Here is a 115,343-nt window from a genome sequence, read left to right on the forward strand (position 1 = left end):
CTCAATTAAATGCTGTACATTTTCGGGGGCACAGTTAAAGCTGATGGTGATGCTGTATCTTTGAACGGGGATATTGCCATAACCCACATTTACAGATGGGGTATATACACCGCTTTCTTTTGCCCTTAAACGGTTCAGGATCCTGTAATTGATCATTTCCTTTAAGGCTTCCAACTGAATGTTGTTCAGGTCATTGTAGGTATAAGTGCCGCTATATACCAGCTGCACCCTGCTTTTTGCTTCGATACCCTTATAAACGGTTTTGCTTACCTGGCCCCTGGGCGTGCCAAAGCCAGCGTCTTTGTAGTGCTCTTTTCTGTGGATGGCCGGCAGGTTTCCCAGGTATTTTTTGATCAGGGGAATGGCCTTTGCCGTATCTATCGCCCCCACCAGTATAAAAGTAAAATCACTGGCATCAGCAAAACGATCCTGATAGAAACGATAAGCCTGGTCTATCGATGTACCATCCAGGTTTCCCGCTGTTTTTCTGGGGTTATAGCTGTTTAAAACAGCTGTAACGGTATCCTGAAAAACCAGGTTAGGACTTGCACTTCGGTTGGCCATACTGGCTTCCTGTTGTGAAATGATGGCCAACCAGGCCTCAGGATCTTTGCGGGGCTGTGTAAAATACAGGTATATCAATTGCAGTGCTGTTTCCAGTTCAGCCGGCGAGGCACTTCCACTCAGACCTTCTGTAAAGTCGCTGATGGAGGCCGAAAGATTTACCGAACGGCCGCTCAGCATTTTATTCAGCTGTGCCCGTGTCAGCTTGCCCAGGCCACTCCGGTTTACCAGTAATGCTGCCAGCGCGGCTGAATGATATATAGAATCTGCGGCAATAGATGTACCGCCATAACTGTATCCATTGATGATGATCTGGTCATTTTTAAAACGTGTCGGTTTGAGTATTACCCGGGCACCATTGCCTAAAATGAGTTCGGAAACCCCGGTGCCGACATTGGTTTTTGCCGCACTTATAACACCGCCCTCCGGTAGGTTGTCCAGCAGTTTTGATGGAACGGCCTCGCTCCGGTAGGGCTGCAGGTTCCTGCCGGAATCACTGATCCAGGAAAGCAGTTTTTTTTGATCAGGAAGCAGGGCTTTGTCCTTTTCCGGCGCTTCTATAATAATTACCCGGTTCTCTGTGCTGTTCAAAGCGCGGATCAGTTTATCCAGTTGCTCAAGCTTAATCTTAGCGAGGTTATTTTTCAGGAAATGATACTCATAATCGATGCCGGGAATGGCTTCTCCCTTTGTAAAGTGATTCAGGTATTCGGTCACATAAGCGGCAGAACTGTTCTTGTCGCGTTCTTTCCATTGTCTTTCTATGGTATTGAAAAGCGATTTCTTTGCACTTTCCAGTTCAGCCTGGGTAAACCCGAATTGCCTGGCCTGTTCATTAACCGCAAGTATTTTTTTTGCTGCCTGTTCCAACTGTCCCGGCTTGGCGGTTACCGCAATTGTAAAGGCATCAATATCAGCCAGAAAGCGGCCATAACCAATAGAGCCGATCAGCAAGGGAGCATTGGCCTGCTGTCTCAGTTCAGCAACACGGCTACCCAACATCCGGTTCAGCAGGCTCCGGCTTAATGATTCTATCAAATCGGCACTGGTTCTGACCGCTTTACCCTGGTGCCGTACAATGATCTGCATCCTGGTACTGGTCTGCTCGGGGTCTGTAATGATTTTTATTTGTGTGCCTTTATCAGGGGGAATGGAATAGTTTATTCTTTTCCTGCTGTGCATCGGATTTTTTAAAGTGCTGAAATTTTCCCTGATCAGCCTTTCTACCAGCTTCGGGTCAAAATCACCAACGGCAATAACGGCCTGAAGGTCGGGCCGGTACCAGTCCTTATAAAACCTTTTGATCACATCAGGTTTAAAGGTTTTTAACAGCTCATCTTTGCCAATTGGCATGCGACTGGCGTACCTGGAGTTGTTCAGCAAGGCAGGTATTACCTGTTTCTGAATGCGTTCTGCCACATTTTTGCCCCTTGAGCGTTCTTCTTCTAAAATGATCCCGCGCTCCCTGTTTATTGCCCCCTCTTCAAAAGTAACCAGTCCTGCCCAGTTGGCCATCATGCTGAAGCTCTTTTTAAAAACGGCCATACTATCTGTTGGCAAAGGGAGCTTGTATATCGTTTCATTAAAAGAAGTAGAAGCGTTTACATCCGCACCAAACTTTACCCCGGCCTTTTGGAGGTAATTGACCAGTTCATTTTTAGGGAAATCCCTTGTACCGTTAAAAGCCATATGTTCTGTAAAGTGGGCAAGGCCCAGCTGGTCATCATCTTCCATTAAGGAACCGACATGTGTAACCAGGTACAGGACAGCCCGTTTTGCCGGTTCGCTGTTTTTACGAATGTAATAAGTAAGCCCATTGGGCAGCTTCCCGATTTTAACTGCCGTATCTACCGGCAACAATCCGGCCTTAGCGGTGGTTTTTGTTGTATGCTGTGCCATTAACGGTACAGCATACAATAGCATTACAGTAAAAAATAAAAAATGATTCTTCATGCCAGGTGGTTAATTGTTTTTCATTCCCGGATTGGCATTGATCACGCTTTGAGGAAAACGAATGGCAAACCTTTCAGGTTTTAAAGTATAGGTAGTTACCGCCCCTGTTGCCGATACATATTTGTGGGTATAAGGCATTTTGCCGGCAAATAAAGGATCTTTATACAGACGGCGCATGTCAAACCAGCGATAACCCTGCATAGAAAGCTCCCGTGTCCGCTCGTCTATGATAAAGCGGATCAGCGCATCTTTATCGGTAATGCTTACGGTAGCGCTGGTTGCAGGCATCCTTTTCTTTCTCAGGGCCTCCAGGTCGGTTACAGCTCCGCCGATGTCGCCCGTACGGGCTTTACATTCTGCACTCAGCAGGTACATTTCGGCTAAGCGAACACCATATTGTGTGTTGTAAAAACCGATGGCCCGCATCGGGGCCGGGGCTCCGGGAGGATTTGGTGATAAGATGGTCCCGCCTCCGTAAGGTTGGCTGGAGAACAGCTTAAGGCGGGTATCATTTGCGGTATACAAAGCCACAACCTCGGGCGCCAGCAAAATGTCGGCCCCGTTTAACGACCAGCTATTGTTAAAGCCCCGGTCCAGCAAAGTCTCTTCGTGCAGGTCTCCAGAAGGTACACCTGATAAATAAGCTTTAGGGGTGGTGGTCACATTATAGCCCCAGGTACCACCTGTAGCCAGGGTTACATTGTAATCATATAATTTAACCACAAAATTAGTGGGCAGGTGCGTAAATGCATTGCTGATCTGGGTAAGGCCCTCCGTATAGCGGCCCATAAATACATATACTTTAGCCAATATGGCCTCTGCTGCGGCTTTGGACATCCGTACGCGGGCCGCAGATTGGGGGGGCAAGCCAGCAATGGCCTTTTTAAGGTCGTCAATAATAAAATCATATACTTCGGCTACCGAAGCCCGGGTAAATTTTGTTTCTGCCACATCTGCGGCAGTAATGATCGGATAGCCCGGATCTGTTTTAGAGGTTGTTTCATTGTAAGGTAGACCAAAATAATTGATCAGCATGAAATATGACCAGGCGCGGTTGGCATAGGCTTCGGCCTGCAGTTCTGCCTTTTGCTGCTGAGAACCGCCTTCAGAATCCATCACCTCATTGATCACTTTGTTGTAAATATAGATCTTGGGCATCAGCAGGCTCATCTCTGTGGCATTGTCTTCCGGTTCATACACCTCATCTTCCCAGCGGAAAAAGCGCTGCGTTCTCAGTGTGGCCTTGGCATAAAGCGGATCGGCAACAATGGCATCGTCGCCCATAATTACTGCAGAAGTTGGAAGGCCGATGCGGATCGCGCCCCAGTTAAACATCAGGTCATATTCAGCGGTTTTTGAAGCAATCAGTTTTCCCTTCGGATTAACGTTCAGAAAGTCTTTTTTGCAGGCATTTAAAGCAGTCAGCACGAACAGCACAACAGCTATTTTGGTTATAAATGATCTCTTTTTCATAATCGTTCGTTTAAAAAGTTACGTGAGCGCCCAGGGTAAAGGTTTTTTGGTTGGCGGGCATGTTCCTGGTACCCGATGCCGCACTTTGAAATTCAGGGTCTATGCCATAATCATTGGCTTTCCACAATAGGATGTTGGAAACCTGGAAACGGAAACTGATGCTTTCTGCCCTGATGCTGTTCAGCAGGGCCTTTGGCAATTGATAAGCTAAAGTAATGTCCCTCAGTTTGATATACGAGGCATCAACTACATTTTTATCTGCCAGGTAGTAGTAGTTCAGCTCGCGGGTGTCGGTTTTTGAACCCACATAGGCCGGGATATCTGTAAAGGCCTCATCACCTGAAGCTTTCCAGCGGTTTGCGAAATCAGAATGAACATTTCCGGTAGTGAATGAGCCTACATCAGGCACCAGCCTCCCGCCTGAATAAAAGCGGTTGACATCTCTGCGCATCACAAAACCAAGGTTATAAACGGCATTGAACTGCAGTCCGAAATCCCTGTACTTTAAACTGTTGCTAAAACCCCCGGCCCATTTAGGCTGAAAGCTGCCCATATAAACGATATCGTCTGGTGTGGCCACATTTTTGGCTGTACTTACGGTACCATCATTTAACCTTACCTGCGGCGCACCGGTATTGTCGAGCCCCGCGTATTGATAAGCGAATACGGCATAAGCAGAATATCCCTTAATAAAACGTTGTTCTACTTTCCCGCTGCCGGTAGTAATGGCGGTTTTACTGTAAAGGTCGGTCACTTCATTTTTGTTATAGCCCAGGGTCAGTAAGGTTCTCCAGCTAAAATCCCTGGTATTGATGTTTAAAGAACTGAGGTTCAGTTCAACCCCCCTGTTTTTTAGGGCGCCCTGATTTCCTTCTATGGTAGCAAAACCGGTAAAAGGGTTCACCTGCAGTTCGCCGATCAGGTTCTCTGTTTTTTTGCTGTAAACATCAACAGAGCCGTTCAGGCGTTTAAGTATGGAAAAGTCGAGCCCAAAATTGAGTGTTTTTGTCGATTCCCAGGATAAGCTCTGATTGCCAGGGGTAGACAGGACCAGCCCTTTACCCCCGGGGAAAATGGCATTGGCCTGTGCGGCAAAAATATCATAAGAAGCCGCACTACCTGGTATAGGGGCATTACCGGTAATGCCGTAAGTACTACGCAGGTTAAGGCGGTCTACCCATTTAACCTGATCCATAAAGCCTTCGTTGCTCAACAGCCAGCCCGCGCCTACACTCCATACCGGCCTGTTCTGGGCCGATTGGTCCTTCCCGAAGAGGTTAGATTCATCAATGCGCCAGCTGCCATTTAAAGTATACCTGTTGTTAAAGGTATAGCCAAGGTTGGCATAGTAAGAAAGGAAACGGACATCAGCTTCATTGGCCGAAAAATTCCTGATGTCCAGTTTATTGGCACCAGACCCTCTTGGTAAAACTCCGGTAACACCTGTTACGGCAAGCATTTTATAATCCACCTGGCCTGAAGTCAGTAATTGTTCGTCATAACCCCTTACAATGCTGCCATTGCCGGTGTTGAATGTTTTGCGGATTTCCTGCCCAAATAAAGCAGTGATCTGGTGTTTCTGGTTATCAAAAGAATGGTCAAAGACCAATTGGTTCCTAACATTCCAGTTTTCCTGCAGGTTGTTGGTCACTTCATAAATGGCCCCTGTTTCGGGCAGGTAATAAGTAGGTTTGGTTGCCGGGGCAACAGCCGCTACAGTAAACTGAGCCAGCTCACGTCTGAAGGTAAAGCTGTCGTCGCCATCATAGCTCCTGGTTTTGGTATTGCCTTTGACCAGGCCATACACGCCCTGGAACTTCAGGCCCTTAATCAGGTTTACATCTAAACCGGTGTTTATCCGCGCCAGCATGCTGTTGGAGTTGTTGTACCCGCGGTTTATTTCATCCAGCGGGCTGTAATTCAGGTCAATCAGACTTTTGCTTTCGAAAGTTGCCCTGTCTGCATCTGGCAGATATAGCCAGGGCATAGAAATGTTGCTGCCGTTCTGGTCCTGGAACAATGCATAAGGAAGGAACATATTGTTTGGGCGGATATTGCGTTTTGCCTGTGCCGTAGTATTGGTCAGGTCGGTGATGAGGTACAACTGGATCCTGTCCGAGAACTTAAAGTCCTGCCGTAAATTGATTTTATAAGTATTATTGCTGGCCCCCGGACTGCTATTGAGTGTTCCGGTATAAGCTGCCGAGCCGTAAAAGTTATACTTCTCCGTTCCTCCGCTTAAAGAAAGCGTGTGGTTGGTGAGTAAAGCGTTGCGGTACAACAGCTCGTTGATCTGTTTCTGATTGCTGGTATTTGCCAGATCGGTCAATTGCTGTTCATAAGCGGCTACCTGCTGCGGGCTAAGCGTTTTATCTGCAAGTTTATATAAGAGTTCTTCATGCGCAGGAACAGGTTTCCAGGTAGTAGGACTAAACTTTGTAACCGAAGCGTAAGTGTTCAGTACAGGATCAAAAATGTCTCGCGCAGCCTGTATAAACTGACTGCTGTTCAAGGCCGGCAGGTAATCGGTTTCAGGCCTGCCCTGAAAATTCACAAAACCGTCGTAGTCTATCCTGATCCTGCCGGTATTGCTCCCTTTTTTGGTGGTAATGACAATTACACCATTGGCGGCGTTAGAGCCCCATATAGAGGCCGCAGTGGCATCTTTTAGTACAGTAATGTCGGCCACGTCATTTGGGTTAATGGAGTTTACATTGGCGCCGTCCAGCACAATCCCGTCTACTACAAAAAGCGGCGAAGCTGTAGCATTGATAGAGGTAAGGCCCCTGATCAGTAAGGTCTCGGTGCCGGGGGCATTGTTAACTGTAAGTCCGGGTACCAGTCCGTCTAAACGCTGGGCAATGTTCATACTTGATGAACGGCTGTTCATGATATCCAGGTCTGGTTTGGCAAAAGACCCGGCACTCCGCTCCCGGGAGATGCGCTGGTAACCTGTCGATACCACCTCCACGTCTTTTAGCTGCGAAACGTCAGGTTTCATGTTTACATTTAAAATGCCCCCTGAATTGGGCGAAAGTTCTGCTACCTGATAGCCAACGAAAGTAAACAGCAGCAGATCTTCCCTGTCGGCCGCAATTACATAATTCCCCGAATTGTCTGAACTGGCCCGGCTTGTTTTATCCTTTACCGTAATGTTGACCCCTGGTAAAGGCAATCCGTTTTCATCAGTAACATTTCCTTTTATTATACCACGTACAGCAGTACCAAGTGTTATTCCGGCTGCGTTTTGGAATGATTTCTCATCTTTATTGATGATGGCATAGTGGTTGTCGCTTACGTAAAGAAACAACAGGTTGTTGGGATATAGAATGCCTTTTAATACCTCTTCTATAGACTGTCCATTTGTTTTTTCCAATGCGGCCGTGGTCGTTTTGCCACGCAGCACAGCCGGTTCGTAAACAAATTTGGTCTGGTATTTCTCTGTGATCTTTTTTAAGGCCTCTGCAACAGGCATTGCTTTATTCACCTGAGCATGCGCCTGGTTCAAATAGAGGACGGACAGTACAAGGCAAAATGCTTTAATAAGGCAGGTAATGGTTTTCTTCATCGTTTGGAGTTTAGTTTATTTATGTGATTTCTTATAATTGGTCTTATGGTGTTTTGCGCGGTTTAAACAAAATGGTGTCGCCTTGTTTCCTGATCTGTACGTTCAGGATATTTGCAATTACAAAAAGGGTATTGTCTTTATCGCCCATGGGTACCACCCCATCAATAACACGGTTATACAAAGTGGTATCCTCAAGAATGATCCTGCTGCCATACAAGTCTTCAAAATCCTTAATGATGCTGCCAACAGTTGTGTTTTCGGCAATTACTTTATGGTCCATCCAGGCGGTATAAACCTGGGGATTTGTTGTTGTTTTTACAGCTGTATTTGTGTTTTCATCAAAACGAAAAAGCTCAGCAGGATTCAAAATCGAAGGTTTTAAAGGGTTAATGGCAGATCCTTTTATGGCTACCCTACCCCTGATGAGGGCAACCAGTGTTGTTCCCCGCCTTTCTTTGATGTTAAACTCTGTTCCCAGCACCTGTACTGTCAGGTTTTTTGTATGTGCACTAAAGGGGCTTCCATGGCTTACCTTAAAATAGGCTTCCCCTTTTAAGAAAACTTCCCTGGTATTTTTCCAGTTATAAGCCCTCGGGTACCGGAGTTCTGTGTTGGCGTTTAGCAGGACCTGGCTCCCGTCGGGCAGAAAAACCTGCTGTGTTTTTCCGTAAGGTGTGCGCAGCGTAATGCTGGAATTGAAAAACCATAACGAAGCCGAGAGCAGCATCAGCGCCAGCACTGCTGCAGCCGAAAGAATGGCCATCTGTATTTTTCGCAGTTTATGCCGGTGCTCAGTTTCAATACTTCCGTTGATGTCTTCCCACAAACTTTCCATAAATACACTTCCGGGCTTTAGCCGTCGGGACGACAGGATCAACCGCAGCTGCAGTTCGGCAGCCTCATAGGCCTGCAGATTCGATGGGCCGGAACTTTTCCATTCTTTCCAGTAACTAAGATCACGTTCTTTATGATGCTTTATGGCATTTATAAAGGAAATATCATCCAGAAAATCAGCGGTTTTGTACGTGTCGTGTTTAGGGTTGATCATGTGATTACGTCTGTTCTTTTATACAAACCAGAAAGCCCGAAAAAACACCCCATGGTTTTGCATTTATTTTAAAAAAAGAAATTTATAAGGTTTAAAACCGTTCCCGGCCCATCAGCAACAGGAAAAGAAGGAGTGACAACGGAAGTTTCATAAGTTCACGCAAGGCCTCCAAAGCACGTGCAGATAATTTATATGCTCCTTTTACAGAGATGTTCATCATTTCAGCAATCTGGTTGTAATCCAGTTCTTCAAAATACCTCAGGTAAAGAATTTCCTTTTGTCTGGGGCTGATCTGGTTCAGCGCATCCAGCAATTGTATGGAAAGCAGATTAAGGTCTTCTTTCCGGATGTATGCCGACTCAAGGGTAAAATCAAGATGAAAAGCATCCGCCTCATTTAAACCGGTCAGCTGCATCCTGTTCTCTATGCCCTTTAATGTAAAAATAGTGTTGCGAAGCGCTGTGATAAGGTAATACTTGATGTTATTGGTTGTGCCAATGGATTTTCTGTTTTGCCAGAGCTTCACAAAAAGGTCATGGATGGCGTCCCTGGTCAGTTCTTCATCCTGCAGTATCCTCATCCCATATTCATACAAATTAGGGCTATAAGTGGTGTAAATGAAAGAAAATGCCTTTTTATCGCCATTTTTAAATAGCTGCCAGGTTACTGAATCATCTGTAAAAGGAAGTTCCATGATCGCCAAAATGCTTTAACATGAGCGCATTAATTTGGTGAAATTAGCAAAAAGCCCTAAGGTTTTAGCCCTTCAACAGCAAAATGTCAAAAGCCGGGCAGATTTGAGCGGTTACAGAATAATCCTGTAGCTTTACAAAAAAGATTGCCAATGGAGAAAATTTTCAATAAAAAGAATGGCCTGAACATCTTGTTTATCGCCATTTTTCTGGTACTTATTTTTGTTCCGGCAGCAAAAGCATTGATGATAAGGGGACTGATGGAAATCGGGCTTTTCAGGCCCGATGTAGCGCAAACCGAAGCGCCGCTGACTGCTGCTGTAAATGACCTTTCGGGTATCCGGTTTAAAGATGCTGCCGGTAAGGAAGTTGACCTGGGCAGTTTAAGAGGAAAAGTTGTTTTTATTAATTTCTGGGCTACCTGGTGCCCGCCCTGCCTGGCCGAAATGCCTGCGGTAAATAAACTGTACAGCCAGTTTAAGGAGGACAAGGGGGTGGTATTTATATTGGTGGATGCCGACAGTGATTTTGCAAAAGCACAACAATATATGGACAGAAAAGGCTATAAAATGCCAGTTTACAATGCGGCAAGCCCTATTCCTGAAGCCATTTTTAAAGGCTCACTGCCCACAACCCTGGTGTTTGATAAAAAGGGTCGTGTTGCTTATAATGAAGTGGGTGCAGCCAATTATGGAAGCGAAAAATTTATAGAATTCTTAAAAAAATTAAAAGCAAGTAACATTTAGGCGCTTAAACCCGTCTTATGTTAAAATAGGTTAAATCGTTACAGATCATTAAAAATTCTGTAATTTTATATACAGCTAACATCAATAAATGGGCCGCTAGACTAATGAAGGTTCATTTTGATAAAAAAACGGATACAGATGAAAACGAACTGGATTTTTGTATGGAGTTGTGCAGCGGCAATGGTTTATGGTACCGCAGGCTATGCACAAAAAACAGAACTGGTAAAGGATCAAAATCCAAGGTACCAGGAAAGCAGGGCCAAATACATTGAACTGGCCGATTCTTTGAACTGCGATCAGGGCACAACTGTTCAGCAGACTTATAAGGCTTACGACTGGTATGAGGCCCGGGAAGAGCGCAGAAAACTGAGGCGGGAACGGAACTATCAGCTGAACCTGAACAGTGGCTATTATTATGGCAGCCCATATTTTTATCCTTCTATAAGCTATGGCAACTATGGCTTTGGCAGGGGCTTTAATTATGGCGGATATCTGGGCTATAGCTGGGGTAACAGCAGGCCCTGGGGCAGATGGTAAAACAGCAAATAAAAACAATAAGATTCAATAATATGCAATTAAAAAGAACAATGACCATTGCGGCTATAGCCGTTTCCGGAATGATAATCAGCTCATGTTCGCGACAAGTTACCCGGGTAAACACAGACCAGGCCATTGATGTAAGCGGCAACTGGAACAATACCGATTCCAGGCTTGTGGCCGAAGAAATGACCCAGACAGTTTTAGGTGGCAAATGGTTATCTACCCATCTGGAAGAGAAGCAGGGCAAAAGACCGGTTGTAGTGGTTGGTGTGGTAAAAAATAAAAGCCATGAACATATCGATGCCGAAACCTTTGTTAAAGACGTAGAGCAGGCTTTTATTAAAAGCGAACGTGTACGCCTGGTGCAGGGTGGCAAGAAAAGAGAGGAGCTGCGTGCCGAAAAAGCCGATCAGCAGGACAACGCCACAGTATCTACCATGAAAAAGTTTGGCCTGGAAAATGGTGCAGATTACATTTTACAAGGTTCCATAAATTCTATCGTAGATTCCCATAAGCGTAAAAAGGTGGTGTATTATCAGGTAAACCTGGAGCTTACAGATATCCAGACCAATGAAGTGGTATGGATTGGGGATAAGAAAATAGCTAAATACGTTAAAAATTAGTTAGGGGTACCCGGCTAAATACCATAATGATAAATATCCGCAGGAACATTTTTAAAGCATCATTCTTTTTAGGACTGGTGCTTTTTCTTTCCGGCTGTGCCAGCTATAACGACATGATCGCCTCTTATTACAAGCAGATCGCTGCTGGTAATTATACGGAAGCGGTAAAAGAGCTGGATAAGAACAAACTGCTGCAAAAGCCACGCAACAAGCTTCTTTTTCTGATGGAAAAAGGGAAGGCGAGCCATCTTTCAGGCGATTACGAAAATAGCAACCGTTATTTTAATGAGGCCGATCAGCTCTTGGAGAACGGAATAGGCGGAGCTATGGATGCCGTAGTAGGCACACTGGTTAACCCCATGACGCAAAGCTACAAAGGCGAGGACTTTGAGAAGTTTATGATCCATTATTACAAGGCACTGAACTATGTGTACCTGGGGCTTAACGAAGACGCCATTGTAGAGGCCCGACGCATTACACTGCAATCGCAGGAGCAAGGCGATAAGTTCAATGATAAAGATAGCCGCTATTCCAAAGATGCCTTTTCATTGATGCTGCAGGGGCTGATCTATGAACAGGATGGTGATATAAACAATGCCTTTATTGCCTATAGAAATGCAGCAGAAGTTTACCTGAACAGTAAAGATCAGACTTATTACGGGGTGAAAATACCGGCTGAACTGAAACAGGATGTGTTAAGAATGGCCGACAGGAATGGATTTACTGCCGAATTGAGCCGTTTTGAAGCACTGTTTGGTATGAAGTACCAGGCAGAGCCCAAGCCGGAAGGTGGCGAACTGATCTTTTTCTGGGAAAACGGATTGGCCCCGGTTAAAAAACAGGAAGAGCTTTTCTTTTCACTGATCAAAGGCAGTAATGGCGACCTCTTCTTTACCAATCTTGGTGGAACGATCATTATCCCCTTTAACCATACGTACAGCAATAGTAATTTTAGCCTCAATGGGGTAGAAAGCCTTCGGGCAACGTATCCCAAATATCAGGCCCAGCCACCCCATTACAGTTCTGCAACACTGAGTAATGGAACACAGACTGTTTCATTTGAAAAGGCTGAAGACATCAACGAACTGGCTTTTAAGACCCTTGACCAGCGTTTTGTGAAGGAGATGGGCAAGGTGCTGACCCGCCTGGCTGTTAAAAAGAGTGCAGAATACGCCTTAAGGCAAAGCGCCAAAGGAAATGGTAAGGATGGGAAAGACAATTCTCTGCTGGAAGGCCTGGGCATTGGCATGCAGTTGTACAGCCTGCTTTCAGAAAAGGCCGACACAAGGAACTGGCAATCGCTTCCGGCCAACATCAGTTATACCCGTATTCCACTTAAAAAAGGTGAAAATACCCTGACCCTGGACTTAAAAGGCGCTGGTGGAAACAGTGATTCCAAAACGATAACCGTTAACGGTACAGGAAAACTTCAGTTCTATAATTATTCAACTTTACGCTGATTATTCCCAAATTTGCGTCAATTATTAACCTTACCAACATGCAACAACCTTTTGATATTGAAATCGGAACTACAGCTTATGCCGTGTTTCCGGAAGGCAACGATACTTACGTTATTTTTAAAGATGGCAAAGAATATGTAGAGATCCAGAAGGATACAGATGAGCAATGGCTAAAACTGGATCCTGAAACGGCATTGCCCTTATTTGAACTGGACGAAGAGATCAACGCCATAGGCCGTGCCATCACGGCTTACGTTCCGGAAGAAGAAGATGAAGAAGAGGATTAACCCGACCAGCTGTCTCGGTCTAAACTCCGGTAATGTATGGCTTCTGCAAGGTGCTCCAGCGTAATGACGTTGCTGGCTGCAAGGTCGGCAATGGTTCTGGCCACCTTTAAAATCCGGTCGTATGCCCTGGCCGATAAACCCAGCTTTTCCATTGCTTTTTTAATGAGTGTTTGCCCGGCATCGTCTATTTTGCAGATCTCCCTTACCATATTGGGGCTCATCTGTGCATTGTAATGCAGGTTGGACCGGCTGCTGAACCTGAGGTCCTGAACAGCCCTGGCCCTGATCACCCTTTCCCTGATGGCGGCACTTTTTTCCGCTTTTACGGCCGAAGTCAGTTCATTAAAATTTACCGGGGTAACCTCTACATGCAGGTCTATACGGTCTAACAGCGGCCCCGAAATTTTACTCAGGTACTTTTGTACCTGCCCGGGAGCACAGATACATTCTTTTTCAGGGTGGTTAAAAAAACCGCAGGGGCAGGGGTTCATTGAGGCGATGAGCATAAAGCTTGCCGGGTATTCCACACTCAATCTTGCCCTGGAAATGGTTACCCGGCGGTCTTCAAGTGGTTGCCGCATTACTTCAAGTACACTTCGCTTAAACTCGGGCAGCTCATCTAAGAAAAGGACACCATTATGGGCCAGAGAAATTTCTCCTGGCTGCGGATTGGCCCCGCCACCTACCAGGGCCATATCTGAAATGGTATGGTGCGGACTTCGGTAAGGCCTTTCTGTCATCAGCGCATCGGCTGCATTCAGCTTTCCGGCTACAGAATGTATTTTAGTGGTCTCCAGGGCTTCATGCAGGTTTAAGGGCGGCAAAATTGTAGGCAAACGTTTGGCCAGCATGGTTTTTCCGGCCCCGGGAGGGCCAATCAGGATCAGGTTATGCCCCCCGGCCGCGGCAATTTCCAGTGCCCGTTTGATGTTTTCCTGGCCCCTCACATCCGAAAAATCCTGTTCATAATTGTTGATGTGGTTTAAAAATTCGTCCCTGGTGTTCACCAGTACAGGGTGGGGCGCAAAGGAACCATTAAAAAAAGAAACAACTTCCATTAAATTGCACATCCCATAAACGGCAATGTCGCTTACAATGGCGGCCTCCCTCGAATTCTCCTTGGGCAATATAAAACCTTTAAATCCGGCAGACCGGGCTTGTATGGAAATGGGTAAAGCTCCTTTTATGGGCTGCAGGCCGCCGTCTAACGACAGTTCTCCCATGATGAAGTATTTGTCTACTTCCGGGATTTCCAATTGACCAGAAGCCGCTAAAATGGCGATCGCAATGGGCAGATCGTAGGCTGAACCTTCCTTGCGGATATCTGCAGGGGCAAGGTTGATGACAATCTTTTGCCGGGGCATTTTAAGCCCGGCCGACTGGATCGCACTTTCTATCCTTCTCAGGCTTTCTTTAATTGCATTGTCGGGCAGGCCCACAATGTGGTACCTGTTGCCGCCGCCTATACTTACCTCTATGGTAATGGTTAAGGCATCAACCCCAAAAACGGCACTGCCATAAGTTTTTATCAGCATAAAAAAATCGGTCTAAATCCACTACTGTGAATCTAGACCGATTTAACGATATGGTGGTCAAAAATCCTGAAATTATTTTCAGACAAGCCTACATTCTGCCCTGAGGCATTTTAGGCATGTTTTTCATCATCCTTGCTGCGGCAGCGGGATTAGAGAACTGCTTCATCACTTTACGCATGTCCTCAAACTGTTTGATCAGCTTGGTCACTTCCTCTATTTTATTGCCCGATCCTTTGGCAATGCGCAGACGTCTGCTTTGCTGGATACTATCGGGGTTTTCACGCTCGTATTTGGTCATCGACTGGATAATGGCCTCTACATTTTTAAAGGCATCATCTTCAATGTCCACATTTTTCATCATCTTCCCTACACCAGGTATCATGCCCATCAGGTCTTTCATGTTACCCATTTTTTTGATCTGCTGGATCTGGTTGTAAAAGTCGTTGAAGTCAAATTTGTTCTTACGGATCTTTTTCTGCAGTTCTGCGGCTTCTTTCTCGTCAAACTGCTGCTGGGCACGCTCAACAAGGGAAACCACGTCACCCATGCCTAAAATACGTGAGGCCATCCTTTCCGGATAGAACACATCAAGGGCTTCCATTTTTTCGCCTGTACCGATAAATTTGATCGGCTTGTTCACTACAGATTTAATGGAAAGGGCCGCACCACCACGGGTATCACCATCTAATTTGGTCAGTACCACCCCTGTAAAATCGAGCCTGTCGTTAAATGCTTTGGCTGTATTTACGGCATCCTGTCCGGTCATGGCATCTACAACAAAGAGGATCTCATGCGGTTTGGTACTTTCTTTTACAGCGGCAATCTCATCCATCATCTGCTCATCTATTGCTAAACGACCTGCAGTATCTATAATGATGACATTGTTTTGCTGTTTTTTACCCTCTGCAATCCCTTCCAGGGCAATCCCAACGGGATCTTTAGAGGCCGTGTTGGCATACACCGGAACACCGATCTGCTCGCCAAGGATCTGCAGCTGGTCTACCGCTGCAGGCCGGTATACGTCGCCTGCTACCAGTAAAGGTTTCTTGCCTTTGTTTTTCAGGAAGTTGGCCAGCTTACCGGTAAAAGTGGTTTTACCCGCACCGTTTAAACCGGCAATTAATATAATGGTTGGATTTGTTTTTAAATCAAGCTCCGTTACCTCACCACCCATTAAGGCTGCAAGCTCATCGTTCATGATCTTGGTCAGCAACTGGCCCGGCGAAACAGCCGTAAGTACATTGGCGCCCAAAGCTTTTTCTTTTACCTCATCGGTAAAGCTCTTGGCCGTTTTGTAATTTACGTCGGCGTCTAATAAAGCCTTACGGATCTCTTTCATGGTTTCAGCCACGTTGATCTCGGTAATGCTGCCTTGTCCTTTTAAAACTTTAAACGCACGGTCTAGCTTGTCCTGTAAATTTTCAAACATTTCTTTTAATGCTTAGTGTTCAATTTTTGTAGCTCCAAAGGTATTAATTTTGGAGGAAAAGATGGGGGAATAATAAAAAGTATTAGCGCGGGAAGATAAACATCACACCCAGGGCAAGTGTCTGGCTTCCCTGTATCTTGGTGTCGTTGTCCCTGTCAAACAAACCAACACCTGTAAGTGAAACATTCATCAGCCGGTTTAATTTAGAGGAAATAGAAACATCCAGGCGATGGTCTATGTTGACCAGCGCCCTGTCGTACGGGATAAACATCTGGTACCTGGATTTAAGCATGGTATTGGTGAAAATCTCTTTTTCAAAATTGCTCACAATCTGAAAAGCCAGCTCGTTCTTAAACTTTTTGTTGAAATCGACCCCATATTTTGTCTGACCTTTGGTCATGACCCCAGTACTGAAGTTTTTGGTATAATAAACGGCGGTATCCAGCACAAAAGTTTGTCGCGCGGTTCCAGTACCAATACGTGTAGAAAAGAATTTGTTGGGCTTGTACTCAAAACCGAATGATTCGGTGAGGTAGCCGGGGGCCATAAATTTAGAAATCAGGTATTTGTCTTCAGTTCCTTCTTTATCCTTGCCATAGGCAAAACCAGCATCAAATTGCGATTCAAAACTTACAGATCCAAAGAAATACCAGTTTTTAGACAATTGAATTGCCGCCTTATTGTCCCAGAAAATCCGGTCGCGTGTTTTCTTTTGCAACTGGTCTTTGTTCCTGATCTTCCCATATTCCAGGATCACCTCGCTTACATAGCTATAGCTTTCTTTGGAGTATTCAGCCTTGTAGTTTACCAGGCCGCCTATGGCCAGTGAGTTTACCCCGCCGCCTTTCCAGTTGTTGGAAAAAGTGGCCTGGTTTACATTGATGCCTACAGAAGTCCGGGTTTTCCAGTAGTTTACCCTTGCATCTATTACAATAGGAGTCAGTGGCACCGCTTTAAAAGGAATGGTACCGCTTCTTGAAGGCAGAGGACTCCGCTTTAATTTAATGTCAAGTCCTTTGGTATTGATCTGGATCGTGTCAATCTCCTGTGCTTGCAGGCTTGTCGTACCGATAAAAACTAAAAGTAAGTAGGCATAAAAAATCTTCATTCCTACAAAGAAAAACAAAAAAAATCAAACATACTTTATCCAGGCAAAAAACTTCCTTTTCTTCAGGTAAACAAGGTCATGCTCATGTGCATAGGCCTCTTTTTCAAAAAGGATATTAAAATAGGCCAGGTAGTGATTTTTAAAGCGGACAAGGTTAACCAGGTAATTCAGCAGGTATAACAGGTAAAAAGGCAGGATCAGTAACTCCAGCTGCTGCCTGAAATGGATGCGCTCGTGGTTTACCAGCACCGGGTCTGTTTTCATCCGTACATCTTTAATGATGATAAAGGGAAATATTGCCATCCCGTTTGCCGGGAGCCTGCTCCATATCAGAAACCAGGGTTTCAAAACTGCTCCACGTTTATTTTAGGCAATGCCGGTAGCCTGAAGGCCGAAGGATTGCGTTTATAGCTGGCATAACTGTTCCGCAGGTATACCACAAAGGCATAATCAGAAGCCGCTAAAACAAACTGATAGGAAGGCCGGTATTGCTGCATAAAATCTTCAGCTTCATAATCGCTGATCTGCAACACCCGTTTAACATAATCGGGTTTAAAACGGTAATCAATAATGGCCTCCTTATAGTCCCGTTCCAGTATTTTCTGCAAATGCCGGGCATTTTTCCCTTCACGGCTCAGCAGGTTATAAATGGCATCAATGCCAAGGCCTGCACCGCCCAGACCTAAATTGAGCAGATCTTTTGCTTTACCCTTGTCCAGTTTATACTTGTATTCCTTTAATGTTTTTTCATGACGTTCCCTGGGCGTGTATTTGTCGCCTATAATGGCCACCTCCTTTAAGGTAATCCCTAAAGATTTCAGCTGAAAATATACTGCTTTCTGTCCATTTAGCACAACTGTGTCCAGCGCATAACCCTGTAAAACAGCAAACAGCGTATCGCCGGGTTTCGCCTTAATACTGAACTCGCCTTTAGGGGTATTGTAAATCCCCTCATCATTGGCCGAATTGTAGATGTAAACTTTGGCCAGTCTCAGTTTGGAATCCTTGTCTACCACAAAGCCCTGCACAGTACCCTGCTGTGCAAATACCTTAAATGCCAAACCATAGAAAACGAGCAGGAGAATAAAAACCTTCATTTAATACAAAATTACAAGATAACGATAATGCCGTAATAATATTAACATTATTTAACTAAGACCAGCTTTTGTCCGATCTTAATCCCGGTATCTGTAAGGTTATTTAAGGTTTTAAGTTCATCAATGCTGATGTTGAACCTTTTAGAAATGCCATATAGCGTATCGCCCTGTTTAACAGTGTAGCTTGTGGGTTTAAATATTGGCGCAACATCAGGCCTGGCGGCCGAAGTGTCCTGTACTACAGGGGCTGATATCTTTAAGGTATCCGGTGTTTTGATCACTTGTTTTGACGGAGGGACCTCTACCGGTGTAAACTTCTTCTTCTCGTTAGGGATGTTGGCATTGATCTCTGTAAACACTTTATCTTCCCGCTTCAGCTTGTCCCTTTCCGATTCCGGCTGATCATACTGGTACAGCTGGTACTTATCGATCACATTGATGAGCATGTCGGGATACCTGGGATTTGTGGCGTAGCCAGCCTGCTTTAAGCCATAAGCCCAGTTTTTGTAATCGTTCTTGTCCAGCTCAAACAAAAAACTGTAGCGTTTTCTTTTCAAGAACTCCGAATGGTCTTTATACGATTCCCGGGCATCTTTATATACCCTGAAACAATCGTTTGCCTGGTCGTCATCCTTATAGTAAGCTTTGCCTTTCCATTCAGAGGTACACTTAATGCCAAAGTGGTTGTTGGCATACTTGGCCAGGCTGCTGTTGCCGCTTCCCGACTCGATAATGCCCTGTGCCAGGGTAATGCTGGCCGGAATGCCATATTTGTTCATTTCTTCTACGGCCACAGCTTTAAAGGCTTCAATATAATTTAGTGTGGTATAAGATTTAACATCGGGATTGGCTTTATTGGCTGCCTTTTCAATTTGCTTGTTGTTGCGGCTATACTTTTTAGTTTTACATGCGCTAAAAAAAACAAGGGTCAGTGCTAAGGCTAATAATCTGTTGTTCATTATAGTTTAAGTTTTTGTCCGGGTTTAATGGCCGGGCCTTTTAATCCGTTCTTTTTCATTAATGCTGCGGGCGTAGTGTGTCGCGCTTTGGCAATGTTGTGCAGGTTGTCGCCAGCCTTAACCGTATAGGTTTTTGCAGTGCTGCGCCTGTTGCGGCTGGTTACACGGACTTCCGGTGCTGCAGGTTCTGTATAATCTTCCGGCCTTTCGTCGTATTGATAAAGGTTGTTTTTTTTAATGATGCCAATGATCTGGGCAGCCCAGGTCCGGCTCCTCGCATACCCTCCGCGCTGTATCCCCCTGGCCCAGCTCTTGTAATCGTACTGGTCATATTTGTCAAACAAGGTCCTGAAAGCCATTCTGCTGGTCAGAAATTCTATAAAATGATCGTAAGATTCCAGTGCGCTGGGGTAATCTTTATAAGCAGAACGGATTTCATTGTTGCTGTTTGCCCCTTTTATTCCGAAATGGTTGTTCAGGTAACGGGCAATTTTACTGGTGCCGGCAGCCGATTCATGGATGGCAACCGCCAGGATCACACTTGCCGGAATTTTATATTCACGCATCAGGCCCTGTGCATGCTCTGCATAAGAATCGATGTAATCTTCTGTGGTCTGTGCCGCAGCACTAAAAGTAAGAATGGTAAAACATAGCCCGGTATACAGTAGTGTTTTAAACATAATTATTTTTTTCTGATGACAAATAACCCATCCCTGACCGGCAGGATCAGTTTTTCTATGCGGGTGTCTGCAGCAATTTTATCGTTAAATGTAGTGATATTTCTGGTGTCCTTATCGGGATTGCTGTTCAGTACTTTTCCACTCCACAATACATTATCAACAATGATCAGCCCCCCCGGCCTTACCTTGTCGAAGATCAGGTCGTAATACCTGCCGTTGTTCTTTTTATCCGCATCAATAAAAACCAGGTCAAATGTTTCGTCCAGATGGTTAACCGTTTCTGTGGCATCCCCCAGGATGTATTTTATTTTATCGTTATAGCCCGAGGCTTCAAAATTACGGCGTACCATTTCTTCCAGCTCCTCATTGATGTCCAAAGTATAAATGAGCCCGTTTGCTGTTAAACCTTCGGCCAGGCAAAGCGTGGCATAGCCGGTAAAAGTACCGATTTCCAGGATCCTGCCAGGATTGGTCAGTTTACTGAGCATGCTCAGTACGCGGCCCTGGTAATGCCCGGAGAGCATCCTCGGCATTAAAACCTTAAGGTTCGTTTCCCGGTCAATCTTTTGCAGTAAGTCGCTTTCCGGTTCACAATAACCGAGCAGCAGTTGCTGCATATCGTCGCTAATTAAACTCATATAATTTTCTTATAAACGGTGCTGTTCCATAAAATATTGCAGAATTATAGTTGCCGATATGGTGTCTACACGTTCTTTATTTTTTCTGTCCTGTTTTTTCAGGCCGCTTTGCATAATGGCCTGATGGGCAAGTTTTGAAGTAAAACGCTCATCTATCCAGTATTGCGGAATATCCGGAAAAGTTTTTTTCAAAGTTTTGGCAAAGCCTTTTACATGCTGGGCAGATTCGGAGGGTGTGCCGTCCATTTGTTTGGGGTCGCCAAAAACAAAGGCTTCTACCTGTTCTGCCAACAGGTATTTTTTCAGGTACTCCACAATGTCCTTAGGGTGTATGGTGTCCAGGCCTGTTGCAATAATCTGCAGGGGGTCTGTAACGGCTATCCCGATACGTTTGGTACCATAATCAAAAGCTAGGATTCTGGGCATGCTGGCAAAGATAATAAAACCTGGAGCAAATGGTTAGCCGGCCAGTACTTGTCAACTTTGGGGGCAGTACCACCCAAGTCTTAAAATTTTACTATTTTGCACCAAATGCAATTTAAAGAGATCACCGGTCAGGAAAACGTAAAGCAGCAATTGTTACAAACAGTTGCAGAGAACAGGATCAGTCATGCCCAGTTGTTTTTGTCGTGCGATGGCAGCGGGGCTTTGCCACTTGCTATCGCCTATGCACAGTACATCAATTGTTTAGACAAACAGGAAAACGACAGTTGCGGGCTTTGTTCATCCTGCCGTAAGTACGAAAGGTATATTCATCCCGATCTGCATTTTTCCTATCCTTTTTTTGCTTCCAAAGATGTAAAAACAGCAGTTGATGTGCTGGAAGAGTGGAGGAGCATGCTCCTGGCCGATGCTTATTTTGATATAGACATCTGGCGATCTAAATTAAATGCCGAGAACAAACAGGCCAATATCAACATTGCAGAATGTCATGATATCATAAAAAAATTAAGCTATAAAGCATTTGAGGCCCATACCAAGGTGCTCATTATGTGGCTGCCCGAATACCTGGATAAAGAAGGGAACGCCTTATTAAAAATTATTGAAGAACCGCCGCAAAACACACTGTTCATTTTGGTGGCCAATAACCAGGAACAAATCCTTTCTACTTTGCTGTCGCGCACACAGATTGTGAAAATACCAAAGCTTTCTCATGCTACCGTAGAAAACTATTTAATGGAAGCACATGGCTTACCCGAAAACCAGGCTACAGAATATAGCTTCCTGGCCGATGGAAACCTGATAGAGGCCAAATCGCTGGTAGCGAATATCCATAACGACAATGCAGATAAGTTTGCCGACTGGCTGCGGATGGGTTATGGCAACCGGGTGCTCGATCTGGCTGCTTTTACTGAGCAGGCCGCTGGCTGGGGAAGAGAAAACCAAAAGAATTTTTTAAAGTACGGCATCAGCTTTCTGAGGGAATGCAGCTTGTTGCTGACTGGGGCCGATGACCTGGTAAAACTGCCTTCAAGGGTACTTGAAACCGCGAAAAAGCTGGCTACCCATGTGCTCGACCTGAATATGGCGGATGCCATTATCTCGGAACTGGAGCAGGCGCATTATCACATTGAACGAAATGCAAATCCTAAAATTCTGTTTTTAGATGTATCTTTACAATTGGTAAAAATAATTAAGTTTAAAACGCTCCCGAAAGGGACTCAATATATATACAATTAATTATGGGATGTGGAAGTTGTTCTACAGGTGGCGGATGCGCCCCCGCAGGTTGCAAAAGTAATGGCTCGTGCCTTACAGGTGGCTGCGGAAAAATGGAAGTTTACGATTGGCTGTCCAATTTGGATATGCCTTCAAATTATAAGCCTTTTCCGATCATTGAAGTTAAATTTAAAGGCGCAAGAAAAGAATTCTTTGTCAATCATGACAACATTTATCTGGAAATCGGTGAGCTGGTTGCAGTTGAAGGCCCTACAGGAGGCTACGATATAGGTCATGTATCCTTAACAGGAGAGCTGGTCAGGATGCAGATGAAACGTAGAAAGACCAATGCTGACCAGGTAACCAGAAAGGTTTACCGTAAGGCAACAGAAGCGGATGTGGAAAAATGGAAAGTGGCCAAATCTATGGAGTGGGAAACCATGCATAAAGCCCGGACACTGGCCTTGGACCTCCGTTTATCTATGAAAATAAGTGATGTGGATTATCAGGGCGACAAAACCAAGGCTACGTTCTTTTATACAGCTGAAGGGCGTGTAGATTTCAGGGAGCTGATCAAGAAAATGGCCGAAGCTTTCCGCATCAGGATAGAAATGCGGCAGATTGGCATGCGCCAGGAAGCGGGCCGTTTGGGCGGTATCGGATCCTGCGGCAGGGAGCTGTGCTGCTCTACCTGGCTAACGAATTTCAAAACCGTGTCTACCGCTGCGGCAAGGTACCAGAACCTGTCTTTAAATACGCTGAAGCTGGCAGGCCAGTGCGGTAAGCTCAAGTGCTGCTTAAACTATGAGCTGGATACTTACCTGGATGCACTGAAGGATATCCCTGATCGTGTGGATAGCCTGCAGACCGAGATTGGGGTAGCCAGACATCAGAAAACAGATATCTTTAAGAAACTCATGTGGTTCAGCTATCCGAATACGGAAGACTGGATCCCATTAAAAGTAGACCGTGTAAAAGAAATCATGGCCATGAACAAAAAAGGCCAGAAACCGGTTAACCTTAAAGAGGAAGCGGTTGAGCTGGTAACCACCGCTGTATTGGATAAAATTCCTGATTACGAAAATGTTGTGGGCCAGGACAGTTTAACCCGCCTGGATGATAAGCCCAGGAACAAGGGCAATAAAAACAACCGGAATAACCAGAACCGCAATAAAAACAATGCAGAGCGGAATGATAAGACTGCGAGACCGGATAAACAGCCAAAACCTGCTCAACAAACAAAAAACAGGCCTGAAGGCAATAAAAAGGAAAATGTGAATGCCGGACAGCCTGGTGGAAATGCAGGGGCGCAGCCAGGTACAGGACAAGCTAACGGCGGCCAACCCTCGGGCAACAGAAACAACAGGAACCGGAATAACCGCAGGAAAAAGCCAACCGATAAGCCTACGAAATGAATAGATGGATAATTCTACTTCTGTTTTTTGCTGTTTTAGGGCTGCTTTTTAGTGGCTGCGACCTCAATAATATAGCGGACAGCAACCAGACCATGCCGGCACGTAACTGGAGTTATGCCGATAAGGTGAAGGTGATGGTTGACATTACCGATAGCAATAAATTATATAACATCTATTTTAAACTGCGCCATACGGCAGATTACAGATATTCCAACATTTTTATCCTGCTAAATGTAAAAACGCCAAAAAAGAAACGGAGCCGGCGTTATGAGTTTAAACTGGCCCAGGCCGACGGGCAATGGAACGGATCAGGATCGGGCAATTTATATACCTATACTTTCCCTTTGCTTACACGTTTTAAGTTTCCGGCGCCAGGTCGCTACGAGCTGGAACTGGAGCAGAATATGAGGGACAATCCCCTGAAAGAGATCAGTGATGCAGGAATAAAGGTCTCTTTAATTAATTAAAGCAAGGGCATCAGTTGCTCCAATGCCATTCCACGCGACCCTTTAAGTAAGATCAGGGCATTTTTTAGCGGGTTTGTTTTCAAAAATGCAGCTGCCTCTGCCGGGGTGGCAAAAAAATGGCCCTTGTGGTTTTGTTTCGCATGGTAAAAGTGTTTTCCAATAAAAATAAGCGTAGCAATATCTAGCTTTTCTGCCTGTTCAATAATGTTCAGGTGCTGTTTGGCCGATTCTTCCCCCAATTCAAACATATCTCCGATAATCACCGTTTTGTTGCTGCCCTTTAACAATTCAATATTGGTTAAGGCTGCAGCCATACTGCTTGGATTGGCATTGTAAAAATCGCAGATCACGGTGTTACTGGCGGTTTTGGTTAACTGTGAGCGGTTGTTGTTGGGGAAATAGCCCGACAGGCCGGCATTGATCTCTACCGGGCTTACTTCAAAAAACTGGCCGATACATACGGCAGCAAGGATATTTTCAAAGTTATAAGCACCGGTTAAGTTTAAGGCGATGTAGAATTCGCCGGCCTTGCTTTGCCAGGAAAGTTCAATAAAGGGATCTGTTTTTAAGAGCTTTCCAGCTACCGTATTGCTGCTTTCAGTACCATAATAAACAACTTTGCTCAATTGCGCTTTTTCGCTCATCTCTAATAAATAAGGGTTGTTGCGGTTGATGAACGCAAAACCCGAATGCTGCTTCAGGTAAGCAAACAGTTCTGCTTTCCCCTTTTTTACCCCTTCAAAGCCGCCAAATCCGTCCAAATGGGCCATGCCAATATTGGTGATCAGGCCATGTGTAGGCTGGGCTATGCCACAAAGAAATTCAATCTCCTTTTGATGATTGGCACCCATTTCTATCACAGCCATTTCTATTTCGGGTCCAAGGGACAGGATAGAAAGCGGAACCCCGATATGGTTATTCAGATTGCCCCTGGTGGCAAAGGTTTTGTATTTGCGGGAAAGCACGGCATTGATCAGTTCCTTCGTGGTGGTTTTGCCATTACTACCTGTAAGGCCAACCACGGGGATATGGAGTTGCGAACGGTGATGCCTGGCCAGGTCCTGCAGGGCGGTCAGTACATCGCTAACCAGCAGGCAACGCTCATTGGTTTGATAAGCTTCATTATCGATGATGCTGTATGCTGCACCAAGCTTCAGGGCCTCTTCTGCAAAGGTGTTGGCATCAAATTTTTCGCCTTTAAGGGCAAAAAAAAGACAACCAGGTACAATATTCCTTGTATCAGTACATACAGTGCTGTGGTTGAGGTAATGCTGATATAGGGAGCCTATGCTTGTCATACGTTAAAGTTAAAGCAACAAATTTATTCTAATGAACCCTAAACAAAGAATAATCTTTATTATTTTGGTATATTAAACAAGTATAGCCGGCCATCAAGAATAGTAATAACGAATCCAGATGATAAAATACTTTCTGTACCCCTTTTTGTTGTTATGGATGGGCGTTTTTACTGCGGAGGCACAGGTGAAATCACCTGATGAGTTTCTCGGTTATGCTTTGGGCAGTAAATTTACGGCTCATGATAAAGTGCTGGACTATTTCAGGTACCTGGGCAAAGCAGGTAAAAATGTGCGGATTGTAAATTATGGGAAAACATATGAGCGAAGGGAATTGCTGCTGGCCATTGTATCTTCCAAAGAAAACCTGGACAACCTGGAGCAGATCAGAAAAAACAACCTGATTTTGAGCCGTGGGCAAAAGATAACGGGGAAACAGTTTAAACAACCGGCTATCCTGTGGCTGAGCTATAATGTTCATGGCAATGAGGCCAGTCCGACAGAAACGGCCTTAAAAACTTTATATACCTTGGCCGAGGCCAGGACAGGTAACATACAGGAATGGCTAAAACGTACAGTGGTGATTATTGACCCCTGTCTGAATCCTGATGGCAGGGAGCGCTATGTAAATTATTTTAACAGTGTAAGCGGTCTTAAACCGAACCCCGATCCGATGGCAAGGGAGCATGTAGAACCCTGGCCCGGGGGGCGTAGCAACCATTATTATTTTGACCTGAACCGCGATTGGGCCTGGCAAACCCAGGTAGAAACGCAGCAGCGCCTGGTGTTATACCAGGAATGGATGCCACAGGTACACGTAGATTTTCATGAGCAGAACTACAATGAGCCTTATTATTTTGCACCTGCAGCAGAGCCGATACACCAGGATATTACAGCCTGGCAAAAGGAGTTTCAGGTAACGGTAGGCAAAAACAATGCAAAGTATTTTGACCAGAAAGGCTGGTCGTATTTTACCAAGGAACAGTTTGACCTGCTGTACCCCTCTTATGGGGATACTTATCCCTTGTACAATGGGGCTGTGGGAATGACTTATGAGCAGGGTGGAATAGGGGCTGGCCTGGCTGTAACTACCATTGATGGGGATACATTGACCTTGAAAGACCGGATAGACCACCATTATACCGCAGGAATGGCAACGCTGGAAACCGTGGCCCAAAATGCAGACCGCCTGCAGGAAGAGTTTAGAAAATACTTTGAAAAGGGGATGCTTGTCCCGCCCGGAATTTTTAAAACATACATCGTAAAAGGGAGCAATACTGGTCGTTTAAAGCGGATGGCTGCGCTTTTAAAGAAAAACCAGGTCGAATTTGCTTTCGGGGCAGAGGGAACTGTAAGTGGTTACAACTATGAAACAGGTAAGGTTGAGCCCTTTAAAATGGAGCGGAATGACCTGGTCGTAAACCTGCAGCAACCCCGTGCCGTGCTGGCCAATGTGCTGTTTGAACCGCAGACAACGGTAAACGACTCCAATACTTACGACATTACAGCCTGGGCCCTGCCTTATGCCTACGGTTTAAATGCTTACGCCTTAAAAGAATCCATTAAGGGCAGGTATCCGTTTATGGAAACGGAACAGGCTGTCGTTGCCCTGCTGCAGCGACCCTATGCCTGGATATTGCCCTGGAATTCGCTGGATGATGCCAAAGCATTGATTGCCCTGCAAAAAACAGGGGTTAAGGTAAGGGTAGCCGAGGAAAGCTTTAAGGTAAGTGGCCGGACCTATGATCCTGGGACCTTATTGGTTTACCGCTCCGAAAATGAACGTTTGGTTAAAGACGTTTCAGCAAAAATTGCCGCGGTCGAAAAAATAGCTAAAGTAGCTTTTTATCCTGTAGCGGGGGGCTTTGTGGACAAGGGAAAAGATCTGGGTTCTTCTGTTTACAGGGCCTTAAATGTGCCTAAAGTAGCCATAGTTGCCGGAGCAGAGAGTTCGGCCCAAAGTATGGGCGAGATCTGGCATTTTTTTGAACAGGAACTGGATTTCCCTTTAACCACGATTGGCTTGGATGATATTGGCAACCTGGATATCAATAAAGTGAATACCCTGATTTTTCCGGATGGGGCGTATGGGGACAGTATTGGAGAAAAGCTGCAGGAATGGATAAAGATTGGCGGCAAACTGATCCTTTTTGAGGATGCCATATTGAGTGCTGCGGGTAAAAAACCGTTTGACATCCAGAAGAAAGAATATTTTAAGGATGAACTGCCGGTTAATTCTATCCCAAAATATTTGAGCAGGAAACAAGCCAATTTATCCAATGCCATTCCGGGGGCAATTTTTAAAGTAGAACTTGACCATAGCCATCCCATATCAGCCGGACTGGGAAACTACTATTATACGTTAAAGACTGATGACAAGCTGTATGAATTTCTGAAAAAGGGCTGGAGTACCGGTATTTTGAAACCTGGGAGTTATATGGCCGGTATTGCCGGTGAAGGCGTGCTGAAAAAACTGGGCGCAGGAATGCTTTTTGGTGTACAGCCTGAAGGGAAAGGCTGTATTATCTACATCGGGGCGAATATCCTTTTCCGCTCTTTCTGGGAAAATGGGAAACAGATGTTTGCCAATTCTATTTTTTTAGTGAATTAAAACTTTAATGATTTAGGTATTCCTAATAGCAAGTCCTCACATAGTTCACACATTCTACACACTTTCTTCACAAAAAGGTACCTGTTTGTGGGTTTGGTGTGAAGGATAGGTGAACCAGGTGTGAAGAATGACTTTCTTTGTGAAGAATCCGGTTGGAAATATATCCTGGTAGATCAGCAAGCATAAGAGAACGGGCTGAATTTTACTTTATTGTTGTGCGGATGTTAGGAAGTGTTAAAAAAAGTTAAAATTTTGAAATTCAAACTGTTTGGCTTTCTGTTTGGTTTTTTGTTTTGTTATAGCAGTTTTTTGTAAAATAATATTCCGAATTAAAACTTTTTTCAGTTATTTGTTGTTTAATTGATGTGTCACTGAAGTGTCATATATAGGTTGAACTTACTGAATATGTTATGCTTGCATATCAAGTTTGGTATATTTGATCATTATTAACTAACCTAAATTTTTTATCTAATGAAAAAACTTCTACAAAGTTTGTTCATTTTTGTGTTCGTTGCAGGAGCAGCTATGGCACAAGATCGGACAATTACTGGTACGGTTACAGGAAAGGACGACGGATTGCCGGTTCCTGGAGTTTCCGTAAAAATTGTTGGTACACAGAATGGTACTTCAACAGATGCAAATGGTAAGTACGCCCTCAAAATTTCTTCGGGTGCAGCTTCAATCGAATTCTCTTCAATTGGTTATTTAACACAAACCATTGCTGTCGGCTCTGGTAATGTGGTAAATGCAGCTTTAGCTACTGATGCGCAGCAACTGGGCGAGGTGGTAGTTACAGCTTTGGGTATTTCCAGGGAGAAAAAATCGTTGGGATATAGTGCAACCACACTTAAGTCTGAAGACCTGACCAAGGCAAGAGAAACAAATGTTTTGAACTCTTTAGCTGGTAAAGCAGCAGGTGTACGTGTAAATGCCCAATCTGGAACGCTTGGCGGAGCTTCAAAAGTAGTAATCAGGGGTGTAAACTCTTTAGATGGCGGTTATCCATTGTACGTTATTGATGGTTTAACTGTTACAGAATCTAATGCTGTTGGTGGAACAACGGCAACCAACGTCGATTTTGGTAACCGTATTGGTGATTTAAGCTCTGATGACATTGAATCGATGACTGTGTTAAAAGGTGCTGCAGCAACAGCATTGTACGGAGCCAGAGCAAGAGATGGTGCGATCATCATTACTACTAAACGTGGAAAAAAAGGAGCTCCAAGCTCTATTGATATCAATTCTTCGTTTCGCTTTGAAAACCCATTGGTGTTGCCTGAACTTCAGAATGAATATGCTCAGGGAAATAAAGGAGTGTACCAGTTAACTGCAACAAACGGATGGGGACCTAGAATTTCAGATGTTCAAAATCAGACATTCCCTAACTTTTTAGGAAATCAGGTGACATTGCAGGCCTATCCTGATAATGTGAAAGACTTTTTTAATACAGGTACAGCAATCATGAACAATATTTCGTTTGCTGGTGCCGGAGACAATTCTGACTACAGGGTTAGTTTTTCAAGTGCAAATGAAAAAGGAATCATTCCTCAATCCACATTAGACAGGTATACACTTTCTTTAAATGCAGGAAAAGAATTTAGTCCGAAACTTTCATCAAGGTTTACCGGTTCATATACCAATCTTAAAGCTGATGGAAGACCTGCACAAAGTTCAAATAATACCAACGCAATTGTTTCTACTATTTATGGCCTGCCCAGAACTATTGATATCAATTTGCTGAAAAATAATTTTGAGGATAAAGAAGCAGGTACCCAGATCTTTTTAAGTCCTAACCGTAATGGTAATAACCCTTACTGGGTGATGGAGTATAACAGGAACAGCAACTCTGTAGATCGTTTTACCGGAACTTATAACCTTACTTATAAACCTTTAGACTGGATTACCATCAGCAACAACTTTGGTGCTGATATATATACAGAAAAACGCCAGCTCTTGGTGAGAAAAGGTACTGCAGGTTTTCTGCAAGGTAAATTTACCAATTTTGACCTGCTGAGTAAACAGATTAACGACGATTTAATTGCCACTTTAGAACAGAATAACCTGGTAAAAGATTTTAAATTTAAACTGATTGTGGGTGGTAACATTAACCAGCGTTTAAATCAAAGCACCAATATTGAGGCTGTTGGTTTAACCGTTGATCAGTTATACAACTATACCAATGCTTCCAGTAAAAACCCGACTTCAATTTATACACAAAGAAGATTGCTGGGTTTGTATAGCGCCTTAAGTGTGAACTATAAAGATTACTTATACCTGGATGTAACGGGTAGAAATGACTGGACATCTACACTTCCTATCGCAAACAGATCATACTTTTACCCATCAGTGAGCGGAGCATTTATTTTCTCTGAATTGTTGAAAGATAAAAATATGGATTGGTTAAGCTATGGAAAAATCAGGGCCAGCTGGGCGTCAGTAGGTAGTGATTTGGAGGCATATAAACTGGATTATCAGTATGACCCGATTTCAACAGTATTCTTACAGTATGTTTCTTCTACCGCAGTAGTTTTTCCTGCCGGACCAATTTCGACAGCGTTTACTGCGCCTAAAATATTACCAAATCCAGAGCTAAAACCACAGAAACAAAATTCTTATGAGCTGGGTACAGAGTTGAAATTTTTACATAACCGCATTGGTATTGACTTTGCTTTTTACAATAACTTAACAAAAGATCAGCTGATCCCAATCGATGTACCTATTGCAACAGGATATTTTGCCAAATATGTTAATGCGGGTGCAATCAGAAATAAGGGTATTGAGGTGGCTTTAAATCTGGTTCCGGTAAAAACTAAGGATTTTGACTGGAATATTGATTTCAATTTTGGAAAGAACAAACAGACTGTTGATGAACTGGCGCCTGGATTGATACAATACAGTCTTGCCAGCGGTTATAGTGGATTGTCAATTAAAGCCGAAGTTGGTGAGCCTTTTGGCTTATATGGCTCTAAATGGTTAAGAGATGACAATGGTAATTTTATAATTGATGAAGATAATGGCCAAAAGATTGCTAAAACAAACCAGCGTTTGGGTAATATTTATGCCGACTGGACTTTGGGTATCAATAACAGTTTTAATTATAAAGGGTTTAACCTTAGTGCATTGATCGATATTCGTAAAGGCGGTGTGTTTTATTCTGGAACTGTGGCCAATTTACGTGGTGGTGGTTTAGCAAAAGAAACCGGTGGCGACAGGGCTCCTATTGTAGTTCCTGGTGTTAACCTGGTAAGTCCCGGACAGTACAAGCCGAACACTACTCCAATGACCGCTCAGGATTATTGGGTCTGGGAATCGAGTACAACCAATACAGAAGGTAATGTTTTTGATGCCGGTTTTGTTAAGCTAAGGGAAGTAAGTTTATCTTATGTCATTCCATCCAAAGTATTTAAATCAGGATTTATCAGAGGTATTCAGCTGGGTGTTGAAGGGAGAAACTTATGGTTAATTAAAAGCCATGTGCCTCATGTTGATCCTGAGCTTAACTTTTTTGGTGCAGGTAGTGTTGGGGAAGGTGTTGAATTCAACAGTATTCCTACAACCAGATCGTTTGGTATGAATTTAAGGTTGACCTTGTAAAAAATTAAAAACACGAATGTTATGAAAATTAGAAATAAAATTTTTGCCAGTTCTTTGTTGTTGCTTGTCGCAATTGCAGGGATGTCGTGCAAAAAGTATCTGGATATAAATAAAAACCCATTGTCTGCCGAAAAGGTAGAAGCTAAATTGCTGTTTGGCTATGCTGTAACGGCCTGGGATGTAAGTAAAAATAGTGGTGATAATTACATTGCACTTGGATTTCTTGGGCAAACATTATCCTCTGGTGGTGACTTCTCTGAAAACTGGGGTTCGTCCAATTTATACAACATCAGTACCAATATCATCGGTAATGGCTGGAAAGTATATTACAGTACAGCCGGTTTTAACTTGAAACAAGCTATTAAAGCTGCCGAGTCTGCTAAACCTGTAAATAACAATGGGGCTGCACAATGTAAAATTATACTGGCCCAGCTATTGTTTGAGGGAACGACTTTATTTGGTGATGTTCCCTATTCACAGGCTTTTGATATAAATCAGTTTCCTTATCCTAAATATGATGCCCAGAAGGATGTCTTGGAATCTTTATTGAAACTGCTTGATGAAGCTAACGCGCAAATTGATGTGGCAAACACAACCAAGATAGCTGATTATGACATTTTTTATGGTGGTGTAATGGCAAACTGGAAAAAACTCGCCAATTCCATCAAATTTAAAATTTTGATGACAATGGTCGATAAAGATCCTAGTAAAGCTGCAGCCATTGGTGCACTTGTTCAGGCGCCGGCAACTATGATTGCTTCACCTGCTGATAATTTTAGGGTTTTGTATTCAGGAAATACAAACAATGAGAATCCTAAATTCAGGTTATTTGGCGGTCAGAATCCTTTTACTTATGCAAATAAGACTGTTACAGACTGGATGGTTCGAAAAAATGATCCAAGATTGCCAAAATATTTTGATAGGCCAGCAGGGGAAACTAACTATATTGGTGTTCCAGCCAATGTGGATGCGGATGAGCACACTTCTTTGATCAGTACTTATTTGTACAGGAAAACTGCACCTTCGCTTATATTCTCTTTTCAGGAAATGCTGTTTTTGCAGGCAGAAGTTTATGCCAGGGGAATTGGTGTTCCAAAAAATTTGACTACTGCGAATACTTTATATAAGAACGCACTTCAAGCTGCGTTTACTTTTTACGAAGCCGATCCAGCTAAGGTTTCTGCCTATATGACACCTGGAGGTGGCTTGGTTGATTTAACCACCGCTGCAGATCCGGTAAAAGAAATTCATATGGAACAATGGATTGATATGATGGACAGGCCATTGGAGGCATTTTTACAATGGAGAAGATCTGGACCGGACGGAAGTGAAGTGCCATTGCTGACCGTGCCTTTTGGCGCAACAGCTGGACCTCTTTTCAGAAGACTTCCTTTGTCTGATGATGAGATCCGCGCAAATCCTAACATCCCGAACCCACAACCAAAGTATACGGATAAAGTTTGGTTTGATCTATAAGGTTTTAATAAAGGTCTAATACTAAAAAACGAATGGGCTGTACTCAATAAAGAGGCAGCCCATTTTTTATATGATTATGTTTAATTACTATTTAAAAGACAGTGTTACTTCCTGGCCCTCTACTCCTAACTTAACCTGTTTCCCCAATACCATTGCCCGGTTGTCGTCAATATGTCCGGTAGGAAAATTAAAACAAACCGGATAGTTGTATTCTTTTACAATATCCCATATGACCTGCTCGGGACTGGCACCAAAGGGAATCGATTCCGGCGTAATTTCATTAAAAGCACCAACAATAAGGCCTTTTAATTTGGCCAGTTTGCCACTGCGCTTCAACATACGCATCATTCTATCTATGGAATATTCATGTTCACCAACATCTTCCAGAAACAGGATTTTATCGTTATAGTCCATTTCCGATTCCGAACCTTGTACGGCAACCAGCAAAGTTAAATTGCCGCCAATTAAAAGGCCCTCGGCATGGCCACTGCGGTTTTCGAATGTGCTGGTATGATGATAACTGACTGCGCCCCCAAATAAAGCGGCTTTTAAAGATTCGAGCGATGCCAGGCTTGCTTCATCAAATGTATAGGGCATTTGGCCATGAATGCTTTGTGTTTTTACTTCCGCAAACAGATGGGAGAGCAAAACGGTGATGTCGCTAAAGCCAACAATCCATTTGGGATAGCGTTTAAATGTGCTGAAGTCAAGGTCATCAATGATCCTGATGGTGCCATAGCCCCCTCTTCCGGCAATAACGGCCTTAATTTCCGGATCGTCTAAAAAGCCTTGCAGGTCAGCAGCCCTTAAAGCATCGTCGCCAGCAAACTGGTGGTGCACTGCACTTACTGTTTTTCCCCTGATCACGGTTAATCCCCATTGTTCAAGAAGGGCAATCGCACTTTCTATACTCCTGGGTAATTGCTTGGCCGGACAAACAATTGCAATTTTGTCACCTTTTTTTAAATACGGGGGCTGCTTAATCATTACGTAAAACACTTATCTTTGCCAAAATAATAAAAATAGTTTTGGATAACAGTAAAATAAAAAGATATACGGTAACCGCCGCGCTTCCTTATACCAATGGACCGGTACATATCGGGCATTTGGCAGGTGTTTATTTACCTGCAGATACCTATGTGAGGTACCTGCGCTCTAATAAAAGGGATGTAAAGTTTATTTGCGGCTCTGACGAAAATGGGGTACCCATTACCCTCAAGGCCAAAAAAGAAGGGGTAACCCCCCAGGTTATTGTAGATAAATACCATAAGATCATTGGTGATTCTTTTAAAGAATTTGGTGTTTCTTTTGATATTTATCACCGCACATCATCACTGATGCACCACCAGACTGCATCCGACTTTTTTGAGACCCTTTATAACAAAGGGGTTTTTACTGAAGAGGTTACCGAACAGTATTATGATGAAAAGGCACAGACGTTTCTGGCCGATCGCTACATTACCGGTACCTGCCCGAAATGTGGCAATGAAAATGCTTATGGCGATCAGTGCGAAAACTGCGGCAGTACGTTAAATGCAACTGATCTGATCAATCCGAAGTCGACATTATCAGGTGAGCCACCTGTAAGAAAGGAAACCAGGAACTGGTTTTTGCCATTGGATAAATATGAAGAGCAGTTAAGAAAATATATTGACGGACATAAAGAATGGAAGCCAAATGTATTTGGGCAATGCCAATCCTGGTTAAACGCAGGTTTACAGCCCAGGGCGATGACCCGTGATCTGGACTGGGGCGTAAAGGTGCCATTAAAGGATGCGGAAGGGAAAGTACTTTATGTTTGGTTTGACGCCCCTATTGGCTACATTTCAGCAACAAAGGAACTCTTTGAATATGCCCGTCTGGATGTGTGGAACCCAAAGGCCGAAGAATATTATATCAACCAGAGTGAGGTAGAAAAAGGCAGCTGGGAAGATTACTGGAAAGATGAAGAAGCCAAACTGGTGCACTTTATAGGAAAAGACAATATCGTTTTTCATTGCATCATATTTCCGGCAATGTTAATGGCGCATGGCGATTACATTTTAGCAGATAATGTACCGGCCAATGAATTTTTAAACCTGGAAGGGCAGAAAATATCTACTTCTAAAAACTGGGCCGTATGGTTAAATGAATATCTGGAAGAGTTTAAGGATAAACAGGATGTATTGCGCTACGTATTAACGGCCACGGCTCCTGAAACAAAAGATAACGATTTTACCTGGAAAGATTTTCAGGCCAGGAACAACAATGAACTGGTTGCCATATTGGGCAATTTTGTAAACCGGGTGGTGGTACTGACGCACAAGTACTTTAAGGGTAAGGTGCCAATGTGTATGCACATTACACCGGAAGACCAGCAGGTAATGGATGAGCTGGCTGCAGCCCCGGCAAAAATCAGCGCATCGATAGAGAATTACCGTTTCAGGGAAGCGTTGGGTGAGGTAATGAATGTTGCACGCTTGGGCAATAAATACCTGGCAGACACAGAGCCTTGGAAAGTGATTAAAACGGATGAGGACAGGGTGCGTACGATTTTGAACATCAGTTTACAGATCGCTGCCAATTTAGAAATACTGATTGAGCCGTTCCTGCCGTTTACAGCGGATAAGCTGATGAAAATGCTGAACTATGGTGGGCATACCTGGGAATCGGCAGGTAACGTAAATTTACTGCATAGGGGCCATCAGCTGAATGAGCCGGTATTGCTGTTTGAAAAAATTGAAGATGAGGCCGTACAGGCCCAGATAGATAAACTGAACAGGAGCAAAGCGGACAATACTGCTGCTGCTGCGGTTACAGCACCGGCAAAAGAAAACATTCAGTTTGAACAGTTTACAGCCGTTGATATCAGAGTTGCCACGATAATTGCGGCAGAGAAGGTAGAAAAAACCAAAAAGTTGCTAAAACTAACACTGGATACTGGAATAGACCAGCGTACAGTGGTTTCTGGTATAGCCGAATTTTATAAGCCAGAAGATGTGATTGGGCAACAGGTTAGCCTTGTGGTCAATCTGGCACCGAGAGAGATCAAGGGGATTGTTTCACAGGGAATGATCCTGATGTCGGAAGATGCAGAGGGGAAGCTGGCGTTTGTGGCGCCGGTAGTTAAGCATAATAACGGTAGTGTGATCAGGTAAACGGATCACACAAAAGTTAAGATAAAACTAAACCAATATAAACCTGATGCTATGACAAGACTAAACCTTAGTTTGCTGCTACTGCTTATGGTTCATTTTGCGCATGCGCAATGGAAACCTGTTCCTGGAAAAATTTCAACAGACTGGGCAGCTAAAGTAAACCCATCCAACCCTTTACCTGAATATCCGAGACCACAACTGGTCCGTAAAAGCTGGATAAACCTTAACGGGTTATGGCAATATGCCATTTTACCTAAAGGCAGTGATAAAATACCGGTAAGCTATGCAGGGCAGATCCTGGTTCCTTATGCGGTAGAATCTTCACTGAGTGGTGTGGGTAAAATGGTTGGTGAAAACAATGTATTGTGGTATAACCGCAGCATAGACCTGCCAGCAAAAATGATGGGAGGGAAATTATTGCTTCATTTTGGAGCTGTAGATTGGTCTTGTAGGGTGTATGTAAACGGAAAGCTTGCAGGCGAGCATGCCGGGGGCTATGATGCCTTTTCCTTCGACCTTACTTCGCTGGTCAGAAAGGGTGTTAAACAGAATATTTCCGTACAGGTCTGGGATCCTACAGATGATGGACCACAGCCACGGGGCAAACAGGTTAAACAACCCAAAGGTATTTGGTATACACCTGTTACAGGGATATGGCAAACCGTATGGCTGGAAAATGTACCTCAAACTTATATTGTAGCTACCAAACAAACGCCTGATATTGATAAAAAACAATTGGCTGTTCGGGTAGAAGTTGCTGATTTACAATCGGGCGATCAGCTGGAAGTTACTGCCTGGGAGGGTGCCAAGCGGGTTGCTTTACAGGCCGGTGATCCGCAAAGAGAATTGATACTGAACATTCCTGATCCCAGGTTATGGTCACCGGAATCGCCATTTCTATATGATCTGAAAGTAGCGGTTAAGAGAAAAGGGAAAACGATTGATGAGGTTGCGTCCTATTTTGGAATGCGTAAATCTGCTATGGCTAAGGATGCCGCCGGCATACAAAGGATGACGCTGAACAATCAGTTTGTATTTCAATACGGGCCTTTAGATCAGGGCTGGTGGCCGGATGGTTTATACACGGCCCCAACAGATGAAGCATTAAAATTTGATATCGAAAAAACGAAGGCTTTGGGATTTAATATGATCCGGAAGCATGTTAAAGTAGAGCCGGCCAGATGGTATTACCATTGCGATAAAATGGGCATGCTGGTATGGCAGGATATGCCAAGCGGCGATACCGGAGGAAATGTATGGGATGCGAAACCTGGTTTTATCACCGGCGGCAAGCTGGATAAGGACCGTAGCCCGGAATCGGAAAATATTTTCAGAAAGGAGTGGAAAGCCATTATGGATCAGTGCTATAATTATCCGAGCATTGTTTCCTGGGTTCCTTTTAACGAAGCATGGGGCCAATTTAAAACCAAAGAAATTGTAGACTGGACGATGAAATATGATCCATCGCGCCTGGTAAATGCAGCGAGTGGCGGAAATTATTTTATGGGCGCAGGACAGGTGCTCGACCTCCACATTTATCCGGCACCTGCGATGCCTGATCCTGCAATTTTTGGTGCCCGGCAAGCTTTGGTGTTGGGTGAATTTGGTGGATTGGGGCTGCCGATTGAGGGGCATACCTGGCTGGACAAGGGCAATTGGGGATACCAGAGTTATAAAAACAAGGAGGATCTGTTTGCACAGTATACCAAGTTTATCAGCGCTATTCCTAAATTGATCCGTTCGGGCTTATCTGCTGCGGTTTATACCCAGACAACGGATGTGGAAATAGAAACCAATGGCCTGTTTACGTATGATAGAAAAGTGTTAAAAATGCCTTTGGATGGAATGTATCAGCTGCATCGCCAGTTATACGATCCATCGCTTGTTAAATGGTAATCACTTAAAGATTAAACAGCGGATTAAGAGGTTTTTTTCTTTCCTGCTATTTAAACAAAGGGTTTTATTGTTATATTTGCGACCGTTACTTTTTAAGGTAACAATTGGTTTCGTAGTTCAACGGATAGAATAGAAGTTTCCTAAACTTTAGATATGGGTTCGATTCCCGTCGAGACCACTTCACAAGAAAGGTGCGAATTTATCGCACCTTTCTGTTAATCTGATATATTAGCCCTGCTGCCTCATTCAATTCTCCGCGACATCTTTCAATATTTAAAAAAAGGGCAAAAAGCAACTTGTGAATGTAAAATCTGAACTACTTGTAAATGATTACAGGTTGGATTTTAACCAAACGACCTTCCCGATTTTGTCGGGGTGTTCTAACCGAAGTATCACCAGTTTACGGCACCTTTTAGGTTTAATAAGCAATGGGTTAAAAGAAGAGCAACGATTAATCAGTGTTTGGTTTAGCGTGACGGGCGAAGTAACACTCATCTACGGCATCTTCTTTATTTATTAAGGGCGATAAAGTCCAATATGCGATTTTACTGCTCTACCAGCTGAGCTACATCAGCTTTTGCCAACGACCGGGTTCGAACCGGTGACACGAAGTAGCGCATATTTACGGCACCTTAATGCTTTTATTTCTTTTAAAAGAAAGGCAAAAAGCAACAAGTGAAATACACCTTGCGGTTTTCATGCTCTAACCAAACTGAGCTACACTGGCTAGGCCAATGGCCGGAATCGAACCGGCGACCTGGTCGTTAAGAGTCGAAGTAACACTCATCTACGGCACTTTCTTTTATATTTTATAAGGAGCAACAAGCGATTCGGGATGGGGGACCGCTTTTGGGACTCGAACCCACAGCATTACATGTGTAACACTGCCCACCCCCTCCAATGGTACGAAGTAACCCGTTTCTACGGCATCCTTATATTAATTTCTTTTAAAAGTATGGGGTGTTAGCCTCCCCATACTTAATTTATAATTCTATTTTATTGATCGCATCCAATGCGGACTCACCATTCTCCAAAGCGGCCAACACTTCAAAAACTTTATCACTCCATCCTGCGATCAGGTAAACGTCATTGCGCAATACTTGCAATGGTGCCTGTCCGTAACCCTGCAAGTCAAACAGGTAGAGCTTTGCGGCTGGTGATACTTCTGCCTTGTAGCGCAACCACAAGGCTTGTATCTGACTGCCTGATGCAGATGAGTCCCACAACTGACCATCAGTAAACAACATCACTTTATCCATCCTGACCCTGCGGGAAAGAATGTCTTTAATCACCAGGTAACCATTGGTTGCATAACCCACTTCCCCCTCCCGACGATAAAACTCCTGTACATTGCCCAATATATTGCTGCGTGGTACGGTGATCGTTTTCCAGGTATCACCAAACATACCAACCTCGACGTTTTTACAACGCGAATGCAAGAGCATGGCCAACATTAATCCCACATCGTAGAGCAAGAGCTTAGACTTTGCTGACACAGGTGTCTGCATGGACCCTGAAACGTCGCAGGCAATGAGCGCACTTGTTTCATGATCAAAACCTTTGATATTTGCCGCGCTTGCCTGAACCGCTTTTTCCAAAGCGTCCAACAGATCTCCAGTATATCCTTTATTGCTACCCTGAACCAAGGCTGCTAATTTTTTAACAAGACCTTGTACCGGACCCGTTGCAGACGGATCAATCAGTTCGCGATAGGCTGCCAGGTAGCGGAATGGGAACTGTTTTGCTCTTGCTACTTCTGCAGCATCGCTTAATCGCGCACATACTTTTTCAAAGTGTTCATAACTTATGCCTGCCTTCTGAATATTATGCAGGTTTCTCAGCAAGGCCATATAACCCAGTTTTCCGCTGTCGATCAGCTCCTCCCATTTGGTGCGGAACGCCATGGCTTTGGCCTCCTCACTGTCAAAATTCATTTGGCCCAATGCCGACAACTCGGTCTCCCAAGTATAAGGCGTTTGCAGATCACCTGTCACGATTTTGTTGAAGAGCAATTGCTGTAACTCATCCTTTGCCTTAGGGTGAACCAAAAACAAAGCATCACGGAGTTTGATGGCCCCATCACGGTTATATTTACCAAACTGATACTCATCGAAGCGATTGAACGCGGTCGACAAGCCTTTTTGCAATTGTTTCGACAAGCGGTTCAGCCTTTTAGTGCCTTTACGCTCGTTCAGCAATTCATAGCAAGCCAAAAGCTCGGTGATCTCATCGGCACGACCGATTACCCCGTCTGTAACCCGGGCGACCAGATTATCGCCCGAGTGCAGCTTTGCCAATTCGGTAACTAATACCAATGGCACAGAACGCATGTACATTTTAGTCCGTGCATATATAGCGAGTTTACCTACAAACAGCGGTTCGCATTGAGCGATCAGCACACGAAGACGTTCTATCCGCATTTCAAACTTTTCATAAAAGGAATCGTTTAAGCTCCAGGTAACTACAGTAGAATACAATTCCATTTCCGGCATCATTACAAACGCTTTAGCACCTTCGTGGTTTGCCGTCTGATTTTTTGTTTTGCTCAACAGGTTGAATTTCATTTTGAACCTCCTTTTATTTAGTGTGACTTTCTTTTGTTAATACAAAGATTGAAAGCCATTGCGCAGTGTATCTGCGCAGTAAAAATTATTTTAAATTATTTTTTAATCTTCTGGTTTTTCTCTTGCGTCCGCCATTCTTACAATCCTTGGCTCAAACTTCGCAAGGACCTCTACCAGGTCATTTTGTGCAGCCATTACCGCATGGATATCTTTATAAGCCATTGGTGCCTCATCCATATCACTACCCATCAGTGTAATTCGTTTTTCCACCAGATTGGCCGCAATCAAATTTTTATCCAATGTTTTAAAAGCGGCGCTTCTGCTCATTAAACGGCCCGCACCGTGGCTGGCCGAGTTAATGCTTGTTGCATTACCTTTTCCTCGCACCAGAAAACCTGGTGTACTCATACTTCCGGGAATAATCCCTAAAATACCTTCACCTGCTGGTGTTGCCCCCTTACGGTGTACCATTACTTCAGTACCATCAGCCAGTTGTTCCTTCCAGGCAAAATTATGGTGATTTTCAATCCTTTTAACTGGATTGACCCCCAGAGCACGGGCGATCTTATTGTGGATTTCGTGGTGATTTGCACTTGCATATTCACCGGCAAGATTCATAGCGATCCAGTACTCTTGTCCTTCATCTTTGTCCAGATCTAACCAGGCTAAATGTTTCGCCTCAGCAGGCAGCTTTGTTTTGGTCATGGCGATTTTGCTATAGTGGTCTGCCACTGAGCCGCCAAATCCACGGGAGCCGGAGTGCGATAACAATGCTAAGTACCTGCCTGCAGGAACGCCTTCTAAAGCGCCTCCCGCAAGGGTCAATTCGCCCCATTCTACAAAGTGGTTCCCTGTACCGCTAGTTCCCAACTGCGCATAAGCTTTATCTTTTAGCGTACGGATCACCTTGGTCTCATTCCAAGTTTTGCTGTCAAACAATGAGCTATCAAAATAGGATTTGGTGGTACATCCCATCCCGAAATAGGTATTGTCAACCAATATGTTTTTTAGTTTGTCAGTCTCTGTATCAATTGCTTCAGCAGGCAGATCAAAGATGCTCAGACACATTCTACAAGCTATATCTACGCCAACGGCAAACGGAATAATGGTATTCGCGGTAGTTGCCAGCACACCGCCGATTGGCAAACCATAACCCTGATGAGCATCAGGCATCAAGGCACCTGCAACAGAAATCGGCAATTGTACAGCCGTCCGCATTTGAGCCAGCGCACCCACCTCGATGTGTTCTAATCCCCATACCGGAAACTCGGCTATTTCTTCTTTCAACTTAAAGTTGCTGCGTTCTTGTTTTACGAATTTACCCTCCTTACGCATGGCGATCACTTCCTCGGCCAAATTTTTAAACTTGCCGCCTTTCTTTAAGGCATAAGGCATCGGGTCATTGATCAGTGCTTCTAAAGTGGCAAGGATTTCAGATTTGTCCATCACGTTATGTTTCAATAGACCGTTGGCCACACGACTGAAGTTTACCAGGATTTCTACATCGTTGATACCTAAAGCCTTTAATTCGTTGTTGCCGATTTTCTCTTTTTCCATGACTGTTTTATTATTTATTGGTACAAAGAAATATAGCATCTGCGCAGTGTATTTGCGTAGTTAAAATTAATTCATAAATTCATTGAAAATAATTTCAAATTCAATGCCTGTCAACAGAAACGCCCTCATCCGCTACCGCACCATAGACCAATGCCTGCAAAACCGCTATAAGAAATGGACGCTCGACGACTTAATTGAGGCATGTAGCGATGCTATTTATGAATACCAGGGAATTGACACAGGGGTAAGCCGGAGGACAGTACAGGCCGATATGGAAATGATGCGCAGTAATAAGCTGGGTTATGAAGCGCCGATTGTTGTAGTTGAAAAGAAGTATTATACCTATAGCGATAAAAATTACAGCATTACCAATAGCCCGCTAAACCAGCAGGATATGCAGGTGCTGAGCGAGGTATCCGGTTTGTTAAAGCAGTTTAAGGGCTTTAACCATTTTGCCGATCTCAATGAAATGGTGAGCAAACTGGAAGACAAGATCTATACGCAGAAAACCCATAGTAGTCCGGTCATCGATTTTGAAAGAAATGATAACTTAAAAGGACTGGAATACATTGAAGTAATCCGCAAGGCCATTGTGGCTAAAAAAACAATTTGCATCACTTATCGCTCGTTTAAAGCCCGGCAGGAGAGTAGCTTTTGTTTTAGCGGCTATCTGCTGAAAGAATACCGCAACCGCTGGTTTGTATTAGGCGTACAACACAGGCAGGCCGGAAGGAACCTGTATAATTTGGCGCTGGACAGGATCCAATCCATAACGGATCACGAGGAGCCTTATCAGGAAAATATCACACTGGATCTGGCTACTTATTATGACAATTGTATCGGGGTAACCAAATCTCCAGAACAACGTGCTTGCGATGTTGTTTTTTGGATAGACAAGGAAAATGCACCCTATGTCGTTACTAAGCCCCTGCACCATACGCAAACCTTGTTGACTGAAGACGAAACGGGTAAAATATTCAGTATAAGGGTAATTCTGAATTTTGAACTTGAGCGGGAACTGTTGGGCTTCGGCTCCAAAATGAAAGTGCTGGGGCCAAGGATTTTGGTAAAGCAAATGAAACAGCAATTGCAAAAAGCGATTGAGCGTTATCATACCCCAGCAGATCGTACAACTAATCCGGAAAATTAATTAGTAAAGCTTTTTAGTCAACGTGTGCTTTATCGCCTTCTTTGAGAGAAAAGCCAGTCAAACAAACCAGGCTCCTCATAAGCTTTAAGCCAGCTGTTGTGTTTAACGCCCTGATATTCCGTGTACTTCGGCGTTCCTTTACGGTTTTCAAGAGCTGTAATCATCAATCTGGAATATTTCACATCGTTTACATCATCCTGATCGCCATGAAAAGCCCATATCGGTATTTTATAAATCAACCTGGCCTTAGCCGTGTCTGACACAGAACATATAGGAATGGCTGCGGCAAATAAACCAGGGCGACGGGCTAAAAAATCAAAGGCCCCTTCGCCACCCATAGAGTAGCCCGTTACATACACACGCTTAGGGTCAATTGGAAGGTTTTTGATCAGTAGATCGAGTTTTGCCAGTACCGACTTAGTAGCAGGTGTAGCAAGCTTAGTAGTTTCTAAGCTTGCCGGAAAGTTCGGAAACTTAACCCATACATCTTTTTTACTACACTGGGGTGCAAGAATAAAGCAGGCATATTTCACCCTTCCTGCAGAATCTGTTAAACGTTTTGGCACTCCGGTTAACTGGGCCTCGTTATTATTTCCACGTTGCCCAGATCCATGCAAGAAAACAACAATTGGATATTTCTTGTTCTTATTATAGTTTAACGGATATAAAAGCCTATAAGGTAAGCTGTCCTTCGATGTTACATACACATCCTTTGTATATGTTGAAATTTGTTGTGCTTTTACAGACTGGCAAGCCAGGATGAAGGCAATAACCAATTTCAATTTATCTACCACCATTTTAACGGAAATTCGATCTGGTCAACAGAGCTTACAATTAAGTCTGGTTTAAAGGCATAATGACTTAAACGTTCCTTTTTGGCTATACCCGATAAAACGAGAATGGTCTTATAACCCATCTGTACCCCACCCTGGATGTCTGTTTCCATCGTATCACCTATAACAGTGGTTTCGGCAGTCTCCAGGCCCAGATATTTTCTGGCCGAGCGCATCATTACCGGGCTTGGTTTTCCAATTACAAAGGCTTTTCGGCCAGTTGCCTCTTCTATCATGGCCGTAGTGGCAGCAATGCCTAAATTGCTCCATCCTGGTTTTTTAGGTGAAGGGTCCTGATTGGTAGTAATGAACTTGGCCCCGGCCAGGATCATGTCTACTGCCCGCTGTACCATTTCCAGGGTAAAATTCCGGCCTTCTCCCAATACTACAAACTCAGGGTCGGTATTCACCAGGTTGATGCCATTTTCGTGTAAGCTGGTAATCAGACCACCTTCCCCCAATACATAAGCGGTGCCATTGGCAGCCTGGTCGCCCAGAAACTTGCCCGTTGCCATGGCGCTGGTGTACACATGGTTTTCTGTTACCTCAATTCCCAGCAGCTTCAGCTTGCGTACCACATCAAGGCGGGTACGCTGACTGTTGTTGGTCATGAAAGTAAAAGGAATGTCGTTTTTAAGCAGTCCCGCTATAAATTTATCTGCGCCTTCTATCAGTGTTTCCCCACTGTAAATAACGCCATCCATATCAATTAAAAGTCCGTGTTTCATATTGTTCAATTATGGTTACAAATATGCATATATCCATTTAATCTTGATGTTAAGATTCTTGTCAATAATTTAATCTTCTGAATTTCCACGCAGCTTTGTTTTTATATATTTGCCTTATGTCATCACACCATATCATAAGGGAAAAGCAGGAACCGGCACTGTATATCCATAATCCGGGTACTTTTAATGAAGAATACCTGGGGCAGCTGCTGGAATGGAGCCCTACATTGATTGTTAATGAGCCGGTTTATGAAAAGGTGCTGAGCATGGGCTTAAAGGTTGACGCCGTAGTAAGCCTGTTGGAGACACCTGCTGTGCAGGAAAATACTAAACTGATCAGAGCAAGAACAGAAGCTTTGGATGCGGTGCTCGACTATCTGATTGCCGAAAAATATCCGGCGGTAAATGTAATCGATACCGAAAGTAATTTAAGGGAACTGGGCAGTTACATTGCCGAGATCAATATTGTGGTGTTTACTGCAACAGAAAAGGCTTATGCCATTAAAAAAGGCTTTAAAGTATGGAAGCCAAAAGGCAGTGTTTTCAGGATAGAAGTGGTGTCTTACTTTGAAACCAGTAACCTGATGCAGCAGGAAAACGGTGATTTTGTGGTTATCAGCGATGGTTTTGTAGAATTCAATTTCAATACAGATTATTTATTTATCAGTGAGGTGTTATGATCATTTTAAGAAAGGCAAAGGAACAGGATATTCCATCTATTCAAAACATAGCCAATAAGACCTGGCCTGAAGCTTATGGCGATATGATCAGTAAGGAGCAGATCAGTTATATGCTCGATAAAATGTACAATAAAGGAGAGCTCCTGTCACAGTTTCAACAGGGTCATATCTTTTTAATTGCTGAAGAAGATGATAAAGACCTGGGCTTTGCGGGGTTTTCGGTAATTGATTCAAAGAACCAGGTGTATAAACTGCACAAGCTGTACATACTCCCCCAAATGCATGGTATGGGCGTAGGGAAACTGCTGATCAACGAAGTGGTGAATGTGATAAAGAAAGCGGGAGGGAAATACCTTCAGCTAAATGTGAACAGAAACAACAAGGCTGTCCGGTTTTACGAAACGGCGGGCTTCAAGATTAAAGAAACGGTTGATCTGGATATTGGCAATGGCTTTCTGATGAATGATTATGTAATGGAAAAGCGACTTTAAAAAAAAGCTATTCATGGCTGTCAACCAACTTTGGTATCCTGCTGGGCGTATCTGTACCTTTCACAATGCTGATGGCACTTTTTGCAATTGCTTTAATGGTGTACAGGATGTTTAAAGTGTCTAAAGTGCTGTACTCGTCTTTTACGGTATGGTAAAATTCATCCTTATCAATCTGATCTGTACTGATGGTATGTGCCGGTACACCCAATGCCGCTAAAGTGGCGTTGTCGCTCCGGTAAAAGAGATTTTGCTGTGGGTATGGGTCAGGATGAAAGGTAAATTCGGTACCGGCAAGGTTTTTCTGCAGTATTTTTCCAAAATCAGATTTGTCGTAGCCGGTAATAAAAGCGGTGTTTTTTCCGAACTTACTTTCCTTGCCGATCATCTCTATGTTAAACATGGCCGTTACCTGCTCGGGATCCAGTTTTTTGGAGAAATATTTGGAGCCAAAGCCTCCGATTTCCTCAGCGGTAAAGGCGATAAATACCAGTGTACGTTCATTGTTGTTTAAAGCCTTATAATATTTTGCCAAAGCAATTACGGCTGTTATACCCGATGCATCGTCATCTGCACCATTGGCAATGCTGTCCTGCAAATCGCCTTTTACTATGCCCAGGTGATCGTAATGTCCCGAAAAAATAACAATTTCATTGGCCCTGGATTTTCCGGGGATCATGCCTGCTACATTAAACAAAGGCCTTTTATCTGTCGAATCTTTATAAAAAGTTTGCCGGTAACCGGTTTCTCCCTTTAAAGGCTGTAATCCAATGGCTTTAAATTGCTGTTCAATAAAGGTAGCGGCTTTGTCAATACCCGGGGTATATAAACCACGGCCCTGCATGTCGTCGCTGCTCAGTGTTTTGATCAGGTGATCAACATATCCGGCAGTAATAATTTTATTGATGTCCTGGGCCCGGGATAGCTGGGCCGACAGTACAATAAGCAGGGCGAAGCAGATCTTTCTCATTGTTCGTATAGTTTATGCTTTCTTTTTTCAATTTCGGTATGTACGCGTGTGTCATGTACCCCATCTATTACCGCTGTTTCGTAATCTTTGTCCTTATCAGACTCATATACCTGGGTTTCTTCGGTATTTTCTACCGACCTGTCGTAAGGCCCCCGGCTACTCATCAGTTTTACAAAAACGGGCAGGCATTCGAAAAATATGAATAATAATCCAATAAAAGTTACAGCCAGATAAGTACTGGTATCGCGCGTGCCATCGCGGTTAAAGCTCAGCTGGCCCAAAGCCCAGTTGCGGTCGGCAAAACCGGCTAGGCTGGTCAGGCTGTCCAGTTGCTTTCCGGTGTATAGTTTTTCTGTCATCAGCCCATCAAATTCTTTTCTGCCGGCTACAAACGCTTCCTGTGAGCGTACGCTGGCCGTTAAGGTATCTAATTCCTGTTCACGTTGTTTCAGCTCAGCCTCTTTTCTTTTGGCATAAGGCCCATAGCCCATAATGCCCGAAGTTTCTTCAGTCTTATTTCCAAAAATCTCGAAATTCAGTTTTTGCCGGTCTGCCTTTATGGCGCTGGCCATAGTATCCTTTTGGGCTTTACTTTCATTCAGTTTGCCCATTTCTATCCGGTATTTATTTTCGAAAGCGGCATTCAGGGTGTCAATTTTTGAACGCTGGTTGTTCAGGTAACTTACTTTTAAACGCTCTTTGATCTCTTTGTCAAATATTTTAAGCTCCAGCGGGCGCGATATCACCACCCCAATCATAATGGCAAGCAAAATACGTGGGGTAGCCTGTAAAATCTGCTTATTGGTACTGGCATTTTTGTTGATGCTGGACACGATATACCTGTCCATGTTAAAAATGGCAAGACCCCAGATCAAGCCAAAAAACAGGGCAAAAAAGACAGCCCCGCTATCGCCCTTAAAAACGAAATACATGGCATAGCCACCAGATAAGGCCGCAAACAGGCCGGTAAAAAATATGGTAGCGCCAATGCCAATGTATTTGTTGTGTTCTGTAGGGTGTTTTTCCAATGTAGAAAGATGCGCACCAGAGCAAAACCAAAAGAAACGGGATATCGCATTCATGATATAATGGTTAGATTAATAAGCTTACCATTTAAACGCACGGGACCTCAAGTTGTTACAGAATTTTTTGTAAAGCTGTACAGAATTGCTGATGATTATCACTCTGATGTATTTTTAGCCACAAACATTCCCTATGACAAGTGATTTAATTATCTTTGAAAAAATCAAATGACATGATAAAAGAAATAACCGTTGAGGAGCTTAAAGAAAAGATTGACAATAAGGAAGATTTTCAATTGATCGATGTTAGGGAAACATTTGAATATGACACTTCAAATCTGGATGGCCTTAACATACCTTTGGCCGGCATTTTAATTGAAGCAGATAAAATTGCGCAGGACAAACCTGTAATTATTCATTGCAGAAGCGGAAAAAGAAGTGCAGCTGCTGTAATGCAGCTGGAACAGCAACTGGGTTTAACCAATTTATATAACCTGAAAGGTGGAATTCTTGCCTGGCAGGAAGCTTTTGATCCTGAAATGCCTGTTTATTAAGCATGGGAAAGAAAATTGCATTGAACGTTTTTTATAACCTGGGCCTTATTGTTTCCATTTTTGGCATCGTATGGGGTTATAACAATACTAAGTATCTGGCCATCGCCTTATTTGTGGCTACGGCTGCATTTTTCCTTTACTTAAAATTGAAATTGGTAAAAGAAATGCGCGAAAACCTTAAAAGGAAGTAAACAAAGAGGGCTTTATGCCTTCAAGACCCAGTCCCGGCAACTGATTGAAAAGATATTTACCTTCAAGCATTGCCGGGGCCTTAAAAGGATTGTTGCTGGTTAACCAGGGCCCATCCAGATCGGCCCAGTCGCACAAAGGGGCAAGTGCCATCCCCGCCTGGGTAGCACAGGAGGTTTCGCTCATGCAGCCAATCAGGACTTTCATACCAAATGACTTTGCTTTCAGGATCATCTGATGACCTTCATACATACCTGTACTCTTCATCAGTTTCATATTAATGCCATGATAAGCCCCTTTCAGCGTATCCATATCGGCCAAACGTTGTACGGCTTCATCGGCTAAAATCGGGATCGGGCTGCGGGCAGTAAGCCAGGCATTGCCATCGAGATCGGCCTTATCCATAGGTTGTTCAATTAGCTGTACGCCCTGGTCATGCAGCCAGTAAATCATATCTATAGCCTGTTTTTTATCAGCCCAGCCCTGGTTGGCATCTACATACAAAGGCAGGTCGCTTACACTCCTGATCGTATGGATCAGTTCCTTATCATTGTCCCTGCCCAGTTTTATTTTTAACACTTTGAAACCTTTGGCATCGGCAACCTTTTCCCTGATGACCTCTGGCGTATCAATACCTATGGTATAAGAAGTAACCGGCATTTTAACCGGGTCAGCGCCATAAATTTCATAGCAGGGCTTATTCAGCAGCTTTCCGTTAATGTCGTTTAATGCTATATCTATTGCCGCTTTGATGGCAGGGTGGCCCTTTTCTATACTGTCCAGATAGGCAATGATCTCTTCAAAATTAAAAGGATGAACAAACCGGCCCCAGTCTACCTGCTTCAAAAACTTAACCGCAGTTTCTTCACTTTCGCCCATGTATGGCACCATAGAAGCTTCTCCATAGCCCTCTATATTCTCATAGCTTAGCCTGATCAGCATAACCGGAGTGCTGGTACGGGAAAATTTGGCAATTGCAAAAGGGTGTTTCAGTTCCAGGTTATAAGCGGTATAAGCAAGTTTCATTGGAAAATAAGGTTTTGGTAATTTAAAGGTTATAAAAAAAATGCCAGGGGCTAATGTAAAAATAATATACCTAATATTGTGCCTTTATGAGCAGCATGATATACCAGCCTTTTAAAAATTTCGACTTTAAATATAAAAACTGTTTTTTAAGTGGCGATACATTCCCCTCGCCTGTTGAAGAACTCAATATCCTGCCGGCATGGCTGCTGGAAGTGGCCAATTTTAGTGGCGAGGAACAGATTAAATTGCTTGATGAAAGTGTGCGTTCCTATAATGCCTTAAAGGTTCCCTGTAATACTGAGGTTCGGGATCATTTTATACAACCCCTGGAAGAGAAAATTGCTGCAGCATTTGCAAAAGGTTATGAAGGGGTTTCGCAGCTGGATGAAGTTGATCTTTTTAACTGGATTGGCAAGTTTATGTACAGCCTGATCTATATAGAAATGAATGCTGCGGTGCGTTTGCAGCAGCTAAGTGCCGATGGGCTAAACATGTCGCAGGGCCTGATGCACAAATTTGGGAACCTGAACACCATGATCCAGGGCATTTACCTGGATGTGGTATTTGAAGATTTCGTGCCCTGGTCTGTCGTGGTGGTGCCCCTTGAAAATAAAGAAACAACTTTCAGCTTTAGGGACGAGATCAATACACTTACTTTTTCTTTAAAACTGAAGGACTTTGGCATCATTGCCTGTTTACAGGACAATGGCACCAATAAAAAATATCACCGGGAAGTCCTGGACCAGATCGGCAACACAGCTTTGTCGGCCGAGCAGTTTGAAGAGCTTTGTGCGCGCTTTTTTTATTCGGCATACCTGTTTAACCGATTGCCCGAATATGCCGTTATGCCTGTTGAAGGGTCGATATACATTGATGCCATGCCGCTAAAAGGCACATTGAACAAGGCGCTGTTTGACCACTGGCAGCATAAAACCTATGCCCAGGTGCTGCAGGATTTCTGGAAACCATGGGGGCATACGCTGTTCGAGATCATTAAAGACCCGACAAAGCCCATGAGCTATTTTAACCCGCCAGCATTACCCGAAACCAATTAAAAAATAAGGTTACCCGATTTTAGCCAGCAGCTGACCAATGAAATGAGGGATTGTTCCGGGCACTACCAATACGGTAACAATCATTCCTGCCAGTGCACCAAAAAAGTGTGCATCGTGGTTAATGTGGTCTCTGGCATTTTTAGAGGCATACACACAATAAACCAGGTACAGTGGCCCAAAAATAATTGCCCAGATGCGAATGGGTATCGGAAATATCATCATGCTGGAAAAAGGCTGAAACAGGATAAAGCTGAACAATACCCCGCTGATGGCGCCGGAAGCACCGAGGCTGTTGTACCACATGTCATTCTTATGTTTCATTACCGATGGAATATCGCTCAGTATCAGGCTTAAAAAATATACGGCCCCAAACTGCCATGAACCGATCATTGCCTCCAGCTGGAAGGCAAAGAAAAAGAAGGTCATCATGTTAAAGATCAGGTGCATCCAGTCGGCATGAATGAGTCCACTGGTAATCAAAGTATACACTTTATACCTGCGTGAAACGCTATAGGGATGCAGCATAAATTTGCCATACAGGCCATTGTCGTTAAACGCGTAAATGCTGGTGACTATAGTAAAAAGAAAGATGATCGAGGCAACAGGCGTATGTATTAAATATTCCATTTCTGATGATTTCCCGCTAATATAGGGATTTTATAGAGAGGCCCATCGGTCCGAAGTAATACTTAAGGCCAATAGAAACATAAGTATATACGTCAGGGTTGCCGCTTTTAAATTTAATTGGCGAATCGTTATAGCCATCCAGTCCCTCGCCCAGGGTAACATTGGCCTGGTAATTCAGATTGAGGCCATAGCGGGTATAGCCACTACGGTCCATGAAGTTAAAGGCAATGCCCAGGTTTAAAGGGACCAGCAGATCTTTGGAGCTGTCGCTTCCCGGAAATACATATCCATTGGGATCGTTCGGCTTTTCCCTCACCACAAACTTCATCTTATTCATGATTACGCCAGCACCAGCACCAACATATAGTCCTTTTATGGCATTGGTAAAACCACTCCTGTCGTAATCGATCAGGGCACCCAAATAGAGTTTGGCATTCAGTGCAAAGGCTTTGTAGCTGTTTATAAACTGGCGGTTGTTGGGGTCAGTATTGATGTCGCCCCCGTTAATTTCACCCATCTGACCTTCAATACCCATACTTACAAAGGGCGTAAAATAATAATCGAAAGAGCCATAACCGGCGAGCCCGTAATCGTGTTTGTTCAAATCAGCAAACGACTGGGTAACTCCTAATCCGCCGCCTATTCCCAGTTTGTAAAAGTTAGATTGTGCTGCGGCGCTTACATATAATAATGCGGACAGTAAGAGGGTTAAAGTTGTTTTCAAGTGATCTTCATTAAATTTTTAGGCAAAACTATAATCTTTACATAACTTTGAATTTTCATAAGAGTATGCTAATTTATATAAATAAAAATAAATCCCTTCAAAATAGATTTACAAAATACGTTCAAATCGACACACAGTCAGACCCTTCCTCGCCAACCGTACCTTCTACTGAAAAGCAAAAGGATCTGGGCAGGGTGCTGGTAGCTGAATTACTGGAGATGGGAATAGCAGACGCACACCTGGATGAGTATGGCTATGTTTATGCCACTATACCATCCAACTCCGACAAGAAAGTTCCGGTGATCTGTTTCTGCTCACACATGGATACCTCACCGGATTGCAGCGGCTACGGTGTAAAGCCGCTGATCCATGAAAACTACCAGGGGCAGGACCTGGTACTGCCAGACGATCCTTCTGTTGTTTTAAAAATGGCAGAACATCCCGACCTGAAACACCAGATCGGGAATGACATCATTACTGCCAGCGGTACCACTTTGTTGGGGGCCGACAATAAAGCGGGCCTTGCAGAAATTATGGAGGCTGCCGCATTTCTGATGAAAAACCCGGAGCTGAAACATGGCACCATCAAAATATTGTTTACACCGGATGAAGAAATAGGACGTGGTGTAGATAAGGTGAACCTGGAAAAGCTGGGAGCCGATTTTGCTTATACCATTGATGGGGAAACGCTGGGTTCTATTGAAGATGAAACCTTTTCGGCTGATGGGGCTGTGCTTAGCATTAGAGGGGTAAGTGCACATCCCGGCTTTGCCAAAGGAAAAATGGAAAGCGCCATTAAAATATTGTCTGATGTGATCAGTGCTTTGCCTGCCGATTGCCTTTCACCAGAGTCAACAGAAGCCAAGGAAGGCTTCATTCATCCGGTCAGTATCAGCGGTAATGTAGAGCAGGCCGAGGCCCGGTTTATCCTGCGGGCTTTTAACGATGAGGAGCTGGCTGCAAACGGAGAACTGCTGGACGCCACAGTCCAGAACATCATAGAAGACTTTCCAAACTCAACATACGAGCTGAAGATCACTGAACAATACCGCAATATGAAACAGGTGCTGGACCAATACCCTCAGGTAATTGAATATGGTATAGCAGCCATAAAAAGGACGGGTATTAGGCCTAAACAACAAAGCATAAGAGGTGGTACAGATGGTTCACGCTTGTCCTTCATGGGTTTGCCCTGTCCGAATATCTTTGCCGGAGAGCATGCCTTTCATGGCAAGCAGGAATGGGCATCGGTGCAGGATATGGAAAAAGCGGTAGAAACAATTGTCAATATCGCCACCGTCTGGGAAGAAAAGGCCTGATTGATCAGGCCAGTGTTAACCTGGCCAGGTACTGGTCCGAGTCATCTTCAAAGATGATATCGGTGTGCCATCCGGTTTGAGTGGCCAGCTCAGTAAGTGTTTGCTGATCTACATAGATCCATTTAAACCAATTGCCTTTAAGACTTTTGTATTCATATCTGAAACTTACTTCACCAAAATAGCCTTTTTCGGGAAAGGGGATCTCCAGGTACAGGTAAGAAAGGTCGGAGCTGTCGAAAACCAGCTGGCCATCTTTGTTGATCAGTTTTTTAACCTCTTGCAGAAAAGATTTTAGCCCCGCAACGGAGCCAGTAAGGCCAATGCCGTTCATCATAAACAACAGGGTGTCGTATTTGCTGCTCCCTTCAGGCAGTCTGTAGGTTAGGATATTCCCTTCAATGGCCTGCTTTAAGCCGCGCTGTTTCATAATGCTTACTGCAGCTGCCGAGATGTCCATTCCACATACGTTAATTCCCCTTTTTTGCAGAATTAAGGCATGGCTGCCCACACCGGCACCCACATCAAGTACTTTTCCCCTGCAAAGGTCAAGCGCTTTGAGCTCCAGCTCAGGCATCTCATTTTCATTCCTGAAATAAATATCGACAGGCATTTCTTCGGGTTCATCGTAAGAATTGTGTACCCATAAGGTTTCTGCAGGTGGTTTTATAAACTGATCTTTTAAGGCTTCTCCAAAAACGTCCATGCCGCGAATTTATGGAAATTACAGCTCAAATTCCTGATGGTATTCCGGAATGGATACATTTTTAAAGCCCGCATTTATGATCCGTTGTGCAAATTTTTGCTGTACTTCATATTCTCCATGTACCAGGAACAGGCGTTTAACCTTTGCAGGATCCTGAACAGACAGGAATTGCAGCAGGTCTTCATAATCTCCATGCGCGCTCATAGATTTAATGGCCCCCACTTCGGCAATAACATCATATTCCTGCCCAAATAGCCAAACCCTTTTCTGTCCGGCCATTAACCTGCCCGCTAGCGAGTCCGGGCTGGCATAACCCACCATTAAAATGGTGTTTTTCTTGTCGCTGATGTTGTTCCTGATGTGGTGCCTGACCCTGCCACCTTCGGCCATTCCTGAGGAAGAAATGATCACACAAGGATGCATGTCGACGTTTAGGGCTTTGGATTCTTCCACACTTTCTATGAAGCGCAGACCTTTAAAGCCAAAAATATCCTGATCAACCTTCAGGATCTCTTTTACCCCGTTGTTGTAAACCTCGGGGTGGCTCCTTAATACTTCCGTAGCTTCCATAGAAAGCGGACTGTCTACATAATAAGGTATTTCGGGCAGTTTATTTTTTAGCTCCAGGCCGTTCAGGGCATATAAAAGTTCCTGGGTACGGCCAACACTAAAGGCCGGGATGATCACTTTTCCTTTTTTTTCTATACAGGTACGGGTAATCACCTGCAGCAGCATATCTTCTATCGGGTCCAGGTCGGCATGCAAAGAATCGCCATAGGTAGATTCCATCAGGATATAATCTGCCTGGGGAAAGGTTTGCGGACTTTTAAGCAGCAGGTCGCCATAACGTCCAACATCGCCGCTAAAGGTAATACGGGTTGTTGTCCCGTTTTCATGGAGCTGTAAATGAACGGCAGCGCTGCCAACAATGTGTCCGGCATCCGTAAACCTTAGGGTAACGTCCGGATCTATGTTAAAGTCCTGATCGTAAGGTATGGTTTTAAACTGGCTAAGGGTTTGTTCTACATCCTTGTCGGTATATAAAGGCATTTCCTGATCTTCCACACGCCGGATCTTCTTGTTGGCGTATTCAGCATCCTGCATCTGGATCTTTGCCGAATCGAGTAGTAAAATCCGGGCCAGGTTTCTGGTGGCCGGAGTACAATATACCGGGCCACGAAAACCCTCTGCTACCAGACGGGGCAGTAAACCACAATGGTCTATATGGGCATGCGACAGGATCATATAGGTTACCTTTGCCGGGTTAAAACCAAAAGATTCGTTCAGGCCGTCGGTCAGGTCTCCCATGCCCTGAAACAGCCCACAATCCAGCAGTATTTGCACACCCTTGTCCAGGGTAATGAGGTGTTTACTGCCGGTTACCGCACGCGCGGCACCATGAAAAGCAATTTTCATTAAATAGTATTAGTGGTTAAAGGGAATTATGCGCGTACTTTTGAAATGGTGTCTTTAACCTGATCGGTTACATCAGCCAGTTTTTCTTTGGAAGCATCTAAAAGGTCACAAAACCAGTCCGACATTTTATCTTTTACATCTCCTGTTTTATCTGACGATAATATTAAAGCTATAGCAGCACCTAAGGCAGCGCCAGCCAATACACCTGCAATTATTTTAGTTTCTTTCTTCATCGTGATAATTTTAAATGATTTATACGCCGGGGCATTATCCCCTATCTGTTTGTAAGATAAACAAAAATGGGGCCGAATGGTTTAAGGTTCCGGACTAATTCATAAAAAAAGCCACGTAATATTTACATTACGCGGCTCGTTCATAGGGATGTGATGATATTATTTTACACTTGTGCCTTCAAACTTGAACATAGCATCCTGAAAGTTGTTGACCAGGGACATTTCTATAGTTCCGTTAGACTGAAAGGAGAATATAACCACCCTGCTGCTGCCAGATGAGGACATATACTGCTTGGTTGCGTCTGAATAGATGAAGTTTGAAAATGTTAAAGCGGTAAAATTACCATATTCCTGTCCGCTTACCGGCTCGATAACAACCTCATTGGCCGCTTTTCTGGTTACTTTAATTTTTGTATTGTTGAAGTCAACATTACCAACAGATAGTTTACCTTGATAGGTCTGCGATACTTCCGCAGATTTATCTGCGCCATCTGGTGATTTGTCTTTGTCCTTGCTGCATGCAGCGAAAACAGTAATGAGTAATAAAATTGGATAGATGATTGCTTTTTTCATAAAAGATTAAAAGTGTAAGGTTAAAAAATAATTAACCATGGCATTGGTAAAAACTGTGCCAAAGGGTAGGTACACATATGGTTTTCCTTTCAGATTTCTGCAGCTTTAACTTTTGGTTTATTTTAAATGTATTGACAATTAGCAAGCTGTGGCTAGGGTTCTCTTTGTAGGATAATTTTGATTTTTGAAGCAGGAATGTGTTTTTGGATTGGGAAATGTAGCTAAAAACAAACAGGGACCACCTGGCGGTGCGTCCCTGTTATAAGATGGTTGATCCACCACAGATCAACCTAAACCAAACAAACTGCAACTATAACGGAGAATATTGCGGAAAAGTTTTGCGCTGATATGTAAATATAATTTCCTGACAATATAATGACAGGAGGGGGAATAACCGTTGTTCAGATGTAATAGACTAGTCTTAACTTAAGTTCGGCTCTGCTACTGTGGGGAAGCCAAGGTTTAAACCAGAAATCCTGAAAAACCAATAGCAAGTTATAAGCAAAAAGTAATTAAAGTGTGTAAATTGTTTCAATGATTATTTTTTAAATTTGCACACCTTTATAATAAAAACTTGCACCTGGTATTCATCACAATTATTGGTTCGATTTTTATTCTTTGCCTGGCCATTGTAAAGCTGTTGCTTTTCAGTAAGGGAAGGCAGTATTTAAACCTTTTGCTGTGCATAGCCATTTTTGGGGTAATTTGGTACGGCATTATTTATTTGCTTACCAACTCTGGGCTGATAAAAAATCACCCTGTACTCTTTAATAAAGGCTTACCACTTTATTATCTCATTGCACCATGCTTTTTTCTCTACATCAGGGGGTCCCTGCAGCCAGATTACGCTGTTTTCAGGTTAAAGTACCTGTTGCACCTAGTCGTTGTTATTCCGGCCCTGGTTGCTATTGTCCCATATAGTTTTGCCGATACTGCTACACAACAATGGGTGGTAAACCAGATAGACAAGGATGTCGCTTTTGCCTTTAGTAACAACAGGTATATCGTGCCCAACTGGCATTGGTTCACTTTTCCACTATCTGCACTTTTATATACACTGGCGCAATTCAGTTTTGCAATAGGGTATGCCAAAACAAAAAAGTATGAAAAAAAGACGCTCACCTGGGTATTGGCATTTACGGTTATTTGCGGAATTATTTTCTTTGGAATGCTTGCTGTAAATTTAAGTGTGCTGTCAAATTTCAATGATATCTGGCGTATTCTGCACTCCGGAAGGCTGGTGTTATTCCTGGGTTTAGCAATGCTGGCGCTCAGTGGTTCTTTTTTTTTAAGCCCCAGCCTTATCTTTGGCTTTGTCCGCTTGAAACCAGCAAGCCAGGCCCGTACTGCTGAAGCGCGTTCAGGCCGCCTGGAAGGGGAGCTCCATGAAAACCGGGTTAAGATGTATGATACTTCCCTTATTGTAAGGGTCGAAAAATATATACTGCAGGCCGAGGTATTCAGAAAAACGGGTCTTACGGTCAGCGATCTTGCCTCTATGCTGGAAATACCCAATCATAAACTTTCCGATCTGTTTAACAATCATTATAAGCTTAACTTCAATACCTATATCAATAACCTGCGTGTACATTATGTAAAAGGGCGGCTTGATGCCGGTGAATGGAAGCAGTTTACACTGGAAGCTATTGCACAGGAAGCCGGGTTTTCTTCCCGCAACACTTTTCTGATCGCATTTAAAAGGATAATGGGGGTTACGCCCTCCAATTACCTGACAAGCCTGAAAGACAAAGCTGCTTAAAATACATGTACTGATTTTCAAAATCAGGACATCAATTCTGCCTGTTGCATAATAAAAGCAGATTTATTCATGAATTTTTGCAACGTGGAACTCTAATCCCCGATCCACCGTAAGCCAAACATTGTAACTTTTCATGAACAAACGTTTACTCATTTTTTTTATTGCGCAATTTTTTATCTGTACTACAGGTTTTGCACAATTCACTCTATCAGAAAATTTTAAAGGAAGTACTGCCAATGGTATTGTACTTGGCGGCTCTCCTAGCGCATCGCTGACTTCCGGGGGCGTTGATCCTGTAAATCAGGGATACCTCAGGTTAACTAAGGACGCGCTGGACCAGCGTGGTTACGCCTATATTGACAAAGCCTTTCCTTCTACCCTGGGGGTACTTCTTGATTTCGAATATAAAACCTGGCACTCGGTAACAAATGAAGGTGCAGATGGAATTGTGGTATTCCTGTTTGATGGTTCAATTACCCAATCTAATTTCAGGCTTGGCGGAACCGGTGCCGGCCTGGGTTATGCGCCAAGGGGCGATAAAAACGAAGCCGGACTGGGAGGGGCTTATCTGGGGATCGGGATCGATGAATACGGAAATTTCTCTTCTAATTATGGTACAGTAGGTGCGGCTACAGACCGGGCGGCATCACCCCTAACCCTGGGACGAAGAATAAACAGCATCACACTTCGCGGAAGAGAATCGGATGCTTACCGGCTTCTTGCTACGACTACACCAACTGCTTCTAGTCAGATTCAACACACGCCAACCTCTGGTTCACGTCCTAACGATGCAACTTTCTACAGAAGGGTACAGGTAGAGATCAAACCAAACGCAAATGGAAAATATGACATTATTGTCAGGTGGGCAATCAGCCCGGGCGGGGCGCTTACCCAACAGTTTAGTTATTCTCTGGTAGACCAGTCGGGCGTAAGCTATGCACCCCCTGCAACTTTAAAACTAGGGTTTACTTCTGCAACGGGTGGGTCGCTCAACAATCACGAAATCCGGAACCTAACGGTAACTACTCCAGGTAATATCCGGGTAGGAAAAAGGGCAGATAAAGATGTGCTGAGAACGATCCCTGCCGGAACAAGTGCCAACCAGGTAACTTATACCGTTGAGGTGGTTAACGATAACAGCGTTGCACTTAATAATATAGAATTTAAAGACAGGCTGACAGATGTTAACGGTACCTTAATTCCTTTAAGTGCTTTTAATATAGGTACTGTGAGTTTTACCGGATTTTTGGCCGGCACAACTGTGAATAAGTCGACCACTGCCAACGAAATTGCAGGCAGTCTGAACATGGCTGCTGGGGCTACAGGAAAAATTACCGTAACCGGGACTTTAAATGCCGTGCCTGCCGGAAACACACTCAGGAATACGGCAAGCATTAACCCGACAGACATCACCGATCTGGATCCGGACAACAACATTGCTGAAGTAAATACCCCGGTACTGGCCGAGGATGTAGACCTTACCATCGCAAAAACTGCAGCTGTTCCATGTCTCTCTACCAGCGGTAATGATTTTAACGTGGTGGTTTCCAATGTTGGTGCAGTAGCTACTACTGCTATAAATAAGATTGTAGTTACCAAAACCTATCCAACCAGTTATACTTTTACTAACCTGTCCAACCCAAACTGGACTTTAGGTACAAGGGAAACTTCGGGCAGTAACTACATTTATAAATATACTTATACTGGGGGTACTTTGGCTTCCGGGGCCAGCACTTCGCCGATAAGCTACCGGATCACGGTACCCACAGCTGTAAGTACTTATGCAGACGTTGCACAGGTGAGCTACTTAAATTCTTCCAATGCAAACATTGAAGTTACAGCTAACCAGGGTAACAATTCCACAAGCAATACCATTGCCACAGTTTCTGCCAAACCTGCAGTAGCTGATAAAGTTACGTATTGCTTAAATGCTACAGCAACCGCACTTTCTGCTACCCCTACCAATGGAAATACATTGTTGTGGTTTCGGACCAAGGGTGGTGTATCCTCTATAAATGCACCTGTACCCAGCACCGCAACGGCGGGAAATACAAGTTATTTTGTAAAACAAACCAATGGAAGCTGCGAAAGTGATTATGCAGAGATTGTAGTTACTGTACAGGCTGCGGTTAATGCCGGCGGCATTGGCAGCAACCAGACCATTTGCAATGGCGCAACGCCTGCAGCCCTAACTTCCTCAACCGCAGGAAGCGGTGGAACTGCAGGTTCGGGCACTGCTTACAGATGGGAAAGATCTGTGGATGGTGGCGCTACATGGACACCCATAGTTGGGGCTACGGCCAGCACCTATGCGCCGGCTGCGCTTACTGCCACCACACAGTTCAGAAGGGTTTACATTTCAACGCTGAATGGTGTAGCCTGTGAGTCCGTAACGGGGCCGGTTACCATTACTGTTCAGGATATCACCGGGGCCGGATCAATTGGTACCGACCAAACCATCTGTACCGGAACCATTCCTGCAGCTTTTACTTCAGTTACCAACGGAAGTGGATCGGCGGGTGCGGCCATCAGCTACAAATGGGAAAGCTCTACAAATGGAACGCTGTGGACTGCCATCAGCAATGCAACATCAGCTACTTATACCCCTACTGCAGCCTTAACGGTAACAACCCAGTTCCGGAGAACAGCAATTTCAACATTGAACAGTATGGCCTGTTCTTCCGTGCCTTCCAATGTGGTTACGGTTACAGTTAACCAAAACCCTTCGGTAGCAAATGCCGGCGCAGATGCAGAGCAATTTAATTCGGGGGTATTTACCTTGCAGGGAAATGCCCCTGCTGTAGGAACAGGCATGTGGTCTGTTGTAGCACCCGGAACGGCTACCTTTCAGGATCCTTCCAACCGCAATACGACGGTAACCATAGCAGAAAATACCAGTGCAATTTTAAGGTGGACCATCAGCAATGGCCCATGTGCGGTATCGGTTGATGATGTAAAGATTACCTATACCAAAAGGACCGATTTACAGGTTACCAAAACCATTGATAAAACCACACCAAAGGTTGGGGATAACGTAACCTTTACCATAACAGCTAAAAACAATGGACCAAGTAATGCAACAGCGGTTAAAGTTGCAGATGCTTTAAAAGCAGGATATACTTTTATAAGCAGTTCTTCCGCAAATTACGCTTCCTCAAATGGTGAGTGGTTGATAGGTAGCCTGGAAAATGGGCTTTCCCAAACCCTCACCATTATTGCCCGTGTTAATGCCAATGCCATAGCGGCAGATTATGCCAATGTTGCCACCATCTCCGGAGCAGAAACTGATCCGGATGGCAGTAACAATACCAGCACTTTAAATACCATAGTACCTGTTCCTTCGTCAGACATTGAGATCAATAAAACGGCAACACCAAAGCCCGCAATTGCAGGACAGGCACTTACCTATACCATTACGCTAAAGAACAACGGGCCAAGCACGCTCAGGACTTCTGACGTTTTTGCTCTTACAGAAAATCTTCCCGCAGGCTATACTGCCAGTAGCTTTACGGCCTCTGCCGGAACTTTTAATCCGGCTACCGGAAACTGGAACGGTTTAACCCTGGCTACTGGGCAGCAGGCTACTTTAACCATTGCAGGCGCAGTAACAGCAACGGCCAGCGGAACATTAAGCAATACCGTATCGGTTGCTGTTCCGGCCACAATTTCAGATCCTGATATCAGCAACAACAGTAAAACCGACAATACGGTGATCAGTCGCCTGCTTGATCTGGGCATTACCAAAACATCCGCACCAAAACCCGTAATTGCAGGTAGCAATTTAACTTATACCATTACCTTAAGCAACAATGGCCCGGCCAGCTTATTGGCTACAGATGTAGTAAAGTTAAACGAAAACTTCCCGGCAGGTTATACCGCCTCAACTTTTACTCCATCAACGGGTACCTTTGATAAAAATACAGGTAACTGGACCGGATTAAACTTAACACAGGGGCAAACGGCAACTTTGACCATTGCAGGTACAGTTGCCGCAAATGCTGTTGGAACGCTAAGTAATACTGTAAGCCTGGTTGCACCCACAGGTACAACCGATAACAATACCACAAACAATTCTGCTACAGAAACAACAGCCATTAACCGTTCAGTCGATTTTGAAATTACCAAAACCGCAACCCCAAAACCTGCGGTAGCCGGCGAGGCCCTTACCTATACCGTAACCGTTAGCAATAAAGGCGTCAGTGCAATGAATGCTGCTGATGTATTAAAAGTTACCGATGCTTTGCCAGCTGGTTTTACAGCATCCAGCTATAATGCATCAACCGGAACTTACAATGCGGCCAGCGGAAACTGGACAGGTTTAACTTTGGCCAGCGGGCAAAGCGCCAGCTTCACCATCACCGGAAGAGTGGCCGCTTCTGCAACAGGAAATCTGGTAAATAAGGCCGTACTGACCGTCCCGGCCGGAATAACTGATCCGACAGGAGCCAATAATGAGGCCACGGACAACACCGTGATTAGCGTGAAACCTGCGCTGGCAATTACCAAATCAGGTGCTTCAGGCTTAACCGCAGGCTCGGCAGTAAATTATACACTTAAAATTGTAAATACCGGAAGCAGTGATGCCATCAATGCGGCCATTAACGACGCAGTACCTACTTCAGTACAAAATGTGACCTGGACCGCCACTCCAAATGGGGCTGCTACAATTGTTTCCGGAGGGTCGGGAACCGGGAATACGGTAGCCGTTGGCGCAAATATACCGGCAGGAAATGCCAATAATTACATTAACGTCAACATCAGCGGAACATTGAGCCCTGCGGCTACGGGCAGCATAACCAATACCGCTTCGGTCGTACCTGCGGAGCCTCAGGGTTCCGGAAGCAACTCTTCTGTAAATGCCAATGTAACCAGTTCATCAGGAATTGTGATCTCTAAAGCGGGGGCTTCATCGGCATCGGCAGGAGATGCCATTACCTATAAAATTGAAATGGGAAACAACGGGCCGAGTAATGCAACCGCAGTACAGGTTGCAGACCTTGTTCCTGCTGCACTCAGCAATGTAAGCTGGACAAGCCAGACGCAGGGAGGGGCCAGCATAACCAGTGGTGCCACGGGTTCGGGGAATACCATAAATTTAATTGCAAATGTTCCTGCCGGTATACAGCATAAAGTAATTTTAAATGTAACAGGCACCATAAAGCCGGATTATACAGGCGCCATTACCAATACCGTTGTGGCCACACCCCAGGAAACTGGCAGCAGCCCTGTAAGTGCACAAGCGGTAACCAGCATCAACAGTAAGCCTGTATTTACCATTGTAAAAAGCGGTCCGGCTACAGTAATTGCCGGCAACACCATTGTCTACACCATCACCGTAAGGAACACCGGCCCTTCCAACAGCTTAAATACGGTAATTACCGATGATATCCCTTCGGGAATTACCAATGTGACCTGGACAAGCAGTGTCACTGACGGTGTTGCCAGCATTACTTCTGGCGCAAGCGGTACGGGCAATGCCTTAAGCTTAACCGGAAACTTTAATGCGAACAGTACGGTTCAGGTGCATGTAACCGGAAAAGTAAGTTCAGGCCTGCTGGGCAATGTCCTCAACTCGGCAACCGTAACCCCGGCAGAGGCCGGTGTTGTGCCGGTAACATCCGGACAGGTTATTACCTCAGTTCAAACCAAATCCGGTTTAACAGTTGCTAAAAATGGTCCATCTTCAGTAATTTCAGGCACCAATATCACTTATACCATTGAGGTTGGCAACACAGGGCCAAGCGATGCCATGAGTGCAAGGGTCACAGATTTAATCCCGGCTGAAATTCTGAACCCTGTATGGAGTACAGCCACGCAGGGAACTGCAGCCATCATTAGCGGCGGAACAGGAAGTGGAAATGACCTGCAAACTGTTGTAAATGTTCCGGCAGGGGCAGGCAATAAGGTCATTGTTACCATTACCGGCAAAGCAAGTGCTTCCTACAGTGGGGCCATAACCAATACGGCATATGTAACAGCAACCGAACAGAACAGCCCTTCGCCGCAATCTTCAGTTACTACAACAATAAACAGGCTTCCATCGGTATCTGTTACCAAAAATGGCCCTTCATCGATCGTTGCGGGTGCCGGCATTAATTACAGTATTGATGTAACGAATACCAGTACAGCAGATGCACAAAACCTGGAAATTAAAGACCTGGTCCCATCAGAAATCAGCGCGGTAAGCTGGACCGCCGTCACAGCAGGTTCTGCCACGGTAAACGGAACAGCTTCCGGAACCGGAAACAATATCGTTCTTACAGGGAATATTCCGGCTGGAGCGGCAAACAAAATAACGCTTAACATTAGCGGAAAGGTTAGCGCCGCTTATAGCGGTACCTTGAGCAACACCGCAACGGCAACACCGGCAGAAACAGGCACAGCAGTAAAAACATCATCGGTTAGCACAGCAGTACAAAAAATACCGGTACTGTCTATTGAAAAGACCGGCCCGGCAAACATCAATGCGGGCCAGGATATCAGCTACACCTTAAAAATTAAAAATAACGCTACTGCAAATGCAGATTTAGCTTTAATTACAGACAATGTTCCTGCGGCTATACAGAATGTAACCTGGTCTGCAACAGTTGCCGGTGACGCAACAATTAGTGGTACGGCAAACGGAACCGGAAATGCGATTAGCCTAACGGGCAATATTCCAGCAGGAACCGGAAATGAGATTTTGGTTATCATTAACGGAAAGGTAAGCCCATCGGCAAATGCCAGCCTGGTAAATGCCGCAACGGTTACACCGGCAGAAACCGGGGCTGCTGCCAAAACATCGAATACCATAACTACCCAGGTAAGCAAAACACCTTCTGTTAGTTTAATTAAAACCGGGCCTGCCACAGCTAAAGCCGGAGAAGTAGTTACTTATATTATAGATGCGGTTAACACGGGTCCTTCTAATGCAGACAACCTGGCCATAGCAGATGTGGTTCCGGCAATTTTAACCAACGTTACCTGGACAGCAGTTGCCAATGGGATCTCAACTCTGGCAAGCACTTCAGGTACCGGAAATCTGGCCTTAACAGGAAACCTGAATGTTGGTGCGGCCAATAAGATCCGGATCACCATTATCGGAACGGTTCCGGCAAATCAGGTAAATACAACCATTACAAATACCGCCAGGGCAATTCCGGCAGAAACTGGCCTGACGGTTAGTTCTAATACAATCAGCACAGTGATTACTAACCAGAGCAATATTTCCATTGTAAAATCTGCCCCGGTAGCAGTTAACGCAGGCGAACTGGTAAATTATACCCTACTGGTTAAAAATGCCGGTCCAAGTAATGCACTAAATGCCACTATTGCAGATGCTGTTCCCGCAGCTATCCAGAATGTAAGTTGGACCGCCGTTGCAAGCGGGACCGCAAACCTGACTTTTGGCGCTACAGGGACCGGAAACGCGGTGAATATGAGGGCCAACCTTCCTGCAGGTGATACCAATACCGTTCTGGTACAGATTACCGGTAAACTAAACCCGGCATTTAGCGGAACGGCGTTAAGCAATACCGCATCGGTTGCGCCTTCAGAAACCGGAAACCCGGTTGTCAATTCCAATACAACAAACACTTCGGTAAGCAAACAGGCGGATTTAAGGATTTCGAAAACCGGGCCCGCAAGCCTTTTTGCCGGAGAACAGGTTACTTATACCATAACCTTAGAAAACCAGGGTCCTGGTGATGTTACAGGTGCAGCAATCAGCGACTTGCTTCCTGCGTCCATCATCAATACCAGCTGGAGCGTAGCTACTCAGGGTACAGCAAGCACGAATGTTAATAACGGCACCGGAAACCTGAATCTTAGCGCGTCGCTTAAAGCCGGCGGTACAGATAAAGTTGTGGTTACGTTGCTGGGTACGGTTGATCCGGGATACCAGGGTGTAAATGTAACCAATACCGCCACCGCAACTCCGCCATCCGGGGTTACCGATCCGACTCCGGCCAGCGCCGTTGTAAGTACTGCCATCACACGTAAAGCCAATGTCAGGATGGTAAAGTCTGGTCCGGCAAATGCCAAAGCAGGGGAAGAAATTAATTATACCTTGCGGATTACCAACCAGGGGCCAAGTAGTGCCATTGGTACAGCGATAATTGATAACCTGCCTGCCGGAATTGTTGCCGGCTCGGTTACCTGGACTGCCACCGCCACAACAGGGTCCAGTGTAAGCTCAGCTTCGGGTACAGGAAATATAAATTTAACGGCTGATATTGCGCCGGTTTCCGGAGTGATAGAAGTGAAGATCAAGGCCTTGGTCAGTCCTTCATTAACAGATGGCACTTCTATTGCAAATACCGCCACCGCCACCGTGGCTGTAGGTATAACGGATCCGGAACCGGGAAACAATACTTCAACATTTAATACAGTTGTAGATAACGATCCAAACTTTACCGTTGCAAAATCCGGACCTGCAAATGCAAATGTAGGCGACCACATTACCTATACCATCCTGGTTAAAAATACCGGACCTGGCGATATTACCGAGGCCTTTATTGTTGACAATGTACCGGACGATGTTGAGGTGCTAGACTGGACAGCAACGGCTAATGGCTCGGCTGTAATTAGCCCGGGTTCGTCATCATCAGGTACAACAAATAATGTTTATACCGTTGCCGACATCCCGACAGGCAACAACAGTATATTAATTACGATTAACGGGATCATCAAACAAAGTGCAGGTTCATCTTTCACCAACAAGGCCGAAGCCACTTCTGGCGTTGTTAAAGGAAGTTCGGTATCAACAAGCGTTAACCGCTCTACAGATATTGCAGTGATCAAGGCCGGCCCTCAAAGTGCTTCGGCGGGAGAGACAGTTACCTATACCTTAAATGTGTACAATAATGGTTCAGTAGATGTTGACAACCTGGTGATTACGGACCTGGTAAATACATTGCTTACCGATGTAAGCTGGACCACAACTGCAATGGGTTCGGCCAGGGTCAGCTCTGTTCCTTACGGGGCGGGCAATACCGTACAGCTAACCGGAAATATCGCAGGTGGCCAGGGTAATTTTATTACGGTTACCATAAACGGAAAAATACCATCTAATGCAGCTTTGGGGCCATTATCCAATACGGCAACAGTAACCTTGCCTTCAGGGGTTACCGATTACAATACAGCAAACAATACCTCGCAGGTAAGTACAGCGATCATCAGCACACCAACATTGGTACTGCAAAAAACGGGACCAGCTACAGCTGCTGCCGGAAATCAGATCACGTATAGAATTAAAGTAGAAAATACCGGTCCAAGCGATGCTGCGGCGGTAAATATTGCAGATGTTTTGCCTGCCGAACTTAGCGGTGTGCAATGGCTGGCCTCGGCCGGGGGTACCGCAGCAGGTATTATTGGCACAAGCAGTGGTAATGGCAATGTAGCTGTAAATGCAAATATTCCTGCAGGTTCTTATATAACTGTTGATGTAACAGGAACCATCAGTGCTGATTTCTCCGGTACGATCAAAAATACCGCGTCAGCCAAAATAGGCAGCAGCCCTGCAGTTTCCTCACCCGAAGTCAGTACTGTCGTAAGCAAATTAACCAACTTAACCATTGCTAAATCTACTGCATCTACATTAAGTGCAGGTGAACCCATTGTTTATACCATCGAACTTGGCAACAATGGCCCCAGCAATGCTATAGGGGCAGTATTAACCGATAACATTCCGGCAACAATTCTGGATCCAACCTGGTCTGCCAGCGTTTCGGGTGGTGCCCTGGTTACCGCAAATGGAACAGGAAGCGGAAATACTTTGTCGCTAACCGGAAATATCCCGAAAGGTGGAAAAATCTATGTCACCGTTAATGGAACACTGGCGGCCAATGCCACCGGAAGTGTTTCAAATACGGCAACCATTACACCTTCAGAACCAGGAAATCCTCCTGTGGTTTCCAGTCCGGCAGTTGCGGTGGTTAAACAAAGCCCCAATCTGCTGTTAACAAAATCTGCCCCAACACTATCGTCGGGTGGCAGCACCATTACATATGCCCTTAAATTGGTTAACTCAGGACCTTCTGATGCCTTGAATACCATATTAACGGATGCTGTTCCGGGCAATGTGGCAAATGTGAGCTGGACAGGAACCGCTGCGAATGGTGCAAGCCTGTTGTCGGGCAGTATGGGTACCGGAAACAATGTTTCCTTAACAGCCAACATTCCTGCAAACGGAAGCGTAGATGTGGTAATCAGCGGTACAATTGATCCATTGTTCAACAATACATTGGTCAACACGGCAAGTGCAAGCCCGTCGGAACCTGGTATACCGGCTGTTCAAAGCACTGCCTCAACATTGGTTACACCAGCTGTAGATTTTGTGGTTTCGAAAAGCGGGCCGGCACGTGTATCTGCAGGTGAAACCATAAACTATCAGGTTATAGTTAGGAACAATGGCCCGAGTACCGCTTTAAATTCGGTTATTGCTGATGTTGTTCCGGCAGAAATCGGCAATGTAACATGGACGGCCACCGCAGAGGGCACAACAGCAATTCTATCAGCAAAACAAGGAACGGGAAATAACATTCAGGTGAATGCCAACCTTCCATCGGCAGCGGCTGACCGTATTGTTATTGATATCAGCGGAACGGTTGCCCCATCATTTAACGGAACCATCAGCAATACGGCAAGTGTTACACCGGCAGAAACCGGAACAGCAGTAACATCAGGCCCTGTTGCAACTGCAGTAAGCAGGCAACCGGTAATCAAGGTTACAAAAGGTGGCCCGGCCATATTGAGATCGGGCAACAAAATCAGCTACCTGATCAATATTGCAAACGAAGGTACCGGTGATGCACTTGACCTGGCCATAAATGATGTTGCACCATTGGCACTGGCCAATTTAAGCTGGACAGTGGAAAATATCGGTGCAGCAACAACTTCGGCAACCAGTGGGACTGGTGACATTAACATTAGGGCCGACCTTCCGGCAGGGGTGGCAAATGCAGTCAATATTTATGTAAGCGGAGAAATTCCTGCGGCTTTTGACGGAACAATCCTGAATTCAGTTACTGCACAGCCATCGGAAAGCGGGGCTTTGAGCTCAACATCTGCGGTAGCTACAACGGTTTACCGCTCATCTTTAACCCTGGTTAAAACGGCTTTAAATGCGGTTGGCAAAGCTGGGGACGTGATTGATTACGAGCTTAGCATTAGCAATACCGGTACTTCTGCTTTAACCGGTCTGGTAATTGAAGACGCAGGTGCTGATGCAGGGAGCATTACACCTGCCAGTATAGCAACATTGGCCGCTGGCGCCACGGTTAAGGCAACCGCCAGGCATACGCTAAGTCAGGCCGATGTAGACCTGGGTAAATTCAGCAATAGCGCTTCAGTTTTTGCAAAGGCGCCGGATGCATCTGAAGTCAGTGATATTTCCGGAAATACAGCAGGCGATGATTTGCCTACAGTGGTACAAATTATGCCGGTTCCGGCGGTTAGGCTGGTGAAAAAGGTAAATGGCGGAGTTCCAAACCAGGCTGGACAAGCCATAAATTATGATTTAACAGTTAAGAACACGGGTAATGTTACGCTAAACAATTTGCTGGTAACGGATGCAAATGCAGTAATTTCTGGCAGTCCGATCAGCCAGCTGGCACCGGGTGCAACCGCTGTTGTTACGGCAAGCCACGTACTTACACAAGCAGATGTAGATGCGGGAACTTATATCAATACTGCCGAAGTTACTGCAAGTCCGGCAATCGGGGCCAATGTTTCTGATAAGTCCGGAACAGAGGAAACGAACGACGAACCCACAGTAAGTACAATTGTACCAAGCGGTAGCATAAGCTTAACAAAAGCGGCAAACAATACCGGGACCAAGGCGGGCGATGTGGTTAATTACACCCTGGTTGTAAAAAACACAGGCAACATAACTTTAAGCAATGTTGTGGTAACTGACGCTGGTGCAGATGCAGGATCTGTTTTACCTGCATCGGTAGCCGTTTTGCCCCCCGGCGCCACGGCCACTTTAAGCGCCAGGCATACTTTAACACAAAGTGACATAGATAACGGAAGCTATAGCAACCAGGCCGCTGTTTCTGCTCAGGATACCAAAGGAACGATTGTTTCAAACCCTAAATCTGACGATCCGGCTACTCCGGCTGCTGATGATGCTACGGTGGTCAGCATTGTGGAAAGTGGGGCCATAACTTTGACCAAAGTTGCCGGTAACACTGGAAGCAGGGCCGGCGATGTAATCAACTACACCATGGTAGTGAAAAACACAGGCAATGTAACCCTAAGCAATATTGCCGTAAATGATGCGGGCGCAGACGCGGGCTCAATTACACCTGCAAGCCTGGTAAGTCTGGCGCCAGGTGTAAGTGCAACTGTAACCGCAAGGCATACCCTGACACAGGCAGAGGTAGATAACGGAACATACAGCAACCAGGCATCTGTTTCTGGCAATACGATAAAAGGATCACTTGTTTCAAACCCTAAATCTGATGATCCGGCTACTCCGGCAGCGGACGATGCAACTGTAATTGCTATTGTGCCAAACGGTGCTATGTATTTGACCAAAATTGCCGACAATACCGGAAGCAGGGCCGGCGATGTGATTAACTATACGATTGTAGTGAAAAATACAGGCAATGTTACCCTAAGCAATATTGCAGTAAGCGATGCAGGTGCAGATGCCGGATCAGTAAGCCCGGCAAGCATTGCTGTTCTGTCACCGGGGGCAACCGCCACAGTTAAGGCTAAACATACCTTAACCCAGACTGAAGTGGACAATGGCAGTTACAGCAACCAGGCATCGGTTGTGGCCAAAGACCCAGCAAATACAACGGTCTCAAATCCGAAATCTGATGATCCGGCTACTCCGGCGGCCGATGATGCCACGCTGAGCACGATTGTGCCAAACGGTGCTATGTATTTGACCAAAATTGCCGACAATACCGGGAGCAAGGCCGGCGATGTGATTAACTATACGATTGTAGTGAAAAATACAGGCAATGTTACCCTAAGCAATATTGCAGTAAGCGATGCAGGTGCAGATGCCGGATCAGTAAGCCCGGCAAGCATTGCTGTTCTGTCACCGGGGGCAACCGCCACAGTTAAGGCTAAACATACCTTAACCCAAACTGAAGTGGACAATGGCAGTTACAGCAACCAGGCATCGGTTGTGGCCAAAGACCCAGCAAATACAACGGTCTCAAATCCGAAATCGGATGATCCGGCTACTCCGGCGGCCGATGATGCCACGCTGAGTATGATTGTGCCAAACGGGGCCCTGCACTTAACCAAAGTTGCAGACAATACCGGAACAAAAGCAGGAGAGGTGATCAGTTATACTATAGTGGTAACAAATACGGGCAACGTAACTTTAAACAATTTGGTGATAAGAGACCCGGGTGCAAACGCAGGATCTGTTTTACCTGCAGTCATCGCTAATCTGGCGCCGGGTGCCAGGGCTACAGTTACAGCCAAACACACCTTAACCCAGGCCGAGGTAGATTATGGAAGTTACAGCAACCAGGCATCGGTTTCGGGCGATACACCAAAAGGGGCAACAATAAGTAATCCAGGATCGGACGATCCGAATACACCTGCACCGAATGATGCAACGGTGATCAGCGTTACTTCCAGTCCGGCCATTACCCTGCTGAAAAGCGGTATTGTAAGTTCAGATGCAAATAGCATAACCTATAGTTTTACTATCAAAAATACCGGAAACGTAACTTTATCGGCCATTACCATCAGCGATCCTAAGATCGGGTTGACCAGAACAGTTTCAGCGCCACTGGCCCCAGGTACATCAATTGTGGAAACTGCGGTTTATACTTTAAGCCAGGCAGATAAAAATGCCGGAACTGTGAGCAACAGCGCAACAGTTGTAGCCCGGGCCCCGGGTGGACAAACAGTAAGTGATGTGTCTGGAACTGCAGAGAACAACAATACCCCAACAGTAACGCTTGTACCTCAAAAACCTATAATCGCTCTGGTGAAGACAGCCAGCTTTAACGGCAACAAAATCACCTACACTTTCGGCATTAAAAACCTGGGTAATGTGACCTTAAATACGATTGAGCTGAGTGATATCAAACTGGGTATAAGCAATAAGGCTATAGTGGTAACAAACGGTTTATTGCCAGATGCTGCTGTTGTGGTAACAGAGGTATACACCCTGACACAGGCCGATAAAGATCTGGGTCAGGTAAGCAATACTGCAACCGTTCAGGCCAGAGGCCCATCGGGCGCTGTGGTTCAGGATGTGTCAGGAACAGCTGAGGGCAACAATACACCAACTGTAATTGCTGTTCCGAAATCACCTGTTGCTGTTGACGACAAGCTGGAAACTAAAGCCAACAGTCCTGTTGTGGTAGCTGTTCTGGACAATGATGATCCTGGTAATTCGGCCTTTGACCAGCTAACTGTTGAGATTGTAACACAGCCCCGGCATGGTACAGTAAAAGTCAATACAGATGGAACCATAACCTTTACACCCAATCCGGGATATACCGGGTCAGATTCCTTCCAGTATCGGGTAAAAGATGCTTTTGGATATTACACCAATGTGGCTACGGTAACGGTAAATTCAAACTTCTTTGAGATCCGTGTGCCGAACTTATTTACGCCGAACGGGGATGGAATAAACGATACTTTCGAAATAAGGGGATTGAACCAATACCAGGATAACGAGCTGAACATCTTTAACAGGTGGGGCAATGAAGTTTTTAAACAAAAAGGTTATGCCAATACCTGGACGGGAGAAGGCTTAAATGAAGGGACGTATTATTACATTTTAAGGGTAAAGCGTATTGGAAGTAACCAGTATGAAGTTTTCAAAGGTTATGTAACCCTGGTAAGGGCATTTAAAAAATAGGATAAAAGATGAAGAAACTCATATTATTAATTACAGGATTAATATTTTTCCTCCTGCATCCTGTCCAGGCACAACAGGATGCACAGTTTAGCCAGTACATGTTTAATGGCATATATATAAACCCGGCTTATGCAGGGTACCGGGAGCAGCTGAACCTACATGCTTTTTACAGGAACCAGTGGACGGGGATAGAAGGAGCTCCGAAAACCATGTCTTTAGCCGTAGATGCCATCGCTAATGGGGGAAATGTTGGTTTGGCTTTTCAGGTGTCTGGTGATAAATTAGGGGCACAAAGTAACCTTTCGACCTACGCAAGCTATGCCTATCGCCTGAAAATGAGTGCCGATGGCACCTCCAGATTGGCTTTTGGGGTTAGTGCAGGTCTGATACAGTTAGGAATAAACGGCGCCTTACTTAACCCTAATGACCCGGAACCCGATCAGCCCACAGGCCTGCAAAATACGGTTGTACCCGATGCTAAAGCAGGGGTATATTATGCCGATCAGCGTTTTTATGCAGGGTTTAGTGTAGATAACCTGGTATCGCAATACATTGATATTAAAAAGTATGCTTTTATGCCCCAGCCCAAGCCGCATTTTTATTTAACAGCAGGAATGTTGCTGCCCTTATCTACTGATATTTTGCTAAAACCTTCATTTCTGTTGAAAGATGACCGTGGCGGTCCCACAAGTTTGGATGTAAATGTTTTTTTTATCCTGGCCGATAAGTTATGGCTTGGTGGAGCCTACCGTACAGGAGTTAAGCTATACCATAAACAGTACGCCCAGCAAGGATTGTCCAACCTCAATTCGGCTGTGGCGGCAATACAAATTTTTCCGGGTTCCAATTTAAGGATTGGTTATGCTTACGATTTTTCGATGGGTCCGATGCAGGGCTACAGCAATGGTACGCATGAGCTGTCTATAGGCTATTTCTTTAACCGAAAAAATACCCGCATGCTAAGTCCACGGTATTTTTAAAAGTGTAAACAGATAAAAAAGTATAAAAATGAAGAGAACCCTGCCATTGGTATCAACCATTTCCATATTGCTATTAAATCTGGGCATTGTACAGGCGCAATATATTTTGAAAGAAGCAGATCAGCAATTTGACCTGTTTAATTACGATAAGGCAATAAATTTATATACACAGGCGTATAAAAAGAAAGCTACTTTACACACTGCAGAGCGCCTGGCAGAGGCTTATCAGCTGAAGAACGATTACCTGGCCGCGGAAAGCTGGTATGCCCTTGCTGCCAGGTTGCCAGGCAGTAAAAATGAAAACACTTTATATTACGCAATGGCGCTGCAGCAAAATGCTAAATACAGCGAAGCCAAAGCACAATATTTAAATTATTTTGCCAAAGAAAACACCATTTCTTCAGTCATAAAAAACAATTTGCTGGCTTCCTGTGATTCTGCGGAAAACTGGATGAAAAACCCGGCCCAGATCCAGGTCAATAACCTCGGTGCCCTAAACGGGCCGCAATCAGACTGGGGTAGTGTAATTTATCAGGATGCAATGGTATTTGCTTCTGACAGAATAAATATAGGTAAGGCGAATGTAAAAGCACCGTTTTTAAAATTTGACGGCACTAAATTTCCTGATAGAAAAATTTATGGCTGGACAGGAAGCGGGTACCTTAAACTTTATACCCAACATGGTGCTGATAGTGTCCGGGTTTTTCCTGTTAACGCAAAAACCAATTACCATATTGGCGCGGCAAGTTTTACGGCCGATGAAAATACCATGTACTTTACTTTGACCCGGATACCTGAAAAGCCGGGTAGGGGAAAAGACAACATTGCAACCATTAATGTAGAAATTTACAGCAGCAAAAAAAACGCTGGAAAGTGGGAAGAAGCCATTCCCTTTAAATACAATAAGGCGGATGCGTATTCGGTTGGTGATCCGTTCATCTCCAAAGACGGGAACAGGCTTTATTTTGTTTCAGATATGCCGGGTGGTTTGGGCGGAACAGATATTTACTACGTAGAAAAGCTTCAATCTGGCGAATGGGGAGATGCGGTAAATTTGCAGGAAGTAAATTCTGCCGGAAATGAGCGCTGCCCTTTTGTAGCCAATAAAAATACATTTTACTTTTCTTCAGATGGAAGGATAGGAATGGGTGGCCTGGATATTTTTAGGCTTTCAAAAAATGCCACAGGAGAAAATAAGATCGAAAATTTAGGATTCCCGGTTAATTCCCCCCAAGATGATTTTGCATTTAATACCGATGTAAATACCGGGATATCCTATTTTTCTTCAAATCGTTTTGGTGGCAAGGGTAGTGATGATATCTACAGTATGGAACGCCAGGTAACCAACAGTCCCGTCCTTATCGCAAAAGAACCAACAGATCCCGGAACCCTTAATAAGAAGGAGTTCCTTCAAACAAAGGAAAACAACAAGCCCATCAGACTGGAAAACATCTATTACGACTTCAATAAATGGGACATAAGGGCCGATGCTGCTGCGGAACTGGAAAAACTGGTGCAGATCATGAAAGACAATTCCAGGATCTGGATTGAACTGGGCTCACATACCGACAGCAGGGGAAACGATGCCTATAATTTTACCTTATCGCAAAAAAGGGCCGAATCTGCTGTTACTTACATGATTTCAAGGGGAATAGAGAAAAATAGGATAGAAGCCAGAGGATATGGGGAAACGCTATTGTTAAACCGTTGTGCAAATGGTATAAAATGCACTGAAGAGGAGCACCAGTTAAACAGAAGAACGGAATTTAAAATAACAGCCTGGTAATTAACAGGGTTTGTAAGTGCTTTGGTTTAACTAAAATAATTACAGATCAAATAAATATCTCTTCAACTATTTGACAATTAAATATTTCTCTCTATCTTTGCAGTCCCTAAAAATTAGGGGGAATAAACAATTGTTAAACAAATTAAATACAAGCAAGTGAATACGTTAAGTTACAAAACTGTCTCTGCCAATGCAAAAACTGTTAACAAACAGTGGGTTGTTGTGGATGCTGAAGGCGAGATTTTGGGGCGCTTGTCATCGAAGATCGCTATGATCATCCGTGGTAAAAACAAGCCTGAGTACACCCCACACGTAGACTGCGGTGATAACGTTATTGTTATTAATGCAGACAAGATCAAGTTGACCGGGAATAAATTTTCTGAGAAAGTTTACATTTCTTATACTGGTTATCCAGGTGGTCAGCGTTTCATTTCTCCAAAAGAGTTAATGGCGAAACATCCTAAGCGTGTTATCGAGAAAGCTGTTCGTGGTATGTTACCTAAAACTAAGCTTGGTGCAAAATTGTTCACCAACCTTTTTGTTTATGCAGGTGCAGAACATCCTCATGCGGCGCAATCACCAAAAACCATTAAACTTTAATTAAAGAAGAAATGTCAGTTACAAACACTTCAGGAAGAAGAAAAACAGCTGTTGCACGTATCTATTTAAAAGAAGGCAACGGCACCATTACCGTAAATGGTAAAGACTACAAAGTATATTTCCCAACATTGCCTTTGCAATACATTGTTAACCAATCGTTCGAAGTTTCTGAACTTGTTGGTCAGTATGATGTAAATGTAAACGTAGCAGGTGGTGGCGTAAAAGGTCAGGCAGAAGCAGTTCGTTTGGCTATCGCTAAAGCTATTGTTGAATTAGATGCTGAGAAAAAACCAGCATTACGCGCTAAAGGGTTAATGACCCGTGATATGCGTATGGTTGAACGTAAGAAACCAGGACGCAAGAAAGCACGTAAGAAATTCCAATTCAGTAAACGTTAATCTTAAGGAGACAAAACAATGGCAAGAACTACATATCAAGACTTATTGGATGCAGGTGTACACTTTGGTCACCTTACCCGTAAATGGAACCCAAAAATGGCCCCATATATTTTCATGGAGCGCAACGGTATCCACATTATAGATTTAAATAAAACTTTAACTAAAACTGAAGAAGCTGCTTCAGCGATCAAACAGATCGTAAAATCTGGTCGTAAGATCTTATTTGTAGCGACGAAGAAACAAGCTAAAGAAATTGTTGCCGATCAGGCGAAAAAAGTAAATATGCCTTACGTAACCGAGCGTTGGTTAGGTGGTATGTTAACCAACTTTGCTACTGTACGCAAGTCGATCAAAAAGATGTCTAACATCGATAAAATGACTAAAGACGGTACTTATTCGATCCTTTCTAAGAAAGAGCGTTTAATGATCCAGCGTGAGCGTATCAAATTGGAAAGCTTATTGGGTGGTATTGCAGACTTAAACCGTTTGCCAGCTGCTATCTTTTTAATTGACGTTAAAAAAGAGCACATCGCTGTTAGTGAAGCGTTGAAATTAAACATTCCAACTTTTGCAATGGTAGATACCAATTCTGATCCTTCAAACATCGATTTCCCAATCCCTGCGAATGATGACGCTACTAAATCGATCTCTTTAATTACTGATGTGATCATCAAAGCAATTGAAGAAGGTTTAGATGAGCGCAAACGCGAAAAAGATGAAGAAACCGAAAAAGAAGCTGTAGCTGCTAAAGCTGCTGCTGATGCCCCTGAAGCTGCTGCTCCTGGTGCAAGAAGGAAAAAAGTTGAGGCTGAGACCGAAGAAGGTACAAGCGAAGAAGCTTAAATAATATAATATGGGTTGTATGTTGTGCGTTGCAGGTTCTACTTACAACAATCTGCGTACAACCCTTAATTTTTTGATAAAAACTTAAAAAGAATTAAAATGTCGACAGTACAAATTTCTGCAGCTGATGTAAACAAATTGCGCCAACAAACTGGTGCTGGTATGATGGACTGTAAAAAAGCATTGATCGAAGCGAACGGTGATTTCGAAGCTGCGGTTGATTATTTACGTAAAAAAGGCGCTAAAGTTGCTGCTTCCCGTCAGGATCGTGATTCTAACGAAGGGGTTGTTATTGCTAAAGCTACTGCTGATGGCAAACGCGGTGTAGTAGTTGAACTGAACTGCGAGACCGACTTTGTGGCTAAAAATGCTGATTTTGTTGCTTTGGCCAATACATTTACTGACCTGGCTATCGATAAAAATCCTGCTTCTTTAGAAGAGCTGTTAGCTTTAGAGGTTGACGGACAAAAAGTGTCAGATATCATTGTTGAAAACACAGGTAAAATCGGTGAGAAAATCGGTATCTCTAAATTTGAAACCGTTACTGGTGATAAAGTTGTTCCTTACATTCACGGTAACTACCGTTTAGGCGTATTGGTTGCTTTAAACCAGGCTGGTGCAGGTGTTGAGGAAGCCGGTAAAGATGTGGCTATGCAGATTGCTGCAATGAGCCCTGTTGCCTTAGATAAAGCTGATGTGGATGCTACTACTATTGAGCGCGAAACTGAAATTGCTAAAGAGCAGATCCGTGCTGAAGGTAAACCTGAGGAAATGGTAGAAAAAATTGCTGCCGGTAAATTAAATAAATTCTACAAAGACAGTACTTTGTTAAACCAGGAATTTGTTAAAGATTCATCTAAGGATGTACGTAAATTCTTAAACGATGTTTCTAATGGTTTAACTGTTGTTGCGTTTAAACGCGTACAATTAGGAGCTTAATACTTAGTTAATTTTTTTAGAAGAGCCTTCTGTTTTCAGGAGGCTTTTTTTTTGTTTTATATTTGATGGTATAAATCGGATAACCGCTATGATCGCAATCACCAATTGTAAGCTCTTCAAAGAGGGGCTGCTGTCAGCAGACCAGCATGTACTTATAGAAAATGGAAAAATCACAAAAATTTCCAATGAAACCATTCCAGATGGGTTTGAGCGTATAGATGCCAGGGGTGATTACCTTTGTCCTTCTTTTATAGACCTGCAGATCTATGGCAGTGGAGGCCAGCTTTTTTCGGCCTATCCGACAGCAGATACCTTAAAACAAATGGACGCAGACCTGATTGGAAAAGGCACTACTGGTTTCCTGGCCTGTGTGGCCACCAATAGCATGGAAATCGTTTACCAGAGTATTGATGCAGCCAAAGCTTATCGTGCGGAAGCCCGGGGTTTTTTAGGCCTGCACCTGGAAGGACCATATCTGAATCCTAAACGCAGGGGCGCACATATAGCAGCTTATATCCATAAAGCCAGTTTAGATGAGGTGAAACGTTTGCTGGACCATGCTGATGGCACGGTAAAGATGATGACCCTCGCTGCAGAACTTCAGGACGAGGCGGTGATCAGCTGTTTACTGGAACATGGTGTGCTTTTATCACTTGGACACAGTGATGCCAGCTTTGCTGAAGCTACTGCTGCTTATAACAATGGATTTAAGACTACTACGCATTTGTTTAATGCCATGCCGCCCATACATCACCGGACGCCAAATTTACCTGTTGCTGTATTTAACCACCCCAGTGCAATGGCCAGTATCATAGCGGATGGCAACCATGTGGATTTTGAGGTAGTAAAAATGAGCCATAAACTGATGGGCGACCGCTTATTTTTAATTACAGATGCGGTAACGGAATGCGATACCGGTCCTTATCAGCATCAGCTGTCCGGCGAAAAATTTATTACAGCAGATGGCACGCTTTCTGGCTCTAATATCACCCTGGTCCAGGCAGTACAAAATTGTGTAAAATATTGCGAAATTCCGTTGTATGACGCGATAAACAAGGCTTCAGCATTGCCTGCGGGTTTAATGGGACTGTCTGATGAAATCGGTTCTTTGAGCGTGGGCAGCAGGGCTAACCTGCTGCTGCTGAATGCTGAACTTCAGCTCCGTAAAGTTTTTGTGGACGGTTTGTAGATTTCGACGCTTGTTAATTAAAACAAATTGGTATTTTTGGCCTCATGAAGTATAAACGGATCCTACTAAAATTAAGTGGCGAATCGCTGATGGGCGATAAGCAGTATGGTATTGATAACGAGGTAGTAAGACAATATGCGGAAGACATCAAAGCGGTACACGATGAAGGTCTTGAAATAGCAATTGTGATTGGTGGTGGTAATATTTTTAGAGGTCTGAGTGCTGAAAAATCGGGTATGGACCGTGCCCAGGCCGATTATATGGGCATGTTGGCCACTGTAATTAACAGTATGGCATTGCAGGATGCCCTGGAAAAAGTTGGCCTGAAAACCAGGCTCCTTACTGCCATAAAAATGGAACAGATCTGCGAGCCGTTTATCCGTCGCAGGGCAGTGCGCCACCTTGAAAAAGGGCGTGTTGTTATTTTCGGAGCGGGTACCGGTAACCCTTACTTCACAACAGATTCGGCTGCAGCGCTTCGTGCAATTGAAATTAAAGCAGATGTAGTATTGAAGGGGACACGTGTGGATGGAATCTATACGGCGGACCCGGAAAAAGACCCTACGGCCACAAAATATTCAGAAATATCTTTTAAAGAAGTTTATGCCAAAGGCCTGAATGTGATGGATATGACCGCCTTTACATTGTGTGAAGAGAACAACCTTCCGATCATTGTTTTTGACATGAACAAAACCGGTAATTTTATGAAAATAGCAAATGGTGATGGGATTGGTACGCTTGTAAGGAGCTGATGCTAAATAAATTTTATATTTTTGGTTAAATTTAATAATTATGAATGACCTCATAAAGAAACAATTACAAGATGCTCAGGCCACTATGGAAAAGGCTATTTTGCATTGCGAAGCTGAACTGACAAAAATTCGTGCAGGTAAAGCTTCGGCAGGAATGCTGGATGGCATCATGGTTGATTATTACGGAAATCCAACCCCTTTGAGCCAGGTGGCAAGTATCAATACTCCTGATGCGCGTACCTTAATTGTACAGCCATGGGAAAAGACCCTGCTTACACCTATAGAACGCGCCATTATGGAAGCAAATATAGGCATCAACCCCCAAAATGACGGTATTGTTATACGTCTGGTGGTTCCCCCGCTGACAGAAGAACGTAGGAAAGACCTGGTGAAAAAAGTGAAGGAAGAAGCCGAAAGAGGTCGCATTACTGTTCGTAACATCCGCAAGGATGCCAACGAAAAGATCAAAAAACTGAAAGGCGAAAGCGTTTCTGATGATGAGATCAAAACCGGTGAAGCTGAAGTGCAGAAGATCACGGATGCCTATATCATCAAAGTTGATAAACATGCAGAAGCAAAAGAAAAAGATATCATGACAGTTTAAAGATTATAATCTACTTGTAAATTAAAGGGAATGAAGAGAATGCTTCATTCCCTTTCTTTATTTTTGACAGCTATTTTTTAATAATCTACCCAAACCCCATATATGAAAATCTTGTTCAGCTATTTAAAAAACTATAAAGGTCTGATCGTATTGGCCTTGTTTCTGGCGGCGGTTAACCAGATATTTTCTTTTCTTGACCCCTACGTATTTCGCCTCATTATTGATAAATACGTAACCAATTATAAGAATTTTACTACGGATGAATTTATAAAAGGTGCAGGTGTGCTGATCTTGCTGGCCATGGGGGCTGCAATGGTATCCCGTATTGCCAAGAACTTTCAGGATTATTATGTAAATGTAATTACACAGCGCCTGGGTGCAAAGATTTATTCTGATGGTCTGGCCCATTCATTAGATTTGCCCTATCAGGTGTTTGAGGATCAGCGAAGCGGAGAAACGCTGGGCATACTACAGAAGGTCAGACTGGATACCGAAAAGCTGGTGCAGGCCGCAATTAACGTTTTGTTTACCAGTATCATCGGAATTGTATTTGTTACGGTTTATGCCATATCTGTGTATTGGGTAATAGCAGTGGTCTATTTCTCGGCCATTCCCTTATTGGGTTTTTTGAGCTCCTTTTTAAGCAAACGGATTAAACGTGTGCAGAAAAATATTGTGGCTGAAACCACTTCCCTTGCAGGCTCTACCACAGAATCCCTGCGTAACATTGAGCTGGTAAAAAGTTTGGGTCTGGCCAAGCAGGAGATCAACAGGTTAAACAGCACTACAACCAAAATATTGGGCCTGGAACTTAAAAAAGTAAAGTACATCAGGAGCCTGAGTTTTATACAGGGAACATTTGTGAACCTGCTGCGCAATGGCCTGCTCTTTTTAATGATGTACCTGATCTTTGCAGGACGCATTACCGTAGGAGAATTCTTTTCGCTGTTTATCTATTCCTTCTTCATTTTTGGGCCTTTGCAGGAACTGGGCAACATCATTAATATTTACAGGGAAACTGAGGTCTCGCTGAACAATTTTGAACGTATCATGTCTATCCCGAAAGATAAGAAACCTGAGCGTCCGGCCACACTGACTAAAATAACAGAACTGGAATTTGAAAATGTGGGTTTTAAGCATCAGTCGGCCAATACCAATGCCCTCAACAACATCAGCTTTAAAACCGGAATAGGAGAAACAATTGCTTTTGTTGGCCCTTCCGGTTCAGGAAAAACAACCCTGGTTAAACTACTGGTTGGATTGTACGGTCCTAAAACGGGCGACATAAAATACAATGGCATTCCGGGAAAAAATATAGACCTGGATGTACTCCGGGAAAAAATAGGCTTTGTAACACAGGATACGCAATTGTTTTCAGGAACCATCAGGGAAAACCTGCAGTTTGTAAGGCCAGGAGCATCCGACGAAGAATGTATGCGGGTATTGCATCAGGCTGCCTGCCAGAACCTGCTGTCCAGAGCTGATAAGGGGCTGGATACAGTAATTGGTGAGGGTGGGGTTAAGGTGTCAGGTGGCGAGAAGCAGCGTTTATCAATAGCCCGTGCCTTGTTGCGTAAACCGGATATCCTGGTTTTTGATGAGGCCACTTCATCACTGGATTCTTTAACTGAAGAAGAGATTACCGCTACCATTCGAGAGGTGTCGGATATAGATAACCACATTACCATTTTAATTGCGCACAGGTTGTCTACCATTCGTCATGCCGACCGCATCTATGTGCTGGAGAAAGGAAATGTGATAGAGGAAGGTACCCACAATGATCTGGTTGCGCTCAATGGGCTGTATTATGCCATGTGGAGACAGCAGATCGGGGAAAGGCAGGAAGTTTAACCAGCTGGTTTATGAGCCGGCGCTTAAGCCCTTTGTTCGTTAATTTCATTAAGGCTTAACCTGAGCAGGTTTTTTGTTTTTAAGTAAGTAAGTCCGGCTACCACTATGGTCATGCTGCCTCCAAATACCACTGCCGGAACAGTCCGCATCAGTTTGGCCGTTAAACCCGATTCAAAGGCTCCTATTTCATTAGAAGAGCCGATAAACATGCTGTTCACTGCCGATACCCTGCCCCGCATCTCATCGGGTGTAAGCAACTGCATGATGGTAGAACGGATAAGGACACTCACACTGTCAAAGGCTCCTTCCATAAACAAAAAGAATAAGGTAAGGTAAAAGTTTTTAGAAATGCCATAACAAATGATGCTCGTGCCAAAGCCGGTTACCGCGATAAGCAGATTTCTCCAGGGCTTGTTCATAGGTGAAAAGCGGGTCATGGCCAGCATGGTAATCACCGCCCCCGCAGATGCAGCAGCCCGCATAAAACCCAGTCCTTCAGACCCCACTTTGAGAATATCGTTCGCAAAAACCGGCAGCAGCGCAACGGCTCCGCCAAAAAAAACAGAAAAAAGGTCAAGGCTCATGGCGCCCAGCATCATTTTGTTTTTAAATACAAATTTTACACCTTCTGTAAGACTTTTGACAATGTTTTCTTTAGGGATGAACCTAGCCGGGATTGGTTTTAAAAGGAAAATGAAGCAGAGTGCAACAAGGATGAAGGCAATGATAACGGCATAAGTGACAGTTACACCAAAGAAAGCATAAATCAGCCCACCTACCGCAGGGCCCAGAATTGAAGCGGTCATATAGGCCGAGCTGTTCCATGTACTGGAATTGGGGTATAGCGCCTTAGGCACAACCTGTCCCATTACAGAAAAAGCAGCCGGACTGTAAAAGCCCCTGGCTATGCCAATCCCAAAGATCATCAGGTACATGACTGGCACCACATAATTTGCCGGCACATACGCGTGCATTTGCGGAATGGTAACCAGCATCATTACAAAGGAACAAAGGAATACGGTAATGAAAATTTTCATGAGCAAGCCCCTTTTCTCAGATTTATCGGCTACATAGCCTCCATACAAGGCAATGCCAATAGATGGAATGGCCTCACAAAGGCCTACCAGGCCCAGGGCCAGCGGATCTTTTGTCAAATGATAAATATGGAATCCGATGATAACGGCCTGCATCTGATAGCCAAACGTAAAGAAGAACCGCATACCCATATAATATCTGAATTCTTTGAGCCGTAAGGCTGCGTAAAGGTCGGGCTTTTCTGTTATGACTGTATGATCGTCCAAGGGTAGATACTTTAAACAAAGCTAAAAAAAGTATTTACATGATTCTGTCATAAAATGAGAGATAGGCCTCCCGCATATCATCTGCCCGGTTAATGGCAGCAGATGCCGCGATACCAAAAATACCAGTATTCATCAAAGGGTCAATGTCGTTAGCTGTTATGCCCCCAACTGCCAGTACAGGTAAATCTATTGTCTTTTCCTTCAGCAGGCCCATCGCTTTACGATAGCCTTCAATACCAAGTAAGGGCAGGTCGTTGGGTTTGGTAAGCGTGGTATAAAAGGGGCCAAAACCGGCATAGTCGGCACCTTCAGCGGCCAGTCTGATCAGGCCCTCAACCGTATTTGCCGATCCGCCAATGGTCAGGGCTTCACCCAGTTGCTGCCTGAGCTTCACAAAATCAGCAGCCATATCTTCGATATGAAAACCCTGTATGTCGGCCATGCCGTTCAGGTGCACATGATCTGTAACGATCAGGGTGGCTCCCCAGTCGTCACAGATCTCGGCAATGGCATTGATATCAGCCGGCAGCTCATTGTCATTTTTGGTTAAGCAACGGTATTGTATCCATTTTGCACCTGCAGTACAGGCAATCTGCGCCTGTTCCAGGTGGCTTAAGTGTTCAATATCATGCGTAATAAAATGGAGCTTCTCGATGAACTTCTTCATAACCGGGTTAAAATTTCAGGTTCAGCGAAAGTAAGAAATTTGTTCCGGCCTGAGGGAAATAAAAGTTTTCTGTTAGCATGCCCCATGGATAAATGGAGCTATAGGTATAGCCATTGCTCTCATATTTTTTATCCAGGATATTGTTGATCAGCAAGCCGATATTGATATTTTTTATCCCCTTTAAATTAAAATCATAGCCCAGCCTGGCATTGTTTACCCAGTAGGCATCCAGTTTACGGCTTTCATTCTGTGTATTGTCCATGTACTGTTTGCTTACATATTTGCTTTGCAGGGCCATTGCAAAGCCACTAAGCGGCTTGTAAACCAGCTCTCCGAACAATACGGTGTTGGGTGAGAAGGAAATATCAGGATTGGCATAGCTGGTAGCCTGTACATTGATCAGGTCAAAATTGGCATCATATACTGAAACGTAATCTATGTAATTTTTGATCTTGTTCCGGCTTAAGGCCGCATTGGCATTGATGATAAACTTTGGACTAATGCTATAGGATCCATCTATTTCAAGTCCCATGCGGGAACTTTTATCTACATTCTGTCGGTAAGGGTCTCCTCCATCATTCACCTCTCCAGTGAAAATAAGCTGGTCTTTATAGAACATTCCATAAACATTGATGCCCACATTAAAGTCTTTGTCTGTAATGCGGTAGCCTGCTTCAACATTATTTAAATGTTCTGATTTTGGAACGGGCAGCCCTGCCTTAAGATTGCTGAAGTCGTCGCGGTTTGGTTCTTTGTTCCCCACACTAAAGGATGCGTAAACGTTACTTTGTTGATTTATAAAATAAGTGGCACCAACTTTAGGATTGAAAAAATTGTATTTATTATGGAAATCAAGGGTGTTGCGATTTTTATCAAGGCCGGTAATGTCGTAATTTACATTTCTATACTGAAGATCAGCAAATAAGCTGAGCTGGCTTACAGGAGAATAATTCACCTTAGCATAGGTGTTAAAATCATCTTTATTTCCTTTTCCATCATAGTAATGATAATCATTTGCAGCAGTTGAAGCATATTGGGCCCAGATGATCTGGCCAAAGTGTTTACCTCGGTATTGATTATACGCACCACCTAAGGTAATGTTTAAGTTGGACGAGGGGACGTAATTGAACGCGTAGGTAAGGCCGTAAAAGTCATTGTCCAGCCAGCGGCGACGAACCAGGTTGGTTTTGCTGATGGGGCTACCACCAACACTTACATCCGGCAAACCATACTTGCTAAACTTCTGGTCGTTCTTATATTCTTCAAAATAACCGGCGCCATCGGTATAGTGCAGGGCCCCGTTAAACGAAAATTTTTCGTTCAACTGCCTGGCATATAAAGCCTGGTAATGGCTTTGGGTATAATTGTCGTTCTGGTCTTTATAAGTAAACTGGTTATAAGTTCTGTTGTTGGAATTGAACAGGTTTGCACGATCGGCATCTGTATAATACAGATAACCCAGGTTGTTGTTGTAGTGCTCTTCCAGGGCTACCAGGTCTCCCCTTAATTTTGCTTCGGGAACACCGTTCCAGGCCTGGTAGGTTTTTTCCTGTCCCGAAAATACATTGATGCGCAACAGGTCTTTTTTACCGTAATAGGCGCCCGACAAAAAGTATGATTTCAGGTCGGAAGCCGCCCGGTCTATAAAACCATCCGATTTTATCCTGGATAAACGCCCGTCAAAGCTCCATTTGTTGTCGATCATCCCTGTTCCAACCTTAACGGTATTTTTTAAAGTATTAAATGAGCCATAAGCGTTGTTCAGTTCGGCATAAGCCTGATCGGCAACAGATGCCGTTTGTATATTTACACTGCCACCAAAAGCACCGGCCCCATTGGTAGAGGTACCCACTCCGCGCTGGATCTGTATATTGTCTACCGAAGAAGCAAAATCTGGCATGTTTACCCAAAAGGTACCCTGACTTTCGCTGTCGTTATAGGGAATACCATTTACGGTCACATTTACCCTGCTGGCATCGCTGCCCCTTATCCTGATGCCGGTATAGCCCACACCTGCACCTGCATCCGAAGTGACCACTACACCCGGTGTATTGTTCAGTATAAAAGGCAGGTCCTGGCCAAAGTTGTTTTCTTCAATTTCTTTTTTACCGATGTTTTTATAGGTGGTGGCCGATTTTTCATTGGCCCGCGTGGCCCTTACAATTACTTCATCCGCAAGGAAGGCAGCGGGGGCCAATGTTATGTCTACTACTGCATCTGCATTTAAACTGACTGCCTTTTCTGTACTCCGGTAACCAATATAACTTACAATAAGCACATAATTCCCTGCTTTCAGGTTGTTAAAACGGTACTGCCCATGGGCATCGGAAGTAAGGCCTGTCCCTTTGTTTTTGAGCCTTACAGAAGCGCCCGGTAGTACCTGGTTTGATTTTTCGGATACAGTTCCCGAAATGCTGAACTGTGCCATTGATAGCAATGGCAGCATCAGCACAGTGAACACTGCGATAATTGATCTTTTCAATTTGCTTGATTTTAAATAATTTTCCATAACTCTTGTCCCTCCGCCGGCATTATCCGGATCAGGTGTTTATATCTGTTTGCAGATATAATGGGTATACTCTCAGCCTGTTTTCGTGTTTTTTACAAAACAAGGCACCCCTTTTTGATGAAGCAAAGGTAAAGCTTATTTTATCAATAGCAAACTTTCTACAGCAGCAATGGCATTGTCCAGCCGGTTTTCCTGACCGCCTATCACTATGTAAGCTGCATTTAAAGCTTTCAGTTCCTTATGCCATACCTGCATAAAATGCTCGCGTTTATGAGGGAAATCGCGCAGCGGATCTTCCTGCCAGGGCAGGTCGATGTCCATCAGTAAATAAAGGTCATAATGATAGCAGGGCAGGGCATCCAGCACTACCTGAGGCGTTTCGCCAAAAACCTCATCGCTCCATATTTTTACCGTCAGAAAGGTAGTATCACAAAAAATGAAGTCTTTTTCGGCAATAGACAATATCGATTCTTCCAGGGCTACCTGTCCGTGAAACATATTGGTCTCATCCTGTAAGTTACAGGGTTCGGTTAGGGCTGCACAATAATACCGCGCATATTCGGGCACCCAAAGTGTTTCGTAATGCCTGGCCAGCTGTGCAGTAATGGTCGATTTACCCGTGCTTTCCGGGCCTACAATGGCAATTTTTTTAATGTTCCTGTTCACGGTAAATCTTCCTCCAGTCCAAATAACCAACAATTGCAATATAAACATATAATGCATACATCACAGCTGTAGCATACAGGTCTTTCGACACGTACATCCCTACATAAATGATGTCTGCAAAAATCCAGATCAGCCAGTTCTGTATCACCTTACGGGCAAGAAATACCTGGGCAACCAGACTGCAGGCGGTACAAAAACTATCAATAAAAGGGAAAGAAGCATCTGTATTTTTATGCAGCAGCTGCCCCAGCAGGAAGGTGAAAACGACAACGCCAATTGCAGACAGCAGCATTTCTTTTTGGGTAATGTGCGCTATCGGTCTGGAGGCAGCCGGGTTGTTCCTGTTTTTGCTCCAGTAATACCAGCCGTATACATTCATAAAAAAGAAATAAAACTGCAGGCCCATATCGGCATACAATTTCGATTCAAAGAAAATAAAGATATAGATGATTACACTTACAATTGCAATAGGCCAGCTGTAAATGTTGTTCTTGGCCGCCAGCCATACACAAAGTATACCGGTAAACACACCAAACCACTCCAAGGCCCCGGTTTGAATAAAAAATTGAGTAAAGCTGTCCTTCAGTAATTCAATCATCGCCCAAAAGTACTAAATGGATCTTGCATGGTTTAAAACAATCCGGAATATTGTTTGTCTATAAATGAAAGATCATCATTACAACTGAAATAAAGGTTAAACTAAAATTGATTAGCAATGAAAAAGATAAGCTTCTTAGTGGCAGCGGGCTTGCTGCTCACGTTTTTTGCCTTCACATTGATTAAAGCGACTGGCATACAGGGTAAGGTCAGTCCGCCTGATGGAGCTGTACAGGTGCTTGCCGTGACAGGAACAGATACCCTTAAAGCAGAAATCAGGAATGGTAGTTTTATGTTCAGCGGAATAAAACCGGCCACCTATACCTTATGGATAAAGGCCAAAGCGCCCTATAAAGATACATCAGTAGAGAACGTGGCCGTTATAGACAGCGCCGTAACAGATGTTGGCGAGATTAAGCTTCAGCAATAACTAAAGTTTGTAGCATGATTTGGAGGGTATTTTATCCTCCATTTTTATTTATAAGGGTTTTTTTAAAAATAGCAGATTTTTAACACACAAAAGCGTAACTTTGCATCCCGACAGAAGAGTCGGGAGCTTTATACCCTGCAAGGGAAATCTCTGGACTATTCCGGTCTCAAAACTGCATTTTTTTATCCATAATACATTAGACTTTTTAAAGCCTTATGCCTAAAGACACCTCCATACGCTCAGTACTAATTATCGGATCGGGCCCTATCATCATTGGCCAAGCCTGCGAATTTGACTATTCGGGATCTCAAGCCGCCTTATCTTTAAAAGAAGAGGGAATTGAAGTTTCGATCATCAATTCAAATCCTGCAACCATCATGACCGACAAAGTGATTGGGGACCATGTTTACCTCTGGCCGCTAACGGTAGATTCTATTGAGCAGATTTTGCAGGAACGCAAAATTGATGCTGTACTGCCTACTATGGGTGGACAAACAGCGTTGAATCTTTGTATTGAAGCATCTGAACGGGGCATTTGGGAAAAATACGGTGTTAAAGTGATCGGTGTGGATGTTGCAGCAATCGAGAAAACTGAAAACCGGGAAGCTTTCCGCCAGTTAATGGTTGATATAGGTGTAGGGGTAGCTACTTCAAAAATTGCCAACTCTTTCCTGGAAGGTAAAGAAGCAGCCCAGGAAATTGGTTATCCATTGGTTATCCGCCCTTCTTATACATTGGGTGGTTATGGAGGTGGTTTCGTACACAAAAAAGAAGAATTTGACCAGGCTTTAAAACGCGGGCTTGAGGCTTCTCCTACCCATGAGGTACTGGTAGAGCAAGCCGTTTTAGGCTGGAAAGAATATGAACTGGAGTTGTTAAGGGACAGTAATGACAATGTGATCATTATCTGTTCTATTGAAAACTTCGATCCAATGGGTATCCATACAGGAGATTCCATCACCGTAGCACCGGCAATGACCTTGTCCGACCGTTGCTACCAGGATATGCGTAACCAGGCTATCCGCATGATGCGCGCCATCGGAAACTTCGCCGGAGGCTGTAATGTACAGTTCTCGGTAAATCCCGACAACGATGAGATCATTGCCATCGAGATCAACCCAAGGGTATCCCGCTCGTCGGCCCTGGCCAGTAAAGCAACAGGATATCCTATTGCCAAAATTGCGGCTAAACTGGCTATCGGGTATAACCTGGACGAACTGGAAAACCAGATTACAAAAACAACCTCGGCCTACTTTGAGCCTACTTTAGACTATGTAATCGTAAAAGTACCCCGCTGGAACTTTGATAAATTTAAAGGCGCCAATATGGAGCTGGGCCTGCAGATGAAATCGGTAGGTGAGGTGATGGCTATCGGCCGTACTTTTATCGAAGCCCTCCAAAAAGCTTGTCAGAGCTTAGAGATCAGCCGCGCAGGTCTGGGTGCAGATGGTAAGCACAAAAGAAACATCGACGAAATCATGTATGGCCTGGAGCATGCCAGCTGGAACAGGTTGTTCCTGATCAAGGATGCCATGAGTATGGGTGTGCCACTTGAGTCGATCCGTAAAGTTACCCGTATCGACAAATGGTTCCTGTCACAAATACAGGAATTGGTGCAGCTGGAAACAGAGCTGAAACGTTATTCACTAAATAATATTCCTAAAGACTTCTTCTTTACCCTAAAGCAGAAAGGTTTTTCTGATATCCAGATTGCCTATCTGCTGGGCAATGTAACCGAAGATGAAGTATACGAGCGCAGAAAGTCGTTGGGCATCAAACGCGTTTACAAAATGGTGGATACCTGTGCTGCCGAGTTTGCTGCAAAAACACCTTACTATTACTCAACTTTTGAGGAAGAGAACGAATCTTTGCCATCTGATAAAAAGAAAGTGATTGTACTTGGCTCTGGTCCTAACCGTATCGGGCAGGGTATAGAGTTCGACTATTCTTGTGTGCATGGTCTGCTTGCCGCCAAAGAAACCGGTTTCGAAGCCATCATGATCAACTGTAACCCAGAGACGGTATCTACCGACTTTAACATGGCCGATAAACTATACTTTGAACCGGTATTCTGGGAGCATGTACGAGAAATTATAGAACTGGAAAACCCTGTAGGTGTAATTGTACAGCTAGGCGGACAAACGGCCTTAAAGATGGCCGAGAAGCTGCACGAGAATGGCATTAAGATTATCGGCACTTCTTATAACGACATGGATGTGGCCGAAGACAGGGGCCGTTTCTCAGACCTTTTAAAGGAACTTGATATTCCCTATCCAAAATATGGTGTTGCAGAAAATGCCGAAGAAGCAATAGTTGTAGCAAATGAAGTGGGTTATCCGGTATTGGTCAGACCAAGCTATGTATTGGGCGGACAGGGAATGAGCATCGTGATCAACGATGAAGACCTGGAAAAAGCGGTCGTGAAATTATTGGGAGACCTTCCCGGTAACCGTGTATTGATCGATCATTTCCTGGATAGGGCAGAAGAAACAGAGTCTGATTCGATCAGTGATGGGGAAGATGTACATATCGTTGGATTGATGGAACATATTGAGCCAGCTGGTATCCACTCCGGAGATTCCAGTGCGGTATTGCCTCCGTTCAGCTTATCTGAAAAGGTAATGAACGACATGGAAACTTACTCTAAAAAGATTGCAAGAGCACTGAATGTCATCGGCCTGTTGAACATCCAGTTTGCAGTTAAAGATGAAAAAGTATATGTGATTGAGGCCAATCCAAGGGCTTCCAGGACGGTTCCTTTCATTGCTAAAGCTTATGATGTGCCTTACATCAATATTGCCGCCAAGGTGATGCTGGGTGTAAATAAACTGAAAGACTTTACCATCGAGCGCAAACTGAAAGGTTATGCCATTAAAGAACCGGTATTCTCCTTCAACAAATTCCCTGAGGTAACTAAAGAATTAGGCCCGGAAATGAAATCGACCGGCGAGGCCATCAGGTTCATTAAAGACACCGAAGATCCTTACTTCAGAAAATTGATTAAAGATAAATCGATGTATTTGTCCAAGTAATATAGAAAGTCCCGAAAGGGACTTTTTTATTTTACAGGCCTTCGTCAATTTCCCCCCTGAAATAAAAAATCCTCGTTACCTTACGATAACGAGGATAATCATCCCTATTGTTTGTTAAAATCCATAAATGAACGTTAACGATTGAATAAAGGCAATTAACAGGCCATTTTCAAAATACCTTTGTTTGATGGTGTAACTATCTTATAACTAGGTGGGTATGAAAAACAACAAAAGAAGTGTAATTACAATTTCGTGTAAATAAATCCCCGTACTGTAGAAATATGTGGTTTGTTTTCTACGTTTTAGCTGTTTATCCAAATAACTGGGAGAAAACATCTTCTATTTTGCTCACTGCAATCAACTCAATCTTATAACGTTCAACTACCAGCCCTTTCCTGTTGTAATTAGAAATAAAGATCCGTTCAAAACCAAGCTTTTCTGCTTCAGAAATGCGTTGTTCAATTCGGTTTACCGCCCTGATCTCGCCAGAAAGGCCAACTTCAGCAGCAAAGCATATTTTTGAAGAAATAAATATATCCTCATGAGAAGAGATAATGGCCACCAGGATGGCCAGGTCAATAGCCGGGTCCTCTACCTTTATTCCGCCGGCAATATTTAAAAATACGTCTCTTGTGCTCAATCTGAACCCGCATCTTTTTTCCAGCACGGCAAGCAGCATGTTCATCCTTTTGGTATCGAAGCCATTTGAGGACCGCTGGGGGGTTCCATAGGCTGCCGCACTCACCAGGGCCTGTGTTTCAATCAACATTGGTCTGGCGCCCTCTAAAGTGGCCGATATGGCAATTCCGCTCAGCTCTTCATCCCGCTGGGAAAGCAGTATTTCTGATGGGTTGGAAACCTGCCTCAATCCGCTGCTGTGCATGGCATAGATCCCAAGCTCGGCTGCAGCACCAAACCTGTTTTTTATCGACCGCAATATCCGGTATACATGGTGCCTGTCGCCCTCAAATTGTAAAACGGTATCCACCATATGTTCCAGTATTTTGGGCCCAGCAATCGTTCCGTCCTTGGTAATGTGGCCTATTAGAAATACCGGGGTATCCGTCTCCTTTGCAAAACGCAGCAACTCGGCCGTACACTCCCTTACCTGCGACACGCTGCCCGGGGTAGATTCTATGTGTGCCGAATGCAGGGTCTGTATCGAATCGACAACCACAATATCGGGCTCAAGCTCTTCTATCTGTTTAAATATATTTTGTGTGGAAGTTTCTGTCAGGATGTAGCAATCTGCCATGGGCTGTACAGTGATCCGCTCTGCCCGCATTTTAATCTGCTGTTCACTTTCCTCTCCGGATACATACAAAATCTTTTTGCCCGAAATGTTTAAGGCCAGCTGCAGCATTAAAGTGGATTTGCCAATGCCAGGCTCACCGCCGATCAAAATAACAGAACCAGCAACAAGGCCCCCGCCCAAAACCCGGTCAAGCTCTGTATCGCCGGTCAAAATGCGTTCTTCGGTTATAGACTGGATATTGTCTACCTTGTTGGGCTTACTAACGCGCTGGGTACCGGTACTTGTTTTCCAGGCGGGCACTTTAGCAGCTGCTTTTTCAATAACCTCTTCCACAAAAGTATTCCACTCATTGCAGGACGGACATTTGCCCAGCCATTTTGCTGATTCGTATCCGCAGCTCTGGCAAAAATATGCTGATTTTGTTTTAGCCAATTTATTTAATTTTAATGAACCATTTCGTTACCCTGAACCGGGCCCTCACTTTGTAATGCAACTTTCTCTTGCGATGTTCAGGAAGACACAATATAATGTAAGGGCTTACGAATTTAACTTAAATTCCAGTAAAATCAGCTTGAAAACAAAACAGGCCTGATCTCTTTTTCGAAATCAGGCCTGTTGAACAACCGAAAAGGTATTATAATTTGATCTCTTCGTCCTTTGACGAAATAAAGTGGAATTCAGTAAGGTTATACGAAGGCACAGCTTTAATCTTTATGCGCTGTCCAAATTTAAAGAACCACTTCCACTGTAAAGAAATAAATCCTTTTTTAATGTAGGCTTCAATGTAAGGGTGCACACAAAGCGTAATATTTTTTTCGTTTTGCTCCTGCAAAATATAGGTCAGATTGTTTTCAATGTCATCCATCAAAACAATGCTTGCCTTAATTTCTCCCGTCCCGTCACAGGCCGGGCATTTCTCACTGGTCACAATGTTCATCTCCGGCCGTACACGCTGACGGGTGATCTGGACCAGCCCAAATTTACTTGGTGGTAATATGGTATGTTTGGCGCGGTCTAACTGCATCAGGTCCCTCAAATGGTCAAACAGCATTTTTCTGTTTGCCGGTTTGTGCATATCAATAAAATCGATCACCACAATACCACCCATATCACGCAAACGCAGCTGGCGGGCAATCTCTTTTGCCGCCTCTTTGTTTACCTGTAAGGCATTCTCTTCCTGATTTTCCTTGCTGGCCGTTCTGTTGCCGCTGTTTACGTCAATTACGTGCAAGGCTTCAGTATGCTCTACCACCAGGTAGGCACCACCAGCCAGGTTTACCGTTTTCCCAAAAGCATTTTTAATTTGCTTCTCAATCCCGAAGTGTTCAAATATAGGCTCTTTATGTCTGTACAGTTTTACAATCTTCTCCATTTCCGGAGAGATCTCATGTACATAAGAGCGGATATCCTCGAACAGATTGTTGTCGCTTACATATACATTCGTGAAATCGGTACTCAAAATATCACGGATCAGTGTCGAAGTCCGGTCCATTTCTCCCCAAACACGTTTAGAAGGCTCCGCATCGGGCAACTTCTTAATGAAGTTTTCCCATTTGGCTACCGAATCTAAAAGGTCTTTCTGAAGTTCGGCAACACCCTTGCCTTCTGATACCGTTCGGATGATCACGCCAAAATTCTTAGGTTTAATACTTTCAATAATCTTTTTAAGACGATTACGTTCAGTATTGCTCTTAATCTTTTTGGAAATAGAGATCACATTTGAGAAGGGCACCAATACAATATATCTTCCGGCAATCGAAAGATCAGAACTTAAACGGGGTCCTTTTGTTGAGATGGGCTCTTTAGCGATCTGGACAGGCAAAACGAGGTTCTTACTTACCACCTCTGATATTTTTCCTGCTTTGTTAATGTCACCCTCTAATTTGAAATTATCTAATAAAGTGCCGTTAACAGAGCCATTACGCTTGATTTTCGTAAGCTTTATTAAAGATTGTACTTGCGGACCAAGATCAAAGTAATGCAAAAAAGCATCCTTTTCATAACCAACATCAACAAACGCAGCATTTAGGCCCGGCATAATTTTCTTTATGCGGCCTAAATAAATGTCGCCTACAGCGTAATTGTTATTGATCTGCTCCTTATGGAGTTCTACAAGTTGTTTGTCTTCAACTAAAGCTATGGTTACTCCCGAAGGAGATGAATCTATAATTAGTTCCTTTACCAAAAGCTACAGATTTTAAGGTATAAATACCTTATTAACACATGGACAATAAAAAAAACATTACTGCCAACAACTAAAGGCTACGATCACAAATCCTAGCCTTTATGTTGAGCAATACTTTAAGAAAAATTATTTTTTCTTATGTCTGTTTTTTCTTAAACGTTTTTTGCGTTTGTGGGTAGCCATTTTATGTCTTTTTCTTTTTTTACCGCTCGGCATAATTTTAAATTTTAAATATTTTTATAAATCTGTTTATTAATTTTTACTTTTTAATGCTTTCACCTTATCGTCAATAAATTTTGATAAAGTTGCATTGCCCGCTAATTTCTTGCTCTTTAAATAGGCGTCAATAGCCTCTTCGTTCTTGCCCAGGTTCTCATAAGCTGTTCCCAGGTAAAAATAGGCGTCCGGTGAAGGTTTTATGGCAATAATGTCGTTAAACCTGTTTACGGCCTTGTCAAACTGACCCGATTTCATCGCAAAAGTACCTAAGCTCATATTTGCTTTTAAATTCTTAGGATCTTTTTTAACCACATCCATCAGCATCGCTATACCCTGCATTGGCATGCCCATTCCATTAACAATGGTAATGCCCAGTCCGGTTTTTGCATCGGCACTGGCCGAATCTATTTTCACCGCATTGGTATAGGCCGTATGGGCCTTTTGTAACAATGCCGGTTGCAATAAACTATCGCGTGTGTTGTCAAATGCTTTTAAAAAACGTTCGCCTGTTGATAACCAGTGGTTTAATGTCGGCTCTTTCTCGGCCATCAGCTCTAAATACAGGGCGCTTGGAACAGCCTGTTCCACATCATCCCATTTTTGGGCCAACAGTTTTGCTGCGGCAGCTTTATTTGCCTCAGGAGCCGATTTATAGGCGTTTTCCAAAGCAGTTATTTCTGCGGCAAGGTTAGCACTCAATAGATTTTTACCGGTAACAGAAACCTCAGTTAAATTAATAACTGCTGTCTCGGCAGGGGCCATCTGACCGCCGGCTGGAACAGCAGCTGTAGGTTCTTCTTTTGGCTTCACCAAACCTTTAATATCCCTCGTAAACAAAAATGCAATCAGCAAAACCATTGCGCCAATTAAAATAATTTGTCTGGAACGGATACTGTTTATCATGGCTATTAAGCTTCTACGCTAAGTTTTTTAGAGTTGTTTTTCACTTTGTCTACAAATACCTTTGCTGGTTTAAAGCTTGGAACAAAGTGCTCAGGGATGATGATTGCTGTGTTCTTAGAAATATTTCTTGCAGTTTTTTGTGCTCTCTTTTTTACAACAAAACTACCAAAACCTCTAACGTATACATTTTCTCCACCGATCATACTGTTTTTGATGACCTTGAAAAATGCCTCAACGGTTTCTTGTACATCTACCTTTTCAATTCCTGTTTTCGTTGATATTTCTGAAATAATATCTGCCTTAGTCATATTTTTTGTTTTATTAATTTACTGTGTGTTGTATATTATAAATGTTTTGGGGTTGCAAAAGTATTGCTTTTTAATGAGATAGGAAAATAAAAGATGATTTATTTGTCGTTTCTTCTATCACCCGATTGCAAGTTTTACTAAAATCAAATAATTACGCCGTATTTTTACGGGCATGAGTTTTCAATCCGAAATCGTAAACTGGTACTTAAACCATAAAAGGGACCTACCCTGGCGGGGTACTACAGATGCATACATCATCTGGTTATCCGAAGTGATCCTGCAGCAAACCCGGGTAGACCAGGGCCTGCCCTATTTCAATAATTTTTTACAGAACTATCCAACTGTGCTCGACTTTGCCAGCGCCAGTGAAACACAGGTGCTTAAACTATGGCAGGGGCTTGGCTATTATTCCAGAGGCAGGAACATGCTTTTTACAGCCAGGCAGGTGCGCGACCTGCATGGTGGCGTTTTTCCGGTGCGCTATGATCAGCTCATTAAACTAAAAGGGATTGGCGAGTATACCGCCGCTGCCATTGCTTCTTTTTCTTCAAATGAATCAAAAGCAGTGCTCGATGGCAATGTGTTCCGTGTATTGTCCCGTTATTTCGGTATAGAAAGCCCCATAAACAGCAGCACCGGTAAAAAACAGTTCGCAGACCTGGCCCAGTCACTCATCAGTGGCCAGCAGCCTTCAGTATACAATCAGGCCATTATGGAGTTCGGCGCATTGCAGTGCAAACCCAAATCTCCCAATTGTGGTATATGTCCGGTTCAGGACAGCTGTTTTGCTCAAAAGCATCATCTGGTCGGTACGCTTCCTGTAAAATTGAACAAACTGAAAAAACGTACCCGCTATTTCAACTATTTCCTGTGTATGGAAGGCGACAATATCCTGGTCAAAAAAAGGAGCCCTGGCGATATATGGCAGGAATTATATGATTTTCCACTCATCGAAACAGACCGGCCTTTTCTGGAAGATCCCGAAAAGTTTGCCCCTTTGTTACAGGAAAGCTTTGGCGCAGCTTGTAAAGTCAGGACTTTATCCCATCAAAAACATTTATTAACACACCAAACTATATATGTTCAATTTTTTGGTTTAGATAATTATATCATTAACTTTAATCAGAATGCAGAAATAAAATGGGTCTCATTGCCGGAATTCGACGAATTGCCGCAACCTAAAGTGATCACCAATTTTGTTTGTAAGCATTTTATTACATAGAAAAACCAAAATTCATGTCAGGTATTAACAAAGTTATTTTAGTCGGGCATTTAGGAAAAGATCCTGAAGTCAGACATTTGGACGGGGGGGTAACTGTAGCAAGTTTCCCACTGGCAACATCAGAGACCTATAACAAAGATGGCAAGCGCATAGAGCAAACAGAATGGCACAACATTGTTTTATGGAGGGGCCTGGCAGAAGTTGCCTCTAAATATTTGCAAAAAGGCAAGCTGGTTTATATTGAGGGTAAACTGCGTACCCGATCTTTTGAAGACCGGGAAAAAATAAAGAAATACGTTACAGAAGTTGTAGCCGAAAACTTTACCATCCTGGGCAGGAAAAGTGATTTTGAACAAACACCGGTCAGCAGTGAGGGCACAACACCTAAAAGTGAAAGTGAGTATACCGATCTTACTGACCCATCCGGAGATTTACCTTTCTAAATAAAAAAGGGGTGTTTTTTTGAAAGCACCCCTTTTCTAAATTATTCTACGGTAACCGATTTGGCCAGGTTCCTTGGCTGGTCTACATTACAGCCTCTCAGCACCGCTATATGGTACGATAGCAATTGTAAAGGTATGGTAGCCAGTAAAGGCAAAAAGGCCTCACTTGCATCAGGTATCTCAATGCAGTAATCTGCCATTTTTCTAACCTCAACATCACCCTCGGTCACAATAGCAAGTACAATTCCTTTTCTGGCCTTTACTTCCTGTATGTTGCTGATCACCTTCTCATATGAAGAATTTTTAGTCGCAATCACCACCACCGGCATTTCCTCGTCAATTAAAGCAATAGGCCCGTGTTTCATCTCGGCCGCAGGATAACCCTCGGCATGGATATAAGAGATCTCTTTCAGCTTTAAAGCGCCTTCTAAAGCCACAGGGAAACCACTTCCCCTGCCCAGGAACAAACAGTTCCTCGAATCTTTAAATTTTTCGGAAATTTCCCTGATCATGCTGTCCGATTCCAGGGCCCGCTCAATCTTTGCCGGGATACAATCCAGTTCGGTCAGCAGTTCTACCAGTTTAGAATGGGTCAGCGTGCCTTTTTGCTGTGCCATGTAAAAGGCCATCAGGGTAAGTACCGTTACCTGGGCGGTAAAGGCCTTGGTAGATGCCACACCAATTTCCGGCCCGGCATGTGTATATACACCTGCATGGGTAAGCCTTGGTATAGAAGCCCCCACCACATTACATACCCCAAAAATTGTTGCCCCTTTTTCCTTGGCCATTTCAATTGCTGCCATGGTATCGGCCGTTTCACCCGATTGCGAAATGGCAATCACCACATCCTTCTCTGTAATGATCGGATTGCGGTACCTGAATTCCGAGGCATACTCCACTTCAACAGGGATGCGTGCATATTCTTCAATCAGGTACTCCCCAACCAAACCTGCATGCCAGGAAGTTCCGCAGGCTACAATGATGATCCGGTCTATGTTTTTCAGTTTATCTGCATACTCTTTAATGCCACCCAGCTGAACCTTGCCCTCATTGGGATAAATCCGGCCGCGCATGCAGTCTCTTATGGAGCGCGACTGCTCAAAGATCTCTTTCAGCATAAAGTGCTCATAGCCGCCTTTTTCCAGCATCTCAAGCTTCAGCTCCAGTTCCTGGATATAAGGGCTCTGTACCACATTGTCAAGCCGTTTAATGAGCAGTTCATCGCGTTTCAGAAATGCAATCTCATTGTCGTTCAGGTAAATTACATTTTTAGTGTATTCTACAATCGGCGTAGCATCAGAAGCAATAAAATACTCTCCGTCGCCTACACCGATCACCATAGGACTGCCTTTTCTGGCTGCAATCAGCTGCCCTGGCTGGTCTTCATCCATCACGACTATGGCATAAGCACCACTTACTTCGTTCAATGCCAGCCTAACCGCCTCTAAAAGGTCCGTATTGTCATTCTTATAAATCTCTTCTATCAGGTGTACCAGTACTTCTGTATCCGTATCACTTTTAAATTCATGGCCACGGGTCATCAGTTCTTCTTTCAGGGTGGCATAATTTTCAATGATCCCGTTATGGATAATGGTCAGTTTACCATTGTTTGAAGTATGGGGATGCGAGTTCCTGTCGGAGGGTGCACCATGCGTTGCCCATCGGGTATGCCCGATGCCAATGGTACCGTTTAGGTTTTTGCCGGCAGCAAAATTTTCCAGTTCCTGTACTTTTCCGGCTTTTTTATAAATGTTTAACCCCGTGTCATTGATCAGGGCAATACCGGCACTGTCATAGCCACGGTATTCCAGTCTTTTTAGTCCTTTAATAACAATGGGCCAGGCTTCTCTATGGCCGATGTAACCAACTATTCCACACATACAATAGGTTTATATTTTGTTGTAAATAAAAATCCCCCGAAAGTAATTATTCTCGGGGGATTTGACCACAAAATCAGGTGAAATTAATTTACCTGCGTGTAGTAAATATTTAATTTTAAGCTCTTTTCGCCTGTTGCACGCGGATATTTGAACTTGTTGATCACAGAGCGGGCAGCCGAGGTTACCGAAGGACTGATGTTAAATTCTGTTAAAGAACTTGGTGCCAAAAAGGTTCCATAGTCTTCCGTTTTTCCGTCCATTAAGTCCTGAATATAACTCGTTACCGTAAACAAATATCTTTTACGAACAGAGTCAAAATAACCACCAAATAATACCTCGCTGCCAAGCGCCCTTGGGTCGCCCGCATACTGTCCCTGTATGGCATTGTCATTATCCGGAATATTGGCACGTTGCGATGCAATGTCAAGTCTGTATAAAGAAAGTCTTTGTGCCGCGCTAAAAGGAAACACATCCGTCCCATCGTTCAGGTCAATCACCAGTTCCGCTTTATTGATGATGATCTTGGTATTGGGGTTGCCACCGTTCTCCGGTTTTTTTGCATTGGCCACAAAATTTTTCAGGTAAGGGAAAGAGATTTTATTCCTCAATCCACCCAGGGCCTGCAAATAAGTAATTGCATAAGGTGTAGCCGGGTTAGGTACATCCAGCTGGGTTTTAACCGGCGTACCCGTATAATCGTGCTTAATGGTCGCCGTTACTGGTCCGGTAGCCGTACCAATAGGGAAACTTGTCGCTACTGTGTCTGTTGCGGTAGTGGTTGTTGCATTTTGTCTTTTGTAGTATACCTCTATCTTGCCATCCGTTCCGCTCAGGTTAAAGAAGACGATCCCGCCTTTATCTGTCGTAGTGGCGGTCAGGTGCAGGCCTTTAAAAGCTTTAAAGAAGTTGGCCTGTTTGGATAAGGTAACCGAATCCAGGTTAATGATGTTGTTCTGGATAAAAGAATTATCCAGCTTGATCCGCATTTGTGGCACCACTGTTTTCAGCGTATCGGCTGCGCCGGCAACAATATCATAGATCTTTAATTTTGTATTGGGCTTAATCTTGCCGCTAAAAGTACCCAGTACGGTTGCAGCAGCAGGCCAGTCTTTATCTGTAGGGTACGATGTTTCTTTAGAGATGTCGTTCGTCAGCTGGTTTACCTTCACTGTGTAAACCGGTACAATGGTATCGCCATACAACTGGGTCGAATAAGGTAAAACAAGAACCGCCGAATCAATAACTGCGTTGGTGCCAAATTTATAGCCCGTACTTGGCAGGCCTACAGCCATGGCCACGGCCGCTTCCGATTTACCGAAAACAGGGTCTACCATTACCCCAAGCGGATGTCTGACCAGGCCAACGCCCGAAGCTACTTCATCTTTCAGGGTTTGTGAAGTCACCGTAGCCGAATCCATCAGCGTGCCTTTAATGGCATAATCAGGGTCAAGGTCCAAACCTATGGTATTGGAGTCTTTACAGGAAGCAAAAAGAAAAAGACCTATCAACAGGGTTAATAAGTCTTGTTTTGTAAATTTCATATATAATTTAATAATACCTGAGTTTATGCTATTGAAGCCAATTCTTCATTTGAAATCTCCTCGTATAAAGTGTAGAAGTTTTCAAAATTTTCGGTTAAATTATAAGCTAAAGTTGGTTTATTAGAATCTTTAACAAATTTTAACACATCGCTGCCAATATTTTCATCAGCCAGCACTACGGCGTCACTATAACTTACAGCACCTTTATGCAGGGTATCGCAATTTGCATTTTCGAACATCTTAGTGTCCTCAAGCGTCATTGCACTCATTACAGCCTTTTTATGCAGATCGGCATTTAAAGTTTCTGTAAAGCAGTTCTCGTAAATAGAATACACTACTTTCGAGTTTTTAAAGGTAGGGTCGTTTTTATAGGTCGTTTTAATATATGCAGGCACCAGTGCCGTCATCCAGCCATGGCAGTGTACAATATCCGGGGCCCAGCCCAATTTCTTAACGGTTTCCAGTGCGCCTTTGCAAAAGAAGATCGTTCTCTCGTCATTGTCGGCATAAAACTTCTCTTCTTTATCCCTGAATACATGCTTGCGCTGAAAATAATCTTCATTGTCAAGAAAATAAACCTGCATGCGTGCAGCCGGAATAGAGGCCACCTTTATAATTAATGGGTTGTCATTGTCATCAATAATAATGTTCATTCCTGAAAGACGGATAACCTCGTGCAATCTGTTCCTTCTTTCGTTAATGTTCCCGAACCTCGGCATTAAAATGCGGATTTCAAATCCTTTATCCTGCATTGCCTGTGGTAGTTGACGGGTAATTTCAGAAATCTTTGTGAGTTCAAGGAAAGGCGACATCTCGTGTGTAACAATCAGTAGCTTCGTTTTTGCCATCTCCATATTCTAAATAAAAATTTATGTTAAAGAAAAGATTATCAAGGGGCAAAGGTAAGCAAAATAATAACATTTATCAATAATATACGCAAGATGTTTTGTTGGGAATGTATAATTAACCAACTTTGCCCCTTGAAATTTTACAGGCTGGTTTGAAAGTTATAAATACCATAGCGGCATTAAAGTCGCTGCTTGAACCAATAAAGTTGGCTCAACAGAAAATTGCCTTAGTGCCCACCATGGGCGCTTTGCATAAAGGACACGTATCGCTGATCAACATTGCACAGCAACAGGCTGATGTGGTGGTATGCAGTATTTTTGTAAACCCAACCCAGTTTACCGATCCCAAAGACCTCGAAAAATACCCCCGCCCCCTGGAGCACGACATGAAAATGCTGGAAGATGCCGGATGTAATGTGGTTTTTATGCCCTCGGTTACTGAAATGTACCCCCGGCCGGAAGTATGGCACATAGACCTTGGCCCTGCCGAATTCCTTTTGGAAGGTGCATTCCGTAAAGGCCATTACCAGGGCGTAACCCAAATCGTAAAAAAGCTTTTTGATGCCGTAAACCCCGATATTGCCTTTTTTGGCCAGAAAGATTTTCAGCAGGTGCTGATGATCAAAAATATGGTGGCTTATTTTAATATGCCTGTAGAGATCGTTTCCTGCCCCATCATCAGGGAAGAAGATGGTCTGGCCATGAGCTCACGCAACATCCACCTCACAGCAGCCGACCGGAAAAACGCGCTGGTCTTGAGCAGGGCATTAGGTTATGTACAGGATAATTTTACAGCACACAGTATTCCTGAACTGTTAAAAGAAGCAGGAAAAATGATCAGCAATACCCCCGGTGTAGTACTCGATTATTTTACCATTGCCAACGGCGAAACCCTGCTGCCCGAAGAAGATAAGACCCATCACCCTATTGTGGCGCTGGTTGCCGCCAGGGTTGGCCAAACCCGTCTTATTGATAATATGATACTGAACTGAAATAAGAAAAAACGCTTATTCATAAAATTAGCTAACTTTGCATCATGATTATCGAGATCTTAAAATCGAAAATACACCGTGTTAGAGTAACACAGGCAGAACTGAACTACGTTGGCAGCATTACCATAGATGAGGATCTGATGGATGCGGCCCAGATCATCCCGAACGAGAAAGTACAGATCGTAAACAACAATAACGGCGAACGCTTCGAAACTTATGTCATCAAGGGCGCACGTGGCAGTGGTACCATCTGTTTAAACGGTGCAACTGCCCGGAAAGTCCAGGTTGGCGATATCCTGATCATCATGTCTTACGGTTCCTTGCCCATAGAAGAAGCCAGAAAATACCACCCTATCCTTGTATTCCCCGACGATAACAATCACCTTTTAAAGTAGTATCGTTTTCGCTTTGTAAAATAATGTTATGCAGCCATAGTAATTTGCCCCGAAATTATATAAATTTGGCCTAACTTATTATTTTACAATATTATTATGCTATTTCAACTCAATGAAGAACAATTGATGATCCGGCAGGCTGCAAGGGATTTTGCGCAGACTGAACTTAAGCCCGGGGTTATCGAAAGAGATGAGCACCAGAAATTCCCTGCAGAACAGGTAAAAAAGCTTGGGGAACTGGGTTTTCTGGGGATGATGGTGTCTGAAAAATACAATGGCAGTGGCCTTGATGCCCTGTCGTACGTCCTGGTCATGGAAGAGCTTTCTAAGGTAGATGCCTCTGCTTCGGTGGTGGTATCTGTAAACAATTCCCTGGTGTGTTTCGGACTGGAAGCTTATGGCTCCGATTTTCAAAAAGAAAAATATTTAAAGCCCCTGGCTGCCGGTGAAAAGATCGGTGCCTTCTGCTTATCAGAACCCGAAGCAGGTTCTGATGCTACCTCACAACAAACCACAGCTGAAGATAAAGGCGATCACTACCTGTTAAACGGCACCAAAAACTGGATTACCAATGGAGGTACAGCTTCTACCTACCTGGTTATTGCACAAACAGATAAATCTTTAAGACATAAGGGGATCAATGCTTTTATTGTTGAAAAGGGCATGGAAGGTTTTACAGTGGGCCCCAAAGAAAACAAGATGGGCATCCGCGGTTCAGATACACATTCGCTGATGTTCAATGATGTGAAGGTGCCCAAAGAAAACCGTATTGGTGAAAATGGCTTTGGCTTTAAGTTTGCCATGAAAACCCTTGAAGGTGGCCGCATAGGCATTGCCGCCCAGGCCCTGGGTATTGCTGCAGGTGCGTACGAACTTGCCCTGGACTATGCAAAACAACGTAAGGCCTTCGGTAAACCTATTGCTGAACATCAGGCCATTGCCTTTAAACTGGCCGATATGGCTACGCATATAGAAGCGGCCCGTTTACTGGTTTATAAAGCGGCATGGTTAAAAGATCAGGGGCAACCTTATACACTAGCCGGCTCTATGGCCAAACTTTATGCTTCTAAAGTGGCTATGGAAGTAACTGTAGAGGCTGTCCAGATCCATGGCGGTTATGGTTTTGTGAAGGAATATCATGTGGAGCGCTTAATGCGCGATGCAAAAATTACACAGATCTATGAAGGAACTTCAGAGATCCAGAAAATGGTGATCTCGAGGGAGATCATCCGGTAAAGTATTTTGGAGGTTCAGCTAAAAACAAAATTACCATTCTCTTCGTACGCGGATTTACTCGGAGCTTTTTATTTTGAGTTGTTGTCTCGTAGAGCTCCTTTCAGTCGGTTTTTAAGGCGCGAAAAGTGCATAAAAATAATGCATCCTCTGAGAAGGTAATTTTGTTTTTAAACGCCGAATTTTTAAGCGTTTAATCTTTATCTGTTCCCATCACCGCGTTAAATATCGCTTTGATCAGTGCCACAACAATGGCCAGGAAGGCTGCCGACCAGAAGCCCGAAGTGTTAAATCCGGTCATCATTTTATCGACCAGCAGGATCATCAGTACGGTAATGATAAATGAAACCAGGCCAAGGGTTAAAAAATTAACCGGAAAGGTAAGCAACCTTAAAATAAAGCCAAGGGTTGCATTAACCAGGGCAATCAGCACGGCAGCAATAATAGCCGATCCGTAGCCATCTACCTGCACACCCGGTACAATGTATGCACCAATCAGTACAGCCAGGCCCATCAATAAAATTTCTACAATCAGTCTCATAATGTTTAATTTAGCGGTATGGTTAAAAATTCTGTTAAGTTGTCAGTCGCTTTTTGTGCGCTGATGGCATTGTTTGCCTGTTCATCTGCAAATAATAAGCCACTTTTAATTGGTTTTAACACCGATAGTACCGCTATTGTTTTTAACCAGATTGAACAGAGCGGCTTACTGGAACTGCAGCAGCTGCAAGCCGGAGATTCTACTTTTAACAACCTGGTATCTGTTTTACAAACTCCTTCTGAAAAAGACAGCACAATTAAAGAAACCCCGGTTGAAGGCCGTTTTACCGTTACCGATAGCAACCTGGTCTTTATCCCCATCTCGTCTTTTGTAAAGGGAAGAGATTACCTGGTGATTACCCACCTGAATGCGAAGTTTGGCAATATGAAAGATTTGCTGAGCGGAGAATTGAAAAACAGGGTAAGACCAGTGCAGAAACTGTTGCGCAGATAAGGACATGTCCTCACATCGTACACACATTATTCACACTTTGTTCACAAAAAGGTACCTGTTTGTGGGTTTGGTGTGAAGGATGGGTGAATAATGTGTGAAGAACGGCTTTCTTTGTGAACAAGAGAACTCATTGTATTCTAGCATTTTTAGTTTTTAAAAATATTTCTTACATTTGCACAGTAATAGAGGTAAGAGGGGGCAGAAGTCCCCTCTTTTCTGTTATTGGCAAATTGGTTATGCAGGTAGAAAAAAGAGTTACAGAATTGGTTGAGGAGAAGATTTCGGACAGGCCGGAATTGTTTTTAGTTGAAGTAAAGATGCTGCCAAACAACAAACTTATTATTCATGTTGATGGCGATGAGGGGATCAGTATTCAGGATTGCGCCGCCATCAGCAGGCATGTAGGTTTTCATTTGGAAGAGGAAAATACGATAGAAAAAGCATATAACCTGGAAGTATCTTCACCTGGTGTTGGCGAGCCTTTAAAGCTGAAAAGACAATACCTTAAAAATGTTGGCCGCGAACTAAGCGTTAAGCTGGATGGAGGCGAAGTAAAAGAAGGTAAATTGCTTGCTGCAGATGAACAGGGCATAACCATCGAGGCAAAAATAAAAGAAAAAGGCAAAAAAGTCCAGCTGGTGGAAACCAGGATAGACTTTAATAAAATAATAGAAACAAAGGTTTTAATTTCATTTAAATAAAAATGAGCAATATTAATTTAATCGATTCATTTCAAGAGTTTAAAGACTTCAAGAACATCGACCGTCCTACAGTGATCAGTGTGCTGGAAGAGGTATTTCGCAGTATGCTGCGCAAAAAATATGGTACTGATGAGAATTGTGACGTAATTGTTAACCCGGATAACGGTGATTTGGAAATCTGGCGTACCAGAAAAGTGATGGAGGATGGTTTTTCTGAGGATGACGATCTGGAAATTGAACTTGCAGAGGTAAAACAACTGGATCCGGATATGGAAGTTGGCGACGATTACATTGAGCAGATCACTTTGGAAAGCTTTGGCCGCAGGGCGATTTTAGCTGCCCGTCAGACCCTGGTTTCTAAAGTTCTGGAACTGGAGAAAGACGAGATCTTTAAAAAATATAAAGACAGGGTTGGTGAGATTGTGACCGGTGAGGTTTACCAGGTATGGAAAAAAGAAACCCTGGTGCTGGATGATGAAGGCAACGAGCTGATGATGCCTAAAACAGAGCAGATACCGGCCGATTATTTCAAAAAAGGGGATACTGTACGTGCAGTGATCCTGAAGGTGGATATGGTAAATGCTACACCTAAGATTATCATTTCGAGGATTGCACCTGAATTTTTACAGCGCCTGTTTGAAATTGAGGTTCCTGAGATCTTTGATGGTCTGATCACCATTAAAAAGATTGTTCGTGAGCCAGGCGAAAGAGCTAAGGTTGCGGTAGAATCTTACGATGACAGGATTGACCCGGTGGGTGCCTGTGTAGGTATGAAAGGTTCGCGTATCCATGGGATCGTAAGAGAGCTGAAAAACGAGAATATTGACGTAATTAACTTTACCAATAACATTTCACTATACATCACAAGGGCTTTGAGCCCGGCCAAGATCACTTCTATTAAATTAGATGATGAAACCAAACATGCTTCGGTTTACCTGAAGCCTGACCAGGTTTCACTGGCCATAGGCCGTGGTGGGCATAACATTAAACTGGCCGGTAAATTGACCGGTTATGAAATTGATGTATACCGTGAAGCAGGTGAAGAAGACGAAGATGTGGACATCGAAGAATTCTCGGATGAGATCGATAGCTGGATCATTGATGAGCTGAAAGCGATAGGCTGTGATACGGCAAAAAGTGTGCTGGCACTTTCTGTAGACGAATTGGTTAAACGTACCGATTTAGAGGAAGAAACCATCAAAGAAGTGATGAGTATTTTAAAATCAGAATTTGAATAATACAAAAACTCCCCGCTACAGATGAAATAAACAAGAATAAACGTTACTTTTGTATAAGAATTAAAGAAAAAATAGGATATCAATGTCAGACGACAAACCAATAATTTTATTTAAAGCAGTTAAGGAACTTAACGTAGGAATTGCTACGGCCGTTGAGTTTTTAGAAAAGAAAGGCTTTTCTGTTGAGAATAAACCCACTACTAAGCTCTCCCGCGACATGTATAATGCATTGTTGAAAGAGTTTCAGGGCGATAAGATCGTAAAAGAAGAAGCCAATCAGATTGTTATTGGTAAAATTCGTCGTGATGAGCCTGAAGTAACTGAGAAAGTTACGGAAGCACCTAGAAAAAATGTTGAATTTGAAAACGAAGGGATTTTAGTTAAAAACCTTCATTCTTATACTCCTCCTGCTGCAGAAAAGCCTAAAGAAGAGGCTCCTGCCCCTGTTGAAAAACCGGAAGAAAAAGTGGATGAAGGTGCTTTACCTGGTGTGAAAATAGTAGGAAAGATCAACCTTGATGATTTAAATGCCAAAACACGCCCTGTTAAGAAGGAGGAAACGCCTGAACCGGAACCTAAAGCTGAAGCAGCCCTTGCTCCGGTCGCTCCGGTTGAAAAAGCGCCTGAGCCGGTTAAGGAAGTAGAGAAGCCGGTTGAACAGCCTGTTGCAGAAATAAAACCTGAACCTGTTAAGCCTGTGGAAACACCAAAAGCCGAGGAGCAGCCTAAACCGGTTGCAGAGGCACCGGTGGTAAAAACTCCTGAACCACCAGCAGCACCTAAAGTGGCTCCTGAGCCACCTAAAGTGGAAAAACCTGAAGAAAACGAGGTAATCAAAGCCCGCTCCGTAAAACTTTCGGGCCCAAATATCATTGGTAAGATTACTTTACCGGTAACTCCCGACCGTAAATCTCAGCCTGTAGCATCTTCTGGTGAGAGTGCAGATGCAAAAAGAAAGCGTAAGCGCAAAAAAACACCTGGAGGACATCCTGGTCAGGCTGGTCAGCACGGACAGCAAGGTAGCAACCAGCATGGTGGTCAGCAAAGCCCGCAACAGGGCGGACAGCCAGGTGCGGCTAAACCTGCACCAACATTTGGCAACAGACCTGATTTCAGGAACAACACCAACAATACAGCCAACAGGCCTAATTTCAGGAACAATAAGCCGGGAGCACCGGCTGGCGGACCTAAAGAAGAGCCTACGGAAAAAGAAATACAGGACCAGATCAAAGCAACACTTGCCCGTTTAAGCGGAGCTGGTAAATCGGGTAAATTTGCACAGCGTGCCAAACTGCGCCGCCAGAAACGTGACGATGTGGCTATGTCGGCCGATGAGGCTGCAATGGAGCAGGAATTACAATCGCGTGTACTTAAAGTAACCGAGTTTGTAACTGCAAATGAACTGGCTACGATGATGGATGAACCGGTTACAAAAATTATCGCGACTTGTATGAGTCTGGGTATGTTTGTTTCCATCAACCAACGTCTGGATGCTGAAACATTAACCATTGTTGCAGATGAGTTTGGTTACGAAATCCAGTTTGTTAAACCGGATGATGAAAGCGATATCCTGATTGAAGAAGAGGATTCAGAAGAAGATTTATTGCCAAGGGCTCCGGTTGTAACCATTATGGGACACGTGGATCATGGTAAAACATCTTTGCTGGATTATATTCGTAAAGCAAATGTGGTAGCCGGTGAGGCGGGTGGTATTACCCAGCACATCGGTGCATATATGGTAACTACCTCTACAGGTAAAAAAGTAACTTTCCTGGATACACCGGGTCACGAGGCCTTTACGGCGATGCGTGCCAGGGGTGCCAAGGTAGCGGATATTGCCATTATTGTTGTTGCTGCGGATGATGCGGTGATGCCTCAGACCAAAGAGGCCATCAACCATGCACAGGCTGCAGGTGTGCCATTGGTATTTGCCTTTACAAAAATTGATAAACCGGGTGCAAACTCCGATAAAATACGGGAACAGCTCTCGATCATGAATATTCTGGTTGAGGATTGGGGCGGAAACTTCCAGTCGCAGGAAATTTCGGGTAAGAGTGGTTTGAATGTAGACTTGCTTTTAGAAAAAGTTTTACTGGAAGCAGAATTGCTGGATCTTAAAGCAAATCCAAACAAGCGTGCCACAGGTAGTGTAATTGAAGCTACACTGGATAAAGGACGTGGTATTGTAACTACAGTACTTGTTCAGGCTGGTACACTAAAAGTAGGAGATCCGATCCTTGCAGGTAGTTATAGCGGACGTGTAAAAGCGCTGTTTAACGAACGTGGACAGAAGGTTGATAAGGCAGGACCATCAGTGCCGGTACAGGTATTGGGTATGCAGGGTGCACCTACTGCGGGCGACAGGTTCAACGCACTGGAAAGTGAAGTTGAAGCCAGAGAGATTGCAAACAAGCGTTTACAATTGATGCGTGAGCAGGGGCTTCGTACCCAGAAACACATTACTTTGGATGAGATTGGCCGTCGTTTGGCCATCGGTAACTTTAAAGAGCTGAACCTGATTGTTAAAGGTGATGTGGATGGTTCTATCGAGGCTTTATCAGATTCATTACTGAAGCTGTCTACTCCGGAGATACAGATCAATATCATTGGTAAGGCTGTAGGTCAGATCTCAGAATCTGATGTATTGCTGGCATCTGCTTCTGATGCGATCATTGTTGGTTTCCAGGTACGTCCTTCTCCGGGAGCACGTAAACTGGCCGAGGCTGAACAGATCGACATCCGTTTGTATTCTATCATCTACGATGCGATCAATGAGATCAAAGCAGCGATGGAAGGTATGCTTGCGCCTGAGTTTGAAGAGAAGATCACAGCTAACGTAGAGATCAGGGAAACCTTCAAGATCACCAAGGTGGGTACCATTGCAGGATGTATGGTGCTGGATGGTACAATTACACGGAACAGCAAGATCCGTATCGTAAGGGATGGTGTGGTGATCTACACTGGTGAGCTGGCTTCACTGAAACGTTATAAAGATGATGTGAAAGAAGTTTCAAGAGGTTACGAGTGCGGATTAAACATCCAGAACTTCAATAATATTGAAGTGGGCGACATTGTGGAAGCTTACGAACAGGTTGAAGTGAAAAGGAAATTGTAATACTTTAAAAACAGCATATAAAGGCGCTTCAGGATAATTTCTGAAGCGCCTTTTTTTATGCGCGTAATTGCTTTCTTTTTTTAAATTTGACGGGTATGAATATTAAGAGAAGCATTGGTAAAAGGCTCCATAAAATGTTTGGCAGGAAAAAAAAAGACCAGCCGGTAGGCCCTTTAACTAATTTGTACCAGACAAATTATGATAGAACGGTACTGATCTCTTACCTGACCACCCCCTTTTATAAGGCCAATGATTTTACGCATCAGAACTACCTGACCTCACATATTGTAGCGGAGAGTTTTTCAGCGCTTGGGTATAATGTGGATGTAGTAGATTATTCGGACAGCTCTGAGCTCAACTATGATAAATATGCAGTGATATTTGGGATGGGTAAACGGATGGAGCAATCTTTTTATGAGCAGAACAGGCTCATACCCAGAGTTTACTTTGTGACGGGTGCGCATGACGACCTGCACAACAGGATGGGCTTAAAGAGTATTAAGGATTTTTATGCCTTGTCGGGATTGTGGCTTCCCGAAGAAACAAATATTTTGACAGATAGCAGTTATTATACGGTGTTTAATGCTGATTTCGCCATTATTTTTGCCCGGGGTTATATCTATGAAGATTATAAGTCGCGCTTTGAGCAGGAAATTTTTTCTTTAAACAACAATATCCTGAATGTTTTTTCGGATTGTAAGCCTAAATCAGCAGCCGGACGCAGTTCGGGATTTCTATATCTGAGCGGGGGGAAGCAGCTGACCAAAGGACTGCCACTCTTTTTAGAAGTGGCCAGGTTACACAAAGACCTGAAATTTTATGTGGTGGTGCCCGATTTAAATCAAGCGTTGGAAGACTATTATAAAGATGTTTTTGCGCCCGAAGGCAATGTATCTTTGTTTAAGAACCTGAGGATGGATGGGAAGGAGATGAAAGCGATTGTGGAGGCCTGTAGCTATGTAGTTGCGCCAAGTTATATTGATGGCTTGCCCGGGGGTACGATTGAGCCTATGTCGGCTGGGCTGGTCCCTATAGTAAGCAGGTACTGTGGTTTCCCTAAACAAGATTTTATATTCGAAATGGAGACCCTGTCTGTAGCCGGGTTGCAGGAGATGTTTGCCAGGGTGCTGGCCATGGATGATGAGGCCTATATGAATTGCAGCAATGCGGTTAAAGCTTATACACAGAAGAATTTTTCTGCTGCTCAGGTTAAAGAGGAATTAATAGAGATATTAAAGGCAAAATTATCATGATCTTTGTATCATATCCAGATCAGAGAGCTTGATTTTTTTAATTAATTTGATGGCTGTTTGGATATATAAAAATTGGTAAGGGTTTGAGGTTTAATGGTATTAGGTTTTTCTTGATTTTTAGCTTTACCCTGGTGTTTAGCTTTACAATGTACGGACAGGTAAAAATGCCCGTATGTGGCCCGTATGCCCAATTTTATAATAAAGATAGTATAAACGTTACCAGTTTTGGAGCCAGTACTGTACAGGGAAACGGGGAAATGCTCAATTTTCAGACTCCGTTAAAGGCCTTTCTGGAGCGTTGTTATACAGGGAAACAGGTGCAGGTGTCTAACTATGGCATAGCCGGAGAGACCACCGCTATGGGTTTACTCCGCTTTGACAATGCTATAGCCCAAAAGACCGGGTTTTTATTGATTCTTATGGGGGCCAATGATGCCATTCAGATTGCCGATAATAAAGGAAGAGTAAGCTTAACCCTTGATAATATCCGTACTATGGTAAACAAGGCAAAAGAAAAAAAACTGGATGTCATATTAGGTACCCTTCAATATTTTGTTGAACCTGCGGGCAGGACACCTGAAGCCATACTTATGCGACGCAGAAACAGGATAATTGATCAGCTGAATGCAGGTTTTAAGAATTTAGCCAGAGAACTTGGGGTGTTTGTTGCAGACATTAATTCGGTAATTGGTAAGAATAAAGAGCTATATGCAGACATTGTTCATCCAAATGCAAGAGGCTATCGTATTATGGCGCTGGTTTGGTTTGATGCCCTGAACCAGACGATCAACGAGAATTATCTTTCGCCCGGAATTGTACAGAATTTTCCAAACCCTGCTAATGGCTTTACAAAACTTGGATTTAACCTTCCCAGTGCTTCAAGGACCAGGGTAACTTTATACAATATGAGAGGACAAAAAGTGGCCGTTGTTTTTGATGATTTCCGGAATGCAGGGTTTCATGAAGAACAAATATCAACAGAATTGTATCCTTCAGGTGTTTATATATTATATTACGAGCTATTGAACATGAAGTTTTCAAAAAAAATAATTATTGTTCATTAAACCATTTGCTCAATTGCTAATCCATTATTACTTGTTAAGACATGTTAATTTTTTTATATTCTAAATATAAAAGTGGATTTTGCCCTGAATGGAGAAATTAGAAGAAAAAGAAAATGTAAAAGAGAATTTTGACTTTGTAGATACGATCCGGTGCATTTCCATGATGGGAATTGTTTTTGAACATACTTCTGCTGTTGAAACCGGCATCTATAAATCTACTTTTGATACCCTGGTTGAAACCTCATTGATACAATCTTTTAAGTTTAGCACCATAGCTTTCTTTTTAATTGGGGGTATTCTGATCAATCATAAATTTCAGGAATATTCGGCAGGGCAATATTTGAAAAACAGGTTTAAAAAAACAATTAAACCCTGGTTGTTCTGGTTGTTCGTCTATATCGTGCTCATGTGCGTAGACCGCTACGTTTCTTATTTACGTGGAGGTGATACAATAATTGTGACAAATTTTTTTGGTTATGTCTGGCATTTGTTTGGATTTGGGCTATTCTATACCCCAAGCTGGTTTGTGTTAAATTTTTTAATATGTATTTGTATACTCCTTGCCTTCAAAAGATATTTATACAGTTGGATTTTCGGTGCAATTTTAGGATTGATCTCAATTACCTATAGTTTAAATTTATACCACGACTGGTTTATTGCCTCACATTCAACGGCCTTATTTGGCTTTGTATTTTATCTGTGGCTGGGTGTTATCATCAATAAGAACTTTGAGTTGGTTATGGGATACATCCGGCGCATCAGCTGGCCTGTAATAATTCTTCTTGTTGTTGTTACTTTTGGTTTAGCGATTTCAGAATCATGGATACTGATAAAAATTAAGGCCCTGGATGCATACAATACATTAAGAATAACCAATATATTGTATTCTCTTGCCATGTTTGCCCTGCTGTTAAAAATCGGGAAAATTAAATTGTTACATAAACTGGAACCCCGGCAAACCACATTTGGAATCTATCTGGTGCACTTTGTTATCATTGTAAGGCTTATGCCTCTGATTTTTCAACCTTTAAAGTTGAATTATGCAAAGTATTCCGTCTGGCTTAACAGTGGTATCCATCTGCTAACATTTATCGCCGTATATGGTATAAGCTTTGGGCTTGTACAGCTCATAAGAAAAACCAGGTACAGGTGGACCGTTGGATTATAAGAAATATTAATTTTATAAAGCAGCCAGCACATCATTGATCCTGTTAAAATAGGTATGGTTCTTTAGCAGGTTGGCCTGCATCTTTTTGATCATGTGCAGACGTTCCTGAGGATGTGAAATGTAATGATGCGTTTTTTCAATAAAATCGTTGCTGTCGGTTGCAATTACAAGCTCGTCTTCGTTAAAGTATTTCCGGGCAAGCAGGTTGTCGCAAATCTGGAAGCCGCCAAGCATGGTAGAAGTAAATACCCTTTCATTAAGTAATATGTTGTACTTGATCTGCGCAGCTGTATGAACA

At 43.8% G+C, this 115,343-nt stretch carries 89 protein-coding genes and 1 tRNA gene (2 of these 90 cut by a window edge); 47 read left to right on the plus strand and 43 right to left on the minus strand.

What is annotated here, in order from left to right; translation table 11 throughout:
* The 5 genes from PHEP_RS00280 to PHEP_RS00300 all read right to left on the minus strand — a co-directional run.
* Positions 1-2,517, minus strand: the 5' portion of a protein-coding gene (locus PHEP_RS00280) for a M16 family metallopeptidase (RefSeq protein ID WP_012780235.1). It extends 300 nt beyond the left edge of the window; 2,517 of the gene's 2,817 nt are visible here — the first part of the coding sequence; the start codon lies at positions 2,515-2,517; its stop codon lies off the left edge, out of view.
* 9 nt (positions 2,518-2,526) lie between these two features.
* Positions 2,527-3,990: a RagB/SusD family nutrient uptake outer membrane protein gene (locus PHEP_RS00285; RefSeq protein WP_012780236.1), complete on the minus strand. Its 1,464-nt coding sequence runs from the start codon at positions 3,988-3,990 to the stop codon at positions 2,527-2,529.
* A gap of 10 nt (positions 3,991-4,000) precedes the next feature.
* Positions 4,001-7,558, minus strand: a complete 3,558-nt coding sequence (locus PHEP_RS00290; RefSeq protein ID WP_012780237.1) for a SusC/RagA family TonB-linked outer membrane protein — start codon at positions 7,556-7,558, stop codon at positions 4,001-4,003.
* Between the two features lie 43 nt (positions 7,559-7,601).
* A complete protein-coding gene (locus PHEP_RS21390; protein ID WP_012780238.1) occupies positions 7,602-8,606 on the minus strand; it encodes a FecR family protein in 1,005 nt (334 codons plus the stop codon).
* A 91-nt stretch (positions 8,607-8,697) separates the two neighbouring features.
* Positions 8,698-9,300: an RNA polymerase sigma factor gene (locus PHEP_RS00300; protein ID WP_012780239.1), complete on the minus strand. Its 603-nt coding sequence runs from the start codon at positions 9,298-9,300 to the stop codon at positions 8,698-8,700.
* Positions 9,301-9,450: 150 nt separating this feature from the next.
* On the opposite strand from PHEP_RS00300, the gene PHEP_RS00305 reads away from it, so the two are divergent.
* From PHEP_RS00305 to PHEP_RS00325, 5 genes are all read left to right on the plus strand, one after another.
* A complete protein-coding gene (locus PHEP_RS00305; protein ID WP_012780240.1) occupies positions 9,451-10,044 on the plus strand; it encodes a TlpA family protein disulfide reductase in 594 nt (197 codons plus the stop codon).
* Positions 10,045-10,182: 138 nt separating this feature from the next.
* On the plus strand, positions 10,183-10,581 hold the full coding sequence (locus PHEP_RS00310; RefSeq protein WP_012780241.1) for a hypothetical protein: 399 nt from the start codon (positions 10,183-10,185) through the stop codon (positions 10,579-10,581).
* A 32-nt stretch (positions 10,582-10,613) separates the two neighbouring features.
* Entirely contained in the window at positions 10,614-11,207 is a 594-nt protein-coding gene (locus PHEP_RS00315; protein ID WP_036675359.1) for a penicillin-binding protein activator LpoB, read from the plus strand.
* Positions 11,208-11,233: 26 nt separating this feature from the next.
* Entirely contained in the window at positions 11,234-12,667 is a 1,434-nt protein-coding gene (locus PHEP_RS00320) for a COG3014 family protein (RefSeq protein WP_012780243.1), read from the plus strand.
* 38 nt (positions 12,668-12,705) lie between these two features.
* Positions 12,706-12,954: a hypothetical protein gene (locus PHEP_RS00325; protein ID WP_012780244.1), complete on the plus strand. Its 249-nt coding sequence runs from the start codon at positions 12,706-12,708 to the stop codon at positions 12,952-12,954.
* Here the strand turns inward: PHEP_RS00325 and PHEP_RS00330 are convergent.
* The 9 genes from PHEP_RS00330 to ruvX all read right to left on the minus strand — a co-directional run bounded on the left by PHEP_RS00330 (position 12,951) and on the right by ruvX (position 20,826).
* The gene (locus PHEP_RS00330) at positions 12,951-14,489 is read right to left on the minus strand and encodes a YifB family Mg chelatase-like AAA ATPase (protein WP_012780245.1); all 1,539 of its coding nucleotides are present in this window, start codon (positions 14,487-14,489) and stop codon (positions 12,951-12,953) included. The two genes, PHEP_RS00325 and PHEP_RS00330, sit on opposite strands and share 4 nt — an antisense overlap.
* Before the next feature lie 88 nt (positions 14,490-14,577).
* On the minus strand, positions 14,578-15,918 hold the full coding sequence (gene ffh, locus PHEP_RS00335) for a signal recognition particle protein (RefSeq protein WP_012780246.1): 1,341 nt from the start codon (positions 15,916-15,918) through the stop codon (positions 14,578-14,580).
* An 82-nt stretch (positions 15,919-16,000) separates the two neighbouring features.
* Positions 16,001-17,026, minus strand: coding sequence for a DUF3078 domain-containing protein (locus tag PHEP_RS00340; RefSeq protein WP_012780247.1), 1,026 nt, complete (start codon positions 17,024-17,026; stop codon positions 16,001-16,003).
* A gap of 24 nt (positions 17,027-17,050) precedes the next feature.
* Positions 17,051-17,374 carry a hypothetical protein gene (locus tag PHEP_RS00345; RefSeq protein ID WP_012780248.1) on the minus strand — a complete coding sequence of 108 codons (324 nt, stop codon included), beginning with the start codon at positions 17,372-17,374 and terminating at the stop codon, positions 17,051-17,053.
* Entirely contained in the window at positions 17,371-18,123 is a 753-nt protein-coding gene (locus PHEP_RS00350; protein WP_012780249.1) for a hypothetical protein, read from the minus strand. The genes PHEP_RS00345 and PHEP_RS00350 overlap by 4 nt, the downstream gene beginning before the upstream one ends.
* Positions 18,124-18,170: 47 nt before the next feature.
* Positions 18,171-19,082 carry a glucosaminidase domain-containing protein gene (locus tag PHEP_RS00355; RefSeq protein ID WP_012780250.1) on the minus strand — a complete coding sequence of 304 codons (912 nt, stop codon included), beginning with the start codon at positions 19,080-19,082 and terminating at the stop codon, positions 18,171-18,173.
* Positions 19,082-19,762, minus strand: coding sequence for a glucosaminidase domain-containing protein (locus PHEP_RS00360; RefSeq protein ID WP_012780251.1), 681 nt, complete (start codon positions 19,760-19,762; stop codon positions 19,082-19,084). Before PHEP_RS00360 ends, PHEP_RS00355 begins: the two co-directional genes overlap by 1 nt.
* Positions 19,763-19,764: 2 nt before the next feature.
* Positions 19,765-20,400 (minus strand): O-methyltransferase, encoded by a 636-nt coding sequence (locus PHEP_RS00365; RefSeq protein WP_012780252.1) that lies wholly within the window; start codon positions 20,398-20,400, stop codon positions 19,765-19,767.
* A 9-nt stretch (positions 20,401-20,409) separates the two neighbouring features.
* Positions 20,410-20,826: a Holliday junction resolvase RuvX gene (ruvX, locus tag PHEP_RS00370; RefSeq protein WP_012780253.1), complete on the minus strand. Its 417-nt coding sequence runs from the start codon at positions 20,824-20,826 to the stop codon at positions 20,410-20,412.
* 105 nt (positions 20,827-20,931) lie between these two features.
* Between ruvX and PHEP_RS00375 the strand changes: the two genes are divergently transcribed.
* From PHEP_RS00375 to PHEP_RS00385, 3 genes are read left to right on the plus strand one after another with little or no spacing between them, the layout of a single operon-like run.
* Positions 20,932-22,080, plus strand: a complete 1,149-nt coding sequence (locus PHEP_RS00375; protein ID WP_012780254.1) for a DNA polymerase III subunit — start codon at positions 20,932-20,934, stop codon at positions 22,078-22,080.
* 2 nt (positions 22,081-22,082) lie between these two features.
* On the plus strand, positions 22,083-23,474 hold the full coding sequence (locus PHEP_RS00380) for a PSP1 domain-containing protein (RefSeq protein WP_012780255.1): 1,392 nt from the start codon (positions 22,083-22,085) through the stop codon (positions 23,472-23,474).
* Positions 23,471-23,941: a gliding motility lipoprotein GldH gene (locus PHEP_RS00385; RefSeq protein WP_012780256.1), complete on the plus strand. Its 471-nt coding sequence runs from the start codon at positions 23,471-23,473 to the stop codon at positions 23,939-23,941. Before PHEP_RS00380 ends, PHEP_RS00385 begins: the two co-directional genes overlap by 4 nt.
* On the opposite strand, the gene PHEP_RS00390 is transcribed toward PHEP_RS00385, so the two are convergent.
* Positions 23,938-25,239 (minus strand): UDP-N-acetylmuramoyl-tripeptide--D-alanyl-D-alanine ligase, encoded by a 1,302-nt coding sequence (locus tag PHEP_RS00390; protein WP_012780257.1) that lies wholly within the window; start codon positions 25,237-25,239, stop codon positions 23,938-23,940. The two genes, PHEP_RS00385 and PHEP_RS00390, sit on opposite strands and share 4 nt — an antisense overlap.
* Positions 25,240-25,357: 118 nt before the next feature.
* Here PHEP_RS00390 and PHEP_RS00395 point away from each other — a divergent pair, with 118 nt between their 5' ends.
* From PHEP_RS00395 to PHEP_RS00405, 3 genes are all read left to right on the plus strand, one after another.
* Complete coding sequence (locus PHEP_RS00395; protein ID WP_036675033.1) at positions 25,358-27,847, plus strand: M14 metallopeptidase family protein; 2,490 nt, start codon at positions 25,358-25,360, stop codon at positions 27,845-27,847.
* A 471-nt stretch (positions 27,848-28,318) separates the two neighbouring features.
* Positions 28,319-31,441 (plus strand): SusC/RagA family TonB-linked outer membrane protein, encoded by a 3,123-nt coding sequence (locus tag PHEP_RS00400; RefSeq protein WP_012780259.1) that lies wholly within the window; start codon positions 28,319-28,321, stop codon positions 31,439-31,441.
* 21 nt (positions 31,442-31,462) lie between these two features.
* Positions 31,463-32,917, plus strand: a complete 1,455-nt coding sequence (locus PHEP_RS00405; protein WP_012780260.1) for a SusD/RagB family nutrient-binding outer membrane lipoprotein — start codon at positions 31,463-31,465, stop codon at positions 32,915-32,917.
* Positions 32,918-33,004: 87 nt separating this feature from the next.
* On the opposite strand, the gene PHEP_RS00410 is transcribed toward PHEP_RS00405, so the two are convergent.
* A complete protein-coding gene (locus tag PHEP_RS00410) occupies positions 33,005-33,904 on the minus strand; it encodes a S66 peptidase family protein (RefSeq protein ID WP_012780261.1) in 900 nt (299 codons plus the stop codon).
* Between the two features lie 41 nt (positions 33,905-33,945).
* On the opposite strand from PHEP_RS00410, the gene metG reads away from it, so the two are divergent.
* The 3 genes from metG to PHEP_RS00425 all read left to right on the plus strand — a co-directional run bounded on the left by metG (position 33,946) and on the right by PHEP_RS00425 (position 38,128).
* Positions 33,946-36,054, plus strand: a complete 2,109-nt coding sequence (gene metG, locus PHEP_RS00415) for a methionine--tRNA ligase (protein WP_012780262.1) — start codon at positions 33,946-33,948, stop codon at positions 36,052-36,054.
* A gap of 51 nt (positions 36,055-36,105) precedes the next feature.
* Complete coding sequence (locus PHEP_RS00420) at positions 36,106-37,950, plus strand: glycoside hydrolase family 2 protein (RefSeq protein WP_012780263.1); 1,845 nt, start codon at positions 36,106-36,108, stop codon at positions 37,948-37,950.
* A gap of 106 nt (positions 37,951-38,056) precedes the next feature.
* Positions 38,057-38,128 (plus strand) — tRNA-Arg (locus tag PHEP_RS00425).
* An 805-nt stretch (positions 38,129-38,933) separates the two neighbouring features.
* Here PHEP_RS00425 and PHEP_RS00430 read toward each other — a convergent pair.
* Together PHEP_RS00430 and PHEP_RS00435 are read right to left on the minus strand one after the other, a co-directional pair.
* On the minus strand, positions 38,934-40,514 hold the full coding sequence (locus tag PHEP_RS00430) for a TROVE domain-containing protein (RefSeq protein WP_012780264.1): 1,581 nt from the start codon (positions 40,512-40,514) through the stop codon (positions 38,934-38,936).
* Positions 40,515-40,616: 102 nt separating this feature from the next.
* Entirely contained in the window at positions 40,617-42,071 is a 1,455-nt protein-coding gene (locus PHEP_RS00435) for an RtcB family protein (RefSeq protein WP_012780265.1), read from the minus strand.
* 103 nt (positions 42,072-42,174) lie between these two features.
* On the opposite strand from PHEP_RS00435, the gene PHEP_RS00440 reads away from it, so the two are divergent.
* Entirely contained in the window at positions 42,175-43,221 is a 1,047-nt protein-coding gene (locus tag PHEP_RS00440) for a helix-turn-helix transcriptional regulator (RefSeq protein WP_012780266.1), read from the plus strand.
* A gap of 29 nt (positions 43,222-43,250) precedes the next feature.
* On the opposite strand, the gene PHEP_RS00445 is transcribed toward PHEP_RS00440, so the two are convergent.
* Positions 43,251-44,003 carry a carboxylesterase family protein gene (locus PHEP_RS00445; protein ID WP_238326524.1) on the minus strand — a complete coding sequence of 251 codons (753 nt, stop codon included), beginning with the start codon at positions 44,001-44,003 and terminating at the stop codon, positions 43,251-43,253.
* Between the two features lie 5 nt (positions 44,004-44,008).
* Positions 44,009-44,782, minus strand: a complete 774-nt coding sequence (locus PHEP_RS00450) for an HAD-IIA family hydrolase (protein WP_012780268.1) — start codon at positions 44,780-44,782, stop codon at positions 44,009-44,011.
* Positions 44,783-44,898: 116 nt separating this feature from the next.
* Here PHEP_RS00450 and PHEP_RS00455 point away from each other — a divergent pair, with 116 nt between their 5' ends.
* Entirely contained in the window at positions 44,899-45,462 is a 564-nt protein-coding gene (locus PHEP_RS00455) for a hypothetical protein (protein ID WP_012780269.1), read from the plus strand.
* Positions 45,459-45,953, plus strand: a complete 495-nt coding sequence (locus tag PHEP_RS00460) for a GNAT family N-acetyltransferase (RefSeq protein ID WP_012780270.1) — start codon at positions 45,459-45,461, stop codon at positions 45,951-45,953. The genes PHEP_RS00455 and PHEP_RS00460 overlap by 4 nt, the downstream gene beginning before the upstream one ends.
* Before the next feature lie 7 nt (positions 45,954-45,960).
* Here the strand turns inward: PHEP_RS00460 and PHEP_RS00465 are convergent, their stop codons facing one another.
* Together PHEP_RS00465 and PHEP_RS00470 are read right to left on the minus strand one after the other, a co-directional pair.
* Positions 45,961-46,920, minus strand: a complete 960-nt coding sequence (locus PHEP_RS00465; RefSeq protein ID WP_012780271.1) for a M20/M25/M40 family metallo-hydrolase — start codon at positions 46,918-46,920, stop codon at positions 45,961-45,963.
* Complete coding sequence (locus PHEP_RS00470; RefSeq protein ID WP_012780272.1) at positions 46,917-48,002, minus strand: DUF4407 domain-containing protein; 1,086 nt, start codon at positions 48,000-48,002, stop codon at positions 46,917-46,919. Before PHEP_RS00470 ends, PHEP_RS00465 begins: the two co-directional genes overlap by 4 nt.
* 176 nt (positions 48,003-48,178) lie before the next feature.
* On the opposite strand from PHEP_RS00470, the gene PHEP_RS00475 reads away from it, so the two are divergent.
* Positions 48,179-48,496, plus strand: a complete 318-nt coding sequence (locus tag PHEP_RS00475) for a rhodanese-like domain-containing protein (protein WP_036675364.1) — start codon at positions 48,179-48,181, stop codon at positions 48,494-48,496.
* 2 nt (positions 48,497-48,498) lie between these two features.
* Positions 48,499-48,687: a DUF6358 family protein gene (locus PHEP_RS00480; protein ID WP_012780275.1), complete on the plus strand. Its 189-nt coding sequence runs from the start codon at positions 48,499-48,501 to the stop codon at positions 48,685-48,687.
* Here the strand turns inward: PHEP_RS00480 and PHEP_RS00485 are convergent.
* Entirely contained in the window at positions 48,674-49,711 is a 1,038-nt protein-coding gene (locus PHEP_RS00485) for a dipeptide epimerase (protein ID WP_012780276.1), read from the minus strand. The two genes, PHEP_RS00480 and PHEP_RS00485, sit on opposite strands and share 14 nt — an antisense overlap.
* Positions 49,712-49,797: 86 nt before the next feature.
* Here PHEP_RS00485 and PHEP_RS00490 point away from each other — a divergent pair, with 86 nt between their 5' ends.
* Positions 49,798-50,766, plus strand: coding sequence for a hypothetical protein (locus tag PHEP_RS00490; protein WP_012780277.1), 969 nt, complete (start codon positions 49,798-49,800; stop codon positions 50,764-50,766).
* Positions 50,767-50,775: 9 nt separating this feature from the next.
* Here the strand turns inward: PHEP_RS00490 and PHEP_RS00495 are convergent, their stop codons facing one another.
* Positions 50,776-51,393 carry a rhomboid family intramembrane serine protease gene (locus tag PHEP_RS00495; RefSeq protein WP_012780278.1) on the minus strand — a complete coding sequence of 206 codons (618 nt, stop codon included), beginning with the start codon at positions 51,391-51,393 and terminating at the stop codon, positions 50,776-50,778.
* 16 nt (positions 51,394-51,409) lie between these two features.
* The gene (locus PHEP_RS00500) at positions 51,410-52,117 is read right to left on the minus strand and encodes an outer membrane beta-barrel protein (protein WP_012780279.1); all 708 of its coding nucleotides are present in this window, start codon (positions 52,115-52,117) and stop codon (positions 51,410-51,412) included.
* Between the two features lie 65 nt (positions 52,118-52,182).
* Between PHEP_RS00500 and pepT the strand changes: the two genes are divergently transcribed.
* Positions 52,183-53,436: a peptidase T gene (gene pepT, locus PHEP_RS00505; protein WP_012780280.1), complete on the plus strand. Its 1,254-nt coding sequence runs from the start codon at positions 52,183-52,185 to the stop codon at positions 53,434-53,436.
* A 4-nt stretch (positions 53,437-53,440) separates the two neighbouring features.
* Here pepT and PHEP_RS00510 read toward each other — a convergent pair whose 3' ends face one another.
* The 4 genes from PHEP_RS00510 to PHEP_RS00525 all read right to left on the minus strand — a co-directional run bounded on the left by PHEP_RS00510 (position 53,441) and on the right by PHEP_RS00525 (position 56,361).
* Positions 53,441-54,139, minus strand: coding sequence for a class I SAM-dependent methyltransferase (locus tag PHEP_RS00510; protein WP_012780281.1), 699 nt, complete (start codon positions 54,137-54,139; stop codon positions 53,441-53,443).
* 18 nt (positions 54,140-54,157) lie between these two features.
* The gene (locus tag PHEP_RS00515; protein ID WP_012780282.1) at positions 54,158-55,555 is read right to left on the minus strand and encodes an MBL fold metallo-hydrolase RNA specificity domain-containing protein; all 1,398 of its coding nucleotides are present in this window, start codon (positions 55,553-55,555) and stop codon (positions 54,158-54,160) included.
* A 26-nt stretch (positions 55,556-55,581) separates the two neighbouring features.
* Positions 55,582-55,788 carry a YtxH domain-containing protein gene (locus PHEP_RS00520; protein ID WP_012780283.1) on the minus strand — a complete coding sequence of 69 codons (207 nt, stop codon included), beginning with the start codon at positions 55,786-55,788 and terminating at the stop codon, positions 55,582-55,584.
* A gap of 159 nt (positions 55,789-55,947) precedes the next feature.
* Positions 55,948-56,361: a hypothetical protein gene (locus tag PHEP_RS00525; RefSeq protein WP_012780284.1), complete on the minus strand. Its 414-nt coding sequence runs from the start codon at positions 56,359-56,361 to the stop codon at positions 55,948-55,950.
* Positions 56,362-56,935: 574 nt separating this feature from the next.
* On the opposite strand from PHEP_RS00525, the gene PHEP_RS00530 reads away from it, so the two are divergent.
* The 12 genes from PHEP_RS00530 (at position 56,936) to PHEP_RS00585 (ending at position 82,886) form a co-directional block, all read left to right on the plus strand.
* A complete protein-coding gene (locus PHEP_RS00530) occupies positions 56,936-58,120 on the plus strand; it encodes a helix-turn-helix domain-containing protein (protein ID WP_012780285.1) in 1,185 nt (394 codons plus the stop codon).
* Positions 58,121-58,253: 133 nt separating this feature from the next.
* On the plus strand, positions 58,254-72,944 hold the full coding sequence (locus tag PHEP_RS22010; RefSeq protein ID WP_012780286.1) for a T9SS C-terminal target domain-containing protein: 14,691 nt from the start codon (positions 58,254-58,256) through the stop codon (positions 72,942-72,944).
* A gap of 8 nt (positions 72,945-72,952) precedes the next feature.
* Positions 72,953-73,924: a PorP/SprF family type IX secretion system membrane protein gene (locus PHEP_RS00540; protein ID WP_012780287.1), complete on the plus strand. Its 972-nt coding sequence runs from the start codon at positions 72,953-72,955 to the stop codon at positions 73,922-73,924.
* A gap of 28 nt (positions 73,925-73,952) precedes the next feature.
* Positions 73,953-75,710, plus strand: a complete 1,758-nt coding sequence (locus PHEP_RS00545) for an OmpA family protein (protein ID WP_012780288.1) — start codon at positions 73,953-73,955, stop codon at positions 75,708-75,710.
* 156 nt (positions 75,711-75,866) lie between these two features.
* On the plus strand, positions 75,867-76,310 hold the full coding sequence (gene rplM / locus PHEP_RS00550) for a 50S ribosomal protein L13 (RefSeq protein WP_012780289.1): 444 nt from the start codon (positions 75,867-75,869) through the stop codon (positions 76,308-76,310).
* A gap of 11 nt (positions 76,311-76,321) precedes the next feature.
* On the plus strand, positions 76,322-76,708 hold the full coding sequence (gene rpsI, locus PHEP_RS00555) for a 30S ribosomal protein S9 (protein ID WP_012780290.1): 387 nt from the start codon (positions 76,322-76,324) through the stop codon (positions 76,706-76,708).
* Between the two features lie 18 nt (positions 76,709-76,726).
* The gene (gene rpsB / locus PHEP_RS00560) at positions 76,727-77,551 is read left to right on the plus strand and encodes a 30S ribosomal protein S2 (RefSeq protein WP_012780291.1); all 825 of its coding nucleotides are present in this window, start codon (positions 76,727-76,729) and stop codon (positions 77,549-77,551) included.
* A 99-nt stretch (positions 77,552-77,650) separates the two neighbouring features.
* Complete coding sequence (tsf, locus tag PHEP_RS00565) at positions 77,651-78,490, plus strand: translation elongation factor Ts (RefSeq protein ID WP_012780292.1); 840 nt, start codon at positions 77,651-77,653, stop codon at positions 78,488-78,490.
* A gap of 88 nt (positions 78,491-78,578) precedes the next feature.
* Positions 78,579-79,679: an N-acetylglucosamine-6-phosphate deacetylase gene (gene nagA / locus PHEP_RS00570; protein ID WP_012780293.1), complete on the plus strand. Its 1,101-nt coding sequence runs from the start codon at positions 78,579-78,581 to the stop codon at positions 79,677-79,679.
* Between the two features lie 44 nt (positions 79,680-79,723).
* Positions 79,724-80,431, plus strand: coding sequence for a UMP kinase (pyrH, locus tag PHEP_RS00575; protein WP_012780294.1), 708 nt, complete (start codon positions 79,724-79,726; stop codon positions 80,429-80,431).
* Positions 80,432-80,471: 40 nt separating this feature from the next.
* Positions 80,472-81,035, plus strand: coding sequence for a ribosome recycling factor (gene frr / locus PHEP_RS00580; protein WP_012780295.1), 564 nt, complete (start codon positions 80,472-80,474; stop codon positions 81,033-81,035).
* A gap of 102 nt (positions 81,036-81,137) precedes the next feature.
* Complete coding sequence (locus PHEP_RS00585) at positions 81,138-82,886, plus strand: ABC transporter ATP-binding protein (RefSeq protein WP_012780296.1); 1,749 nt, start codon at positions 81,138-81,140, stop codon at positions 82,884-82,886.
* Positions 82,887-82,909: 23 nt separating this feature from the next.
* On the opposite strand, the gene PHEP_RS00590 is transcribed toward PHEP_RS00585, so the two are convergent.
* The 5 genes from PHEP_RS00590 to pnuC all read right to left on the minus strand — a co-directional run bounded on the left by PHEP_RS00590 (position 82,910) and on the right by pnuC (position 88,627).
* A complete protein-coding gene (locus tag PHEP_RS00590; RefSeq protein ID WP_012780297.1) occupies positions 82,910-84,187 on the minus strand; it encodes an MFS transporter in 1,278 nt (425 codons plus the stop codon).
* Between the two features lie 34 nt (positions 84,188-84,221).
* On the minus strand, positions 84,222-84,854 hold the full coding sequence (locus PHEP_RS00595) for a thiamine phosphate synthase (RefSeq protein WP_012780298.1): 633 nt from the start codon (positions 84,852-84,854) through the stop codon (positions 84,222-84,224).
* Between the two features lie 7 nt (positions 84,855-84,861).
* Positions 84,862-87,363 (minus strand): TonB-dependent receptor, encoded by a 2,502-nt coding sequence (locus PHEP_RS00600; RefSeq protein WP_012780299.1) that lies wholly within the window; start codon positions 87,361-87,363, stop codon positions 84,862-84,864.
* Between the two features lie 135 nt (positions 87,364-87,498).
* Entirely contained in the window at positions 87,499-88,029 is a 531-nt protein-coding gene (locus tag PHEP_RS00605) for an AAA family ATPase (protein ID WP_012780300.1), read from the minus strand.
* Complete coding sequence (gene pnuC / locus PHEP_RS00610; RefSeq protein WP_012780301.1) at positions 88,013-88,627, minus strand: nicotinamide riboside transporter PnuC; 615 nt, start codon at positions 88,625-88,627, stop codon at positions 88,013-88,015. The genes PHEP_RS00605 and pnuC overlap by 17 nt, the downstream gene beginning before the upstream one ends.
* A gap of 117 nt (positions 88,628-88,744) precedes the next feature.
* Between pnuC and PHEP_RS00615 the strand changes: the two genes are divergently transcribed.
* Complete coding sequence (locus PHEP_RS00615; RefSeq protein WP_012780302.1) at positions 88,745-89,056, plus strand: carboxypeptidase regulatory-like domain-containing protein; 312 nt, start codon at positions 88,745-88,747, stop codon at positions 89,054-89,056.
* Between the two features lie 215 nt (positions 89,057-89,271).
* Positions 89,272-92,088 carry a carbamoyl-phosphate synthase large subunit gene (gene carB, locus PHEP_RS00625; RefSeq protein ID WP_012780303.1) on the plus strand — a complete coding sequence of 939 codons (2,817 nt, stop codon included), beginning with the start codon at positions 89,272-89,274 and terminating at the stop codon, positions 92,086-92,088.
* A gap of 310 nt (positions 92,089-92,398) precedes the next feature.
* On the opposite strand, the gene radA is transcribed toward carB, so the two are convergent.
* The 4 genes from radA to PHEP_RS00645 form a co-directional block, all read right to left on the minus strand.
* Positions 92,399-93,775 (minus strand): DNA repair protein RadA, encoded by a 1,377-nt coding sequence (gene radA / locus PHEP_RS00630; RefSeq protein WP_012780304.1) that lies wholly within the window; start codon positions 93,773-93,775, stop codon positions 92,399-92,401.
* A 202-nt stretch (positions 93,776-93,977) separates the two neighbouring features.
* On the minus strand, positions 93,978-95,528 hold the full coding sequence (locus tag PHEP_RS00635; protein WP_012780305.1) for an Rne/Rng family ribonuclease: 1,551 nt from the start codon (positions 95,526-95,528) through the stop codon (positions 93,978-93,980).
* 252 nt (positions 95,529-95,780) lie between these two features.
* Positions 95,781-96,650: a tetratricopeptide repeat protein gene (locus tag PHEP_RS00640; protein ID WP_012780306.1), complete on the minus strand. Its 870-nt coding sequence runs from the start codon at positions 96,648-96,650 to the stop codon at positions 95,781-95,783.
* A gap of 5 nt (positions 96,651-96,655) precedes the next feature.
* Positions 96,656-96,958, minus strand: a complete 303-nt coding sequence (locus PHEP_RS00645) for an HU family DNA-binding protein (protein ID WP_012780307.1) — start codon at positions 96,956-96,958, stop codon at positions 96,656-96,658.
* A gap of 172 nt (positions 96,959-97,130) precedes the next feature.
* Here PHEP_RS00645 and mutY point away from each other — a divergent pair, with 172 nt between their 5' ends.
* Positions 97,131-98,180, plus strand: coding sequence for an A/G-specific adenine glycosylase (mutY, locus tag PHEP_RS00650; RefSeq protein WP_012780308.1), 1,050 nt, complete (start codon positions 97,131-97,133; stop codon positions 98,178-98,180).
* 14 nt (positions 98,181-98,194) lie between these two features.
* Positions 98,195-98,623 carry a single-stranded DNA-binding protein gene (locus PHEP_RS00655; protein WP_012780309.1) on the plus strand — a complete coding sequence of 143 codons (429 nt, stop codon included), beginning with the start codon at positions 98,195-98,197 and terminating at the stop codon, positions 98,621-98,623.
* 41 nt (positions 98,624-98,664) lie between these two features.
* Here the strand turns inward: PHEP_RS00655 and glmS are convergent, their stop codons facing one another.
* The 3 genes from glmS to PHEP_RS00670 form a co-directional block, all read right to left on the minus strand.
* Positions 98,665-100,503 (minus strand): glutamine--fructose-6-phosphate transaminase (isomerizing), encoded by a 1,839-nt coding sequence (gene glmS / locus PHEP_RS00660; RefSeq protein ID WP_012780310.1) that lies wholly within the window; start codon positions 100,501-100,503, stop codon positions 98,665-98,667.
* Between the two features lie 83 nt (positions 100,504-100,586).
* Positions 100,587-102,044, minus strand: coding sequence for a DUF4270 domain-containing protein (locus PHEP_RS00665; RefSeq protein ID WP_012780311.1), 1,458 nt, complete (start codon positions 102,042-102,044; stop codon positions 100,587-100,589).
* Positions 102,045-102,067: 23 nt separating this feature from the next.
* On the minus strand, positions 102,068-102,892 hold the full coding sequence (locus PHEP_RS00670; RefSeq protein WP_036675367.1) for a glycogen/starch synthase: 825 nt from the start codon (positions 102,890-102,892) through the stop codon (positions 102,068-102,070).
* 152 nt (positions 102,893-103,044) lie between these two features.
* Here PHEP_RS00670 and panC point away from each other — a divergent pair, with 152 nt between their 5' ends.
* From panC to PHEP_RS00685, 3 genes are all read left to right on the plus strand, one after another.
* On the plus strand, positions 103,045-103,884 hold the full coding sequence (gene panC, locus PHEP_RS00675) for a pantoate--beta-alanine ligase (RefSeq protein ID WP_012780313.1): 840 nt from the start codon (positions 103,045-103,047) through the stop codon (positions 103,882-103,884).
* 44 nt (positions 103,885-103,928) lie between these two features.
* Positions 103,929-104,279, plus strand: coding sequence for an aspartate 1-decarboxylase (panD, locus tag PHEP_RS00680; RefSeq protein WP_012780314.1), 351 nt, complete (start codon positions 103,929-103,931; stop codon positions 104,277-104,279).
* 96 nt (positions 104,280-104,375) lie between these two features.
* Complete coding sequence (locus PHEP_RS00685) at positions 104,376-105,515, plus strand: acyl-CoA dehydrogenase (protein ID WP_012780315.1); 1,140 nt, start codon at positions 104,376-104,378, stop codon at positions 105,513-105,515.
* Positions 105,516-105,705: 190 nt separating this feature from the next.
* Here the strand turns inward: PHEP_RS00685 and PHEP_RS00690 are convergent, their stop codons facing one another.
* On the minus strand, positions 105,706-106,053 hold the full coding sequence (locus PHEP_RS00690; RefSeq protein ID WP_012780316.1) for a phage holin family protein: 348 nt from the start codon (positions 106,051-106,053) through the stop codon (positions 105,706-105,708).
* An 18-nt stretch (positions 106,054-106,071) separates the two neighbouring features.
* On the opposite strand from PHEP_RS00690, the gene PHEP_RS00695 reads away from it, so the two are divergent.
* The 7 genes from PHEP_RS00695 to PHEP_RS00725 all read left to right on the plus strand — a co-directional run bounded on the left by PHEP_RS00695 (position 106,072) and on the right by PHEP_RS00725 (position 115,045).
* Positions 106,072-106,506 carry a hypothetical protein gene (locus tag PHEP_RS00695; protein WP_012780317.1) on the plus strand — a complete coding sequence of 145 codons (435 nt, stop codon included), beginning with the start codon at positions 106,072-106,074 and terminating at the stop codon, positions 106,504-106,506.
* 236 nt (positions 106,507-106,742) lie between these two features.
* Entirely contained in the window at positions 106,743-107,207 is a 465-nt protein-coding gene (rimP, locus tag PHEP_RS00700; RefSeq protein ID WP_012780318.1) for a ribosome assembly cofactor RimP, read from the plus strand.
* 2 nt (positions 107,208-107,209) lie between these two features.
* Complete coding sequence (gene nusA / locus PHEP_RS00705) at positions 107,210-108,445, plus strand: transcription termination factor NusA (RefSeq protein ID WP_012780319.1); 1,236 nt, start codon at positions 107,210-107,212, stop codon at positions 108,443-108,445.
* Positions 108,446-108,527: 82 nt separating this feature from the next.
* Positions 108,528-111,560 carry a translation initiation factor IF-2 gene (gene infB, locus PHEP_RS00710; protein ID WP_012780320.1) on the plus strand — a complete coding sequence of 1,011 codons (3,033 nt, stop codon included), beginning with the start codon at positions 108,528-108,530 and terminating at the stop codon, positions 111,558-111,560.
* 95 nt (positions 111,561-111,655) lie between these two features.
* Positions 111,656-112,813, plus strand: coding sequence for a glycosyltransferase family protein (locus tag PHEP_RS00715; RefSeq protein ID WP_012780321.1), 1,158 nt, complete (start codon positions 111,656-111,658; stop codon positions 112,811-112,813).
* A gap of 146 nt (positions 112,814-112,959) precedes the next feature.
* On the plus strand, positions 112,960-113,877 hold the full coding sequence (locus tag PHEP_RS00720; RefSeq protein WP_012780322.1) for an SGNH/GDSL hydrolase family protein: 918 nt from the start codon (positions 112,960-112,962) through the stop codon (positions 113,875-113,877).
* 88 nt (positions 113,878-113,965) lie between these two features.
* Positions 113,966-115,045: an acyltransferase family protein gene (locus PHEP_RS00725; protein ID WP_012780323.1), complete on the plus strand. Its 1,080-nt coding sequence runs from the start codon at positions 113,966-113,968 to the stop codon at positions 115,043-115,045.
* Between the two features lie 12 nt (positions 115,046-115,057).
* On the opposite strand, the gene PHEP_RS00730 is transcribed toward PHEP_RS00725, so the two are convergent.
* On the minus strand, positions 115,058-115,343 hold the final stretch of the coding sequence (locus PHEP_RS00730; RefSeq protein ID WP_012780324.1) for a glycosyltransferase family protein. Its footprint extends 671 nt past the window's final position; 286 of the gene's 957 nt are visible here — the last part of the coding sequence; its start codon lies beyond the right edge, outside the window; the stop codon is at positions 115,058-115,060.

This window comes from Pedobacter heparinus DSM 2366 (genome assembly GCF_000023825.1).
GTDB classification, from domain to species: Bacteria; Bacteroidota; Bacteroidia; order Sphingobacteriales; family Sphingobacteriaceae; genus Pedobacter; species Pedobacter heparinus.

What these genes read in the sequence shown, in the direction of transcription:
- PHEP_RS00285 (WP_012780236.1), bottom strand. Translation starts at nt 3,990, where the DNA reads ATGAAAAAGAGATCATTTATAACCAAAATAGCTGTTGTGCTGTTCGTG.
- PHEP_RS00290 (WP_012780237.1), bottom strand. Translation starts at nt 7,558, where the DNA reads ATGAAGAAAACCATTACCTGCCTTATTAAAGCATTTTGCCTTGTACTG.
- PHEP_RS21390 (WP_012780238.1), bottom strand. Translation starts at nt 8,606, where the DNA reads ATGATCAACCCTAAACACGACACGTACAAAACCGCTGATTTTCTGGAT.
- PHEP_RS00300 (WP_012780239.1), bottom strand. Translation starts at nt 9,300, where the DNA reads ATGGAACTTCCTTTTACAGATGATTCAGTAACCTGGCAGCTATTTAAA.
- PHEP_RS00305 (WP_012780240.1), top strand. Translation starts at nt 9,451, where the DNA reads ATGGAGAAAATTTTCAATAAAAAGAATGGCCTGAACATCTTGTTTATC.
- PHEP_RS00310 (WP_012780241.1), top strand. Translation starts at nt 10,183, where the DNA reads ATGAAAACGAACTGGATTTTTGTATGGAGTTGTGCAGCGGCAATGGTT.
- PHEP_RS00315 (WP_036675359.1), top strand. Translation starts at nt 10,614, where the DNA reads ATGCAATTAAAAAGAACAATGACCATTGCGGCTATAGCCGTTTCCGGA.
- PHEP_RS00320 (WP_012780243.1), top strand. Translation starts at nt 11,234, where the DNA reads ATGATAAATATCCGCAGGAACATTTTTAAAGCATCATTCTTTTTAGGA.
- PHEP_RS00325 (WP_012780244.1), top strand. Translation starts at nt 12,706, where the DNA reads ATGCAACAACCTTTTGATATTGAAATCGGAACTACAGCTTATGCCGTG.
- PHEP_RS00330 (WP_012780245.1), bottom strand. Translation starts at nt 14,489, where the DNA reads ATGCTGATAAAAACTTATGGCAGTGCCGTTTTTGGGGTTGATGCCTTA.
- ffh (WP_012780246.1), bottom strand. Translation starts at nt 15,918, where the DNA reads ATGTTTGAAAATTTACAGGACAAGCTAGACCGTGCGTTTAAAGTTTTA.
- PHEP_RS00340 (WP_012780247.1), bottom strand. Translation starts at nt 17,026, where the DNA reads ATGAAGATTTTTTATGCCTACTTACTTTTAGTTTTTATCGGTACGACA.
- PHEP_RS00350 (WP_012780249.1), bottom strand. Translation starts at nt 18,123, where the DNA reads ATGAAGGTTTTTATTCTCCTGCTCGTTTTCTATGGTTTGGCATTTAAG.
- PHEP_RS00355 (WP_012780250.1), bottom strand. Translation starts at nt 19,082, where the DNA reads ATGAACAACAGATTATTAGCCTTAGCACTGACCCTTGTTTTTTTTAGC.
- PHEP_RS00360 (WP_012780251.1), bottom strand. Translation starts at nt 19,762, where the DNA reads ATGTTTAAAACACTACTGTATACCGGGCTATGTTTTACCATTCTTACT.
- PHEP_RS00365 (WP_012780252.1), bottom strand. Translation starts at nt 20,400, where the DNA reads ATGAGTTTAATTAGCGACGATATGCAGCAACTGCTGCTCGGTTATTGT.
- ruvX (WP_012780253.1), bottom strand. Translation starts at nt 20,826, where the DNA reads ATGCCCAGAATCCTAGCTTTTGATTATGGTACCAAACGTATCGGGATA.
- PHEP_RS00375 (WP_012780254.1), top strand. Translation starts at nt 20,932, where the DNA reads ATGCAATTTAAAGAGATCACCGGTCAGGAAAACGTAAAGCAGCAATTG.
- PHEP_RS00380 (WP_012780255.1), top strand. Translation starts at nt 22,083, where the DNA reads ATGGGATGTGGAAGTTGTTCTACAGGTGGCGGATGCGCCCCCGCAGGT.
- PHEP_RS00385 (WP_012780256.1), top strand. Translation starts at nt 23,471, where the DNA reads ATGAATAGATGGATAATTCTACTTCTGTTTTTTGCTGTTTTAGGGCTG.
- PHEP_RS00390 (WP_012780257.1), bottom strand. Translation starts at nt 25,239, where the DNA reads ATGACAAGCATAGGCTCCCTATATCAGCATTACCTCAACCACAGCACT.
- PHEP_RS00395 (WP_036675033.1), top strand. Translation starts at nt 25,358, where the DNA reads ATGATAAAATACTTTCTGTACCCCTTTTTGTTGTTATGGATGGGCGTT.
- PHEP_RS00400 (WP_012780259.1), top strand. Translation starts at nt 28,319, where the DNA reads ATGAAAAAACTTCTACAAAGTTTGTTCATTTTTGTGTTCGTTGCAGGA.
- PHEP_RS00405 (WP_012780260.1), top strand. Translation starts at nt 31,463, where the DNA reads ATGAAAATTAGAAATAAAATTTTTGCCAGTTCTTTGTTGTTGCTTGTC.
- PHEP_RS00410 (WP_012780261.1), bottom strand. Translation starts at nt 33,904, where the DNA reads ATGATTAAGCAGCCCCCGTATTTAAAAAAAGGTGACAAAATTGCAATT.
- PHEP_RS00420 (WP_012780263.1), top strand. Translation starts at nt 36,106, where the DNA reads ATGACAAGACTAAACCTTAGTTTGCTGCTACTGCTTATGGTTCATTTT.
- PHEP_RS00430 (WP_012780264.1), bottom strand. Translation starts at nt 40,514, where the DNA reads ATGAAATTCAACCTGTTGAGCAAAACAAAAAATCAGACGGCAAACCAC.
- PHEP_RS00435 (WP_012780265.1), bottom strand. Translation starts at nt 42,071, where the DNA reads ATGGAAAAAGAGAAAATCGGCAACAACGAATTAAAGGCTTTAGGTATC.
- PHEP_RS00440 (WP_012780266.1), top strand. Translation starts at nt 42,175, where the DNA reads ATGCCTGTCAACAGAAACGCCCTCATCCGCTACCGCACCATAGACCAA.
- PHEP_RS00450 (WP_012780268.1), bottom strand. Translation starts at nt 44,782, where the DNA reads ATGAAACACGGACTTTTAATTGATATGGATGGCGTTATTTACAGTGGG.
- PHEP_RS00455 (WP_012780269.1), top strand. Translation starts at nt 44,899, where the DNA reads ATGTCATCACACCATATCATAAGGGAAAAGCAGGAACCGGCACTGTAT.
- PHEP_RS00460 (WP_012780270.1), top strand. Translation starts at nt 45,459, where the DNA reads ATGATCATTTTAAGAAAGGCAAAGGAACAGGATATTCCATCTATTCAA.
- PHEP_RS00465 (WP_012780271.1), bottom strand. Translation starts at nt 46,920, where the DNA reads ATGAGAAAGATCTGCTTCGCCCTGCTTATTGTACTGTCGGCCCAGCTA.
- PHEP_RS00470 (WP_012780272.1), bottom strand. Translation starts at nt 48,002, where the DNA reads ATGAATGCGATATCCCGTTTCTTTTGGTTTTGCTCTGGTGCGCATCTT.
- PHEP_RS00480 (WP_012780275.1), top strand. Translation starts at nt 48,499, where the DNA reads ATGGGAAAGAAAATTGCATTGAACGTTTTTTATAACCTGGGCCTTATT.
- PHEP_RS00485 (WP_012780276.1), bottom strand. Translation starts at nt 49,711, where the DNA reads ATGAAACTTGCTTATACCGCTTATAACCTGGAACTGAAACACCCTTTT.
- PHEP_RS00490 (WP_012780277.1), top strand. Translation starts at nt 49,798, where the DNA reads ATGAGCAGCATGATATACCAGCCTTTTAAAAATTTCGACTTTAAATAT.
- PHEP_RS00495 (WP_012780278.1), bottom strand. Translation starts at nt 51,393, where the DNA reads ATGGAATATTTAATACATACGCCTGTTGCCTCGATCATCTTTCTTTTT.
- pepT (WP_012780280.1), top strand. Translation starts at nt 52,183, where the DNA reads ATGCTAATTTATATAAATAAAAATAAATCCCTTCAAAATAGATTTACA.
- PHEP_RS00510 (WP_012780281.1), bottom strand. Translation starts at nt 54,139, where the DNA reads ATGGACGTTTTTGGAGAAGCCTTAAAAGATCAGTTTATAAAACCACCT.
- PHEP_RS00515 (WP_012780282.1), bottom strand. Translation starts at nt 55,555, where the DNA reads ATGAAAATTGCTTTTCATGGTGCCGCGCGTGCGGTAACCGGCAGTAAA.
- PHEP_RS00520 (WP_012780283.1), bottom strand. Translation starts at nt 55,788, where the DNA reads ATGAAGAAAGAAACTAAAATAATTGCAGGTGTATTGGCTGGCGCTGCC.
- PHEP_RS00525 (WP_012780284.1), bottom strand. Translation starts at nt 56,361, where the DNA reads ATGAAAAAAGCAATCATCTATCCAATTTTATTACTCATTACTGTTTTC.
- PHEP_RS22010 (WP_012780286.1), top strand. Translation starts at nt 58,254, where the DNA reads ATGAACAAACGTTTACTCATTTTTTTTATTGCGCAATTTTTTATCTGT.
- PHEP_RS00540 (WP_012780287.1), top strand. Translation starts at nt 72,953, where the DNA reads ATGAAGAAACTCATATTATTAATTACAGGATTAATATTTTTCCTCCTG.
- PHEP_RS00545 (WP_012780288.1), top strand. Translation starts at nt 73,953, where the DNA reads ATGAAGAGAACCCTGCCATTGGTATCAACCATTTCCATATTGCTATTA.
- rpsI (WP_012780290.1), top strand. Translation starts at nt 76,322, where the DNA reads ATGTCAGTTACAAACACTTCAGGAAGAAGAAAAACAGCTGTTGCACGT.
- rpsB (WP_012780291.1), top strand. Translation starts at nt 76,727, where the DNA reads ATGGCAAGAACTACATATCAAGACTTATTGGATGCAGGTGTACACTTT.
- tsf (WP_012780292.1), top strand. Translation starts at nt 77,651, where the DNA reads ATGTCGACAGTACAAATTTCTGCAGCTGATGTAAACAAATTGCGCCAA.
- nagA (WP_012780293.1), top strand. Translation starts at nt 78,579, where the DNA reads ATGATCGCAATCACCAATTGTAAGCTCTTCAAAGAGGGGCTGCTGTCA.
- pyrH (WP_012780294.1), top strand. Translation starts at nt 79,724, where the DNA reads ATGAAGTATAAACGGATCCTACTAAAATTAAGTGGCGAATCGCTGATG.
- frr (WP_012780295.1), top strand. Translation starts at nt 80,472, where the DNA reads ATGAATGACCTCATAAAGAAACAATTACAAGATGCTCAGGCCACTATG.
- PHEP_RS00585 (WP_012780296.1), top strand. Translation starts at nt 81,138, where the DNA reads ATGAAAATCTTGTTCAGCTATTTAAAAAACTATAAAGGTCTGATCGTA.
- PHEP_RS00595 (WP_012780298.1), bottom strand. Translation starts at nt 84,854, where the DNA reads ATGAAGAAGTTCATCGAGAAGCTCCATTTTATTACGCATGATATTGAA.
- PHEP_RS00600 (WP_012780299.1), bottom strand. Translation starts at nt 87,363, where the DNA reads ATGGAAAATTATTTAAAATCAAGCAAATTGAAAAGATCAATTATCGCA.
- pnuC (WP_012780301.1), bottom strand. Translation starts at nt 88,627, where the DNA reads ATGATTGAATTACTGAAGGACAGCTTTACTCAATTTTTTATTCAAACC.
- PHEP_RS00615 (WP_012780302.1), top strand. Translation starts at nt 88,745, where the DNA reads ATGAAAAAGATAAGCTTCTTAGTGGCAGCGGGCTTGCTGCTCACGTTT.
- carB (WP_012780303.1), top strand. Translation starts at nt 89,272, where the DNA reads ATGCCTAAAGACACCTCCATACGCTCAGTACTAATTATCGGATCGGGC.
- PHEP_RS00640 (WP_012780306.1), bottom strand. Translation starts at nt 96,650, where the DNA reads ATGATAAACAGTATCCGTTCCAGACAAATTATTTTAATTGGCGCAATG.
- PHEP_RS00645 (WP_012780307.1), bottom strand. Translation starts at nt 96,958, where the DNA reads ATGACTAAGGCAGATATTATTTCAGAAATATCAACGAAAACAGGAATT.
- mutY (WP_012780308.1), top strand. Translation starts at nt 97,131, where the DNA reads ATGAGTTTTCAATCCGAAATCGTAAACTGGTACTTAAACCATAAAAGG.
- PHEP_RS00655 (WP_012780309.1), top strand. Translation starts at nt 98,195, where the DNA reads ATGTCAGGTATTAACAAAGTTATTTTAGTCGGGCATTTAGGAAAAGAT.
- glmS (WP_012780310.1), bottom strand. Translation starts at nt 100,503, where the DNA reads ATGTGTGGAATAGTTGGTTACATCGGCCATAGAGAAGCCTGGCCCATT.
- PHEP_RS00665 (WP_012780311.1), bottom strand. Translation starts at nt 102,044, where the DNA reads ATGAAATTTACAAAACAAGACTTATTAACCCTGTTGATAGGTCTTTTT.
- PHEP_RS00670 (WP_036675367.1), bottom strand. Translation starts at nt 102,892, where the DNA reads ATGGCAAAAACGAAGCTACTGATTGTTACACACGAGATGTCGCCTTTC.
- panD (WP_012780314.1), top strand. Translation starts at nt 103,929, where the DNA reads ATGATTATCGAGATCTTAAAATCGAAAATACACCGTGTTAGAGTAACA.
- PHEP_RS00685 (WP_012780315.1), top strand. Translation starts at nt 104,376, where the DNA reads ATGCTATTTCAACTCAATGAAGAACAATTGATGATCCGGCAGGCTGCA.
- PHEP_RS00690 (WP_012780316.1), bottom strand. Translation starts at nt 106,053, where the DNA reads ATGAGACTGATTGTAGAAATTTTATTGATGGGCCTGGCTGTACTGATT.
- PHEP_RS00695 (WP_012780317.1), top strand. Translation starts at nt 106,072, where the DNA reads ATGGTTAAAAATTCTGTTAAGTTGTCAGTCGCTTTTTGTGCGCTGATG.
- rimP (WP_012780318.1), top strand. Translation starts at nt 106,743, where the DNA reads ATGCAGGTAGAAAAAAGAGTTACAGAATTGGTTGAGGAGAAGATTTCG.
- nusA (WP_012780319.1), top strand. Translation starts at nt 107,210, where the DNA reads ATGAGCAATATTAATTTAATCGATTCATTTCAAGAGTTTAAAGACTTC.
- infB (WP_012780320.1), top strand. Translation starts at nt 108,528, where the DNA reads ATGTCAGACGACAAACCAATAATTTTATTTAAAGCAGTTAAGGAACTT.
- PHEP_RS00715 (WP_012780321.1), top strand. Translation starts at nt 111,656, where the DNA reads ATGAATATTAAGAGAAGCATTGGTAAAAGGCTCCATAAAATGTTTGGC.
- PHEP_RS00720 (WP_012780322.1), top strand. Translation starts at nt 112,960, where the DNA reads ATGTACGGACAGGTAAAAATGCCCGTATGTGGCCCGTATGCCCAATTT.
- PHEP_RS00725 (WP_012780323.1), top strand. Translation starts at nt 113,966, where the DNA reads ATGGAGAAATTAGAAGAAAAAGAAAATGTAAAAGAGAATTTTGACTTT.